General features: G+C 37.3%; 111 protein-coding genes and 1 tRNA gene (2 of these 112 only partly in view). 69 read left to right on the top strand and 43 right to left on the bottom strand.

Features of this window, described 5'->3' with window-relative positions; all coding sequences use genetic code 11:
• The 11 genes from J580_RS06610 to J580_RS06560 all read right to left on the bottom strand — a co-directional run.
• Window positions 1-582: the 5' portion of a DNA polymerase III subunit delta' gene (locus tag J580_RS06610; RefSeq protein ID WP_014206594.1), read on the bottom strand. It extends 399 nt beyond the left edge of the window; 582 of the gene's 981 nt are visible here — the first part of the coding sequence; it begins with the start codon at window positions 580-582; the stop codon falls past the left edge of the window.
• A gap of 13 nt (window positions 583-595) precedes the next feature.
• Complete coding sequence (gene kdsB, locus J580_RS06605; protein WP_014206593.1) at window positions 596-1,357, bottom strand: 3-deoxy-manno-octulosonate cytidylyltransferase; 762 nt, start codon at window positions 1,355-1,357, stop codon at window positions 596-598.
• A 9-nt stretch (window positions 1,358-1,366) separates the two neighbouring features.
• Window positions 1,367-2,377: a tetraacyldisaccharide 4'-kinase gene (gene lpxK, locus J580_RS06600; RefSeq protein ID WP_032003521.1), complete on the bottom strand. Its 1,011-nt coding sequence runs from the start codon at window positions 2,375-2,377 to the stop codon at window positions 1,367-1,369.
• A gap of 2 nt (window positions 2,378-2,379) precedes the next feature.
• Entirely contained in the window at window positions 2,380-4,107 is a 1,728-nt protein-coding gene (gene msbA, locus J580_RS06595) for a lipid A export permease/ATP-binding protein MsbA (RefSeq protein ID WP_032003520.1), read from the bottom strand.
• Window positions 4,104-4,532, bottom strand: a complete 429-nt coding sequence (locus tag J580_RS06590; RefSeq protein WP_005069548.1) for an ExbD/TolR family protein — start codon at window positions 4,530-4,532, stop codon at window positions 4,104-4,106. The genes msbA and J580_RS06590 overlap by 4 nt, the downstream gene beginning before the upstream one ends.
• A gap of 15 nt (window positions 4,533-4,547) precedes the next feature.
• On the bottom strand, window positions 4,548-5,183 hold the full coding sequence (locus J580_RS06585; RefSeq protein WP_005069550.1) for a MotA/TolQ/ExbB proton channel family protein: 636 nt from the start codon (window positions 5,181-5,183) through the stop codon (window positions 4,548-4,550).
• 50 nt (window positions 5,184-5,233) lie between these two features.
• Window positions 5,234-6,121, bottom strand: a complete 888-nt coding sequence (locus J580_RS06580; protein ID WP_017399496.1) for a ParB/RepB/Spo0J family partition protein — start codon at window positions 6,119-6,121, stop codon at window positions 5,234-5,236.
• The gene (locus tag J580_RS06575) at window positions 6,118-6,900 is read right to left on the bottom strand and encodes a ParA family protein (protein WP_002121458.1); all 783 of its coding nucleotides are present in this window, start codon (window positions 6,898-6,900) and stop codon (window positions 6,118-6,120) included. The genes J580_RS06580 and J580_RS06575 overlap by 4 nt, the downstream gene beginning before the upstream one ends.
• Window positions 6,901-6,921: 21 nt before the next feature.
• A complete protein-coding gene (gene rsmG, locus J580_RS06570) occupies window positions 6,922-7,554 on the bottom strand; it encodes a 16S rRNA (guanine(527)-N(7))-methyltransferase RsmG (protein WP_002121443.1) in 633 nt (210 codons plus the stop codon).
• 87 nt (window positions 7,555-7,641) lie between these two features.
• Window positions 7,642-8,331 carry an N-acetylmuramate alpha-1-phosphate uridylyltransferase MurU gene (murU, locus tag J580_RS06565; protein ID WP_002121402.1) on the bottom strand — a complete coding sequence of 230 codons (690 nt, stop codon included), beginning with the start codon at window positions 8,329-8,331 and terminating at the stop codon, window positions 7,642-7,644.
• Window positions 8,331-9,344 (bottom strand): aminoglycoside phosphotransferase family protein, encoded by a 1,014-nt coding sequence (locus J580_RS06560; protein WP_032003519.1) that lies wholly within the window; start codon window positions 9,342-9,344, stop codon window positions 8,331-8,333. Before J580_RS06560 ends, murU begins: the two co-directional genes overlap by 1 nt.
• A gap of 120 nt (window positions 9,345-9,464) precedes the next feature.
• On the opposite strand from J580_RS06560, the gene J580_RS06555 reads away from it, so the two are divergent.
• On the top strand, window positions 9,465-11,906 hold the full coding sequence (locus tag J580_RS06555) for an LPS-assembly protein LptD (RefSeq protein ID WP_017386818.1): 2,442 nt from the start codon (window positions 9,465-9,467) through the stop codon (window positions 11,904-11,906).
• Complete coding sequence (locus J580_RS06550) at window positions 11,906-13,216, top strand: peptidylprolyl isomerase (protein WP_032003517.1); 1,311 nt, start codon at window positions 11,906-11,908, stop codon at window positions 13,214-13,216. The genes J580_RS06555 and J580_RS06550 overlap by 1 nt, the downstream gene beginning before the upstream one ends.
• A 118-nt stretch (window positions 13,217-13,334) precedes the next feature.
• Here the strand turns inward: J580_RS06550 and fba are convergent, their stop codons facing one another.
• From fba to J580_RS06535, 3 genes are all read right to left on the bottom strand, one after another.
• The gene (gene fba, locus J580_RS06545) at window positions 13,335-14,372 is read right to left on the bottom strand and encodes a class II fructose-bisphosphate aldolase (RefSeq protein WP_002121428.1); all 1,038 of its coding nucleotides are present in this window, start codon (window positions 14,370-14,372) and stop codon (window positions 13,335-13,337) included.
• Between the two features lie 121 nt (window positions 14,373-14,493).
• Window positions 14,494-14,739 (bottom strand): hypothetical protein, encoded by a 246-nt coding sequence (locus tag J580_RS06540; protein ID WP_032003516.1) that lies wholly within the window; start codon window positions 14,737-14,739, stop codon window positions 14,494-14,496.
• Between the two features lie 123 nt (window positions 14,740-14,862).
• Window positions 14,863-16,050 (bottom strand): phosphoglycerate kinase, encoded by a 1,188-nt coding sequence (locus J580_RS06535; protein ID WP_032003515.1) that lies wholly within the window; start codon window positions 16,048-16,050, stop codon window positions 14,863-14,865.
• A gap of 138 nt (window positions 16,051-16,188) precedes the next feature.
• Between J580_RS06535 and J580_RS06530 the strand changes: the two genes are divergently transcribed.
• From J580_RS06530 to putP, 14 genes are all read left to right on the top strand, one after another.
• Window positions 16,189-16,572, top strand: a complete 384-nt coding sequence (locus tag J580_RS06530) for a DUF2237 family protein (RefSeq protein WP_002121396.1) — start codon at window positions 16,189-16,191, stop codon at window positions 16,570-16,572.
• Complete coding sequence (locus tag J580_RS06525) at window positions 16,572-17,165, top strand: Maf family protein (RefSeq protein ID WP_032003513.1); 594 nt, start codon at window positions 16,572-16,574, stop codon at window positions 17,163-17,165. Before J580_RS06530 ends, J580_RS06525 begins: the two co-directional genes overlap by 1 nt.
• Window positions 17,166-17,195: 30 nt before the next feature.
• On the top strand, window positions 17,196-18,359 hold the full coding sequence (locus J580_RS06520; RefSeq protein ID WP_032003511.1) for a cupin domain-containing protein: 1,164 nt from the start codon (window positions 17,196-17,198) through the stop codon (window positions 18,357-18,359).
• A 354-nt stretch (window positions 18,360-18,713) separates the two neighbouring features.
• Entirely contained in the window at window positions 18,714-19,277 is a 564-nt protein-coding gene (locus tag J580_RS06515) for a TetR/AcrR family transcriptional regulator (RefSeq protein WP_002121343.1), read from the top strand.
• Window positions 19,278-19,745: 468 nt separating this feature from the next.
• Window positions 19,746-20,057 carry an ArsR/SmtB family transcription factor gene (locus J580_RS06510; protein ID WP_002121379.1) on the top strand — a complete coding sequence of 104 codons (312 nt, stop codon included), beginning with the start codon at window positions 19,746-19,748 and terminating at the stop codon, window positions 20,055-20,057.
• 408 nt (window positions 20,058-20,465) lie between these two features.
• Window positions 20,466-21,668: a serine/threonine transporter SstT gene (gene sstT, locus J580_RS06505; RefSeq protein WP_017399485.1), complete on the top strand. Its 1,203-nt coding sequence runs from the start codon at window positions 20,466-20,468 to the stop codon at window positions 21,666-21,668.
• 5 nt (window positions 21,669-21,673) lie between these two features.
• Window positions 21,674-22,354 carry a YoaK family protein gene (locus J580_RS06500; protein WP_032003510.1) on the top strand — a complete coding sequence of 227 codons (681 nt, stop codon included), beginning with the start codon at window positions 21,674-21,676 and terminating at the stop codon, window positions 22,352-22,354.
• Between the two features lie 3 nt (window positions 22,355-22,357).
• The gene (locus J580_RS06495) at window positions 22,358-22,894 is read left to right on the top strand and encodes a DUF2058 domain-containing protein (protein WP_017386814.1); all 537 of its coding nucleotides are present in this window, start codon (window positions 22,358-22,360) and stop codon (window positions 22,892-22,894) included.
• A gap of 362 nt (window positions 22,895-23,256) precedes the next feature.
• A complete protein-coding gene (locus tag J580_RS06490; protein WP_032003508.1) occupies window positions 23,257-25,104 on the top strand; it encodes an ABC transporter ATP-binding protein in 1,848 nt (615 codons plus the stop codon).
• Complete coding sequence (locus J580_RS06485; RefSeq protein WP_002121358.1) at window positions 25,104-25,544, top strand: MaoC family dehydratase; 441 nt, start codon at window positions 25,104-25,106, stop codon at window positions 25,542-25,544. The genes J580_RS06490 and J580_RS06485 overlap by 1 nt, the downstream gene beginning before the upstream one ends.
• A gap of 108 nt (window positions 25,545-25,652) precedes the next feature.
• Entirely contained in the window at window positions 25,653-26,678 is a 1,026-nt protein-coding gene (locus J580_RS06480) for an AraC family transcriptional regulator (RefSeq protein ID WP_002121430.1), read from the top strand.
• Window positions 26,679-26,715: 37 nt separating this feature from the next.
• Window positions 26,716-27,090: a glycine cleavage system protein GcvH gene (gene gcvH / locus J580_RS06475; RefSeq protein ID WP_005069578.1), complete on the top strand. Its 375-nt coding sequence runs from the start codon at window positions 26,716-26,718 to the stop codon at window positions 27,088-27,090.
• 102 nt (window positions 27,091-27,192) lie between these two features.
• The gene (locus tag J580_RS06470) at window positions 27,193-27,900 is read left to right on the top strand and encodes an SIR2 family NAD-dependent protein deacylase (protein WP_081403548.1); all 708 of its coding nucleotides are present in this window, start codon (window positions 27,193-27,195) and stop codon (window positions 27,898-27,900) included.
• A 412-nt stretch (window positions 27,901-28,312) separates the two neighbouring features.
• Window positions 28,313-29,803, top strand: coding sequence for a sodium/proline symporter PutP (gene putP / locus J580_RS06465; protein ID WP_032003506.1), 1,491 nt, complete (start codon window positions 28,313-28,315; stop codon window positions 29,801-29,803).
• A gap of 34 nt (window positions 29,804-29,837) precedes the next feature.
• Here putP and J580_RS06460 read toward each other — a convergent pair whose 3' ends face one another.
• Entirely contained in the window at window positions 29,838-30,326 is a 489-nt protein-coding gene (locus J580_RS06460) for an AsnC family transcriptional regulator (protein ID WP_032003505.1), read from the bottom strand.
• Window positions 30,327-30,450: 124 nt separating this feature from the next.
• Here J580_RS06460 and putA point away from each other — a divergent pair, with 124 nt between their 5' ends.
• The 4 genes from putA (at window position 30,451) to J580_RS06440 (ending at window position 36,453) form a co-directional block, all read left to right on the top strand.
• Window positions 30,451-34,203, top strand: a complete 3,753-nt coding sequence (gene putA, locus J580_RS06455; protein WP_032003504.1) for a trifunctional transcriptional regulator/proline dehydrogenase/L-glutamate gamma-semialdehyde dehydrogenase — start codon at window positions 30,451-30,453, stop codon at window positions 34,201-34,203.
• A 104-nt stretch (window positions 34,204-34,307) separates the two neighbouring features.
• Entirely contained in the window at window positions 34,308-34,775 is a 468-nt protein-coding gene (locus J580_RS06450) for a GrpB family protein (protein WP_032003502.1), read from the top strand.
• Window positions 34,776-34,888: 113 nt separating this feature from the next.
• Window positions 34,889-35,974: a tRNA (uridine(54)-C5)-methyltransferase TrmA gene (trmA, locus tag J580_RS06445; protein WP_017482290.1), complete on the top strand. Its 1,086-nt coding sequence runs from the start codon at window positions 34,889-34,891 to the stop codon at window positions 35,972-35,974.
• A 248-nt stretch (window positions 35,975-36,222) separates the two neighbouring features.
• A complete protein-coding gene (locus J580_RS06440; protein ID WP_000011679.1) occupies window positions 36,223-36,453 on the top strand; it encodes a hypothetical protein in 231 nt (76 codons plus the stop codon).
• Between the two features lie 34 nt (window positions 36,454-36,487).
• Here the strand turns inward: J580_RS06440 and J580_RS06435 are convergent, their stop codons facing one another.
• Entirely contained in the window at window positions 36,488-37,234 is a 747-nt protein-coding gene (locus J580_RS06435; protein WP_032003501.1) for a phosphodiester glycosidase family protein, read from the bottom strand.
• A 193-nt stretch (window positions 37,235-37,427) separates the two neighbouring features.
• Here J580_RS06435 and J580_RS06430 point away from each other — a divergent pair, with 193 nt between their 5' ends.
• Window positions 37,428-38,018 carry a lecithin retinol acyltransferase family protein gene (locus tag J580_RS06430; protein ID WP_014206573.1) on the top strand — a complete coding sequence of 197 codons (591 nt, stop codon included), beginning with the start codon at window positions 37,428-37,430 and terminating at the stop codon, window positions 38,016-38,018.
• Window positions 38,019-38,064: 46 nt separating this feature from the next.
• Here the strand turns inward: J580_RS06430 and J580_RS06425 are convergent, their stop codons facing one another.
• The gene (locus tag J580_RS06425) at window positions 38,065-38,655 is read right to left on the bottom strand and encodes a YceI family protein (RefSeq protein ID WP_032003500.1); all 591 of its coding nucleotides are present in this window, start codon (window positions 38,653-38,655) and stop codon (window positions 38,065-38,067) included.
• Window positions 38,656-38,868: 213 nt separating this feature from the next.
• Here J580_RS06425 and J580_RS06420 point away from each other — a divergent pair, with 213 nt between their 5' ends.
• A complete protein-coding gene (locus J580_RS06420; RefSeq protein ID WP_032003499.1) occupies window positions 38,869-39,276 on the top strand; it encodes an OsmC family protein in 408 nt (135 codons plus the stop codon).
• Between the two features lie 55 nt (window positions 39,277-39,331).
• Here J580_RS06420 and tkt read toward each other — a convergent pair whose 3' ends face one another.
• Complete coding sequence (gene tkt, locus J580_RS06415; RefSeq protein WP_005076314.1) at window positions 39,332-41,320, bottom strand: transketolase; 1,989 nt, start codon at window positions 41,318-41,320, stop codon at window positions 39,332-39,334.
• Window positions 41,321-41,856: 536 nt separating this feature from the next.
• Here tkt and metK point away from each other — a divergent pair.
• Window positions 41,857-43,023 carry a methionine adenosyltransferase gene (gene metK, locus J580_RS06410; protein ID WP_005069601.1) on the top strand — a complete coding sequence of 389 codons (1,167 nt, stop codon included), beginning with the start codon at window positions 41,857-41,859 and terminating at the stop codon, window positions 43,021-43,023.
• A 128-nt stretch (window positions 43,024-43,151) separates the two neighbouring features.
• Here metK and J580_RS23675 read toward each other — a convergent pair whose 3' ends face one another.
• On the bottom strand, window positions 43,152-43,400 hold the full coding sequence (locus tag J580_RS23675; protein WP_002121448.1) for a hypothetical protein: 249 nt from the start codon (window positions 43,398-43,400) through the stop codon (window positions 43,152-43,154).
• A 259-nt stretch (window positions 43,401-43,659) separates the two neighbouring features.
• Between J580_RS23675 and J580_RS06405 the strand changes: the two genes are divergently transcribed.
• Entirely contained in the window at window positions 43,660-43,851 is a 192-nt protein-coding gene (locus J580_RS06405) for a hypothetical protein (RefSeq protein WP_002121357.1), read from the top strand.
• Between the two features lie 66 nt (window positions 43,852-43,917).
• Here the strand turns inward: J580_RS06405 and J580_RS06400 are convergent, their stop codons facing one another.
• A complete protein-coding gene (locus J580_RS06400) occupies window positions 43,918-44,484 on the bottom strand; it encodes an FxsA family protein (RefSeq protein WP_002121432.1) in 567 nt (188 codons plus the stop codon).
• Window positions 44,485-44,900: 416 nt separating this feature from the next.
• On the opposite strand from J580_RS06400, the gene J580_RS06395 reads away from it, so the two are divergent.
• Complete coding sequence (locus J580_RS06395) at window positions 44,901-45,722, top strand: OXA-213 family carbapenem-hydrolyzing class D beta-lactamase OXA-502 (protein WP_032003497.1); 822 nt, start codon at window positions 44,901-44,903, stop codon at window positions 45,720-45,722.
• An 80-nt stretch (window positions 45,723-45,802) separates the two neighbouring features.
• Here J580_RS06395 and J580_RS06390 read toward each other — a convergent pair whose 3' ends face one another.
• Together J580_RS06390 and J580_RS06385 are read right to left on the bottom strand one after the other, a co-directional pair.
• A complete protein-coding gene (locus J580_RS06390) occupies window positions 45,803-46,348 on the bottom strand; it encodes a GNAT family N-acetyltransferase (RefSeq protein WP_032003496.1) in 546 nt (181 codons plus the stop codon).
• Window positions 46,345-46,938, bottom strand: coding sequence for a helix-turn-helix domain-containing protein (locus J580_RS06385; RefSeq protein ID WP_017482298.1), 594 nt, complete (start codon window positions 46,936-46,938; stop codon window positions 46,345-46,347). The genes J580_RS06390 and J580_RS06385 overlap by 4 nt, the downstream gene beginning before the upstream one ends.
• Window positions 46,939-47,136: 198 nt before the next feature.
• Between J580_RS06385 and ruvC the strand changes: the two genes are divergently transcribed.
• The gene (ruvC, locus tag J580_RS06380) at window positions 47,137-47,682 is read left to right on the top strand and encodes a crossover junction endodeoxyribonuclease RuvC (protein ID WP_002121356.1); all 546 of its coding nucleotides are present in this window, start codon (window positions 47,137-47,139) and stop codon (window positions 47,680-47,682) included.
• A 4-nt stretch (window positions 47,683-47,686) separates the two neighbouring features.
• Here ruvC and J580_RS06375 read toward each other — a convergent pair whose 3' ends face one another.
• Entirely contained in the window at window positions 47,687-49,147 is a 1,461-nt protein-coding gene (locus J580_RS06375) for a bifunctional ADP-dependent NAD(P)H-hydrate dehydratase/NAD(P)H-hydrate epimerase (protein WP_032003495.1), read from the bottom strand.
• A 26-nt stretch (window positions 49,148-49,173) separates the two neighbouring features.
• Here J580_RS06375 and queG point away from each other — a divergent pair, with 26 nt between their 5' ends.
• Both queG and bioB read left to right on the top strand, forming a co-directional pair.
• The gene (queG, locus tag J580_RS06370; RefSeq protein WP_032003493.1) at window positions 49,174-50,274 is read left to right on the top strand and encodes a tRNA epoxyqueuosine(34) reductase QueG; all 1,101 of its coding nucleotides are present in this window, start codon (window positions 49,174-49,176) and stop codon (window positions 50,272-50,274) included.
• A gap of 87 nt (window positions 50,275-50,361) precedes the next feature.
• The gene (gene bioB / locus J580_RS06365) at window positions 50,362-51,351 is read left to right on the top strand and encodes a biotin synthase BioB (protein WP_005069622.1); all 990 of its coding nucleotides are present in this window, start codon (window positions 50,362-50,364) and stop codon (window positions 51,349-51,351) included.
• A gap of 48 nt (window positions 51,352-51,399) precedes the next feature.
• Here the strand turns inward: bioB and J580_RS06360 are convergent, their stop codons facing one another.
• Both J580_RS06360 and J580_RS06355 read right to left on the bottom strand, forming a co-directional pair.
• A complete protein-coding gene (locus J580_RS06360) occupies window positions 51,400-51,612 on the bottom strand; it encodes a hypothetical protein (RefSeq protein ID WP_014206557.1) in 213 nt (70 codons plus the stop codon).
• A gap of 63 nt (window positions 51,613-51,675) precedes the next feature.
• Window positions 51,676-52,026, bottom strand: a complete 351-nt coding sequence (locus J580_RS06355; RefSeq protein WP_017386793.1) for a hypothetical protein — start codon at window positions 52,024-52,026, stop codon at window positions 51,676-51,678.
• Between the two features lie 409 nt (window positions 52,027-52,435).
• Here J580_RS06355 and J580_RS06350 point away from each other — a divergent pair, with 409 nt between their 5' ends.
• The 7 genes from J580_RS06350 (at window position 52,436) to J580_RS06325 (ending at window position 59,986) form a co-directional block, all read left to right on the top strand.
• On the top strand, window positions 52,436-53,008 hold the full coding sequence (locus tag J580_RS06350; RefSeq protein ID WP_014206555.1) for a fimbrial protein: 573 nt from the start codon (window positions 52,436-52,438) through the stop codon (window positions 53,006-53,008).
• A gap of 73 nt (window positions 53,009-53,081) precedes the next feature.
• Window positions 53,082-53,825: a molecular chaperone gene (locus J580_RS06345; RefSeq protein ID WP_032003491.1), complete on the top strand. Its 744-nt coding sequence runs from the start codon at window positions 53,082-53,084 to the stop codon at window positions 53,823-53,825.
• A 140-nt stretch (window positions 53,826-53,965) separates the two neighbouring features.
• Window positions 53,966-56,422 carry a fimbria/pilus outer membrane usher protein gene (locus tag J580_RS06340; RefSeq protein WP_081403575.1) on the top strand — a complete coding sequence of 819 codons (2,457 nt, stop codon included), beginning with the start codon at window positions 53,966-53,968 and terminating at the stop codon, window positions 56,420-56,422.
• Entirely contained in the window at window positions 56,419-57,438 is a 1,020-nt protein-coding gene (locus J580_RS06335) for a fimbrial protein (RefSeq protein WP_032003489.1), read from the top strand. Before J580_RS06340 ends, J580_RS06335 begins: the two co-directional genes overlap by 4 nt.
• 558 nt (window positions 57,439-57,996) lie before the next feature.
• Window positions 57,997-58,176 carry a hypothetical protein gene (locus tag J580_RS23670; protein WP_002115975.1) on the top strand — a complete coding sequence of 60 codons (180 nt, stop codon included), beginning with the start codon at window positions 57,997-57,999 and terminating at the stop codon, window positions 58,174-58,176.
• An 81-nt stretch (window positions 58,177-58,257) separates the two neighbouring features.
• Window positions 58,258-59,256, top strand: coding sequence for an AraC family transcriptional regulator (locus tag J580_RS06330; protein WP_005069634.1), 999 nt, complete (start codon window positions 58,258-58,260; stop codon window positions 59,254-59,256).
• A gap of 103 nt (window positions 59,257-59,359) precedes the next feature.
• The gene (locus J580_RS06325) at window positions 59,360-59,986 is read left to right on the top strand and encodes a hypothetical protein (protein ID WP_032003488.1); all 627 of its coding nucleotides are present in this window, start codon (window positions 59,360-59,362) and stop codon (window positions 59,984-59,986) included.
• A gap of 65 nt (window positions 59,987-60,051) precedes the next feature.
• Here J580_RS06325 and J580_RS06320 read toward each other — a convergent pair whose 3' ends face one another.
• On the bottom strand, window positions 60,052-60,903 hold the full coding sequence (locus J580_RS06320) for a LysR family transcriptional regulator (protein ID WP_032003487.1): 852 nt from the start codon (window positions 60,901-60,903) through the stop codon (window positions 60,052-60,054).
• Between the two features lie 94 nt (window positions 60,904-60,997).
• Here J580_RS06320 and J580_RS06315 point away from each other — a divergent pair, with 94 nt between their 5' ends.
• The 3 genes from J580_RS06315 (at window position 60,998) to J580_RS06305 (ending at window position 64,285) form a co-directional block, all read left to right on the top strand.
• Window positions 60,998-61,927: a DMT family transporter gene (locus tag J580_RS06315; RefSeq protein WP_032003486.1), complete on the top strand. Its 930-nt coding sequence runs from the start codon at window positions 60,998-61,000 to the stop codon at window positions 61,925-61,927.
• 236 nt (window positions 61,928-62,163) lie between these two features.
• Window positions 62,164-62,628 (top strand): hypothetical protein, encoded by a 465-nt coding sequence (locus tag J580_RS06310; RefSeq protein WP_017482308.1) that lies wholly within the window; start codon window positions 62,164-62,166, stop codon window positions 62,626-62,628.
• A 241-nt stretch (window positions 62,629-62,869) separates the two neighbouring features.
• Window positions 62,870-64,285: a purine-cytosine permease family protein gene (locus J580_RS06305; protein WP_032003484.1), complete on the top strand. Its 1,416-nt coding sequence runs from the start codon at window positions 62,870-62,872 to the stop codon at window positions 64,283-64,285.
• A 49-nt stretch (window positions 64,286-64,334) separates the two neighbouring features.
• On the opposite strand, the gene J580_RS06300 is transcribed toward J580_RS06305, so the two are convergent.
• Window positions 64,335-64,772 carry a PACE efflux transporter gene (locus J580_RS06300; RefSeq protein WP_032003483.1) on the bottom strand — a complete coding sequence of 146 codons (438 nt, stop codon included), beginning with the start codon at window positions 64,770-64,772 and terminating at the stop codon, window positions 64,335-64,337.
• Between the two features lie 89 nt (window positions 64,773-64,861).
• Here J580_RS06300 and J580_RS06295 point away from each other — a divergent pair, with 89 nt between their 5' ends.
• Entirely contained in the window at window positions 64,862-65,746 is an 885-nt protein-coding gene (locus J580_RS06295; RefSeq protein WP_032003482.1) for a LysR family transcriptional regulator, read from the top strand.
• 1,455 nt (window positions 65,747-67,201) lie between these two features.
• Window positions 67,202-67,278: transfer RNA gene (locus J580_RS06290), tRNA-Ile, on the top strand.
• A gap of 169 nt (window positions 67,279-67,447) precedes the next feature.
• Here J580_RS06290 and J580_RS06285 read toward each other — a convergent pair.
• A complete protein-coding gene (locus tag J580_RS06285; RefSeq protein WP_032003481.1) occupies window positions 67,448-68,311 on the bottom strand; it encodes an iron-containing redox enzyme family protein in 864 nt (287 codons plus the stop codon).
• Window positions 68,312-68,589: 278 nt separating this feature from the next.
• Here J580_RS06285 and J580_RS06280 point away from each other — a divergent pair, with 278 nt between their 5' ends.
• The 3 genes from J580_RS06280 to J580_RS06270 all read left to right on the top strand — a co-directional run bounded on the left by J580_RS06280 (window position 68,590) and on the right by J580_RS06270 (window position 70,805).
• A complete protein-coding gene (locus J580_RS06280) occupies window positions 68,590-69,162 on the top strand; it encodes a TetR/AcrR family transcriptional regulator (protein WP_005076373.1) in 573 nt (190 codons plus the stop codon).
• A gap of 186 nt (window positions 69,163-69,348) precedes the next feature.
• Window positions 69,349-69,894, top strand: coding sequence for a 1-acyl-sn-glycerol-3-phosphate acyltransferase (locus tag J580_RS06275; protein ID WP_017386783.1), 546 nt, complete (start codon window positions 69,349-69,351; stop codon window positions 69,892-69,894).
• Window positions 69,895-70,055: 161 nt separating this feature from the next.
• Window positions 70,056-70,805 (top strand): YebC/PmpR family DNA-binding transcriptional regulator, encoded by a 750-nt coding sequence (locus J580_RS06270; RefSeq protein WP_002114471.1) that lies wholly within the window; start codon window positions 70,056-70,058, stop codon window positions 70,803-70,805.
• Between the two features lie 45 nt (window positions 70,806-70,850).
• On the opposite strand, the gene J580_RS06265 is transcribed toward J580_RS06270, so the two are convergent.
• Window positions 70,851-71,321 (bottom strand): Lrp/AsnC family transcriptional regulator, encoded by a 471-nt coding sequence (locus J580_RS06265; RefSeq protein WP_002050132.1) that lies wholly within the window; start codon window positions 71,319-71,321, stop codon window positions 70,851-70,853.
• A 346-nt stretch (window positions 71,322-71,667) separates the two neighbouring features.
• Here J580_RS06265 and J580_RS06260 point away from each other — a divergent pair, with 346 nt between their 5' ends.
• Entirely contained in the window at window positions 71,668-72,981 is a 1,314-nt protein-coding gene (locus J580_RS06260; protein WP_032003480.1) for a DcaP family trimeric outer membrane transporter, read from the top strand.
• Window positions 72,982-73,032: 51 nt separating this feature from the next.
• Here J580_RS06260 and J580_RS06255 read toward each other — a convergent pair whose 3' ends face one another.
• The 5 genes from J580_RS06255 to J580_RS06235 all read right to left on the bottom strand — a co-directional run bounded on the left by J580_RS06255 (window position 73,033) and on the right by J580_RS06235 (window position 77,597).
• Window positions 73,033-73,776: an amino acid ABC transporter ATP-binding protein gene (locus J580_RS06255; RefSeq protein ID WP_002114298.1), complete on the bottom strand. Its 744-nt coding sequence runs from the start codon at window positions 73,774-73,776 to the stop codon at window positions 73,033-73,035.
• 13 nt (window positions 73,777-73,789) lie between these two features.
• A complete protein-coding gene (locus J580_RS06250) occupies window positions 73,790-74,467 on the bottom strand; it encodes an amino acid ABC transporter permease (protein WP_016145033.1) in 678 nt (225 codons plus the stop codon).
• Between the two features lie 2 nt (window positions 74,468-74,469).
• Entirely contained in the window at window positions 74,470-75,312 is an 843-nt protein-coding gene (locus J580_RS06245; protein WP_002114400.1) for an amino acid ABC transporter permease, read from the bottom strand.
• 94 nt (window positions 75,313-75,406) lie between these two features.
• Complete coding sequence (locus J580_RS06240; RefSeq protein WP_014206541.1) at window positions 75,407-76,300, bottom strand: amino acid ABC transporter substrate-binding protein; 894 nt, start codon at window positions 76,298-76,300, stop codon at window positions 75,407-75,409.
• A 532-nt stretch (window positions 76,301-76,832) separates the two neighbouring features.
• Window positions 76,833-77,597, bottom strand: coding sequence for a glutathione S-transferase family protein (locus J580_RS06235; RefSeq protein ID WP_005076380.1), 765 nt, complete (start codon window positions 77,595-77,597; stop codon window positions 76,833-76,835).
• Between the two features lie 345 nt (window positions 77,598-77,942).
• Here J580_RS06235 and J580_RS06230 point away from each other — a divergent pair, with 345 nt between their 5' ends.
• The 8 genes from J580_RS06230 to ychF all read left to right on the top strand — a co-directional run bounded on the left by J580_RS06230 (window position 77,943) and on the right by ychF (window position 86,425).
• Window positions 77,943-79,178, top strand: a complete 1,236-nt coding sequence (locus J580_RS06230; protein WP_081403546.1) for an SfnB family sulfur acquisition oxidoreductase — start codon at window positions 77,943-77,945, stop codon at window positions 79,176-79,178.
• A gap of 12 nt (window positions 79,179-79,190) precedes the next feature.
• Complete coding sequence (locus tag J580_RS06225) at window positions 79,191-80,414, top strand: SfnB family sulfur acquisition oxidoreductase (RefSeq protein ID WP_032003478.1); 1,224 nt, start codon at window positions 79,191-79,193, stop codon at window positions 80,412-80,414.
• On the top strand, window positions 80,414-81,826 hold the full coding sequence (locus tag J580_RS06220; protein ID WP_032003477.1) for an LLM class flavin-dependent oxidoreductase: 1,413 nt from the start codon (window positions 80,414-80,416) through the stop codon (window positions 81,824-81,826). Before J580_RS06225 ends, J580_RS06220 begins: the two co-directional genes overlap by 1 nt.
• Before the next feature lie 14 nt (window positions 81,827-81,840).
• Window positions 81,841-82,671 (top strand): MetQ/NlpA family ABC transporter substrate-binding protein, encoded by an 831-nt coding sequence (locus J580_RS06215; RefSeq protein WP_032003476.1) that lies wholly within the window; start codon window positions 81,841-81,843, stop codon window positions 82,669-82,671.
• A 13-nt stretch (window positions 82,672-82,684) separates the two neighbouring features.
• Window positions 82,685-83,518: a MetQ/NlpA family ABC transporter substrate-binding protein gene (locus J580_RS06210; RefSeq protein WP_032003474.1), complete on the top strand. Its 834-nt coding sequence runs from the start codon at window positions 82,685-82,687 to the stop codon at window positions 83,516-83,518.
• A gap of 5 nt (window positions 83,519-83,523) precedes the next feature.
• Window positions 83,524-84,600, top strand: a complete 1,077-nt coding sequence (locus J580_RS06205; RefSeq protein ID WP_081273995.1) for a methionine ABC transporter ATP-binding protein — start codon at window positions 83,524-83,526, stop codon at window positions 84,598-84,600.
• Window positions 84,581-85,240, top strand: a complete 660-nt coding sequence (locus J580_RS06200; RefSeq protein WP_017386774.1) for a methionine ABC transporter permease — start codon at window positions 84,581-84,583, stop codon at window positions 85,238-85,240. Before J580_RS06205 ends, J580_RS06200 begins: the two co-directional genes overlap by 20 nt.
• A gap of 93 nt (window positions 85,241-85,333) precedes the next feature.
• Entirely contained in the window at window positions 85,334-86,425 is a 1,092-nt protein-coding gene (ychF, locus tag J580_RS06195; protein ID WP_002050104.1) for a redox-regulated ATPase YchF, read from the top strand.
• Between the two features lie 43 nt (window positions 86,426-86,468).
• Here ychF and J580_RS06190 read toward each other — a convergent pair whose 3' ends face one another.
• Window positions 86,469-86,990, bottom strand: a complete 522-nt coding sequence (locus J580_RS06190) for a DUF962 domain-containing protein (protein WP_032003472.1) — start codon at window positions 86,988-86,990, stop codon at window positions 86,469-86,471.
• Window positions 86,991-87,082: 92 nt separating this feature from the next.
• On the opposite strand from J580_RS06190, the gene J580_RS06185 reads away from it, so the two are divergent.
• Window positions 87,083-87,790: a Crp/Fnr family transcriptional regulator gene (locus J580_RS06185; RefSeq protein WP_032003471.1), complete on the top strand. Its 708-nt coding sequence runs from the start codon at window positions 87,083-87,085 to the stop codon at window positions 87,788-87,790.
• Window positions 87,791-87,961: 171 nt separating this feature from the next.
• Window positions 87,962-88,297 carry a hypothetical protein gene (locus tag J580_RS06180; protein ID WP_032003470.1) on the top strand — a complete coding sequence of 112 codons (336 nt, stop codon included), beginning with the start codon at window positions 87,962-87,964 and terminating at the stop codon, window positions 88,295-88,297.
• A gap of 74 nt (window positions 88,298-88,371) precedes the next feature.
• On the opposite strand, the gene J580_RS06175 is transcribed toward J580_RS06180, so the two are convergent.
• A complete protein-coding gene (locus J580_RS06175) occupies window positions 88,372-88,842 on the bottom strand; it encodes a hypothetical protein (RefSeq protein ID WP_206223086.1) in 471 nt (156 codons plus the stop codon).
• 121 nt (window positions 88,843-88,963) lie between these two features.
• On the opposite strand from J580_RS06175, the gene J580_RS06170 reads away from it, so the two are divergent.
• From J580_RS06170 to dapC, 6 genes are all read left to right on the top strand, one after another.
• Complete coding sequence (locus J580_RS06170) at window positions 88,964-89,686, top strand: AzlC family ABC transporter permease (RefSeq protein WP_068791270.1); 723 nt, start codon at window positions 88,964-88,966, stop codon at window positions 89,684-89,686.
• A gap of 1 nt (window position 89,687) precedes the next feature.
• On the top strand, window positions 89,688-90,029 hold the full coding sequence (ygaH, locus tag J580_RS06165) for an L-valine transporter subunit YgaH (RefSeq protein ID WP_001047275.1): 342 nt from the start codon (window positions 89,688-89,690) through the stop codon (window positions 90,027-90,029).
• 131 nt (window positions 90,030-90,160) lie between these two features.
• Window positions 90,161-90,550, top strand: a complete 390-nt coding sequence (locus J580_RS06160; protein ID WP_032003466.1) for a tautomerase family protein — start codon at window positions 90,161-90,163, stop codon at window positions 90,548-90,550.
• A gap of 102 nt (window positions 90,551-90,652) precedes the next feature.
• On the top strand, window positions 90,653-91,870 hold the full coding sequence (gene purT, locus J580_RS06155) for a formate-dependent phosphoribosylglycinamide formyltransferase (RefSeq protein WP_079381102.1): 1,218 nt from the start codon (window positions 90,653-90,655) through the stop codon (window positions 91,868-91,870).
• Between the two features lie 27 nt (window positions 91,871-91,897).
• A complete protein-coding gene (glnD, locus tag J580_RS06150) occupies window positions 91,898-94,561 on the top strand; it encodes a [protein-PII] uridylyltransferase (protein ID WP_000608324.1) in 2,664 nt (887 codons plus the stop codon).
• 25 nt (window positions 94,562-94,586) lie between these two features.
• Window positions 94,587-95,756, top strand: coding sequence for a succinyldiaminopimelate transaminase (gene dapC, locus J580_RS06145; protein ID WP_025469676.1), 1,170 nt, complete (start codon window positions 94,587-94,589; stop codon window positions 95,754-95,756).
• A 54-nt stretch (window positions 95,757-95,810) separates the two neighbouring features.
• Here dapC and J580_RS06140 read toward each other — a convergent pair whose 3' ends face one another.
• The 4 genes from J580_RS06140 to msrB all read right to left on the bottom strand — a co-directional run bounded on the left by J580_RS06140 (window position 95,811) and on the right by msrB (window position 98,254).
• On the bottom strand, window positions 95,811-96,443 hold the full coding sequence (locus J580_RS06140; protein WP_032003465.1) for a LysE family translocator: 633 nt from the start codon (window positions 96,441-96,443) through the stop codon (window positions 95,811-95,813).
• A 64-nt stretch (window positions 96,444-96,507) separates the two neighbouring features.
• Window positions 96,508-97,299, bottom strand: a complete 792-nt coding sequence (locus J580_RS0103910; protein ID WP_050675737.1) for an AraC family transcriptional regulator — start codon at window positions 97,297-97,299, stop codon at window positions 96,508-96,510.
• 53 nt (window positions 97,300-97,352) lie between these two features.
• The gene (locus J580_RS06135) at window positions 97,353-97,838 is read right to left on the bottom strand and encodes a glutathione peroxidase (RefSeq protein ID WP_002114194.1); all 486 of its coding nucleotides are present in this window, start codon (window positions 97,836-97,838) and stop codon (window positions 97,353-97,355) included.
• On the bottom strand, window positions 97,835-98,254 hold the full coding sequence (gene msrB, locus J580_RS06130; RefSeq protein ID WP_002114184.1) for a peptide-methionine (R)-S-oxide reductase MsrB: 420 nt from the start codon (window positions 98,252-98,254) through the stop codon (window positions 97,835-97,837). Before msrB ends, J580_RS06135 begins: the two co-directional genes overlap by 4 nt.
• 239 nt (window positions 98,255-98,493) lie before the next feature.
• On the opposite strand from msrB, the gene J580_RS06125 reads away from it, so the two are divergent.
• The 8 genes from J580_RS06125 to J580_RS06090 all read left to right on the top strand — a co-directional run bounded on the left by J580_RS06125 (window position 98,494) and on the right by J580_RS06090 (window position 112,032).
• A complete protein-coding gene (locus J580_RS06125) occupies window positions 98,494-99,924 on the top strand; it encodes a pyridoxal phosphate-dependent aminotransferase (RefSeq protein WP_014206525.1) in 1,431 nt (476 codons plus the stop codon).
• A gap of 474 nt (window positions 99,925-100,398) precedes the next feature.
• Window positions 100,399-101,706, top strand: coding sequence for a dicarboxylate/amino acid:cation symporter (locus tag J580_RS06120; RefSeq protein ID WP_002114420.1), 1,308 nt, complete (start codon window positions 100,399-100,401; stop codon window positions 101,704-101,706).
• 670 nt (window positions 101,707-102,376) lie between these two features.
• Window positions 102,377-103,444 carry a type II asparaginase gene (locus J580_RS06115; protein WP_032003462.1) on the top strand — a complete coding sequence of 356 codons (1,068 nt, stop codon included), beginning with the start codon at window positions 102,377-102,379 and terminating at the stop codon, window positions 103,442-103,444.
• A 198-nt stretch (window positions 103,445-103,642) separates the two neighbouring features.
• Window positions 103,643-107,206, top strand: a complete 3,564-nt coding sequence (dnaE, locus tag J580_RS06110) for a DNA polymerase III subunit alpha (protein ID WP_032003461.1) — start codon at window positions 103,643-103,645, stop codon at window positions 107,204-107,206.
• Window positions 107,207-107,220: 14 nt separating this feature from the next.
• Entirely contained in the window at window positions 107,221-108,060 is an 840-nt protein-coding gene (locus J580_RS06105) for an RNA methyltransferase (RefSeq protein ID WP_032003460.1), read from the top strand.
• Window positions 108,053-108,865 (top strand): serine O-acetyltransferase, encoded by an 813-nt coding sequence (gene cysE / locus J580_RS06100; protein WP_017403186.1) that lies wholly within the window; start codon window positions 108,053-108,055, stop codon window positions 108,863-108,865. The genes J580_RS06105 and cysE overlap by 8 nt, the downstream gene beginning before the upstream one ends.
• 105 nt (window positions 108,866-108,970) lie before the next feature.
• On the top strand, window positions 108,971-109,909 hold the full coding sequence (locus J580_RS06095; RefSeq protein ID WP_017399898.1) for an ABUW_2363 family tetratricopeptide repeat lipoprotein: 939 nt from the start codon (window positions 108,971-108,973) through the stop codon (window positions 109,907-109,909).
• Between the two features lie 116 nt (window positions 109,910-110,025).
• A complete protein-coding gene (locus J580_RS06090) occupies window positions 110,026-112,032 on the top strand; it encodes an esterase/lipase family protein (protein WP_032003459.1) in 2,007 nt (668 codons plus the stop codon).
• 53 nt (window positions 112,033-112,085) lie between these two features.
• Here the strand turns inward: J580_RS06090 and ahpF are convergent, their stop codons facing one another.
• The 3 genes from ahpF to J580_RS06075 all read right to left on the bottom strand — a co-directional run bounded on the left by ahpF (window position 112,086) and on the right by J580_RS06075 (window position 114,913).
• A complete protein-coding gene (gene ahpF / locus J580_RS06085) occupies window positions 112,086-113,651 on the bottom strand; it encodes an alkyl hydroperoxide reductase subunit F (RefSeq protein ID WP_032003458.1) in 1,566 nt (521 codons plus the stop codon).
• Between the two features lie 180 nt (window positions 113,652-113,831).
• Window positions 113,832-114,353 carry a chromate transporter gene (locus tag J580_RS06080; protein WP_032003457.1) on the bottom strand — a complete coding sequence of 174 codons (522 nt, stop codon included), beginning with the start codon at window positions 114,351-114,353 and terminating at the stop codon, window positions 113,832-113,834.
• Window positions 114,353-114,913, bottom strand: coding sequence for a chromate transporter (locus J580_RS06075; protein WP_001017026.1), 561 nt, complete (start codon window positions 114,911-114,913; stop codon window positions 114,353-114,355). Before J580_RS06075 ends, J580_RS06080 begins: the two co-directional genes overlap by 1 nt.
• A 101-nt stretch (window positions 114,914-115,014) precedes the next feature.
• On the opposite strand from J580_RS06075, the gene J580_RS06070 reads away from it, so the two are divergent.
• Window positions 115,015-115,343: the 5' end (the start) of a LysR family transcriptional regulator gene (locus J580_RS06070; protein ID WP_032003456.1), read on the top strand. Its footprint extends 574 nt past the window's final position; the window shows 329 of its 903 coding nt (coding positions 1-329); the start codon lies at window positions 115,015-115,017; the stop codon falls past the right edge of the window.

Below are 115,343 nucleotides of genomic sequence, written 5' to 3'. Positions count from 1 at the left end.
AGGCTGCACTTCCGCAAGTTCAGATAAATGCTCATTCAAATAAGAAGTAGCTTGTTCATATGAAATACGATCTAAAGCGAAATGTTGCAATCGGCTACGAATAGTGGCCGGTAGTTTAAGATAGTGATCAGCTAATAAAAGTAAAACAACACGCTCGCCTGGTTCTTCTAAAGTCTTTAGCAAAGCATTTGAAGATGCCAAATTAAGTGCTTCTGCAGGCTCAATCACAATAACGCGCCAACCTTCTCCCGTTTGTTGTACGAAAGGTAGTAAGTCACGGATCTTTTCTATTTTAATTTTTGCATTCTGTTTTTTATTTTCTTCATCCGTTGTGATATGAACATAATTGGGATGAGTGTCTGATTTTAACCATTGGCAACTACTACATTCACCACAAGGGCCCTGCGGCTGCTTATTTAAACAAAGTACCCATGCCAAAAACTGCTTAGCAAAAGCATGTTTTCCACAACCTTGCTTACCGTAAAATAAGAGACCATGTCCAATATTGGGAAACCTTGTTGTCAAGGTGTCCCATGTTGTTTGCTGCCAAGGATAAACCTTTGAAGTTACATTCGGATTCATTAAAAATTAACGCTTATTCAAAAGATTCAACAGGCATACTATTTAAGCGATCAAGATCAGCTTGAGTGTCCACACCTGGTGGCAAATTGGCTTCGGCTACAGCAATTGCAATTCGATGACCATTTTCCAAAACACGTAATTGTTCAAGGCTCTCCAACTTTTCAAGCTTCCCCATATCCCATGTTACGTATTCTTGTAATAAGTTCACTCGATAAGCATATAAACCTAAATGACGAAATGCTTGTGAATGTAAAGTCGGTTCATCATGCTTAGCCCCATCTCGATCATAAGGAATGGTAGCCCTACTAAAATATAAGGCTTCATTTTGTTTAGACATGACTACTTTTACAATACTGTCACGCTGGAACTCATCTAAAGTATGAATCGGCTCACACAACGTCGACATTGAACAATTTGGTTTATCAACCAAAAGTTTTGCAACTTGCTGAACAAGTTGAGCTGGCAATAAAGGTTCATCACCTTGAACATTTACAATAATATCGTCTGCATCCCAACCCTTAATGCGAGCCACCTCACTTAAACGGTCTGTACCCGAAGGATGATCAGCACTGGTAAGAACTACATCAATTCCATCTGCACGGCAGATCTCAGCAATACGTTCGTCATCTGTTGCCACGCACAAATCATCAAAACCTTCGACTTTTTTTGCCTGATCCACTACACGTAAAATCATAGGACGGTTATGAATAAGCAACAATGGTTTACCTGGCAAACGCGAACTTGAGAAGCGTGCTGGAATGACGATGTGTTTCATTTTTTCTTCCTAAGATAATTGAATATCAAGTTCTTGCAATTGCATTTTTAAAACCTGATAACACTGTGTAGACAGGACAGCTTTAACAGGAACTACCCAAATAGATTGTTTAAATTCAGGATGTTTTTCAAGTAATGGTAATAGTTTAACTGCATCTTTTTCAGTTGTAATAAGTGGCAGCTCGTCATTAAAAATTAAATCATTGATTGTGTAATCATGATGATCGCGAAATGCATGCTCTTGGAATTGCTTCAACCCTAGATCTTTAAGTGTTTGATAAAACCGTTGAGGAAAACCAATACCAACTACAGCATGATAATTATTCTCAAGACTAAAGCTTGTTTTAGAATTAGATAAAGGGTTAAGTAAATATGGCTGTCCTGTCTCGAGATGCATGTTTAATTCTGTATCAGGTTTATGAGTATGCTCAATCACTGTTCCTGTTTCTAAACGCTCAACAGGCTCCCGCAGATAGCCTTCAGGTAATAGTTTTTTATTCCCTAAACCACGATTTTGATCCAGTACAATCCACTCGATCTGTCGATCTAATGCCCAATGCTGCAACCCATCATCACTAATAATCAAATCTATTTCTGATGACTCAAGCAATAACTCTATTGCGGCCTGCCTATTAGGACCTACTGCCATTGGTACACTTGTAGCCTGAACAATTAATGCTGGTTCATCCCCCACTTGAGCTACTTGGCCGCCCGAGGTAACCAGCATTGGAAAAGGACCATTACCCCCATATCCCCGACTAATTACCCCTACTTTTACATTATGCTGCTGTAGATAATTCACCAGTTGTATGAGCAAGGGAGTTTTTCCACTTCCACCTACTGTGATATTACCTATAACCATCACTGGTACGGGTGCTTTATAAACTTGCTTAAAACCTGAATTATAAAGATTACGATTTAGTAAAAACCCAGCCCGATACAAACAAGACAATGGACGTAAAGCAATCAACCAAATCGATTGTTTATTCCATGCATTCTGGATCAGCTGGGATAATGACATGCTTAGTTATCCTCGAAATTACGCTGATGTAATTGATAATAAGCACCATGTTTTGCGAGAAGTTCTTGATGAGTACCTTGTTCAACAATTTGTCCTTGATCCATCACTACAATACGGTCAGCATTCTCAATTGTTGATAAACGGTGAGCAATGACAATTGTAGTGCGGTCTTGCATCGCTTCATCAAATGCTTGCTGAATAAAATGTTCAGATTCATTATCAAGAGCACTTGTAGCCTCATCCAAAATTAATATTGGAGCATTCTTTAAAATTGCTCGAGCAATAGCAATTCGCTGACGCTGACCACCGGATAAGTTTAGGCCCTGTGCCCCTAAAACAGTATCATAACCATTTGGTAAATTCGTAATGAAGTCATGTGCATATGCAGCTTTTGCAGCAGCATGAATTTCCTCATCTGAGGCACCTTGCAACTGACCATACGCAATGTTTTCACGAACAGTACGGTTAAATAATACAACTTGCTGATTTACCATTGCGATTTGTGTACGCAGACAAGAAAGCTCAATGTCATTAATTGGCAAACCATCTAAGTAAATTTGCCCACTTGATACTTCTTGGAAACGTACCAACATATTAACTAATGAGCTTTTACCAGCGCCTGAACGTCCAACTAATGCTACAGTTTGACCAGGAAGAATATCTAAAGAGAAATCTTTAATAGCCTGTACGCCATCAGCATAATTTAATGCCACATGATCAAAACGAATCGCACCATTTAGTTTAGGTTTCAACTGACCATTATTTTGCTCTTCAGGCAAATCCAATAGTTCAAAAACAGAATGAGCTGCTGCTAAACCACGTTGTAACTTTTCATTAACGTCAGTTAAGTTTTTTACTGGTTTTGCTAATAAACCAGCAGCTGTAAGGTAAGCCACGAACTCACCAGCACTAGTATTACCTAAAATCTGTGGTCGTAAAGCTAACCATACAATAAGGGCCATCGCACAAGCCATTACTACCTGAACCACAGGGCTATTCAGGTTTTGTACAATTACCATTTTTAAACCACGTTTTAAGTTTTCTTCCGATGACTTATAGAACCGTTCTTGTTCAGACTCTTCACCAGCAAAAGTTTTTACTACAGCATTACCATTGATACTCTCTTGAACAACGTGGTTCACGTCACCCATCGTATCTTGAACCTGTAATGAGAGTTTTCGCATACGTTTTGAAGCTTTACGTACCAATACACCAATTACAGGTAAAAATACAAAAATACATAGCGTAAGACGCCAATTGGTATAAAACAGGTAGCCTAACAGTCCCAGAGTAATCATCCCATCCCTAACAATGGTTCTTAATGACTCGGAAGAAGCTGCCGTTAGCTGCTCAACGTTATACATAATCTTGGCAGTAATATGGCCAGATGAATTATCGAGGTAATATTGTGCCGGTAGTCTTAAAAGTTTGGCATAAACTTCTTGGCGAATACTAAAAACTAAACTACGTGAAATCACCGCAGTATAGTAACCTCCCATAAAAAGGCCTAAACCACGGAAAAAAACCAATAAAATGATTAATAATGGGAACCAATCCAAATCACCTCTACTGCCATTTTGGATTGCATCAATAATAAATTTAATCAATTTAGCAACGGAGACTTCTGTTGCTGAGTTAATACCGAACCCGATAAGAACTAATAAGGCCACGCCCCAATAAGGTTTTAAATAGGCTATGAGACGCAAATAAACCTTAAAATCTTGATTCACTCAGAAAAACCTCTAGAAGGAACTTTGGTACTAATATTGATGTTAACAAAACCGAGTTGTCCTGCTACATCCATAACGCGAATTACATCCTGATGAGACGCTTTGGCATCCGCAGCAATGATGAACATAAAATCACGGCGCTCTTGAGCAACTTGCTTAATCGCAGTACTCAGATCAGCAACCTCTTTAGACGAAAGTGCCTGACCATTTACAGCATAATGACCAGAAGAGTCTACCACGACTTCAATTTTGTGATCGTACTGTTTTGGTGGAACACCTTGTGCATCTGGTAACGTTAAATTGAGGCGACTTGGCTGATTAAAAGTAGTCGATAGTAATAAAAAAACCAAAATGAACAACAAACAGTCAATCATAGGCGTTAAATTGATATGAATGTCTTCAACCTGAGAACGTTTAAATTTCATCTGGCTATTCACCCATCACCCAACACGACGATGTTCTGCTATAGACGAGGAACGTTTATAGAACAATGAGGCATGAAATAAAGTCGATTGCTGTTCTAGTTCAGCAATATAATCTTGTACTAATCTTTGGAAATAGCGATAAGCAACTAAAGCAGGAATCGCAATTAACATTCCCACAGCTGTAGTAATAAGCGCCTTAGAAATACCCGGAATCATTAAACTGGGACTACCTGCCGATCCAAAATCAATCACAAGGAATGACTCAATAATCCCGACTACTGTACCAAGCAGCCCTAATAAAGGCGCCACAGCACTCAAAGTCCCCAAGAAATTAATATTTTTCTCTAAATAAGAAATTTCTTGAGAAGCGGCTACTTCCATTTGTGCACGTGCAAATTGCTCACCATGCTCACGATGATCAAAACCTGCTTTTAAAATGTGAGCCAATGCGCTGTTTTGCACTTCTACATTTTGTTCCAAATTTTCCACAATATCTTCAGTTCTTAACGAACTATCATCAATTAATGCTTTGGGTAGAACTTGTGAACGTCTTAACCGAACAAAACGTTCAATGCTGATCGCAACAGTTAAAATTGAGCATAGAATTAAAGGCAGCATCAACCAGCCACCCGCTCTCACAAGTTCCCACATATCTTCTTCCCCAAGAATATAAAATTAGAAATATATGACCCGAATGTAAATTAATCAGGCAAACAAATATTTAAAATGCCATCTAACTCATCTAAGGTATGGTAATGAATAACAAGCTTACCCTTACCTTTTTGATTATGATCAATTTTCACATTAGCGCCAAAACGCTCTGATAATTTTTGTGTCAATTGTTCAATATCAGGTGCTACAGGTGCTTTTTCCTTCTCCTGCTTCGGCTCACTTCTATCACGCACCAATTGCTCTGTTTGACGAACAGATAGTCCTTTTTCAATTACGATTTTAGCAACGTCTAATTGATCTTTACCCTTTAACGTCAAGATAGCTCGAGCATGCCCCATATCAAGCTGGCCTTGCTGCATGAAATCTTTAATTTCATCCGCCAAACTCAACAAACGAAGTAAATTACTTACTGTAGTACGTGCTTTCCCTACTGTGTCAGCAATTTCCTGATGGCTCAAACCGAATTCATCATGAAAACGCTGCAAGGCTATAGCCTGATCAATCGGATTTAAATCTTGACGCTGAATATTCTCAATAAGCGCCAGTGCAATAGCAACCTGATCATTTAAATCACGAACAATTGCAGGAATTTCAGTTAAACCCGCAAGTTGCGCTGCACGCCAGCGTCGTTCACCAGCAATAATTTCGTATGGATGTGCTTCATCATCAACTGGACGAATTACAATAGGTTGCATCACTCCATGTTTTTCAATAGAAGATGCTAGTTCTTGCAAATCATGCTCATGAATAAAGCGACGTGGTTGATATTCACCACGTTTCAATAAATTTACATCAATTTGTTTCAACTGTCCGTGGTCAAGTGCCTGTGCTTCTAGCTGTAATTTTTCTTTTTGAATTGAACCAAGTAATGCATCTAAACCACGTCCTTTAGCCAATCCGCGTTTTTTGATGCTCATACTTTACTTCCTTTCTTCACTTTACTTTTCTTCAACATCTCAGCTGCAAGATTTAAGTATGCAACTGCACCTTTAGAACTTTTCTCAAAATAGATAACAGGCAAACCATGCGCCGGCGCTTCTGCTAAGCGAACATTACGTGGAACGACAGTATCATAAAGTTTTTTTCCGAAATACTGTTCTAACTCAGCAGATACATCACGTGTTAAAGCATTTCGTGCATCGTACATTGTACGTAATACGCCAATAATCTCTAAATCAGGATTTAATGCCTTTTGAATACGATCTATAGTCTGGGTTAAATCAGCTAAACCTTCTAGCGCATAATATTCGCATTGCATTGGAATGATTACACTATCTACAGCTGCTAAAGCATTGACAGTAATCAAACTCAAGCTTGGCGCACAATCCACAATGATAAAATCAAATGAGTTTCGGATTTCATTCAAAGCATTTTTTAGAATGAATTCACGGCCCTCTTGTTCTGCAATAGCAAGCTCAACACCGGAAAGTTCACGATTAGACCCTAAAACTTTATATCCGACTTCTGCTTTTTGAATGGCCGTTTCAATTGGTACTTCACCAAGTAGAACATCCGTAATGGAATACAAAAGATCGTTCTTTTGAATACCAGACCCCATCGTAGCATTACCTTGTGAATCCATATCTACAAGTAATACACGTTTCTTTAATACAGCTAGAGACGCTGCAAGATTTACTGCAGTCGTTGTTTTACCAACACCACCCTTTTGGTTTGCAATCGCAATAATTTGAGCCATGGTAACCCTAATACTTTTTATTTAAATACGTTGAAGTAAAAGTAAATGACGTTGTTCATCAAGTCTTGGTACGCGCAGCTCAATCACTTTACATGAAAAGTCCTGCTTAAGTTGCTCAATTTCCTCAACTGGCACAACTCCTTTCATTGCTGCAATTATACTGCTTTGATGCAAGTATGGCTGAGCTGCATCCACAAAATCCGTTAAAGAAGCAAAAGCGCGACTTGTAATCACATCAAACTGACCAAGCTCATCAATTGTATCTTGATTTTCAACACGTGTTTGCACGGCTACTACGTTTTTTAACTTAAGGTCAGCAATAAACTGTTTCAAAAAACGAATTTTCTTACCATTTGAATCAAGTAATACACATGAGCGTTCCGGCTGACATAAAGCAATGATCATGCCCGGCATACCACCACCTGTACCTACATCAAGCAAACGGCCTGTTGGCAAATCTTTCAAAATACTTAGGCTATCTAACAAATGCTTCACTAACATTTCTTTCGGATCACGAATCGCTGTTAGATTATAAGCTTTGTTCCAAAGTACCAAAGCATCTTGATACTTCAACAATAATGTCAAAGCTTCATCGCTAAGCGATAAACCTAATTTTTGACTACCCTGTTGTAACTCTTGAAAAAACGGATGCATAAACAGATAACATCTAAGTAAAATTTAAAACAAAGTATACCCATTTATGCATCGTGGAACACTAGTTAACGATTAGGGATTACACACTTAATCGTAGAAGCCTTCACGAATTTGCAAATCTAGCTCCATTAAACGCTCAGGCGTTCCCACATCTACCCATGCACCTTTAAGCTTTTCACCAGATATTTTCTGATTATGCATCGCTTGCTTCAATAGTGGAGCTAAAGGACGCTTACCCGCTTCCAATCCGTCAAAAAGTTTAGGATGAATAACAGATAGACCACTAAAAGTGAGGTTTTCGCCCGTCACATCTTGATCGAATGTAAAAGCGCGCCCATCCAATAATGTAAAGTCGCCTTCAGGATGCTGTTTAGGATTATCAACCAACACAAGATGTGCCAAATCATCATTTAGCTTAATATGGCGCAGACCTTCAAAATCCATTGTGGTCCATACATCCCCATTCACCAGAATAAAAGGATCTGTTCCAAGCAGTGGCAAAGCATTAATAATTCCACCAGCTGTTTCTAGCCCTTCATCCTCTCGTGTCCAACGGATATCCACACCAAATTGAGAGCCATCACCTAAACTACTGATGAGCTTGTCGGCCAACCATGCAGAATTGATGACTATTTCAGTCACACCAATTTTCTTAAGTTTTTCAATATGCCACACAATCAGGGGCTTACCGCCCACCTCGAGCAAAGGCTTTGGTGTATATAGCGTAAGTGGACGCATACGATTGCCCAAGCCAGCAGCAAGAATCATTGCTTTCATTATGCTGCTACCTCATAGCTACCATATTTCTCGATAAATTTAGGCATCACGATATTATTTATAAATGCCATAAACTCTTCAAGTTCAGCGTAACCACGACTTTCTTCGAGCAAATACCACATGACACGTGGTAAATCCTTCAAATAACCCGACTTCCCATCACGTTCAAACAAGCGAACAAAAATACCTAGAATTTTAATATGGCGTTGAATCGCCATTAAATCTGCATCACGTTTAAATTGATCAAAGCTACGGTTCCGTTTAGTCGACGCTGGTAACAGGTCATAAAACACTTTAAACCATTGATAAACACGATCAGCGTTCCATTGAACATATGCATCACGAGTAATCGAAATTAGATCATATGTATCAGCGCCAATAACAGCATCTTGGAAGTCGATTACCCCTAATTCTTGCTCATCGGTAATTTTCATCAAATTTCGACTATGAAAATCTCGATGTACAATAACTTGCGGTTGGGCTAATGCAGCGTGAGCCAAGAAGTCAAATGCATTATCAATCGTTTTTTTCTGTTCAGCAGTCGGCTGAATAGAAAGCGACGGCAACATCCAGTCTGTGAGTAGCTGCATTTCCGACATTAATTTTTCGTAAGAATAAGCTGGGAACTGATTAGTCCCGTCAATAGATTGCAATTGAATAAGTTGTTTAAAACTTTGTTCGTAGTATTTATCAACAGTTTCATTAGTTAATAATGTCGACAAAAGCACATCACCAAAGTCTTCTAACAATAGAAAACCTTGAGCCAGATCTTTCGCGACGATCTGAGGCACACGTACGCCATGGCTCGCAAAAAACTCGTCAATGGTCACAAACGGAACACAGTCTTCTTTTTCTGGAGGGGCATCCATGAGCATATACGTTTTATTTTGTAACTCGATACGCGCATAACGGCGGAAGCTTGCATCACCTGCTAAAAAAGCGATCTTAAATTGATCATTTTCAAGAACAGATGTAAGCCATGTATATATCAATTGTTCACGTTGTGTATTCATTTGCAATAAAATCTAAAACAAGCTGAGATTTTTGAAGGGTTAAGTGTAGCCACTTATAAACTTTTTCTCTATGATGCGACAATAATTAATTGTGAATTAGCATACTTGGTTAATGAGACAATGAAGCATCAGTTTAAATTTAATCCTTTAGCGACAGCTATTTTTACGCTCTTATGTGGCTCCATACAATCAAGTTATGCTGAGTCAACTGATGTTGTCTCCAATATAGACAATAATCAACTTAAAGCGAGCATCAAGGAAGCTTACCCAGGTCAAGAATTCTTTCAGCAATATTATGTTGATAAATCTGCACCTGAAGCCCAGCTTCGTGACAATAAATATTTAAGCTCGGCATTTTGCCAAGGCACATGGGTTACACCGATTAACCCTGAGACCAAAGCTTTAGACGCCGACAAAGCGACTTCTGTCGTTACGGCTAACTACGGACATTACAATCCAGCGGGTGATTCTGTTTTAGAAGGTGATGTCGTTATTGATCAAGAAGGACGCACAGTTCGTGCTGACAAAGTAACGATTGATAAGACCCAAACCTTTGCGCATGCACAAGGTCGAGTACAGTTAGCTCAAGGCGGGTTACTTTCACAGAGTGATGAAATTAATTACAACCTAAAAACCCAAACCGGGAATTTAGACAATAGTTTTTATATTTCTGAACAGCAACATGCCCATGGTCATGCAGGAAAAATCGAAAGAACCTCACCAAACGTTATGGTTCTTAATGATGCAACCTATACGACTTGCCCACCAGGCCAAAAACCTGGTTGGAAAATCCAAGCCAATAAAATTGAGTTAAATCAGGAAACTGGACGCGGCGTAACTCGTGGAACAAAATTATATGTTAAGGACGTTCCTGTTCTAGCTGTTCCCTATTTTAACTTCCCGATTGACGACCGCCGTACTACAGGTATTCTCAACCCACAATTTGGTTTCTCAAATGATGGTGGTGTTGAGCTTTCTGTTCCGGTTTATTTAAATCTTGCACCTAACTACGATCTGACACTTACTCCGCGATATTTAGCAGACCGTGGTGCAATGCTAAAAGGTGAATTTAGATATTTAACTGATGGCTTTGGTGCTGGGGAAATGTGGGGTGGCATCTTGCCATCTGACAAAGGTTATGATGACAAAGATCGTAAAGATTTCCATTTTTTACATAATTGGGATATCAACGATCAGTGGTCTACTAACCTCGAATATAACTATGCATCAGATAAAGATTACTTCTCTGACTTAGATAGCAGTCCTAACTCTAAAACAGATCTTAACTTACGTAGGGCTTGGGAACTTAATTATCAACATGGTATTCCGGGTTTAAAAGCACAGCTTAAGGTCGAAGATTTCCAGACACTTGATCCTGAAGTTGCAGATGCAGATAAACCATACGCGCGTTTACCACAATTCTTATTAAATTACGTCACTGGTAATCCACTAGGACTACAATACGAATTTAATAACGACACTGCTTACTTTAAGAAATCAATTAATGATGATTCTGCTCAAGAAAGTAGTGGTACACGTATTTATAACCAGTTCGCAACGCGTTATAACTACCGTACACCGGCAGCTTTTGTGATTCCTGAAGTCTCTGTACGTTCTATTCAAACGTTTTATGATAAGGACAGTATCGCATCTCAAAATCTAGATGGTGGTTCCGAAAACAAATCAGTCGTTGTACCTCAATTCACGTTAGACACTGGACTGAACTTTGAACGTGATGGTAAGTACTTACAAACACTTACACCACGTGCTTTCTATGCATATGCGCCATACAAAAATCAAGATGGTTATCCTAACTTTGACTCAACTACTGCGTCAGTAAGTTATGATCAATTATTTAACCCTTACCGTTTTTATGGTCATGACCGCCTAGAAGACAATAACTTTTTATCCTTGGGTGTAAGTTATAGCCTCTTTGACACAGTAGGCTTAGAACGTTTACGGGCAAGTGTAGGTCAAAGTTACTATTTCGAAGACCGTCGTGTCACCTTACAACGACAACAAGATGAAATTGATACTGAACGCAACACAGGTCCTGTTGTGAGCCTATCAAGCCAGCTTAACCAAAACTTTACCATTGCTGCCAACTCAGCTTGGATGTCGAATGGTGACAATGCTCAACGTGACTTCCAACTTTACTACACAGGTGATAAAGGAAATCTATATAACCTAGGCTATTTCTATCGTAAAGATATTCCTGGTCGTCAAGATACTTATGACCAAGTTGTTGCATCGTTTATACAACCAATTAAAGACAATTGGCGTATTATGGGCCACGTACAATATGACATGGACAATGATGTTGCCCGTGAACTCTTGTTAGGAGTTAACTATGAGTCATGTTGCTGGGGTATTTCTGTCTATGGCCGTTCATACTATAACGATCTAGACGATCCAAAATCTCCAGATGTTAGTGAAAAGCGCGCGATCATGGCCGAAATTACACTAAAAGGTTTAGGTGGTTTAAACAATAAACTCGCGTCTTTACTTGAAAATCGCGTTTTAGGTTTTAACAAAATTAATCAATCTTGGACACAACGTTAATGAAGACAAAGCATCTTAAACAGTTTTTTAAAGCAACTACACTTGCTGCCCTAATCTCTTCATCAATGCATAGTTTTGCCCAACCCGCTGATGAAGTTGTGGCAATTGTGGACAATAGCGTAATTTTAAAAAGCGATCTTCAACAAGGTATGGCTGAAGCAGCTCATGAACTTCAAGCTCAAAAAAAAGAAGTGCCACCTCAGCAATACTTGCAGTTTCAAGTATTAGATCAACTCATCTTGCGTGAGGCACAACTTGAACAAGTTAAAAAATATGGCATCAAACCTGATGAAAAAAGCTTAAATGAAGCAGTCTTAAAAGTAGCAAGTCAATCTGGAAGTAAAAGTTTAGAAGCTTTCCAGCAAAAATTGGATGCTATGGCACCAGGAACTTATGAAAGTTTACGTGGCCGAATCGCTGAGGATTTAGCGATTAGTCGTTTGCGCCAACAACAAGTGATGTCTCGTATTAAAATTAGTGATCAAGATGTAGAAAACTTCTTAAAATCACCTCAGGGACAAGCTGCGTTAGGTAATCAAGCACATGTAATTCATATGCGCATTTCTGGTGACAATGCACAAGAAGTTCAATCTGTAGCTCAAGAAGTGCGTTCAAAGCTTGCTCAAAGTAATGATATAAATGCTTTGAAAAAACTTTCAACTGCAAATGTAAAAGTTGAAGGTGCTGATATGGGTTTCCGCCCACTGTCTGATATTCCTGCTGAACTTGCGGCTCGTATTACACCATTACAAGATGGGCAAACGACTGACTTAGTTTCAGTACGTGATGGTGTACATGTTTTAAAGCTTCTTGAACGCAAACAAAATGAGCAAAAAGCTTTAGTCCCTCAATTTCAACCCCGCCACATTCTCATTCAACCATCTGAAGTAGTCACTCTTGAGAATGCTAAGCAAATTATTGATAACATCTATAAACGCTTAAAAGCTGGTCAAGATTTTGCAACACTTGCAGCAACCTATTCAAATGACACAGGCTCAGCACGTGATGGTGGAAGTTTGGGTTGGGTAACACCTGGAATGATGGTTCCTGAATTTGATAAAAAAATGCAGGAAATTCCTGTAGGTGAAATTAGCGAACCTTTCCAAACTCAATTCGGCTGGCATATCTTACAAGTAACAGATAAACGTGAAAAAGATATGACGCATGAATATCAAGAGCGTATGGCACGTCAAATTTTAGGTGAACGTCAATTCAACACTGAGATTGATAGCTGGTTACGTGAAGTACGTGCAAATGCATATGTAGAAATCAAAGATCCAAGTCTAGACAAAAAGAACTTACAAAAGTAAGTCTTTTTCTCTTCATCAAAACCTGTGTTTATCACAGGTTTTTTTATGTATGAAATGTATGTAATAAAAAACCGGTTATATAAATAACCGGTTTCTATAAATTAAACCCTAACGGGAATTATTTATAGCGATCAACCATTTTCTCTAAAGAAATCGGGCGAATCTTGTCAGCATTTCCAGCTGTACCAAACGCTTCATAACGATCAATACAAATTTGCTTCATTGAATCTACAGTTTTAGCAAAGTATTTACGTGGATCGAATTCAGCTGGATTTTCAGCCATAAACTGACGAATTGCACCAGTAGATGCTAAACGTAAGTCTGTATCGATATTGATCTTACGCACACCATGTTTAATTGCTTCTACAAGCTGCTCAACAGGTACACCATAAGTCTCTTTAATATCACCGCCAAACTCATTGATTACTTTCAACCACTCTTGCGGCACAGAACTTGAACCATGCATAACAAGATGAGTATTTGGTAATGCCGCATGAATTTCTTTAATGCGGTCAATTGCCAAGATATCACCTGTAGGTGGACGAGTGAACTTGTAAGCACCATGTGAAGTACCTACAGCAATCGCCAATGCATCTACATTAGTATCGGCAACAAACTGAGTCGCTTCTTCAACAGAAGTAAGAAGTTGTGAGTGGTCAAGTACCCCTTCAGCGCCAACCCCGTCTTCTTCGCCAGCCATACCAGTTTCAAGGCTACCTAAACAGCCAATCTCACCTTCGACAGAAACACCACATGCATGTGCTAAAGCAACAACATTACGAGTTACATCAACGTTGTATTCGTAAGAAGTAGGTGTTTTACCATCTGTACCTAATGAACCGTCCATCATCACTGAGCTAAAGCCAAGCTGAATTGAACGCTGACAGATATCAGGGCTTGTTCCATGGTCTTGATGCATTACCACTGGAATATGTGGCCATTCTTCAATTGCAGCCAAAATAAGATGGCGTAAGAATGGAGCGCCTGCATATTTGCGAGCTCCAGCTGATGCTTGAACAATTACAGGTGAATTGGTTGCATCCGCGGCAAGCATAATTGCACGCATTTGTTCTAAGTTATTTACGTTAAATGCTGGTACGCCGTAGTTATGTTCAGCAGCGTGATCCAAGAGCTGGCGCATTGAAATGAGTGCCATAATATCCTCCCAGGTAGTGCGGCTTATTCTACCCTGTCATTTATTTCAATTCAGCAACAAATCACAGTATTTCAAAAAAAATCCCTGCATTTGCAGGGATTTTTTAACAAAAAACAACAAATTAATGTGTTTCTGAAGCAGCAGCCTCACTTGGCGCACTACCTTCAACCACATCTTTATTCTTTTCATCTAGAACTGGCTTATCAATCGCATCAATTGCTGCTTGTTGCTCAGGCGTTACTTTTTCAGAAACAGCAGTAGATGCAGCTGATTCTTGCCCCGCTTGAGATGCTTCATCTTTCTTAGCACAAGCAGTCAACATCATCGGTACAATTAACATAGCAGCAAATGTAAGCTTTAAATTCATCACTATTTTCCACAGTTGGTGATTTAATACTCGACATTTTATTGCAAATATATGACAGTTTAATGACTTATCAATGAAAAAGGGATTGGTTACCCAATCCCTTCTTATTTCTATATAACAGTATTAAGCACGTTCAAGCAAAACAGCAACTGCTGGCAATGTTTTTCCTTCAACAAACTCAAGGAATGCACCACCACCTGTAGAAATATAACCAATTTGGTCAGCTACGTTATATTTATCAATCGCAGCTAATGTATCTCCACCACCAGCAATCGAGAATCCTTCAGATTGAGCAACAGCAAGAGAAAGCGCTTTGGTACCTTCACCAAATTGATCTACTTCAAATACGCCTACTGGACCATTCCAAAGGATCGTTTTTGATGTTGTTAAAATATCAGCAAATGCTTTAGCTGCTTCTGGACCAACGTCTAAAATCATATCATTTGCAGTCACATCTTCTACTTTCTTCACAACAGCTTGAGCTGCTGCTAAAGAACCTAAGAAATCTTCAAAATTAATTTGCGATGCATCAGCAACTACAACATCTGTAGGAAGTGGAACACTTACTTTAGCAGCAATTTGTTTAGCAGTTTCAACCAAGTCAGCTTCATATAATGATTTACCAACGTTAAAGCCAGCAGCTGCTAAGAATGTATTTGCAATACCGCCACCAACGATCAGTTGATCACAGATACTAGAAAGTGAGTTTAAAACATCGAGTTTAGTTGAAACTTTAGAACCAGCAACAATTGCAACCATTGGTTTTTCAGGAGTTTGCATTGCACGGCCTAGTGCATCTAACTCAGCAGCCAACAAAGGACCAGCAGCAGCAACTGGAGCAAAACGAGCTACACCTTCAGTAGATGCTTCTGCACGATGAGCAGTACCAAATGCATCCATAACAAATACATCACATAATGCAGCATATTTTTGAGCGAGCTCTGGATTATTTTTCTTTTCGCCATGGTTAAAGCGTACATTTTCAAGCAATACAACTTGACCAGCTTCAACCTCAACGCCTTCTAAATAATCAGTTAATAATTTAACTTCTTGACCTAATACTTCTGTTAAATAAGCAGCGACTGGTGCAAGTGATTGTTCTGGCTTTGGTTCACCTTCAACAGGACGACCTAGATGTGAACATACCATCACTGCTGCGCCTTTATCTAAAGCAGCTTTAATAGTTGGTAATGCTGCACGTAAGCGAGCATCGCTAGTAATCACACCATTTTTGACAGGAACGTTTAAATCTTCACGAATAAGGACACGTTTGCCTGTTAAGTTAAGGTCAGTCATACGCTGAAAATTCATGTAAAGCTCTCTTTATGATTTTAAAAACGCGCCAATTTTAAATGATTACATCAAAAAAGGTTAGTTTTTTTGCATAAAAGCTGTAGAAAGCCACAGTTTTGATTATGATAGAGGTAGTTATTTGATATTTCACCCATTATGTCTATTCATCCAGATCCACAAATCAATCGCTTAAATGTTTTAGGGGAACCTTTAGCAAGTTGTTGCTTTGACCCTATTACAGGCTATTTTAGAAATGGTTTCTGCCACACTGCAGTAACAGACCTTGGTCAACACACCGTATGTGCACAAATGACCTCTGATTTCTTAAATTTTTCTCAGAAAATTGGTAATGATCTTATTACTCCTTTACCAGAAGTAGGCTTCCCTGGCTTAAAACCGGGTGATTTCTGGTGTATCTGCGTAACTCGCTGGGTAGAGGCTTATCAAGCTGGTGAAGCGCCTCCTATTAAAATACATGCATGTCATCAAGCTGTATTAAGCTATGTACCTTTAGATGTATTAATGGAATTTGCAGTGTAATGGTTCAGCCACAAATTATTTTGGCATCTAGTAGTCAAACTCGCAAAGACTTAATGGACCGTCTTGGAATTAATTATATTTGTATTAGTCCCGATATTGATGAAAGTCCTCGCGATGAAACCCATGCCGATGAACTTGCAAAAAGGCTCGCTTTCACAAAAGCTCAGGTGATTGCTGAACAGAACCCATCAGCCATCGTTATTGGTTCAGATCAAGTTGCTTGGCGAGAACATGCTCCGCATGACTTTATTGGCAAACCGATGACTAGTGAAAATGCTAAAGCACAACTAGCCGAAAATTCTGGTCGAACTGTTTTTTTTAGTACAGCGCTTAGCGTGCAATGGCTCGATAGAAACTTTGAACAAACGCTCGTTGAACATTATCAAGTTAAATTTCGAAACCTGAATCAAGCTGAAATTGAACGATACGTTTTATTAGATCAGCCACTACATTGCGCTGGCAGCTTTAAGTGTGAAAGTTTAGGAATTAGCTTGTTTGAAAAAATGATAGGCCAAGACCAGACCACACTTATGGGTCTTCCTATGATTCAACTTTGCCATATTTTAAGGCAACTTGATTTACAAATTCCTTAATTCTAGATATTTTATAAATAGGTTATTTCCATGACAGAACCTTTAACAGTTTTAGGCGGTATTACTGCCGAGCAATTTTTAGCAGAGTATTGGCAGAAAAAACCTTTACTGGTGCGTAACGGATTGCCAGAAATTATAGGCCTTTTACAACCTCAGGATGTGCAAGAACTTGCCTTGGAAGAACATGCAAGTGCCAGACTGATTCGCCAAAAAGATAAAAATCCAAATGAATGGCACGTAAAGTCTTCACCTTTAACCAAAGGTGATTTTCAAAAGCTACCAAAATTATGGTCAATTTTAGTACAGGCAGTAGATCACTACTCTTTTGATCTTTCTGAACTTTGGAAAAAATTTCCTTTTATTCCTCAATGGCGCCGCGACGATATTATGGTGTCTTATGCACCTAAGGGTGGTTCAGTTGGGAAACATTTCGATTTTTATGATGTGTTTTTAGTTCAGGGTCATGGTCATCGTCGCTGGCAGCTAGGTCAAATGTGCGATGCAAATACTGCATTTGTACCCAATCAACCATTAAAACTTTTGCCAGAAATAGATGTGCAATTTGATGAGGTTTTAGCACCAGGCGATTTACTCTATGTTCCACCTGGAATGGCACATTATGGGGTTGCCGAAGATGACTGCCTAACTTTCTCATTTGGCTTTCGCATGCCAAACGTTGCAGGAATGATGGAACGTATTAGCGATCAATTTTCAGCTAATACTTTACTTCAAAATCCTGTTGTAGATATCGCACGCAAACAAATGAGTCAAATGGGTGAAATTAGCTCAACTGAACTAAGTTATCTAAAAGAATTAGTTTTAGCTCAGTTGCAAGACTCTACAGCCCTTGATGCAGCAATCATGTCATATATGAGCGAACCTAAATATCCAGATAATATTCCAGAACCTGATGAGATCGAAGCCGATGATCTTCAAGAGATCTTACATGAAGGTTATGAAGTTCTATTAGAACCTGCCTCTCGCCTACTTTATACAGAAAGTGGTGGAATTCTAAACTTCTGGGGAAATGGCGAAGCGCTATGTATAGCTGAAACTTTCGCACCAAAATTAAAAGCTATTGCTGATGGAGAAAGCTTAGCTTTCGATAGCGAATTTAATGAGCTTGAAATCCTTGAAAATGTTGCTTACTTACTCAATGAATCTATTTTGATGCTTTTACCACCTTCAGAGTAAGAAACTTAATAAAAGTGGACTTTTCAAAGCAACGGGAAGTCCACTTTTAAATTAGCCGACAAATTCAAAAATAGATTTGTTTTTTTGTTTATTAATTTTCCTTTTTAAATTTTAAAATCGACTTATCGCAAAAATATTGGAGTTAAAAGATTTTGAAAAAGGAAGTATGATTATTTAAATATATAGCCTAAAACTCTTTGCCATTCCCCTAAAAGTAAAACTTCAGCGTTTAAAAAAATAATATCTTTTTTCTATCAATAACAAACAATACCTTGTAAAATTAAATTATCTAGATTCTCATTGATAAAGATCACCGTTCAAGCTAATAGCAATTCATTTGTGAGAGGCTAAAATATGTCGAAAAAAGATGACATTATTAACACCGCATTAAGACTTTTTAACTCGTATAGCTATAATTCTATAGGTGTAGATCGCATCATTAATGAATCTGGCGTTGCAAAAATGACTTTCTATAAGCATTTTCCATCAAAAGAAAAATTAATTGAAGAGTGTCTACTTCTTCGAAATACGCTTCTACAAAACTCTCTTACTTCTGCCTTATCAAAACATGATGAGTTAGATCCTCTTGCGAGAATTAAAGCAGTATTTTTATGGTATTCCGACTGGTTTAATAGTGAAGATTTTAATGGCTGCATGTTTCAAAAAGCCTTGGAAGAGGTTTTAAAACAATATCCTTCAACACATCAACCTGCCACTTTGTATAAAGCTTGGTTGACCCAACTCATGCAAAATCTTCTTAACCAGTATGATGTAAAAGAGCCAGTTCCCCTATCTTTACTACTCGTTAATATTTTGGAAGGTATGACCATACAGGCTCAAGTCGAACATGGTTCAATAAAAATTAATGATTACTGGACTCGAGTAGAAAAATTAATCGATTTCGAAAGAGCAGCATAAAAATAAAGCGTGATATTCTTCTTCTTATATTTAATGATTCTTCTTATGTATCACGCTGCGTCTGAAAGTCATTTTGGTTCACAATTAGACGTTTTTTTCGACCTTACTGAACCAAAATATACAGACCTGTCTGTACAAAACAGATTATATATTTAAAAAATAAAAACTCAATCCTTTTTTATGATTTGTCTCAAGATAAATTAGATTTAACTATTTATTAGAAGCAAATTGGAATTGTTTTAGATTGACTTCGTTTCACTTATACTTAACAATTACACTTATAACACAAAGCAACATTTTAGACACAAAAGAAATACAAATAGTTGTTTTTAATTAGAAAGACTACTTATTTATCAATTCCTCTTATATTGCTTTTCAACAAAAACAATTGGATTGATTAGTTTTGCTACATTCATTTTCATAAGATCAATCTATACTATGCCCGCTATATTGATATAGGTATAAAGTATGAAAGATGGACTCCAAATCGAAGAAATGAAAAATGCGGCTGATTCAGTCGTTGGAATTCTTAAATCTTTGGCTAATACAGATCGTTTATTAATTTTATGTCACTTAGCTTATGAGGAGTTAAATGTTTCTCAAATTGAAGAGAAGACCCAAATTACCCAGCCCACTCTTTCACAACAACTTATGATGCTACGCAAAAGTGATGTTGTATCAACCCGTCGTGATGGCAAGCAAATTTTTTATTCAATTAAGGATGACAATATGCATTCAATTTTAAATACGCTTCATCAGCTGTACTGTGCAAGTAAATAATATTTTTTAAATTATAAATTTATAATAATAGTAGTAACTTCCTGAAATATGCGATTTTTCAGCTTGAAAGCTTAGAGTCCAATCCAAGCACAAAGTTTTGAAAATTCGCGTAGCTTTTCTAAAAAGCTCAACCATATTTAACTTTTTGCCCCTATATTGTCTTTAGCCTATTCCATGCTTTCACAGCTTTTTGATATACCTAGTTTTTTAATGAGCAATTAACAAGCAAAACCACCAACTATAAAATTTAAAATATTAAATTAAGACCAATAAAAACAAATATTTAATATTACCATCAAGTATAAATACTTATAGGTGCTATAAAAAAGCTTAAGATTCACATCACTTAAGTATAAAATACTCCGCTTGTTCAACCTTTAGCCATGATTAGGTTAATAAGGCCTTTATATGCTTGCATTCTTTTCTCGATTAAGCTTAGTCACTAAGATTATTATCGCCATTATTCTAGGGATAGGCGTTGCATTACTATTTCCGAACGTTACGCCTTACTTAAGTTTATTTGGTGAGCTTTTCATTAAAGCCTTAAAGTCGGTTGCCCCTATTTTAGTTTTTGTATTGGTGCTTTCTTCTATTGCCAACTTCCAAGTGGGTCATAGCGCCAATTTACGCCCTATTATGATTCTATATGTGGCAGGTATGTTGCTTGCAGCTTTCACAGCTGTGATTGTCAGTCTTTCTTTTCCAAGCACATTATTCCTCAATACAGTTTCACATAATGACTTACAAGCGCCTGGTAGTCTCGCAGATATATTAAAAAACTTGCTCTTAAGCTTTATTGCAAACCCTGTTCAAGCAATTAGTGAAGCCAACTTTATTGGTATTTTAGCTTGGGCAATTGGCCTAGGTTTAGCTATGCGTCATAGTTCAGACACCACAAAACAAGTGATGCAGGATGTTTCACATGCTGTAAGTGCTATTATTCATAAAGTAATTGCTTTTGCACCAGTCGGTATTTTCGGATTAGTTGCAGTGACTTTTGCCGATGCCGGCCTTGCAACACTTGAAAGCTATGCACAATTATTAGTGGTATTGTTAGGTACCATGTTCTTTGTTGCTTTGGTTATCAACCCTATTCTTGTTGCCCTTACTATACGTGGAAATCCATACCCTCTCGTATTTAAGTGTCTAAAAGAAAGTGGTATTACAGCTTTCTTTACTCGAAGCTCAGCAGCCAACATCCCAGTTAACTTAGATTTGGCAGAGCGTTTAGGTGTTAACCCATCTACAGCTAGTGTATCTATTCCTTTAGGCGCAACAGTAAATATGGCAGGGGCGGCAGTAACCATTACTGTGCTTACATTAGCAACTGTCCATACGCTTGGAATTCATGTTGACTTTGCGACAATGGTTATTTTATCAGTTGTTGCTACTGTTTCAGCTTGTGGTGCTTCTGGTGTTGCAGGTGGTTCTTTACTACTCATTCCAGTCGCTTGTAGTCTATTTGGTATTTCAACAGAAATTGCTATGCAAGTTGTAGCGGTTGGTATGATTATCAGTGTATTGCAAGACTCTACAGAAACAGCCCTTAACTCATCTACAGATGTATTATTTACCGCAGCTGTAGATATTCGCTCTAAGCAAGCGTCTTAAACAAAATGCCATTTCAACGTCTACCAAACTGGTTCCAACTTGGAGCCTTTTTGCTGGCATTTAATGCCGGAATGATTAATGTCTTAGGGTTAATTACTCTTTTGCATCAATCTATTTCACATATGACTGGCAACGTTAGTATGCTGGCTATGAGTTTGGTAGAGTGGCAACCAGAACATATCATTTTTTTACTTCTGGTGATTATTTGTTATGTTTGCGGTTCATTTTATAGTGGTTTTATTTTAGGTAGTAGTCATTTTCGACTAGGTCGTCGTTATGGCTTACCTTTGAGCCTTGTTGCCTTATTCATTTTCCTTTGCTGGCTATTGCTTCCTTATTTTCCACGCTATGGATTATTATGGGCTTGTACGGCAATGGGGTTACAAAATGCGATGGTAAGCCACTACAAAGGAACAATTATTCGCACTACCCATCTATCTGGTGTGCTGACTGATATTGGTTTAGCACTTGGGTATAAAGCCAGAGGCTTAATTGTAGAAAATCGCCGTATTGTTTTACATTTACTTATTCTTGCTGGCTTCCTGCTGGGTGGAATTCTTGCCGCCTCAGTACATCCATATTTGAAACTACAATCATTTTTATTGCCAGCAATTTTAAGCTTAGCCTTAAGTATTTCTTACTGGATAGTTTATCTCTATAGTGCTTCAACTTCACAAAAGGACTAAGACATGGTTAAAAATGCCTTACAAGCACAGCTATTAAAAGCTGGTTTAGTTGATAATAAAAAAGCAAAAAAATTAACAAAGCAAGCTCATCACGAACAACGTCTTGGACTAAGTAATGAGGCTGAAATCAGAGCAAATATTGAAAAAGCTCAACAAGAAAAGTTAGCTAAAGATCAGGCCTTAAATTTAGAAAAACAGAAACAGCTTGAAGAAAAAGCACTTAAAGCATCAATCATCCAGATGATTAAGCAGCACAAGATTACTGATTTTGCTGGAGATGTGGCTTATCAATTTATTGATGAAAATAAAATCAAAAAAGTGTATCTATCTCAGCAAGTTTATAATGCACTTGTTGCAGGTAGCCTAGTTATTGCTAAAGATCAAGATCAATACGCCTATCTTCCAAAAGCTTTAGGTGAAAAAATTGATCAAAAAATGCAAGGCTTCATTTTGATTAATAATGCTGAGAAAAACGAACAAGCTACTGATGAGGAAGATCCATATGCAGCATATGTTATTCCAGATGACTTAATGTGGTAATACAATACTTAGGCCTTTATGATATAGATCTAAAGGCCTTTTCTAATACGTGTAGCTGTAATAATTTAACAGATGTTCAAAATACTAATAAAAAATACTTAAAGAATAAATTCCTTCACCCTTTATCTATTAATCTCGATATAATGAATAATATTTTTTAGTCCTCGCGACGTTCTTGAAGATTTCTTCGAGTCTCCATTTTTACGTCATGTATTAATTTAAGACGTACAACATTATCAGTTCATGTGTATTTGCATATATTCACAAGATCGAAACCCTAAGTGATATTGATCTAACTGACTTTTTGCAAATTAAATTGCAAAGATTTAATTAAGTGGCTTCTGTCTCAAAGGTAGTAATTCATGCTGAAGTGGTTTGAAAAACTTGTAGATCCCTACCCAACTAAAGGTTTAGATGAACCTTTACCGACTCGTTTTTTTCCATTTGTATGGCAAGCTACGGAAGGCCTACGCCCTTACTTATTCTTACTTATTCTTTTTACAGCAGGTGCTGCAAGCTTTGAAGCCTTACTTTTTTCAAAGATTGGACAACTCGTAGACTGGTTAAGTAAAAGTCATCCTGAAAGCTTTTTAAGTCAGCATGCTACTGATTTACTCATTTTGATTGCGGTCTTATTTACCAATATCTTTTTTGTAAATATTCAATCTATTATCAAACATCAAATTTTATATAGTACCTTCCCAATGCGTTTGCGCTGGCGTTTCCATAATCTTTTATTGAAACAAAGCTTGGACTTTTTCCATAATGACTTTGCAGGACGACTTTCTGCCAAAGTTATGCAAACAGCACTAGCAATCCGCGAGTTCTGGATTATTTTGGGTGACATGTTGGCCTACGTCAGCATTTACTTCATTACAGTCAGCATTGTTCTTGGCGCAATTTCACCAATTTTACTTATCCCACTTTTAGTTTGGTTAAGTCTTTTCTTATTAAGCGCATGGTTCTTCATCCCCCGCTTAAGTAAAGTTTCCCAGCAACAAGCCGATGCTAGAGCGATCATGACGGGCCGCGTAACAGATGCATACACCAATATCCAAACAGTAAAACTATTTGCCCATGCTGGGCGCGAAAGCCAATACGCAAAAGCATCTATGAAAGAGTTTATGACCACAGTCTATGCCCAAATGCGTTTAGGCACTCTCTTTGAAGTCAGCATTAATATGTTGTCTGCTGTTTTGTTTGTAGGCGTAATTGGTACTTCTGTTTGGCTATGGACTCAAGGTTTAGCAGCATTAGGTGTAATTGCAGCAACTACTGCAATGATTTTAAAACTTAATAGTATGGCTGAATTTATGATGTGGCATATGTCAGCCTTATTTGAAAATGTTGGAACCATTCAAGATGGTATGCAAACATTAGGTAAAAAAATCAATCTTCAAGACAAACCAGATGCGAAACCACTTGCAGTGACCAAAGGTGAGATTGTATTTAAAGATGTAAGCTTTGCTTATAACAATAAAAATGTGATTGATCACTTCAACTTGCATATTAGAGCAGGCGAAAAAATAGGAATTGTGGGCCGTTCTGGCGCAGGAAAGTCGACACTGATTCAGTTGCTTTTACATTTTTACCATCTTAAGCAAGGTGCTATTTTAATTGATGGCCAAAACATCGAAGATGTAACTCAAGATAGTTTAAGAGCTAATATTGCTTTAGTTACTCAAGATACGTCTTTATTGCATCGCTCAGTTGCAGAAAATATTAAATATGGTCGCCCTGATGCATCTGATGCAGACATGGAGAATGCTGTAAATAAAGCCAAAGCTGCTGAATTTATTCCGCAATTAGTTGATTTAAAAGGACGTAGTGGTTATAACGCTCAAGTAGGTGAACGTGGTGTTAAACTTTCTGGTGGTCAAAGACAGCGTATTGCCATTGCACGTGTATTCTTAAAAGATGCTCCTATTCTTATTTTAGATGAAGCAACTAGTGCATTAGACTCGGAAGTTGAAGCAGCAATTCAGTCAAGTTTAAATGACCTAATGGTTGATAAAACCGTTATTGCAATTGCACACCGTTTATCTACTATTGCACAAATGGACCGTTTAATCGTTCTTGATGAAGGTCGAATTGCTGAGCAAGGAACTCATGAAGAGTTAATTGCGCAAAATGGTATATACGCACAGTTATGGAAACGTCAAACAGGCGGTTTCCTAATTGAACAAAAAGTATTACAGGGTCAAGATTAATGCTTTATTTAGAAGATTTGAAAATTGGTGATCGTTTCATTAGCCGTGAATATGAAATTACCTTAGATGAAATCAAAAAATTCGCAAGCTCCTATGACCCTCAACCCTTCCATATAGATGAAGAACAAGCTAAGCACGATCCAATTTTTCAAGGAATTGCTGCTAGCGGTTGGCATACTTCTGCAATTACTATGCGGTTATGGACGGAGTGTATGCCGATTCATGGCGGCCTAATTGGTTCAGAGTCTAGCTTACGGTGGCCACGCCCTACTCGACCAGGTGATAAAATTCATGTGGAAGCAGAAATTTCAGCAATCACACCATCCAAAACAAAATTAGATCGTGGTATTGTAAGTTACGTTACGCAAGCCTTAAATCAAAATGGCGACGTATTACTTATTTCAACAACAAAAATTGTTGTCTTTAAAAAGAATGTTTAAAACATGGTTAATATGATTGTCTAACAGTTTTTATAAACTCAGATTATATTTCATGACAAGATGTGTAAGAAATGCATGTGACAAATTGATGAGAGCAATGGAACGCATATGAAAATTACCTCAGCTCGTCAAGATCAAGGTATTCCGGGTGTCTATGGCTTATTGCTATTAGATGTTGTTTCACGTTGGGGATATAACGATGAAACATTATTTGCTCCATTTCATCTTACTAGTGAGCAACTGGCCGATCCTGATTATCGTATTTCTACACCTGTAGCAAACGAACTGGTTAAACACGCGCTTAATTTAACTGGTGAAACTACGTTGGGTTACCACCTTGGTACTCAAATGCGTATTTCGATTCATGGCTTCATTGGCTATGCAATTATGACAGCCAAAGATATTACAGAAGCAATTGCTCTTGCAGCACGCTTTATTCAACTACGTCTACCTTTTTTACAACTCTATTTTTCAACGTTTGGGCCAAAAGCTACCCTACAATTACAGTGCGACATCGAACTTGAACCTCTACGGACAGAAATCGTTTTAGGTTTGACCATTGGTATCATGAGTATGGCTAAAGCGATTACGGGTATCGAAGATTTAGCTGGTGATGTAGATTTGGACTTTCCTGAACCAGAAGGCTTTGAAAAGTATAGAAATAAACTAAGCAGCACAATTCGCTTCAACCAGCCACATCTGATTTCAAGTTTTGATAAAAAATACTTAGGAATTAAATTAGTTAATGCTGATCCTATCGCAAGTCAGGTTGCTATTAATCAGTGCGAAGCCGAACTTTCCGCTTTAGGTGAGCGCCGTCGCTTAGCAATGCGAGTTCGTGATATTTTAAGTAATTCTGAACAACATTATTTAAGCATTGAAAATGTAGCTGAATGTCTACACATGTCAGACCGCACGCTAAAGCGCCAATTAGCCGCTGAAGGAACTTCATTTTCTACATTGGTTGATGAAGTACGCTATCGACATGCAACATCTCTACTTTCACGTACAGATTACAGTCTTGAACAAATTGCAGATGAACTTGGCTATTCAGACGTTGCAAATTTTAGCCGTGCTTTTAAACGCTGGAGTGGCCGTAGCCCAAGCAACTGGCGTAAAGACCCATACTTATAATGTTTAAAACTATTGGACACAAGCTTAAGGAGTTACCATGAATCATCCTTCTGAACTGAAGTATGCACGTACACATGAGTGGGTAAAGATTGAGGGTGATCTTGTTATTACAGGGATTACCGATCATGCACAAGATGAACTTGGCGATTTGGTTTACGTTGAAACTCCGGAAGTTGGGAGTAAAGTTACTGCTGGCGAACAAGCTGGTGTGGTTGAATCAGTAAAAACTGCTTCTGACATCCATGCTCCTGTTTCAGGCACTGTAGTAGAAGTAAATACTGACCTTGAAGATGATCCTGATTTTGTAAATGACGATCCATATGGAAAAGGCTGGATTTATAAAATCAAACCAGACAACATTGCAGATGTTGAAAAACTTTTAACAAATGCAGAATATGAAGCTGGCTTATAAAAGATAGCTATAGCTTTTCATATTTAATAAAAACCAGTTTAGTCTTAAACTGGTTTTTTCTTTATCTATTCAAAATCTATTCAAATTCAGTTTTACGAATCGGTGACTTCTATGACAAAGCTTGTTGTATTCTCTGGCGCTGGCATGAGTGCTGAAAGTGGAATTAGCACTTTTCGTGACAGTAATGGTCTATGGGAAAATTACGACATCCAACAAGTTGCCACACCTGAAGCATGGCAAAAGAACCCTGCTCTAGTTCAACGCTTTTATAATGAGCGACGTAAAAATATTTTAGAGGCTGAACCCAACGAAGCTCATCACTATATTGCCAAACTACAAGACTACTTTAACGTACAAGTGATTACTCAAAATATTGATGATTTACATGAACGGGCTGGAAGTTCTAACGTTTTACATTTGCATGGAAATATTCGTTTAGCGAAAAGCTCTGGCCCGAATGCACAATTTACAACACAGTTTTACCATATTAATGGCTGCAAGCTAGCTTTAGAACAAGACTTTTGCCCAGATGGCTATCCCCTGCGTCCACATGTAGTCTGGTTCGGTGAAGCTGTACCTGCCTATGAAGAAGCAATTCAATTAGTACAGAGTGCAGATATTTTTATTGTGATCGGCTCGACATTAAGCGTATATCCAGTTGCAGCTTTAGTTCATGAAATTTCAAATCAATGTAAAGCCTACTATATAGATCCAAATGCGGATCATCTGCGTGTTCCTCACCAATATGAGTTATTAAAGATGTCAGCAACTCAAGGAATGCATAAACTTTTTGAAAATTTAATAGGCTAATTGCTATTTTTAGACACTAAATAAGCCTAACTTGAATAAAAAAAATTATTAATTGAACAAAAAATTGTCGATTTTTTTAACTTTATTCTAAATTTCTATAAATTTTTTTTGACCAATAGTCTATTTATAACTCAATATCGATTTATTTTTTTAGAAAATGACATTTTTTTGCTGAAAAAATTTAAAAAAATAAATATTAAAAAATTATAAGTTAATGATTAATATTATAATTTTATATCCTTAAAATCAATTTATTTTAAGTTACACAAAGATACAAAAGTACAATATAAAATTAACAGTGCAAAAAAAATCTTTTGTGGTTGAATCTCAACCTCTTGGATGCCGTACAAGAAAACAGCGACCTGGATTAGGTTACAATCACGGATTATGGATATAAGGACACACATCCATTATGAGTTATTTTGATCCCACCCTCATCATGTTCATGGTGTACATCGTAGCAATGGTACTTATTGGCTTATTTGCCTACCGTGCTACAAGCGACTTCTCAGATTATATTCTCGGTGGTCGTAGTTTAGGCAGTTTCGTAACTGCATTATCCGCAGGCGCATCAGACATGAGCGGTTGGCTGCTCATGGGTTTACCAGGTGCAATTTATCTTTCTGGTTTATCTGAAGCGTGGATTGCAATTGGTCTCATTATCGGTGCTTGGCTTAACTGGCTACTGGTTGCTGGTCGATTACGCGTTCATACTGAAGTCCAAAATAATGCACTCACGTTGCCAGATTATTTTACAAGTCGTTTTGACGATCAGAAAAAAGTACTTCGTATTTTCTCTGCTGTTATCATCTTGGTTTTCTTTGCAATTTACTGTGCTTCAGGCATGGTAGCAGGCGCCCGCCTATTTGAAAATTTATTCGGGATGTCTTACAACACAGCTATTTGGCTCAGTGCTATCGCGACCATCAGTTATGTTTGTATTGGTGGATTCTTAGCAATTAGCTGGACCGATACGTTCCAAGCTGGCTTAATGATTTTTGCTCTGTTGTTAACACCAATTGTGACTTACCTTGCAATTGGCGATACGACTCATTTCGTTACGCTCATTGAAACTGCTCGCCCGCATGCGTTTAACATCATCTCAGATTTAAGTGTTGTGGCGGTTCTATCCTCCATGGCATGGGGCTTAGGTTACTTTGGCCAGCCACATATTCTTGTGCGTTTCATGGCTGCTGACTCTGTAAAATCAATTCCTGCTGCTCGTCGTATCGGCATGACTTGGATGATCTTGTGTTTAGTTGGTGCTGTCGGCGCTGGTTTCTTCGGTATTGCATACTTCCAGCAACATCCTGAATTAGCAGCAGTTGTAAGCAAAAACCCTGAAACTGTATTTATGGAATTGACTAAAATCTTATTCAATCCATGGATTGTAGGTATCATTCTGGCTGCGATTTTAGCTGCTGTGATGAGTACATTAAGCTGCCAGCTTTTGGTATGTTCGAGTGCATTAACAGAAGATTTATACAAAGGTTTCATTCGTAAGAATGCATCTCAGAAAGAGCTTGTATGGGTTGGGCGTGTTATGGTTCTTGCCATTGCTCTTCTCGCAATTTTTCTTGCAGGCAACCCTGATAGTAAGGTTCTTGGCCTTGTTGCTTATGCATGGGCTGGTTTCGGTGCTGCATTTGGTCCGCTTATCATCTTGTCACTATTCTGGAAACGTATGAATTTACAAGGTGCTTTAGCAGGTATGATCGTTGGTGCAGTTGTAGTGATTGGCTGGAAAAATCTTTTCGCAGACACTGGTGTTTACGAAATTATCCCAGGCTTTATTCTTGCATTTATCAGCATCATTGTAGTGAGTCTCTTAACTAAAGCGCCAAATACGACAGTAACTGGCCGCTTTGAAAAAGCAGATGAACTCTACAAAGAAAGCGTATAAGTTATTGAAATAAATCAAAGGGGCTTCGGCCCCTTTATTTATTTTTAGTTTTGATTTTAATTTTTGAAGTATCTTTTACAACTTGCATGACTGGATAACTACGAGTCTCTTTTACCCCTGGTAATTGCCACAGTACCTGCCCCGCAATTCGCCTAAACTCTTCCATGCTGCCACTTCGTAATTTAATAAAAAAATCAACCCCGCCACTCACCATATGGCATTCAACAATTTCAGGATAGTGAACAACAGCATCAATAAACTCATCTAAAACATTGGGTGTTGTCTTGTCTAATAGTACCTCTACGAATACTAAAAAATTTGCATTTAACTTAACCGGATTTAATTTAGCTTCATATCCTAAGATGAATTCATCTTTCGTTAATTTTTGAACTCGGGCCATCACTGCTGTTGGTGACAAGTTAACAAGTTCCGCCAATTTACTATTAGAAATTCTCCCATCTGTTTGAAGAATATCCAAAATTTTTAAATCAGTGCGGTCAAGGCTTAAAATTGGGCCATTCATCTGAATTTTCCTCTAAAAAATGGGCTAAATATAGTGAGTTATTCGGTGTTTCTTCTGTAATGATAAATTATCTAAACCTCTCTACTCAAGATGAGTTTATGAGAGCTGGTTGGCGGAAACAGATATGAACACAATGGATACTTTTCATCAAATGGATAAATCTCACCAAGGCTATATCACCGAATTCAACGATAAAAGTGAGTTTGAACAACGCATCAATACAGCTTGGCGACGTGCTGAACCAGAAGCTGTAGAAGAGCTATTACAAGCTGCCGCGGTATCTGATGATTTAGATCATAAAATTTATGATCTTGCTTTTAATCTTGCCAATAATTTACGTGAACGTAAGACCTCTTCGGGCAAAGCAGGTATTGTTCAAGGGTTATTACAAGAATTCTCTCTTTCTTCACAAGAAGGCGTGGCGCTCATGTGTCTTGCCGAAGCTTTGCTTCGTATTCCAGACTCAGCAACACGTGATTTGCTTATTCGAGATAAAATCAATCAAGGTAACTGGAAAGAACATGTTGGCCAAAGCAGCTTAATGTTTGTAAATGCTGCTGCATGGGGCCTCATGTTAACTGGTAAGCTCATGGAAACTCCTAAGCAAACCAGTCTTTCAAGTGTACTTACTGGCCTTTTAGCACGCAGTGGACGTGGCATCATTCGTAAAGCTGTTGACGTTGCAATGCGTATGATGGGTGAACAGTTTGTGACTGGTGAAACCATTGAAGAAGCTGTAGACCATGCGAAAGTACTCGAAGACAAAGGTTTCCGCTATTCTTACGATATGTTAGGTGAAGCAGCCTTAACCGAACATGATGCTGAACGCTACTTTAACGATTATACACAAGCCATTCATGCAATTGGCAAAGCGTCTAATGGTAAAGGCGTTTATGATGGCCCGGGTATTTCAATTAAGCTTTCTGCTTTACACCCTCGTTATCAACGCGCGCAAATTGAACGTGTTCATCAAGAACTTTACGGCAAAGTATTTGAACTCGCTCGTTTGGCTAAAAAGTACAATATTGGCTTAAATATCGATGCTGAAGAATCAGAACGTTTAGAAATTTCTCTTGAGTTACTAGAACGTCTTTGCTTCGAGCCAGAACTTGCAAACTGGAAAGGTATTGGCTTCGTTATTCAAGCTTACCAAAAACGCTGTTTCTTCGTGGTTGATTATATTATTGACCTTGCTAAACGCAGCCAAAAGCGTCTCATGATTCGTCTTGTGAAAGGTGCATATTGGGATAGCGAAATTAAGAAAGCGCAAATCGAAGGTATGGATGACTACCCTGTCTTTACCCGTAAAGTACATACCGATTTATCTTATATCGCGTGTGCTAAAAAATTACTTGCAGCGCCAGAGTTCATCTATCCGCAATTTGCCACTCATAATGCTCAAACATTGGCAACGATCTATCATTTAGCGGATCCAAGCAAATATTATGCTGGACAATATGAATTCCAATGCTTACATGGCATGGGTGAACCTCTTTATGAACAAGTTGTTGGTCCACGCGAGCAAAATAAATTAGGCGTACCATGCCGTATTTATGCTCCTGTTGGTAACCACGAAACTTTGTTAGCTTATTTAGTTCGTCGTTTACTCGAAAATGGCGCGAATACTTCATTCGTTAACCGTATTGCCGATAAAACACTTAAAGTTGAAGATCTTATCCAGTCTCCAATTTATGATATTCGTCATGCAGCTAAGCTTGAAGGTTCAGTTGGTTTAAAACATCCATCAATTCCTCTACCTTTAGATATGTACGGAACACTTCGTAAAAACTCTAAAGGTTATGACTTAGCAAATGACACCCCACTTGCAGCTTTAGATAGCACAGCTCAAGAATTACGTAATCGTATTTGGCAAAGTCATCCATTATTGGCAAATAACGAGTCGTTAGAGCAAGGTCATTCTGTTGCAATTACAAACCCAGCACAAAATGATGAAATTGTTGGTTATGTGCAAGAAGCTGATCTTAAGCATGTTGAAATTGCGCTTAATGCAGCTGAACAAGCTCAATCAGAATGGTCAAATACGCCTAAAGAACACCGTGCTCAATACTTAAAACGTGCAGCTGACCTAATGGAAGGTCGCATTCAAGAATTGATGGTTTTGCTTTGCCGTGAAAGCGGAAAAACTTATGCCAATGCGATTGCAGAAGTTCGTGAAGCTGTAGATTTCCTACGTTATTACGCAACTCAAGTTGAGAATCTTCCTGCAAATACAGCTATTCAACCTTTAGGTACTGTACTTTGTATTAGCCCGTGGAACTTCCCTCTTGCAATTTTCTCTGGTCAAATTGCTGCAGCATTAGTCAGTGGTAACTGCGTTATTGCTAAACCTGCTGAACAAACCCCATTAATCGCAGCTCAAGCAGTTCAGATTTTATGGGAAGCTGGTATTCCACATGGTGCTGTACAGTTACTTCCTGGTCGCGGTGAAACAGTAGGTGCTCAGCTTAGCCAAGATAGCCGTATTGATGGCATCATGTTTACTGGTTCGACTGAAGTTGCAAAAATTTTACAGAAAACCGTTGCGAAACGTTTATCTGAAAATAGTCAATCTATTCCTCTCATTGCAGAGACTGGCGGTCAAAATGCAATGATTGTGGATTCATCAGCATTAACTGAACAAGTCGTACTCGATGTTGTAAGTTCCGCTTTTGATAGCGCGGGTCAACGTTGCTCTGCTTTACGTATTTTATGTGTGCAAGAAGACAGCGCTGCAACCGTAATTAAAATGCTTAAAGGTGCAATGCAGCAGTTGATCGTAGGTAACCCTGCGATTTTAAAAACTGACATTGGTCCTGTGATTGATGACGAAGCAAAACAGACGATTGATCAACATATCCAAAAAATGAAGTCGAAAGGCTATCCAGTACATCAGTTGATGTTTGGAGCAACAAGCCAGAATGAACTAGATAAAGGAACCTTTGTTGTACCAACAGCAATTGAACTCCCTAACCTTGATGATTTGCAGCGCGAAGTTTTTGGCCCAGTTCTACACATCATTACCTATAAGTATGGTGAGCTTGAGCAATTGATCTCACGTATTAATGCCAAAGGTTATGGTTTAACAATGGGTCTGCATACCCGTATTGATGAAACCATCCAAACAGTCATTCAACATGCAGAAGTGGGTAACCTTTATATCAACCGCAATATTGTTGGTGCTGTCGTTGGTGTACAACCATTCGGTGGTGAAGGTTTATCTGGTACAGGCCCGAAAGCTGGTGGTCCGCTTTACATGTATCGCTTGATGCAGCAGTGTTCAAACAAAGTATTGGCAACACCATTTGCTATGAAGAATGAGCAAACTGCTTTTGAAGGCTTTAACCGTGAGGTTTATCTGAGCTTACAAAATTGGGCGAAACAGCATTTACCGCAAGCAAATCGTGATATCGAACCATTTGGTGTTGGTAAATTCTATGAGTTACAAGGCCCTACTGGGGAAAGTAACCAATATATTATTTTGCCACGTCATCGTGTTCTTTCTATCGCTGACACAGAACAGAATCAGTTGCATCAATTGCTCGCAATTTTTGCAGTAGGTAGCCAAGCAGCAGTAATGCCAAATAGCCCATTATTGGCAAAATACAAACAAACTTTGCCAAAAGATGTACTTGCAGCAATTACTACGGTTAAAAATATCGCATCAGATGATTTTGATGCAGTTTTACACCATGGTAACCGTGAAGAAATCTTCTCATTACAACAAGAAGTTGCTACGCGTTCTGGCGCAATTGTTGGTATTACTCACGTTGAGCCGAATGAGAATATTCCACTTGAGCGTTTAGTGATTGAACGTGCAATTAGTGTGAATACAGCTGCAGCTGGTGGTAACGCAAGCTTAATGACAATGACTGATTAATATATAACTTTCTAAAAAGCCCAAATCTCAGTATTTGGGCTTTTTTATTTAATAAAGTAATCTATTCTTAAATATATAGATTTTATAAACTCGAGATTTTAATAATGATCTTTTTAGAACCAGAACAATATCAACAAAGATGCGCTCAGCTTTTTAATTCATATCAAAAAGACATTTCCACACTTCTACCATTTGCCCAAATTGAGCATATTGATTCATCCGCTATACCGAATGCAATTTCAAAAGGTGATTTAGATATTTATATTGAAGTTATGTCTGAGCAATTTGAATTCGCAATAGAACAATTAAAAACACTTAACTTTATCGAAAAACAAAATACGCTAAGGACACATGAGCTTTGCATGCTCGAATCACTCAACAATGATGATGTTGCATTTCAAATTGTAGTATCTGGTTCAATATTCACTTTTTTCTTAGCCTTTAAAAATAAGCTTATAAACTCACCCACGCTGGTTAATGAATATAATCAATTAAAATTACAGTGTAGCCATTTAGACCCCGATCAATATAGAACAATAAAATCAGATTTTATTAATCGTGTTTTAAATTAGCTCTAGTTTAGGTACTTGCTTTCTCTTATGAATATCTGGTTAAAATTGGCTCCTGTAAGTTCAATTTTTTTGATACCATTCACTATTTGATTCTGTCTAAATTTTCTTTGTCTATGACCTCTTCTTATCGTCAACAACTTCAAGCTAAAATTGAACGCATTACTACTCAATTTTCTGAATTTACACCACCTACATTAGAAGTGTTTGAATCACCTGAACAACATTTCCGTATGCGTGCTGAATTTCGTATCTGGCATACAGAAAATGATATGTTCTATGCCATGTTTGAGCGTAACGATGACGACAAGCAAAAAACCGTTGTACGCATTGATGAGTTTCCAATTGCAGATCAAAGCATCAATGATTTAATGCCAAAACTTTTGGAAGAACTTAAGGCTGAGTCTAAGCTTTCTAATCGTTTATTTGAAGCTGATTTCCTCGCAACACTTAGCGGAGAAATGTTGGTTACCCTCATTTATCATCGTAAACTGGATCAAGAATGGGAACAAGCTGCTAAAGCACTTGCCGATAAATTAGATATTAAAATTATGGGCCGTAGTCGTGGCCAGAAAATTGTTATTGGTGATGATTTCGTTGTTGAAGAATTCGAACTATTAAATCGTTCATTTAAATATAAACAAATTGAAAGTAGCTTTACCCAGCCTAATGCGCAAGTTTGCAAAAAAATGCTGCAATGGGCATGTGATGCAGCTGAGGGTTCGAAAAAACACTTATTAGAACTTTATTGCGGTAATGGTAATTTTACGCTTCCGCTCTCTTTAAAGTTCGAACGAGTATTGGCTACCGAGCTTGCAAAATCCTCTGTTTATGCAGCTCAATGGAACATTGAACAAAACCAAATTGATAATATTCAGGTAGCACGTCTATCTGCTGAAGAGTTTACTCAGGCTTATCAAGGTGAACGAGAATTCCGTCGTCTACAAGAAGCAAATATTGATATTCAGAGCTATGACTTTGACACCGTATTTGTAGATCCTCCACGCGCAGGAATTGATGATGAGACTTTAAAACTTTTACAAGGTTTTGAACGTATTATCTACATTTCATGTAACCCTGACACGCTATATGAAAATTTAAAAACTCTCAGTCAAACTCATCGATTGACTAAATTCGCCTTATTTGATCAGTTCCCTTATACGCATCATGTCGAGTCTGGTGTTTTACTTGAGAAGATTTAAACAAAATCTTTCATTGTAAAGTTTTAAATAAGGAGGCTACATACCTCCTTATTTTTTAACGTTTTATTAGTTAAGTATTTAAATTTTCAAAAAATATCAAGTCATCTATTCGTCATAATTTCGTTTAACTCAAGCATTCCCATCGAAAATTCTCGAGTTCAATTGGTGGATTTATCACTTATGGAGTCTTGTATTTTATTTTAAATTGGCTATATTTCGAGCTATGTTAGGTTGTATATGAAGGCTCTATGAGTTTTTGGCAAAAGCTGTTCTTGGCAGATCAACAGCATAACGAGCATAAAAACCAAACTGCTTGTGTTGAAAATGACTGCTCATGTAAAACTAATGAACAACTTCTAAGTGCACTTGCACAAGCAACAGATGAAGATGTCATTAAGGGAATTAAAAAAGTTCTTATTTCCCGTGGTTATAGCCGAAAAGAGTTAAATGAACTCACTCAAAAACCATCTATTCATTAATTAAAAAGCCAGTCTTGTACTGGCTTTTTATATTTTACTGTAATTCACAACTCGACTGATCTACCCAACCGACCATTGGTCCCATTTGAAATTGCTGATCATTCCGGTTGTTCTTTTGCATATATAAACTAGAAATAGAACCATCTAGATATAAAGCTTGCTCTACTTTAAGGTTTCTTTGAAAAAACTCGGCAAAATTATAGAAATTCACCCTATTTTTCGATATTACAAAGTAAAGTTTATTATCTCGAATACCAACTCCATTACGAATTTTCTTTGATTGAGAGTCTGGTAAAAAAAGGGAATTTATCTTTCCTTCAATAACTAACATTGGCCCAGATTGAGTTGCATAATCAACTTTCAAATTTTGTAGGCTATATTGTTGCATAGTTAAAACAAAGGCCTGTTTTTTATTCCAAGCTACTACCCCATTCGGCTGTAAAAAGAAATTTCCCAATCCTTTATGCTCATTTAAGGGCTGAACTACCTTAGCTCGTTCAATATACAACCCTACTGGAGAAAATCCTAAATGAAACATCCCCGCATTCATTGCAAAGCTAAGCTGCTCACACTGCTTTAATTGTTCATTAATATTGTTAAAGCTTTTATAGTATTGCTGATTATTAGGATTCTTTAAAAACAAGCGTAATGCTTTAAAATCGCTGATCGAGACCACATCGTATTGGTCACCTTCCACCGTTTTAACCTGCTGATGTGCTATAGCATATGCAGTCTGAAACAAAAGCCCATATAAAGCTAAGCACCCGATGCCCCATTTCATTTAACATCACCTGACATGACATTTTCCCTTCATATTAAGTTCTTAAATTATATACAAGAAATATGAATAGATTGGATATGCATCAAATTCCTTCATTCGACGTAATCAATACACTGCAAATTGCTGATATTGGTTATAATGTTTAGCAGCTTTTCAATAAAAGCCATTTACACTTTATTGGATCAGCGTAAGCATGCAACAACCGAATAAACGCTACCCTTTAGGGGCTCACCTCATCGTAAAGCATCTCGGCTACAGCCATCATGGTATATATGCAGGGAGAGGTCGAGTTATCCATTATTCCGGCTTAGCTCATTTCATCAAAAAACGCCCGATTGAAATCACGTCAATAGATGCTTTCTCGCATGGCAAAAAAATACACGTCCGTTCTTATGACAAACCTCGTTATAAAGGAAAGATTGTGGTTCGCCGAATGCGTTCACGTATGCATGAAAACCACTATCATTTGATTATTAATAACTGTGAACATCTATGTAGTTGGGCAATTACGGGCATTGAAAGTAGCACTCAAGTTGAACGTATGATGCATCGTTTAACAACTATTGGCTATGTAAGCTCAATCATGAGCTATATGAATGGTATGATGCTGACCGTTGCAACTACATGTTTTGCTCTGGTTCTTTATATTAAAAAGAAACTGCGCGATCAGGCAAAAAGAAAAGTTCCTACTTACCAGTTTTTAAGAGAAAAATCGCAGAAAAGAAATATCGATCCTTCAGCGCCTTTAGTGTTTATAGATCCAGATAAAAAAGAGCCAGTTTAAATAAAAAAGCCCTCATATTTGAGGGCTTTTTTAGAAAACTTATAACTTATTTTTTAGCTGCACTAGCAGCAGTTGCTTCAGTAGTAATATTTACAGTGATCTTATCGCCAACATTAGGCACATAACTTCCTAAACCAAAGTCAGAACGCTTGAATGAAGTTGTCGCATTAAAACCAATTGCTGGAACTTTAGCCATTGGATGCTCGCCTTGCTTGTTTAAAACAGCGTCAAGTACAACTGGCTTAGTTACGCCTTTAACAGTTAAGTCACCAGTAATTTTAAAGTGCTTTTTGTCTTTGGTTTCAACTTTAGTACTTTTAAACGTAATATTTGGATATTTAGCAGCATTAAACCAAGCTTCTTCTTGGAACTCTTTATCTAAAGCAGGTACGTTTGTATTTACACTGCTTAAAGGAATAGTCACATTTACAGATGAGTTTGCTGGTTTAGCATTATCAACTTTAATTACACCTTGGATATCCGAGAAGTTAGCGCTTGGAGTAGAGAAACCAAAGTGATTCCATGAGAAAACAGTAGCTGTATGTGTTGGGTCAATTTTGTAGTCTACTGGTGCAGCTAAAGTAACTGAACTAGCTAATGCTACTGCCAAACCGAAGCTTAATGTTTTAAGATGCATTTTTCGTATCCTTTATTGATATAGTCGTTAGTGTATACATCAAGTAATTTAATTCACCATTCTTTATAAAACGATATGTTTCATCCATGCAACAATAAAAGCGTTACAGTTGTTATTCAAAAACCATATTATAAAGTATAGATATTCTTCTATTTGAAGCTTCAGATTTATTAATTTTTACTTCAAATTTATTGATTCACAATAAGGTAAAACATGGCTAATACTGCTCAAGCACAAAGTACTTCCACTCCATATCGAGTAACTCTCACCGATCCTTCAGGTCATCAATGGTTTGCAGATGAACCAACTGATAAAGGTGGCCTAGATACTGCTCCGAACCCGGTTCAGCTTTTATTATCCGCTTTAGGAGCTTGTACCACCATTACTTTAGAAATGTATGCGAATCTTAAAGGTATTAAGCTTGAGCATGTTCAAGTGGATTTAGCATTAAACCCTAATGGCGAACCTGAAAAAGGCCAAAATAATATTGAACGGAAAATCACACTCAAAGGCGAGTTTACTGAAGACCAGCATAAGCGATTACTAAAAGTTGCCGAGAACTGCCCTATTCATAAGTTATTAACCTCTCAGATTAATATCCAAACAGAACTCACTATTTAACTTCTCAAATAAAAAAGCGCTCTAGATAGATCGCTTTTTTACACTACTTTAATATTTAAGCAGTTAATTCTTTTACGGCTGCAACAACAGCTTCAGTCGTAATACCAAAGAATTGGAACAAATCTTTTGCTGGTGCAGACTCACCATAAGTTGTCATACCAATTACTTTGCCATCAAGACCAACAAACTTCCACCAATAGTCAACATGAGCCGCTTCAACAGCAACACGCGCACGGATATGAGCTGGTAATACTGCTTCACGGTATGCAGCATCTTGCTTCATAAACTCTTCTGCACATGGCATAGAAACTACACGCACACCTTCAAGTTGTGCATAAGCTTCCATTGCTAAAGAAATTTCAGAACCAGTTGCAATAATAATTGCTTTTAATTCGCCTTTTTCTTGAGCAAGTACATAACCACCTTTTGCAGCGTTTTGAATTTGTTCTTCAGAACGTGTTTGGAACGGCAAGTTTTGACGAGAGAAAATAAGTGCTGTAGGGCCATCTTTGCGTTCTAAAGCAGACTTCCAAGCAATTGCAGTTTCTACAGTATCCGCAGGACGCCATGTATTTAAGTTAGGTGTACCACGTAATGAAGCAATTTGTTCAATTGGTTGGTGAGTTGGACCATCTTCACCCAGGCCGATTGAGTCATGTGTATAAACATGGATTACACGTTGTTTCATCAACGCAGACATACGTACCGCATTACGTGCATATTCCATAAACATTAAGAATGTTGCAACGTAAGGAACAAAACCGCCATGTAATGCAACGCCATTAGCGATCGCAGTCATACCAAATTCACGTACGCCATAATATACGTAGTTACCAGCTGGGTTTTCTTGAACACCTTGGCAACCTTTCCAAAGTGTTAAGTTAGAACCTGCTAAATCAGCAGAACCACCTAATAATTCAGGTAATAAAGGACCAAATGCTTGTAATGTATTTTGGCTTGCTTTACGAGTTGCAATTGTCTCGCCTTTCGCATTTGTTTCACGAATGAAAGCATCTGCTTGTGCTGCAAATTCTGCCGGTAAGTCACCACTAATACGACGAAGTAACTCAGCTGCTTCAGTTGGATATTTTGCTTGATATTGTGCAAATACCGCATTCCAAGCCGCTTCAGATTCACTACCTTTTGCTTTTGCATCCCATGCAGCATATACATCAGCAGGAATAACAAATGCTTCTTCGTTCCAGCCTAATGCTTCACGAGTTAAAGTAATCTCATCTTTACCTAATGGCGCACCATGACAGTCTTCTTTACCCTGCTTATTTGGTGAACCTAAACCAATAATCGTTTTACACATAATGATTGTTGGTTTTTGAGTTTCAGCTTTTGCTTCGATTGTCGCTTGACGAATCGCATCAGCGTCATGACCATCTACACGAAGAACTTGCCAACCATAGGCTTTGAAACGCTCTTCTGTATCGTCGCTGAACCAGCCTTCAACTTCACCATCAATTGAAATACCATTATCATCATAATAAGCAATCAATTTACCAAGTTGTAAGGTGCCAGCTAAAGAACATACTTCGTGAGAAATACCTTCCATTAAACAGCCATCACCTAAGAAACAGTAAGTGAAATGGTCAACAACTTTTAAATCATCTTTATTAAATTGAGCAGCCAATGTTTTTTCTGCTAAAGCAAAACCAACAGCATTAGCAATACCTTGACCTAAAGGACCAGTTGTCGTCTCTACACCCGGTGCATAGCCATATTCAGGATGACCAGGAGTTCTAGAATGCAATTGACGGAACTGTTTTAAATCTTCAATTGAAAGATCATAACCTGTTAAATGAAGCAAAGCGTATTGCAACATTGAGCCATGGCCATTTGATAAAACGAAACGGTCACGGTTTGCCCATTGTGGATTTGTTGGGTTGTGATTTAAAAACTCACGCCAGACGACGTCAGCAATATCTGCCATCCCCATTGGAGCACCTGGATGCCCTGAGTTTGCTTGTTGCACAGCATCCATTGCCAATACACGAATTGCATTTGCAATACGACGTTCGTTTAAAGGGGTCGTCATAGATCAGAATCCAATTTTAATAGATTGATGAAAAGAAGAAGATGAATAACCATTCAATGCCGCTATATTGTCTTAAAAAAAAGGCCTAGGGTAAACCCCAACACGGTATATTTCTTTATTTTTAACCGTTTCTTGGTTACACAAAAAACATTTGAATCTTTAAGTTATACAAAACAGTGTTCATTTTTCTGCACAACGACTAAATGTAAGAACATTAATCTTGTTAGCTTTTGATATATAGATAAAATATTTAGCCAATCTTGTATGCGTTGATCATGTTTCTTTACTTTAAAATTCAAATTTTGATATTTAAGATTTTTATTAAGTTATATGTTTAAAAAACACACTAGCAACAAGTTGTTAAAATATAAATACTTTAAATTAAAGCTTTCTATATCAATTTTGCTAATACACTTATCAATTAAAACACACTATAAATGAAATAAATTCATGCTTTTTAGTCAGTATGAACTGGTCCTCAAGCTCAAGTCGATGTAACATATTATGTCTTTTGAAATAACCAAGATAGGACTTTCATGCGCGAGTACGCTGTTTTTACCTCGGAATCTGTAAGCGAAGGTCATCCCGATAAAATGGCCGACCAAATTAGCGACGCTATTTTGGATGCAATCTTAAAAGAAGACCCATACGCACGTGTTGCTTGTGAAACACTGGTAAAAACAGGCGCTGTTGTACTTGCTGGTGAAGTAACAACGACTGCTAATATTGATGTTGAAGCTGTTGTTCGTAATACTGTTAACGGTATTGGTTATCACCACTCTGATCTTGGCTTTGATGGATCAACGTGTGCTGTAATCAATATGATTGGTAAACAATCTCCTGAAATTGCTCAAGGTGTAGACCGTCAAAAACCAGAAGATCAAGGTGCTGGTGACCAAGGCCTAATGTTCGGTTATGCAAGCCGTGAAACAGACGTGCTTATGCCTGCGCCGATTTCTTATGCTCACCGCTTAATGGAGCGTCAAGCTGAACTTCGTCGTTCAGGTGCCCTTCCATGGTTACGCCCAGATGCAAAAAGCCAAGTTACTTTTGCCTATGAAAATGGCAAGCCTGTACGTCTAGATGCTGTTGTTTTATCTACTCAGCACGATCCTGAAATTTCTCAAAGCCAGCTTAAAGAAGCAGTTATTGAAGAAATTATCAAACCGATCATCCCTGCTGAAATGTTCCATGCAGCTACTAAGTTCCACATTAACCCAACAGGTATGTTCGTTATTGGCGGCCCTGTAGGTGACTGTGGTTTAACGGGTCGTAAAATTATTGTTGATACATACGGCGGTATGGCTCGTCACGGCGGTGGTGCTTTCTCTGGTAAAGATCCATCTAAAGTTGACCGTTCTGCTGCTTATGCTGGTCGTTATGTTGCAAAAAATATTGTAGCCGCTGGTCTTGCTGACAAATGTGAAATTCAAGTGAGTTACGCAATTGGTGTAGCAGAACCTACTTCGATTTCAATTAATACCTTTGGTACAGCAAAAGTTTCTGATGAGTTGATTATTCAACTTGTACGTGATCATTTCGATTTAAGACCGTTTGGTATTACTCGTATGTTGGATCTTCTTCAACCAATGTACAAACAAACTGCGGCTTATGGTCATTTTGGTCGCGAAGGTTCCGACTCTGCATTTACTTGGGAAAAAACTGATAAAGTTGATGCCCTTAAAGATGCTGCTGGCCTTTAAAATAAAATCGTAAAAAAGCCCGCCATTGAGCGGGCTTTTTTATTTATAGTTCAAATTTTATGGTATGCAGGGTTTAATCTTCTAGCAATCATCCTTGACGCCATATTATTTGTAGCTGTAATCAAAATCTATTGTCTTGTCGTTTTATCATCCTGATTTAATACATCCAGTAAAGTTGACTGCGTTGGAGTATCTTGATGGTTCTGGATATAAATATGGACAACTTTAAATACAACGACAACAGCTAGACAAGCCATCACACAAAACATCCATAAGCCATACGGGCTTCGAATATGTTGTGAACCACAATATGGACATGATTTATCAGTCGATGCCACAACTTTGTCGCAACACGCACAATGGTATTGATATAGCATAGATAACCCTCCTTCCCTCATTTCAACCGTTGTTGTTTTAATAGGTTTGCTACATTTTTTAATTTATACATCCTTTATATTTATCCTATGTGAAATGAATAGATAATTCAATCTGGATGAACAATTGAGTCAATTAAAAAATATTAATTAAAAACATATATATAAGTTAAATATTATTTTTATAGGACTATTTTTCTTATTTTGATATTTTGCCAAATTTGTTAAAATAAGCAAATAATCTCACATTTTAGGCAAATGCATGTCACATACAAAGCTCATTAATAAAGGTGGCTTTCGCGAACGAGCCAACCGAAGCCGAGGTTATCAACAATCTGAGAATAAGCAAACAGCCTTAGCTTCAAACAAATACCAACCTCAAACAAAACCACAAGAAAGCCCAACTGAATTGGCTCAAACAGATTCTGCTGTGACTGAATCTCTAACTAAATAATTTATATCTTCTTAAAATAAAAAAGGCCTAAACTTTAGAGGTTTAGGCCTTTAGATAAGGTATTTATTAATCCTTATTTTTATGTTCAATTTTCTTGTGATCTGGAGTGACTTCTCGCGCTTCTCCGTCAATAATGCTTGAATCACGGTATTGACCTTGGCTACCACCACCTTGTTGATTCTGCATATCTTGCATTTGGCGCATTAGATCAGCAAATGGATTTTGCCCACCCATATTACCGCCCATACCACCCATCATTTTATCCATCATAGCTTGTTGGCGTTTTGCAAGAGTTCTCATGGCTATATTACGGAAAGCAGTTTGAACACCAGGGATCAAAATTAAAACCGCTAACACATCAGAAACAAGGCCTGGCAACATTAATAAGAAACCTGCAAAAGCATAAGCAAGTTTTTTAGTTACTGTTGGGTCATTACCGAGTTGGCCAGTCATCTGCATTTGCTGTAATTGAGGCATAATACCAGCAGTACTTCTGCGAATAAGCCCCAAACCAATAAAGAAAGCAAGAATGAACCAAAAGAACACATACCATCCACTGATGAACTGTGCTACGCCAATCCATACGGCAATTTCAACAATCGCGCCCAGAACTACAATAAGAAGTAAATTCATGTAAAACTTTATCTATCTCAAAAAGAAAATTCATTGCAGTTTATTTGCCCCAACCCTATCGAAACAGCCAGAGTCTGCAATACTAGAGTACATTTGATTTTAACTCGATAAAAACAAACATGCTTTATTATTAATGAGTGCTGTATCAAGTTTATCAAGTGCGACTTCAATTAGATTTTAATTTTTTTACTCTAGTTAAACGAAAAGTCCTTCAAGAAAGCAGTTTTTTAGTCTAGTTGAAAACTTAGGTTCTTAGAAAAATTGGATATATTCCTTTATTTATATAGTTGTTTTATAAAATTTAAAAAAGTAGTGCATAGATATAGAATTTCCTAAATAACTTACATTTTCTCTATCTAAAAGTACCTCTATTCAAGTTAAATTAAAGAATAATTCTTTTAAACCCACATAAACTCATGACTAAAAAAGCTCTTTTCTTTGCCATTGGTACGATGTTTTTGTCGGCATGTTCTTTTAATACCGTACAACAACATCAAATACAGTCAATTTCTACCAATAAAAACTCAGAGAAAATTAAATCATTGTTTGATCAAGCACAAACTGAAGGTGTTTTAGTTATAAAACGTGGGCAAACAGAGGAAATCTATGGCAATGATCTTAAAAGATCATCAACCGAATATGTTCCCGCCTCTACCTTTAAAATGTTAAATGCTTTGATTGGACTTGAGCATCATAAAGCAACACCAACTGAAGTGTTTAAATGGGATGGGCAAAAGCGTTTGTTTCCTGATTGGGAAAAGGACATGACTCTAGGCGATGCGATGAAAGCTTCTGCTATTCCAGTTTATCAGGAACTAGCTCGACGAATTGGCCTTGATCTTATGTCTAAAGAGGTAAAACGCATTGGTTTCGGTAATGCTGATATTGGTTCAAAAGTAGATGATTTTTGGCTTGTTGGTCCACTTAAAATTACACCTCAACAAGAAGCCCAGTTTGCTTATGAACTAGCCCATAAAACTCTTCCTTTTAGCAAGAATGTGCAAGAACAAGTTCAATCTATGCTGTTCATAGAAGAAAAAAATGGACGGAAAATTTATGCCAAAAGTGGTTGGGGATGGGATGTGGAGCCTCAAGTGGGCTGGTTAACAGGCTGGGTCGTTCAACCTCAAGGAGAAATTGTAGCGTTCTCACTCAATTTAGAAATGAAAAAAGGCATACCTAGTTCTATTCGAAAAGAAATTGCTTATAAAGGATTAGAGCAACTAGGTATTTTATAGTTTAGACTCTTTAGCCAGGTTCATATTTCACATTATAAACCAGGCTATTGCTTAAACTTGAAATTTGAAAGCTTTATTGTTTATCCATCAACTGGGGTATGCGGTGTATTTAAATTTAACTGATAGAAAGCAGCATCTAACCATTGGCCAAACTTAAAACCGACTTGCTTAAAAGTACCTGCATGAATAAAGCCCATTTTTTCATGCAAACCAATACTTGCTTGGTTGGTTGCATCAATACAGCCTATCAATACATGTAAGTCTGCCTCTTGAGCACGCTTAATCAATTCTTGCATTAAAATTTTGCTTAATCCGCCGCCACGATGTTCATGATGAATATAAATACTATGTTCGACCGTATATTTGTAGGCAGGAAAAGCTCTAAAAGTTCCCCAACTTGCAAAACCTAATAACTTGTTTTTCTCATCTACAATACCAATGACAGGAAAACCATTTTCTCTTTTAACCGCGAACCAGTTTTTCATTGACTCTTCAGAGCGCGGCAAATAGTCATACAAAGCGGTAGAATTGATAATTGCTTCATTCAAAATATCTAATATAGCCTTTGCATGTGTAGCTTCATGACAATCGATTAAACGTAAATTTGGATTAAGATTTTTAATCATGAAGATTCCTTAAGAATAGAGACGAGCTCATTACATACAACTAAAATATATCGAGCAGCTTTAGAAGAAGGATTGCTATATATGATCGGTTGATCTAATTGCATCGCCAAACAATCCCCCTCTTGTAAAGCATAAAAGTTTTCACCCAGTTGAATATCAATTTGCCCCTCTATTACCCAAATTTGCTGTAATACAACTTTAGAATTCGTACTTGTTTCATAAGTAACTCGAGATTGAGCTGGAAATTCAATTTCAACGATCTGAAATGGAGATTTCCAATTTGGAGGCGAAACTTGACGGCGAATATATCCCGTTTCTGGATCTTTCCATTCTGCTTGTTGAGTACGCCGTACCATAGGTTGAGGCGATTGAGTATTCTGGGGCGAATCAAATAGCTGAGTCAAAGGCACCCCTAAACCATTTGCTAGCTTTTCAAGAACAACAGCTGTAGGGCTCGCTTCTCCTCTTTCAATGAGTGAAATTGCAGAACGGCTTACCTGACATCGACTAGCAAGAATATCTAGGGTATATCCACGCGCTAGACGTATTTCACGCACTTGCTGCGCAATGCGGATATTAATATCTTCCATCTACCGATAAACTTTAATTCCAAAATTATAGATAAGTATTCCACTAAAATAGAATTACATCAAATGATTTTAAAGATATAAATTGGTTCGATAAAAAACCGAAAAATAACCATTCATCGCAGCATTCTTTAAATTACGCATGCAGAACCTTTTTGGCTATGTAACAATACTCTCTAAACTATTTATATAAGTCTTCACATGGCATTGATTATTGGTATTGATCCGGGTTCACGCTTAACAGGTTATGGAATCATTGAAAAAGATGGTAGTAAACTACGTTTTGTTGATGCCGGTACAATCCGAACAGAAACTCAAGAAATGCCAGAACGCTTAAAACGTATTTTTGCTGGCGTTGAGAGAATTGTGAAATTCCATGGCCCAACTGAAGCTGCGGTTGAGCAAGTCTTTATGGCTCAAAACCCAGACTCTGCCTTAAAACTAGGACAAGCCCGTGGTGCTGCCATAGCCGCATTAGTGAATTTAGATTTACAAGTTGCAGAATATACTGCCCGTCAAATTAAACAGTCTGTGGTTGGTTATGGCGCTGCCGATAAAGAACAAGTTCAAATGATGGTCATGCGATTACTTAATTTGACGATTAAGCCTCAATCCGATGCAGCCGATGCTCTTGCTGCTGCCATTTGCCATGCTCATGCATCGGGAAGTATGAGCAAACTGTCTGTTTTAAATGCTTTAGGTGGTATGGCACGTGGACGCAGTCGTTCTAGCAGTCGTAGACGTTAAAAATTTATTGATTTACAACCTGAGTAATTGCTTCATTCATTTGGTAGGCCTGTAAACCACGCATACCATGTTTTGCAAGTTGATCACCAGCCTGAGCATGAAGGGTAACAATCTCATGTAATGCAATACCTTTGTGGAACTGAGCTTTTAAGCTTGTAATCATTCCTGCTAATACATCCCCCATTCCACCAGTTCCCATACCAGCATTACCTTGCGTACAGATATACAAATTATCTTCTAAAATTAAGCTACCCGCTCCTTTAAGTACCCACTGGCCTGCATATTTTTGTTGTAAGGCATAAATTGCAGCAATTCGGTCATTTTCAATTTGCGCTGTAGAGCAACCAACTAAAGTAGCAGCTTCTCCAGGATGAGGTGTGGCATAAATATGTGTATTTAACTTTTCAGGCTGTTTAGCCAGAAACCATAAAGCATCTGCATCTAAAACAACTTCTAGGCGTGTACTCTGATTTAACAAATTAAACCATTGTTGGTAAATCTGCTTTGCCCAATCGTCACGGCCTAATCCCATTCCAAAGCATATTGCATCGACCAGAGATAGAATCTCTTTAATATTGTTTTCATCTAAAGCATTAATATCACGAAGCATAATATTAGGTGCCCGCGACAAAATAGCTTGATGATGATTACGATGACAAACCACCGTCACTTTGCCTGCACCTGCATGAAAGGCAGCTTCAGCAGCCATAATAACTGCACCGCCCATTTGCTCATGTCCACCCACCACTAAAACATGCCCGTAACTTCCCTTATGCCCAAATGCCATACGCTGAGGAAGTTTAATGGTTGTGGGTGACAAATAAGCTAAGGGTTTCAACTCGTGGTCTGTAGGAATTAAATTAATTAAATGAATTTCCCCCGCATATTCTTTTCCTTGTCCTGTAAACAATCCTGCTTTAAGGCCTAAAACAGTAAAGGTATGATCAGCTCTCACTGCGCAAGGTAAGACTTGTCCTGTATTTGCTTGTAAGCCACTTGGTATATCAATTGAAATTTTTAGGCCCACTTGTTCATTAAACTTTCGAATTACTTGTTGCCAATTAGTATTTAATTCACGATTTAAGCCTATGCCAAATAAAGCATCAATATGACAATCAAATGTTCTTTTAATATCAAAATTTGGATGAATTTGGGCTTTCATTTCTCTAGCAAATTGCGCTGCACAATGTAAATCGGTTGACTCACCCAATTGAGCTGCAAAGATTTCAACATTAAATCCAGCTTGCTTCAGATAACTTGCTATAAAGTAACCATCACCTGCGTTATTGCCTTGCCCGCACCAAACAGCAATATTCTTGATAGGCCGATCTTTAAAAAGCTCAATAAGTTGCTGGGCAATTGACCAAGCCGCTTGTTGCATTAAACCTAATGAGGAGTTTTGCGCAGCAAACCAGCGCCGCTCCCATGCTCGAATATCATCGCTATGGTAAACTACCGCCTGCATATTATTATCCTCTTGCATTTTGGTTTATGACATCTTCCGACACATCACGCATTGCAGTGCAACAAATTGATCCACATGAATTAAAAGCATGGATCAAAGCTCAAGCATTAGACTTGGGTTTTGCTGATTGTGTCATCGCAAAACCAGATGCTCAAGAGCAAATGCCACGTTTTTTAGAGTATCTTGAACGTGGTTATCATGCAGATATGACTTATTTAGAAGAAAATCTAGAAAAACGAGCTGATCCAACACTATTAGTGCCTGGCACAAAAAGTATTATTTGTGTCCGCATGAATTATCTTGTGGAATCGCCAAAACCACGATATGTACCTTTAGAGCCTAATTCTGCCATTATCGCCCGCTATGCACGTGGCCGTGATTACCATAAAGTCATGCGTGGTAGATTGAAAACCCTAGCAACACGAATTCGTGAAAAAGTTGGTGACTTTGAATCTCGTCCTTTTGCAGATTCGGCACCTATTTTTGAAAAATCATTAGCTGAAAGTGCTGGAATGGGTTGGACGGGTAAACATACTTTGCTCATTCATAAAAAGTCAGGTTCTTTTTTCGTATTAGGTGAGCTATTTACGTCACTCGATTTACCTTTCGACGAGCCTGCAACAGCACATTGTGGTTCTTGTAGCGCTTGTATTGATATTTGCCCGACGCAAGCAATTGTCGAGCCTTATATGTTAGATGCAAGACGTTGTATTGCCTATTTAACAATCGAATATAAAGGAGTTATTGCTGAAGAATTACGTGCAGGTATTGGAAACCGAATATTTGGTTGTGATGACTGCCAGTTAATTTGTCCTTGGAATAGCTTTGCCAAAACAGCATCTATTTCTGATTTTAATCCTAGACATGGGTTAGATAATATTAGTCTGCTTGATATCTGGCAGTGGGATGAAGCCACTTTTTTAGCCAATACGGAAGGTAGCCCTATCCGCCGGACAGGTTATCAATCATTTAAACGTAATATTGCAATCGGATTAGGAAATGCTCCTTATTCAAAAGAAATTGTAGATCAACTACAAAATGGCAAAAATTTACATGACGAAATCGTCAATGTGCATATTGATTGGGCAATTGAACAGCAATTTAATCAACTTCAGCTATCAAATTAAAAAAATGATGTTTTTTGCCCTATAGCTTTAATACGAATTCTGTATGATTATGTATAGTGAATTAATGCCATCATCATGGATATGACAATGACTCTACGTAATGATTGGAATCGTGAAGAAATCCAAGCTTTATATGAACAACCTTTTTTGGATTTAGTTTTCAAGGCTCAGCAAGTACATCGTGAGCACTTCACTGCCAATTCAATTCAGGTCAGTACCCTTTTATCTATTAAAACGGGTAAATGTCCTGAAGATTGTAAATACTGCTCACAATCGGCACATTACGAATCAAAACTAGAAGCAGAAAAACGTATTGCTGTTGAAAAAGTGATTAGTGAAGCGAAAGCTGCAAAAGATTCAGGTTCTTCACGTTTTTGCATGGGTGCTGCTTGGCGTAACCCACATGAGCGCGATATGCCTTATGTTTTAGAAATGGTACGTGAAGTTAAAGCATTAGGTATGGAAACCTGTATGACTTTAGGGATGCTTAACCAATCTCAAGCAGAACGCCTAAAAGTTGCTGGTTTAGATTACTACAACCACAATTTAGATACATCTCGTGAGTATTATTCTCACATCATTAGTACTCGTACTTTTGATGACCGTTTAAATACCCTTGATTATGTTCGTCAAGCTGGTATGAAAGTTTGTAGTGGCGGTATTGTGGGTTTAGGCGAAAGTCGTGAAGACCGAATTGGTTTATTACATGAACTAGCTACCCTACCAATTCATCCTGAATCTGTGCCAATCAATATGCTTGTTCCTATTGAAGGAACACCTTTAGCTGATGTTGAAAAGCTTGATGTTATTGAGTGGATTCGTACTATTGCTGTGGCGCGTATTATCATGCCGCATAGTTATATCCGTCTCTCTGCTGGCCGAGAATCATTAAGTGATTCAGACCAAGCATTAGCATTTATGGCGGGGGCAAACTCATTATTCTCTGGTGATAAACTACTAACCACACCAAATGCCGGTGAAGGTAAAGACCAAGCTTTATTTAATAAACTAGGTTTAACAGCTGAAAAACCAAAGCCAACAGTTGCTGATTTATCAGTAGATGCAATGAGTGCTTAACTCAAATTAGAAAATTTAAAAGCCCTGATTATTCAGGGCTTTTTTCATTTATATAGAAGTTACTAATATTCCGTAAGTAGCATTCAGAAAGGTTCCGACTCGAATAATATCTTTTCCTGCTGCATGTGTTACTGTGAATTCTTGGTTCAACACATCAAAATTAAAAGAATCAAAAACATCTTGATGGTGTAAAAGCCAAGTCACTGTATCTGCTACATTTTCATCCGCAATATAAGTTAAGGCCTTGAAGTCTTTACTCATAAATAACTCTTAAAAATAAATTTTATGAATTTTATATGAGTTCACTCTACCTTAAAAGAAAATCTAAGCTGCTTTAGGATTTACTAACGAATGACCTGATAACAGACTTGCCAAGGCTTGAGGTGTAAATTCTAAAGAAAGTACATGATTTTTGAGATTGACTGAATGCTTGCTAATTAATGGAAGTAAGCCATCTTCTGTTTCAAAGACATATTCATCTGCAATATTTAAGATACCTTCAAGGTTTGTCGTACTTGAAGCAAGATCATGGCTAAAGATGTCATAAATCGTTTGCAAGTTAAACGTTGTTTGCTGCTCCGTCGGATGCTTGATGAGATAATCCTTTAAAAATAAAACTAATTTATGAGCAAAGAAAAAGTAATTAGGTTTATAGCTATACTTCATAGTATTCATGGAACTGAACTCCAGATTATCTTTTATTGAATTACAACTAAAACAGTAGGAATTGAACCTTAAAAAATTCTTAAAAAATTAAATATATTTATAAGATACACACAAAACAATTTTATCATTTAAAAACAATGGCTTAATCAAAAATATTAAATATATATTATCTTAAATATTTTAAAATTTCATTAATTCAATAGAATACAATTACTTAGATATTACTAATTTTTAAATTCTATTTTAAATAAAAACTAACCAATTATTTTACCAACTGATAAAAAATATTTTTTTTAATTTTTATTAATAAAAATAATTGATCAAAATATATATAAATATAATGTTTTTCTTGTTTTTTGATTGAAAAGTGTTATATTTCCTTCGCCTTACTTAATCAGAATAAACTTACTGAAAAGTAATGGATTTTATTTTAAAAAGCTATTCTGGGGATTTTATGAAAAAATTTATTTTTGTGGCGGCAGTTTCTCTCTTAAATATAGCAAATGCACAAGCAGCAGATGGCACAATTACTATTAATGGTCTTGTCACGGATAATACTTGTACTATTGATACTGGAGATAAAAATTTAACAATCAATTTGCCTACTGTTTCATCTCAAACTTTAAAAAATGCTGGTGATGTAGCTGGTCGTACACCTTTTCAAATTAATTTAACGAACTGTACCGCTGCAGGTAAAGTCGCAACTTATTTTGAACCAGGCGCAACCGTTGACTTTAATACGGGTCGTTTATTAAACCAAGCAACCTCTGGTGCAGCAACAAATGTAAATATTCAGTTACTTGGCAGTAATAACGCTGTAATTCCTGTACTTGCTACAAGCACAAATGAAACTCAAACGAATTCACAATGGGTAAATGTTTCAGCAGGCGGTAGTGCTGATCTTAACTATTATGCCGAATATTATGCTACAGGTGCTTCTACTGCTGGTACGGTAACATCACAAGTAAAATATACGATCATTTATCAATAAACTTAAAATTGAAGCTTCTATTCATGAATAGAAGCTATCTCCTTCCTATTATTTGTTATTGAGAATATGACTGATGCTTTTTCGTGGTCGTAAATTTTTTTGGGGATTAGTTTGTCTGCAAGTAGCGCTCACTACTACAGGTCATGCTGAGATTGTTTTACATGGTACTCGTGTCATTTATCCTTCAAATGCCCGTGAGATCACATTACAACTGAGTAATAACGGCACGGCCCCGTCTCTTGTTCAAGCATGGATCGATGATGGAAATGCAAAGTCAACACCAGATGAAACAAATGTACCTTTCATTATTACTCCACCAATTTCAAGAGTAGAAGCAACTAAGGGGCAAACCTTAAGGATTACAGCGTTGCCTACTACATCTCAACTAAGCCAACAACAAGAATCTATTTTTTGGCTTAATGTTTTAGATATCCCTCCTAAACCTGAAGGGAGAACTCAACAAGGTCAAACCACAACAACCTCTAACAATTTTTTGCAACTCGCTGTTCGTTCGCGAATTAAATTTTTTTACCGCCCTATAGATCTAAAAGAAAATATTGATCAACTAAGTGACAAAGTCGAGTGGAAAATAAATGATCAATATCTAATGATAAAAAATCCGACACCTTTTTTTCTTACCATTACCTCCATTTTTCAAGGAAGTGAAGGCCATAAAACAGACTTATTGCAACAAGGCTTAATGATTGCCCCTTATTCAGAGGATAAAATTAAACTAAAAAATAAAAACTTAGCAGTTATGAGCTTTTTGTATATCAATGATTACGGTGGACGAGTTGAGCACCCAATAAAATTCTAACCTCATTGTATTACTTAAAAAAAATTTAAAACCTATCATGAATAGGCTCTAGAACTATGTCTAAATGGTTTATACCTTATATATGTTTAAAAAGCCCCTTTACTTGGTATGTCGTCTCAAGTATTACGCTATTCATGCCTATGGCTATATATGCTGAAAATACTAGTGATGTTCCACATTTTACAAAGGCTGAATTTGATAGCAATTTCTTAGTAGGTAATGCACAAAAAATTGATATAGCTCGTTTCAAATACGGCAACCCGATCTTGCCTGGTGAATATAGCTTAGATGTTTATATTAATGGTCAATGGCTGGGTAAACGGCGTATGCGATTTACTGCCTCAGCTCCTAACACAAATGCTGAAACATGTTTTACAGAAGCCACGTTGCTTGAATATGGCGTAAAAGCTGATGTTCTAAGTCAACATGACTCTAATTCATCTCTTTCATGTAAAGTTCTCGCTTCATGGATAGATAGTGCTTTTTATGTATTTGATAGTTCCCGTTTAAGAATTGATATTTCGATCCCGCAAGTCGTCTTAGAAAAAAATCCGCAAGGCTATATCGATCCACATTTGTGGGATCGCGGTATTAATGCAGCTTTTTTAAGCTATAACGCCACAGCATATCGAATAGTCAATGAACAACATGAAAATAGTTATGCTTTTATGGGAACCAATCTTGGAGCAAATTTAGCAAGTTGGCAGTTTCGCCATAATGGACAATGGAAATGGCAAAGCCAATCTAATTCTCAATCTAATAATTCTTCTTATACCTCGACAAATACATATGTACAAAAGGCATTTTCCGATATCCATGGTGTTGTTACTTTAGGAGATTATTTTACTAATAGCGATTTTATTGACTCTTTGCCCTATCGTGGAATGAATATTTCAAGTGATGACCGAATGCTTCCAAATAGCATGCTCGGTTATGCTCCAAGAGTTCGAGGTTATGCCAAAACCAATGCAAAAGTCGAAGTTAGACAACAAGGTAATTTAATTTACCAGACCACCGTTCCACCTGGGAACTTTGAAATTAATGATCTCTATCCCACAGGATTTGGAGGTGAGTTACAAGTTTCGGTACTTGAATCTAATGGAGTAGTTCAAAAATATTCTATTCCATATGCTTCTGTAATTGAAATGCTACGTCCTCAAATGAGCCGATATTCATTCACCTTAGGACAATTTCGAGACCCAAACATTAAGTTAACTCCATGGCTAATACAGGGTAAATATCAACGCGGAATCAACAATTACCTTACAACTTATAGCGCAATTCAAGGAACGCAGCAGTATTTCTCTGTATTGTTAGGTACAGCTTTTTCAACGCCTATTGGCGCTATTTCTTTTGATGCAACACATTCAAATACCAATTTTTCCCATCAACCTAAAATGACAGGGCAAAGTTATCGTCTAAGTTACAATAAATTATTTTCTCCAACACATACTAACCTAACACTAGCAACTTATCGTTATTCAACACAAAACTATCTCAAGCTACGTGATGCAATTTTAATTCGGGACTTACAAGAGCAAAATATTGATAGTTTTTCGGTAGGTAAGCAAAAAAGTGAATTCCAGATTAATTTAAATCAAGTTCTTCCAAATCAATGGGGAAATTTCTATTTAATAGGTTCGTGGACAAACTATTGGAACCAGCCTACTACTAATAAGCAATTCCAATTAGGCTATAGCAACCAATTTAAAGATTTAACTTATAGTTTCTCTGCAATTAATAGTGAAACTATTGAAGCTGGTGGGCGAGCTAACCAAGATACTCAATACCTCATTTCTCTATCCTTCCCCTTAGATTTTAAGAAAAGCTCTTTAAATTTTAATAGTCTTATAAGTGAAGATAGCCAAATTCTGAGTTTTAGCGGTTTTACAGGAAACCGGTTGAATTACGGCGCATCAATTTCCAGTCAAAACCATGGTCAAACGAATCTCAATATCAATGGCAACTATAAGACAAACTACACAACATTAGGTGCTTCATTTAGTTACGCTGACTCATATCAACAAGAAATGCTTAACTTGAGTGGCAATATCGTTGCTCACCCCCAAGGAATTCTGTTTGGTCCAGATCAAGCTCAAACAATGGTTTTAGTTTATGCACCAGATGCAACAGGAGCACAAGTCGGTAATACACCAGGCCTCAGCATAAACAAAAATGGATATGCGGTTATCCCCTATGTTACGCCTTACCATATGAATGACATTAGCCTTGATCCGCAAAACATGTCCACACAGGTTGAGCTAGCTGAAAGTAGCTTACGTATTGCTCCCTATGCAGGCTCAATCACTAAAGTTCAATTCACAACAAAAAAAGGTTACGCACTTTTTATCAGCCCAACCACTTTAGATGGCTCACATTTACCTTTTGCCGCACAGGTATATAACCAAAATAACGAAGTGATAGGTATTGTTGCGCAAGGCAGCCGTATTTATTTACGAACCCCCTTAACCCATGACCTTTTATATGTGAAATGGGGAGAAAGGAGTACTGAAAAATGCGAACTTGAATACGATATCACGGATCAAATAAAGCATAACAATCAATCAATTATTATGACAAAGGCAGTCTGTAAATGAATAAGATTTTAAAAAAAATTGGATTTTTGGCAGTGAGTCTATTTGCTTATAGCCATACAAATGCAAATTGTAATTTAAGTAAGGGATTTACCACCGTCGATATCCCGATGAACATTGGTAAAATCGTCGTAAAGCCGACTGACCCTATAGGGACTATCTTACAAAGGAATACTTTTACAATTTCTCCCAATAATTCCACTGCAACATGTAGTCGTGCTAGTGATCAAATTATTGCGGCTCTCCCCTTAAATTATCCAGTTAGCCCAATAGGTAATAATGTATATGCAACCAATATTCCCGGTATTGGTATTCGTCTTTATCGTGAAGCAGCAGATGCTTCAGATTTTTCTGGGTATTATCCATATAGACGTACTTTAACCCCAAATACTGCATATACCCTTTCACCAGGATATTTTGTTATGGAAGTTATTAAAACATCCATGACCACAGGTTCAGGAGCATTAGTAGCAGGACGTTACAGCACCTATTATGTATCAGGTCAACAAAACCGACCATTTTTAACTACTACAGTATTAAGTAATGCTCCTATTCTGATCGCGTCTTCATCGTGTGAAATTCAAAATGGTGTAGATATACCTATTCAACTCCCGACTGTTACAAAGTCAGGTTTTAAAGCGATTGGTTCAACACAAGGTGAGCAGAGTTTTAATCTATCGATTTTATGTAATGGCGGTGAAAACAACTCGGGTATAGCAACAAGTAACACCATCAGCTTAAGTTTTGACTATAATTCTGATCCCACAAATAATCAGGTCATTAATAATAGTGCATCAAACTCAACCAAAGCCAATGGTGTCGGTGTAGAACTATTATGGAATATGAATGGTGCCACTACCCCAATTCAAAAAACAATAAAACAAAATATAGGCACAGTCAGCTCTAATCAGACTATAGAGTACGATATTCCCTTAACTGCTCGTTACTATCAAACAGCGGCTAATGTAAGCGCGGGTGAGGTTACGGCAACAGCAACTGTAACTATTCAATATGATTAATTTGTCTCTAAAAATTTATTAAAAATAATTAAGCTTAGCTCAGCTAAATAATCTTAAAATTTAACGATTCAAAAATTTTGTAGTTATATTAAAAAGTCACATAAAAAAATGCTCATAAGCAAAAATAGCAAATGAGCATTAGTGATAACCACTTAACCTGAAATACAAATTGTGGGAAATAGATCACAATTTGCATAACTATAATTCCAAAATTTAGCTTAAAAATCAAGTCTTTTTTTTAACAAAAATTTAAATAATCACAGTAAGCTATTGTTTTATATTAATTAAAAAATTAAATTTATTTTTTACATTCCTATTTTATAGTGTTTCTAAAGAATTATCATTCTATTAATTAATAAAAACTTAATTTTAAGAAAAAAGAAAGAAATCGATATACATGACCTAAAAATAATTTATTTTATTTTTCAAAAGCTTAATAAAAAACGAATTTTATAGAATTATAAAGAATTACATAATCTATAATAAAAAAAACATAAATAAATTTAGAAATCCCCTTCAATTACAAACAATATTCTTAGGCTTTTATCAGAACGTAACATGCTCATTTTTTGGAAAATATTATGTATTGTTTTACTAAGTCTAGGAGCTACAAGTATAGGTTACGCGATCAGTAAAATTGATCTTTTTCTTTTCCTCATAGGGCTACTTTTACTAATATCTTTTATTTTAGCTTTAAAACAGGCACGTGAAGATGCAGGCTTTTTTTCTGATCAATGAAATTTATAGGTAAGAATATCGTATTAACAATAAATTCATGATTGAATGCATTGTACAACTTTCTGGATATTTATAAAAAACATGTCAAAAAATTCTTCCGATGCTGGAATTTTTTTATGGATGACTTATCAAACTATGCAGCAAATGGGATTAGATGCAGCATCTATTTTTGCAAGTGTAAATTTACCCAATCAACCGCCCGATAAAAATATTCGTAGAGACAATTCTACTCAACAGCGATTTTGGACAGCGGCAGAAGAAATAAGTGAAGATCCTGATATTGGTTTGCATGTAGGTAGTCAAATGCCTGCTTTCAGAGGTTTAGTTATTGAATATTTATTTTTAAGTAGTTCTACTTTCGGTGAAGGTTTACAACGTGCTTTAAGATATCAGGACCTGTTAACCGATGTATTTAATCTTTCTTTAATTGTTGAAAAAGATATCGCGTTATTAGTAGGTTTTGAACACCCTGTAAGACATTATCTTGAATGTGGTATCGGTATTTTTCTTAATTTTTTTAAATATATTACAAATAACGAGTTTAGGCCTAGCCAAATTACATTACCTTATCAACAAGGTGCTTCAGCTAATAATTATCAAGAAGCTTGGAAATGCCCGGTAATTTTAAACCAAAAACAAGGCGCTATAATTTTTCCTAGTACATTATTGAATAAAGCATCACCAGCGGCTGAACCTGAATTATTAAAAATTCATGAAACAATTGCTGAACAGCAACTATCAAACTTAGAAAAGCATCAACTTGTTTATGCGATTGAGCGCTTGCTCAGCAATGGTTTACTTGAATCTGGTCAATTCGATCAAAAATTTATTGCTGAACAATTAAATCGTAACCCACGTACCCTTCGAGCTGATTTACAAGCAATTAATACTAATTACGAGAAAATTTTAAACCAGCATCGAGAGAAGCTTGCAAGACGTTTACTTGCAAACACCAAAGAAACTCTTGATCAAATTGTTTATTTAACTGGTTTTTCTGAACCCTCCGCATTTACACGAGCTTTTAAACGTTGGACTGGTGAGACTCCAAGCGCATATCGCCAACGCAAACAAAAGCAATAAAATTGATTTTATAGGCAGTTCTTGGACTGCCTATAAAGTCAAAGCGATAAAACTTTCTTATTTTACAATGCATTTAAATTATGATTCATGAGAAGTAATTAGTATGCTCGGGTTTCCTGTCGGTATTTTTGTTGCAAATGGCCTTGAATGGTACTTCCATAAAGTTTGGTTACACGAATATCCAACCAAGTATCGTAACAGCCCTTTTTTTACTCATATTGCTCATCATAAACGTGCTCGCTTAAATAATTTTCATGATGAAGGTTATGCAGAATCAATGTTCAAAAATGCAGAAATTTATAATGAAAAAACAGCATTAATTAGTTTAGCTGGTGCTGCAACAGTCTTCTTACCAGTAGCTCCCTTTTTTACAGCTGGGCTTTATTATGGCTTATGGAATTATTGGCATGTACATTCAAAAGCCCATTTAGACCCTGAATATGCTAAGAAACGCATCCCTTGGCACTATGATCATCATATGACAAGCAATCAAAATGCTAATTGGTGCGTTACCAAACCATGGTTTGACTATATTATGGGAACTAGGATCAAAACCGAAGTATCTCAAACCGAAAGCAACCCCTTAGGTATCAAATTACCAAAGTTGTTAGAAAAGCCAATTAATTTTGCTGCACGACGCATACTTGCCAAATCATATACCAAAATTGATTTAAACTCCGAACAGGACCAATCTAATTTACGTAGAGGAATAGAGGTCAGTCTGGCTTAAAATTTATCTCAATATAAAAGCTACGGACTCCCGTAGCTTTTATATAAATGGATAGCATTAACACATTAGACCTTAAAAGCTTCAAAACAAGATATAAGAAAATCCATTACTACACGTATTGCAGGGCTATGCCTTAAATCTTCGTGTGTGACTAACCATATTTCAGCACTCATCGGATAATCATCTTGTAATCTGATCAAATTACTAAGAGCTCCTAAAAAATCAGGTAAGACCGCTAAACCAATTTCTCCACATGCAGCTCTCCACTGTAACTCGGGATTATTGGTAACCATTATCGGTTCTTTATGATTTAACCTTTCTTTTAACTTTTGCTGTTTTTGACCATGCACTCCCCCCACTTCTACACTAATCCATTCATAATTTTCAGGATCTGTTGAAGCTAAATAATTTGGACCTGCATATATTCCAAAAGGTATTTCACCTACTTTTCGAGCAACTAAATTTTCATCTTTGGGACGTCCAAATCGTACCGCAATATCAGCCTCACTATGCTGTAAAGAAACATAATGAACATCACCGAGCACCCGTAATTTTAATTGCGGATAATGGCGATAAAATTTACCCAAATGAGGCATGATGAGATGTGCAGCAGTTAAAGGAGGCATACTAATAGAGACACTTCCCATTACTTCTTGCTGACCTGCTTGAGTTAAACGCTCGATAGAAAAAGTTTCTTCCATCATACGAGCAACTACTTGTGCAAGACGTTCTCCGTCAGGAGTCAGAATGTATGTCCGTGGCCTACGATCAACTAATTTAAGTTTTAAATTTTGTTCTAGCTGGGCAATTCTTCTGGATACAGTTGCATGGTCTACACCCAATTTTCTAGCAGCAGCGGAAAGTGACTTTTCTTCGGTAAAAACTGAAAAGTAATGCAAATTTTCCCAATCAATCATTGTGCAAATTTTCACATTGGAAGTGTATTAATATGGAATTGTACACCTTTATAGATTTGCCGAGAATAAAACCTTTCATAATGGGAGCCTGTCCATGAACAGAACGGTGGCTTATGCCTATGCTGGTGTTGTCTTAACGATGTTTTTTTGGGGATCAGCATTTAATGCAATGTCTTATATTATTCAACATATGCCCCCGTTATCTGCTGCGTCTGAACGTTTTTTTATTGCAAGTCTAGGCTTACTCTTAATCTTTTCAATAACAGGCCAGCTTAGATGGACAGCTTTAAGACAGAATCTAGTAATCTATTTGATTATTGGTATTATCGGAATTGCAGGATTCAACATTGGCTGTTTTTATGGACTTCAAACCACATCAGCTGTTAACGGTGCTTTAATTATGGCAACCACGCCATTAATGACTCTATTAATGACAATCCTTTTAGATGGTGAAAAACTTACTACTAATAAATTCTTAGGCGTTTTATTTGGCTTAAGTGGTGTGTTACTGGTGATTAGTCAGGGACATATAACGACTTTGCTGCACCTCAAAATAGACATTGGAGATCTATTTATATTATTGGGCGCATTTGGATTTTGCCTAGCAAATGTACTGTCTCGCCGTTATGTAAAAAATGCTACTCCCTTAGAAACAACAACTTTCTCTATGATGTTCGGGGCAATAACACTTGGTTTGTTGAGTGTGATATTTGAAGATCCTCTTACAGCAATTGCATCTGCCCCTATTAATGCGCACTTAGCCATGGGATATGTTGTTATCTGCTCTACCATGATTGCTTATCTATTCTGGTTTAATGGTATACAAAAGTTAGGTGCTGGTCGTGCTTCTGTCTTTTTTAACTTTGTGCCAGTGTTCAGTATGATAATTGCTCTACTTACTGGACAAGCCCTCAATATCTGGCAGTTAGTAGGAACAGTTTTAGTGATGCTTGGTGTAATGAGTAGCGGAGGATTTTTTAAAATTAAAAGCACTGCACTTATAGCAAAACCTTGTACAAAATAAGAAATGTGCTGCTACATTAAAAATTTATCCTTAATATGTAGCAGCATTTTCAAATATAAAAATTATTCCTCAATAATTTCTTTAAATTCTTATATTTTCAATTTTTTTTTACATTTGTGATAGTTTATACAAAAGCTCATCTTAATTATTCCGTTGTAACAAATACTGTATGTTTCTTTAAAACTTAATAAAAGATTGCCATATATAGTTTTAAAACAACCAAAGGAGATATTAAAATGAAGCTGGATTTTACAACAATTGAAAAGCAAGCCAAATTGCTACAAGAAGAGCAAGAAAAGATCGAGCAACGAGATCATGAATTTCAAGTTGCCTTAGATAAACATAGAGAATCCCTTAAGAATTTATTTAAAGATCTTTTCTCTGACAGAGAAATTAAGACTGAAAATGGAGGCCACTTCTGTGTAACCTTCGGTGATTTCAAAATTTCCTTATTGATTGAAACTGCTAAATTTGAAAATGGCGTTCCTGTAAAATTAAACTCCGTAAACCCTGTTATTATTAAATGCAAGAAAGATAAGCCGATTGCAAAAGCACAGTTTACAGATGCAACCCAATATCTAGATAACCATTTAGACACTCCAAATTATCAGTATTATTTTAAGCAAGAAGATAAGACCCAACTGGTACAATTTTCTGAACTTCCCACTTATTTCCAACTTGTTTTAGACGCAAACGTATAAAATCGAGCCCTCTTCAGAGGGCTTTTTTATATATTATTTTTTTATCATTTAACTTTTAAAAAATAAAATCAGTCAAATACTTTTTCTACTTATCTATGAATTATTTAACTCAATTTTAACGTCCAATACTTCAAAAACATTTGATTCTTCTTAAAATTACTTGTATATACATGTTTATATTTGATTATACAAATATAAATAAATAAGAATAGGATGGCTCTTAAAGGATAAGGAGAGTGAAATGGACTCATCGGCTGGGAAACCTAATAGTAGTTTTATAGAAAACCGAAGTATTGATTTTATTCCGGAAAATGAAAGACACGGCGGAGTATTTGCTCAATTTACCCTATGGTTCGGCGCCAACTTACAAATCACAGCCATTGTGACAGGCGCGCTAGCCGTTGTGTTAGGCGGAGATGTTTTTTGGTCTATTATCGGCTTATTAGTAGGACAATGTTTTGGTGCTGCCGTCATGGCACTGCATGCTGCCCAAGGTCCTAAACTTGGTCTCCCTCAAATGATTTCAAGCCGTGTGCAATTTGGGGTTTATGGTGCTTGTATTCCAATTATACTCGTTTGCCTTATGTATATTGGCTTTACCGCAACTGGAGAGGTATTAGCTGGTAAAGCAATTGCACATTTGGCACATGTCAGCAATACAACTGGTATATTAATTTATGCAAGTTTAATCATTTTATTCGCAACGATTGGATATCGTTTAATCCATTTGGTAGGCAAAGTAGCCAGTATTATTGGTTTGATTGCTTTTGTGATTATTTTGACTCAGATCTTCGCACTTTCTGATTTTTCTGAACTCTTAGCAGTACGTCATTTCAGCTGGTCTTCATTCTTGTTAGCAGTTTCCCTTTCTGCTTCTTGGCAAATCTCTTTTGGTCCCTATGTTGCAGATTATTCTCGATATCTTCCAACTAAAACATCTTCATCTCGTGTTTTTTGGGCTGTCGGCTTAGGTTCTTTAATTGGCTCACAAATTTCTATGAGCTTAGGCGTTTTAATCGCTCAGGTTGCAAACGGCAATTTTGTCGGAAATGAAGTTCAATATGTTGTGGGTATGAACCCAATTGCCCTTGTCGTAACCTTTCTATATTTTAGTATCGCTTTTGGGAAAGTTACTCTAACGACCTTAAATGCCTATGGCAGTTTTATGTGTATTGCTACGATTTGGAATAGTTTCAAATCGACAAATCAAATCTCAAAAATAACAAGATTATTGATTGTCCTTGCTATGGTTGTAGTCTCAACCTTTATTGCAATTATAGGTGAACATACTTTTTTAAGCGCCTTTAAAGCATTTATTTTGTTTTTACTCACCTTTTTTATTCCGTGGAGTGCCATTAATCTTGTTGATTACTACTTTATCTCTAAAGAAGAATGTGATGTAGATGCACTCTATGATCCAAATGGTAAGTATGGCCGTTGGAATCGGATTGGAATTACCTGCTACTTTCTAGGTATTTTGATTCAACTGCCATTTATTGATAGTAGATTTTATACGGGACAAATTGCGGCAATGCTAGGAGGAATCGATTTATCGTGGCTCGTAGGTCTTATTTCTACTGCTTTGATTTATTACATTTTCGCCAAGAAAGCTCAATTAAAGTTTTCAAAACAGTTAGTCATTGATCAAATCAAATAATGAAACTAGATAAGCTATCAAAGTCGATTACCTTGATAGCTTTTTACGGTTATTCTGATAGCGCTTTAGCCTGTGCCGAAATAGGCAATCCAAATAACTTATCAAAACTCCAATTAAATATAAAAGTATAGATAGGAATAATGATAATAAAGGCCACATCTAACCAAAAAGCAGCAATCAAGGAAATATCCATCCACCATGAAATAAGAGGAATTAAAAACAGAACCAAAGTAAGCTGAAAACCGATGGCATGTCCAACTCTACGCTTAACTGTACGGATATGACTGCTTTGTTTAGCTTCCCATTTCTCATATAAAATATTGTAGATAAAATTCCAAGTTACAGCGATGGTCGTAATCATGACAGATAGTGGTCCAGTATGTTCAACACTATCACCTGCCAAAATCGCTAATCCTACTGATGAAATAACCATTCCGATTATTTCATAGGAAGAAACATATACAATTCGACGCTTTATACCTTGCATAATCACTAAACTCTGCTTAATTCCTTATATTTTAATTTCAGTCAAAATCATATATAAAGTTAATAGCTTTCAGTTCAACTGATATCAAAATGAATTTTAACAGTGAAAATATTGAACTTTTCATAACCGTACTCGATACAGGTTCTTTCTCTGCGGCTGCTCGTAAACTAAATCGAGTCCCCTCAGCAGTAAGTATGGCCATTGCAAATTTAGAAGCAGAATTGGGTTACACATTATTTGAACGAACTCCCCGAAAGGTCATTCCAACCGCCACAGCATTAGCCTTGGAACCTCAAGCACGGATCATTTCTGAACAACTTAGGCTATTTAGCACTCATGCACATGAACTTTCTTTAGGCCTTGAAAGTAAATTACGTATTGGTGTTGTTTCTGATGTAAATACAAAATTATTATTCCATTCAATAAAAAAATTAGCCGATAAATTCCCTTTACTGAACATAGAAGTTATTACTGCTCCCCAAGACGACATTGTTAATTTACTTTATACGGAGCAAATCAGTCTTTGCTTAGCGGGTTCAGACCTCAATATAAAAATGCGCGAGAATCTACAATTGGTAATGACTGAAACAGTGGCGGCTACAATTTCTTCTAACCACGCTCTTCTACAAGATAGAACAAAACAGTTTTCTATTGAGGAATTAATTAATATTAGACAAATTGTTGTGGCGAGTAGTGAGCATGAAATGACAGATTCCCGTTCAATTATTGGTGCAATGTACTGGAAAACCAATAGTCTACAAACAGCAATTAATATGGTTGAAGCTGGACTTGGTTGGGGAAATTTTCCGTTATCACTAGTACAAGATAAAATTGATCAAGGTCACTTAGTCCTTTTAGATTTTAAAAATACAAAAAATCATTTACCTCTATCTATTTATTTAATTTGGCTCCAAGACCGCCCTTTACCTAAAGCAGCTAGAGAGTTAATTCAAATTATTCAAGAAAATTTATAAAACTTTATAGGTTAGTTCTGAAAGTCTAAAGATTTTTTATAATTTTTATTCTTGTTAAATCTAGTTTATTTAAAGCTTAAGCTTATTACTCTGTACTATCTCTCTAAATACTACTAAAAACAAAAAGCCTACTTAGAAAGTAGGCCTCTTGTTGTATTTCAGGATTAAGCAATAATATTTTGTTTTGTAAAAAATACACTTATACTTTATTAAAACCAAGTGTTTTAGTCAAGAATAAAGTTTATAAGATACAAGTATTTGTATTCTTGTGAAGACAATCACAATTTAGGTTTTATATAGAAAATACTTTAGAGAAGGAAAGATATTTTAATGATAAAAATTTCTATTACCGCTCTTAACAGTTTTTTTTGAAAAACACAACAAACACCTTAAGAAAAAGTATTATATTTTAATTAAATTTATTTTCATCAAAAAATATTGAATCCCTTTATTCATTATTTTTATATTTCATAATTAAAGTTGCTAACTTTATATGTTAATTTTTACTTTTTATTAAGTTGAATTTAAGTTTCACACCTACTCTAAAAATTAATAATATTATTTTTCTTAAGTCATTTAACAATAATAGTCTATGTTTTTTACTATATATAGGATAGAACTTATTAAGAGAATTATTGTAACTATTATTTTTCTTAAGTCATTTAACAATAATAGTCTATGTTTTTTACTATATATAGGATAGAACTTATTAAGAGAATTATTGTAACTATTATTTTTCTTAAGTCATTTAACAATAATAGTCTATGTTTTTTACTATATATAGGATAGAACTTATTAAGAGAATTATTGTAACTATTATTTTTCTTAAGTCATTTAACAATAATAGTCTATGTTTTTTACTATATATAGGATAGAACTTATTAAGAGAATTATTGTAACTATTATTTTTCTTAAGTCATTTAACAATAATAGTCTATGTTTTTTACTATATATAGGATAGAACTTATTAAGAGAATTATTGTAACTATTATTTTTCAATAAATATAATTAAAAAGGCAATCTACCATATATCTAAAGCTTAATTACAATATGAAAATATATAATATTTTTAATCTCCATTTATATTTATCTTAAATAAGTTTTTCTAATTCTATATTTTCACAATACTTAAACAGCACACCCACACTCCCTGATTATATTTTAAACAAAATTTATTTTATATAAATTAATGTCTCAAACTACAAATACAATTAAGTCATCGTCACAATAGATTGTTGGAATAAATTCTAATTGATCGATAAATAACTTTTCCCACTTTACTCTTGAACTACACATAAGCTAGAATCACTATCGCTTGAAATATTAACCAATATGACACAATATTTTTGGGTTTAGTTTGCGTCTACTTCAGAAAATGACTTGTGTTTAATAAAAAAATTGATTAGTATTGCACGCACTGAAAAGCATTGAGATTAAAAGCTTTTCTGACTTATAGGGCCTATAGCTCAGTTGGTTAGAGCAGCGGACTCATAATCCGTTGGTCCACAGTTCAAGTCTGTGTGGGCCCACCAAATACCGAACCTCATAAACAAAAAGTTTATGGGGTTTTTTAATATATATCCAAATAGAATATACTTTACTCTTATAAAAAATACTCAAAATTTAAATTTATTTTATCCCTAAATTTTAGATGTTTTAAAATACACTTACGTTTCGTACTAAATATCCATCTTTCATCTATTAAGCTAAGATTTGCTTTCGCATGGGCTCAGAATTCTCTAATTGTGTATCCCAAAACTTTTCCCATAAATCACAATACTCTAAGCATAATTTTTCAATATAATTATAGTCTTCTTCTGTACAAGCTTGCATCAAGACATACCATAAATCTTCTTCATGATCGTCATCTGCTGCTTCAGCACTTTCATCCTCAGAAATACCATGTACATGATAATAACCACCACCCTCCACATCTAGACCAACTGCTTTAGTTGCTCTACGTAAAGGTGGACTATACAGAATGACTTCTTCTTCTGCGACTGCTAATAAAGCTGAAACAGCTTTATAGTCATCATAAGCATTTTCTAAAAATACCCTAACCTGATCTGCAATTTCAGTCGGATGATAAGTTAGACGATCTTGTTCTGTAATACCGAAATCATTCAATATATCTTCAAATAAGGGATAATGAGCATATTCAGGATTTCCCTGATAGTAGCCGTCTTTATCCAACCCTGGCCGAAATCCAAACTCATCAAAAATATTTAAACTCAAAAGAAAACGCGGGAACATTTTTGCACCAGCATGCAATCTCGGCTCTAATTGTTTAGTTTGAAATTGAGCCATGAGCAATGCATCAGTAAAAGTTTGCACAATTGCATGGCGATACTCTAAATGAATTTTTTTTAAATCTTCTTTATTAATTTCGCCATTATTTAAAGTATCGATTGCAGGATGATGAGATACAGGATGTTTCGCAATCTTTGCTCTTAATCGGGTTAAAAAGTTTGAATTTTTTTCCCATAGTTCAGCTGAAATGCTTTGTTTCATCCCTGTAAGCGCTTTCTTTCTAGGATTATTAAAATTCTCAAATTTCTTAGGCATATCCGCTCTCATTAAACTTATTGAAGCATGATCGATTTTTACATATTTTATTATAAAAACAATGACTTAAATTAATATTTAAATATGTTCCTTCATTGATTAATATTAGAATTAAAATCGTACGAAATCAAATAAAAAATTTAAAAAAACTCCAATTAATGATAATCATTATCACAATCTCAACTTGAATCAAAATCAGTTTTTTATTATCATAATTTGTATTAAAAATTTAATATTTTAGATTAAGTTATAATTAGTTTTAACTATATGGAATAGTAATGTCAAAAAAAGAAGATATTATAAATACTGCTTTAAATTTATTTAATCAGATTGGGTACAATGCTACTGGTGTTGACCGTATTATTGCTGAATCAAATGTTGCAAAAATGACTTTTTATAAATATTTTCCGTCAAAGGAAAATTTAATTATGGAATGCTTGCAACATCGAAATATAAATATCCAAAACTCAATCAATGAACAATTAAGTTTACATCAAGATGCTAGTCCTCTTGAGCAAATTCATATTATTTTTAATTGGTATATTGAATGGATCAATAGCGAAACATTTAATGGCTGTTTATTTAAAAAGGCATTTATTGAAGTATCTAAACAATATACTTCAATTCGTGAACCATTTTATGAATATACAAAATGGTTGACTAATCTGTTACATGAAAAACTTACTCAGTTAGGTATAGAAAACCCAACTCCCCTTGTTCATATCATTATTTCTATTATTGATGGGATGATTATTGATGGAACGACCGATAAAAACCTTATTAACCCTGAAAAAATTTGGAAATATATTGAATATTTAATTAATGAAGAGATACCACAGCCAGTATCTTAATTTTAAAATTATCTAGGTTTATTACTTTCAGACGAAGTTTGAGAAAAATAAAAAAAGAACTTTTAAAATATTTTAGAACTTAGATAATCCTTAACTTTTGTGGTCTACTTTAGCTTTCATAATTTTTCTAGGCTTTTTTACAAACTCATATTAGAATCCTGAAAATTTATCAATTTGCACTGATGTATGAAAAAATTTCTAGGTAACTCTATCTTTAAAGCCGTTGGTTGGACCTACAATGTAGACCCACAAATTCTTGAGAAAAAACAAGTTATTATTGGCTTTGAACATACTTCAAATCTAGATGCAGTGCTCTCGATTGCCCTCTTCCAAATGTTAGACATCAAAATTCATACTTTAATAAAGAAAGAACTTTTCAAAGGCCCACTTAAGCCAATTTTAGAAAAATTGGGTGGCATTCCTGTTGATCGTAAAGCAAGTAAAGATATCGTTTCGCAAATGGTTGAGCAATTTCAAACCCATGAAACTTTTAACTTAGTGATTGCTCCAGAAGCTACACGTGCTAAAGATGGCTCTGAACGTAAGCCTATCCGTACAGGTTTTTGGCATATTGCAAAAGCAGCCAATGTTCCTATTGTTTTAATGTATGCCAATGCTCGAAGTAAACAAGGTGGGATTTTAGGTAAAATTTACCCGACTGATTTACAAAAAGACTTGGAAACCATTAAAGAGCTGTACGCTCAATTTGACATAGATGTAAAAATTAACTAAATCAAATTGGACTTGATTTGACCTAATCTCAATCATTAGGTCTTAAGCTTATTGTTCTTATTCAATTGGCTAACAAAACGCAGGGCAACAGTTTTCAACAAAACCAAGCCTATGCTAATATTCCAGCACTTTTGCATTTTCTTTTTTTGGAGTTCACGTCCATGGCGGGTCATTCTAAATGGGCCAATATTAAGCATCGTAAAGCTAAACAAGATGCAAGTCGCGGTAAGGTTTTTACTAAATATATTCGTGAAATTGTGACTGCTGCCAAACTTGGTGGTGGAGATCCTGCTAGCAACCCTCGTCTGCGTGCAGTAGTTGAAAAAGCTCTCTCAGTTAATATGACACGTGACACCATTAACCGTGCTATCCAACGTGGTGCTGGTGGTGAAGATAATGATGATCTAAAAGAAGTAACTTATGAAGGTTATGGTGTTGGCGGGGTTGCTGTTCTTGTTGAAACAATGACAGATAACTTAAACCGTACAGTACCAGACGTACGTCACTGTTTTAGTAAAACAAATGGTAACTTAGGAACTGCGGGTTCTGTATCTTATCTATTTACTAAACGTGGTGAGATTACTTTTGAAGATGTTTCTTTAGAAGATAAAATCATGGAAGTTGCTTTAGAAGCTGGCGCTGAAGATATTGAAGTTTCAGAAGACGAAATTTTGGTAATCACTTCACCAGAAACTTTTGGTGAAGTACAAGATGCCCTTACTGCTGCTGGTTTAAAATCTGATAACGCAGAAGTTGTGATGAGTCCATCTACAAAAGCTGAAATTACAGATGTTGACCAAGCAAAACAAATTCTTAAAATGATTGATATGTTTGAAGATCTTGACGATGTACAAAACGTTTATACTAACGTTGAATTCTCGGATGAGGTTTTGGCTCAACTTGATGCTTAAATCAAACATTTGAATCAAAGAAAACGCACCAAATGGTGCGTTTTTTTATAGTTTGTTGAGCAAGTTATAGCAATTAAACACATTATATTCTTTAATGACAAAGCTAGAATGCAAAGCAACTACATTGTCGATTTTTCCAATACGTCTTAATAAAATTTCACTGTAGTCATCCATGTTGCGTGCTACAAGCTCTAAAATAAAATCAGCACTCTGACCCGTTACCAAGAATGCATTAGTTACTTCTGGAATTGCTTCTATTTCAGACAGAAACTTATCAAATGTTTCACTATCATGTTTACTCAGTGAAACTTGCAATAAAATATGTAAAGTAAAACCAAGCTTACTAAAATTAATTTCCCTTTTGAGCTGTCCCATAATGTTGGCTTCAATCAGGTGCTTAATACGGCGATGCACAGAACTGACTGACAGATTGATCCGTTCTGAAAGTTCATTCAAATTTAAGTCTTCATGAGACAAAATTTCTAGAATTTGTTTATCAAAACGATCTAACTCCACTCTTAATCTCCAGCCAGAATTTCACAGTAAAGACAGTATAACCCTATACCATCACCTCTGCATTGAAAATACAAAGGTTTATGGACAGCAAAACTCTATTTCTTTTATAGAGTTTATTTCGATTATGCCTTTTAAACGTGCAAGTAGTGTCAGAGGCGGTTCATTTTAGAGAGTCAGTTTTATGCTTAAATCTGGTTTATCTATTCAGAATCCTTATTCTCACTACCATTTGAGGCTAAAAAGGAATTAATCATCAAAATTTGACTATTTTTTAATCTTCGCAAAGTTGGCATCATTTTTGTTATGTATTTGCAGGAAAATTTTTATCCATGTCGGGGGAGTTCCTGTGAATAAAATCAAAACACTAGTGTTAGCAATGAGTTCTTTAGGTGCAATGAGCGTGACGATGTCTGTGCATGCCGCTACAGATGCTGAAGTTAACGCCTTACGTGATGAGGTAAAGGAGTTAAAACTACTCGTTCAGAAACTATCTGATCAACAAAAAACAGCTTTAACTGTCACTGCTCCAGCAACAATTCCCGCAGTACCTGCCACCCCTACACCCCCTGCATCAAAACCAGGTTGGATGGCTATGGCCGATGGGCAAACTCAAGTCAAGCTTTATGGTAGTGTTCGCGCAGATGCAACCTATGACTTTAAAGGTTCAAATGGCAGTATTTCAAATGGTGCCAATTATCCACTGAATAAAGATGATCCAAAACAAGACTCACTCAATGTATCTGCAGCAACTTCACGAATTGGCTTAGATATTACTCGTCCAACTCAATATGGAGATTTAACAGGTAAAATTGAAGCCGATTTCATGGGTGGCAATGGAGATAATGGCAATGGTACTTTCCGTGTTCGTCATGCCTATATGTCTTTAGGAAAATGGTTAGCTGGTCAAACAACCTCACCCTTTGTAAACACAGATACATCACCAGAAACAGTAGATTTTAATGGCGCTATTGGTACAGGTACTACACGTACAGTACAGGTTCGTTACACCCAGCCAATTAATGCACAACAAAAAATATTAGTTGCCTTAGAGGGTGGCGATGTTGAAAAAGCTGGTAATGCTGCCGGTGGAAGCCGTTTTCCTGCTTTAACAGCACGATATGATTTCAAAACTACGGATAACAAAGGCCTATTACAGTTACATGGTCTTGCCCATGAAAACCGTGTAGCTCCAAAAGATAGTACTTCTGAAGAGAAATTTGGCTGGGGTGTAGGCGTTGGTGGTAAATATGATTTAACGCCTCAAGATAGCGTAGTTGCTAACTACTATCATGTTAAAGGCGATGGCCGTTATTTACTTTATAGCAATTCGGCTTATAACTATGACACAACAACACAAGATATTAATTTAGGAGAATTCGATAGCGCAGTAATTGGATATCAACGTAAATGGAGCCCTATTCTGCGTTCTACTTTTGCTGTAGGTGGTATTCAATACAAAGATGATAATGTCTATGCAAATAGCAATTTAACCAATACCAGCTATAACAAAGAAATTTATAACGCTTTAGTCAATTTAATCTGGAACCCAGTTAAAAATATTGATTTAGGAGCAGAATATACTTACGGTCAACGTGAAACTTTTGCAGGTGACAAGGGTGATTATTCACGTATCAACCTGCTAGCAAAATATAGTTTCTAAAAATTAGATATAAAAAAAGAGCCTTTAATGGCTCTTTTTTTATTAGGGTTATTAGTGCATCGCCTGAATTTTTTCTAAGAAAAGTTTAGCACGCTCATGACGAGCTTCTAAATTATCAAAGAACTCATGGGTTGGGCAATCTTCTAAAATTTTACCTTCATCCATAAAAATTAAACGGTTAGATACTCTTTTAGCAAAGCCCATTTCATGAGTAACACACATCATGGTCATGCCTTCATGTGCGAGCTGCACCATAACTTCAAGAACCTCACCGACCATTTCAGGATCAAGTGCAGAAGTCGGTTCATCAAACAACATACAGATTGGGTCCATAGACAAACCACGTGCAATCGCTACACGTTGCTGCTGACCACCCGACAACTGCCCCGGAAATTTATCTTTATGAGCAAGTAAGCCTACACGCTCTAAATATTTCAAACCTTTTGCACGAGCATCTGCAACTGAACGCTTTAACACTTTAACTTGAGCAATCGTCAAATTTTCCAAAACAGTCATGTGCGGAAAAAGCTCAAAGTGCTGAAAGACCATTCCCACTCGTGAACGGAATTTAGCAAGATCTGTTTTTGGATCTTTAAGTGAAATTCCATCAACAATAATATCACCTTGTTGAAATGGCTCTAAAGCATTTACTGTTTTGATGAGTGTTGATTTTCCCGAACCAGATGGTCCGCAAACAACAACGACATCACCTTTTTCAATACTCGTCGTGCAATCTGTTAAAACCTGAAAATCACCATACCATTTAGAGATATGTTGGATGTCTATCATTGGCATTTAAAATCTCCAATTAGCGAATGATGGCAATTTTTTGCTGTAAGCGTTTGACTAAATGCGACAGCACAAACGAGCTACAGAAATACACTACAGCGACGATTAAATAGAATGTTGCTTTTGTTTCAGGTCCATAAGTATTAGCCAATGTATCTGCACGACCTAAAAAGTCTGGTGCACTAATCACATAAACTAATGAGATGTCCTGAAATAGAATGATGGTTTGAGTTAACAATACTGGGAGCATATTACGGAAGGCTTGAGGTAAAACCACGTAGCGCATTGATTGACCGTAGGTAAAACCTAGCGCATAGCCTGCATGTACCTGACCTTTTGAAATAGACTGAATTCCAGAACGTACAATTTCCGAGAAAAAAGCTGCTTCAAAAATAGCAAAGGTCACGACACTCGAAAATAATGGTCCCCAATAGGTATCAGATTGAAACTCAAATATTTTCGGCAACAAAAAGTAGAAGATAAAGATCACCTGAATCAGTGGAATACCACGAAACAGATCAACATAAAATTTTGCAAAATTACTTGCGATGGCATTGCTAGATAAACGCATCATTGCCAATGGGGTTCCAATTAAGATACCGCCCATCATTGCTAATACCGTTACGGTAAGCGTAAAAATGAAACCTTCTTTGAGTGCCGCGATCACATCAGGGTTTTGTAATAAAGAAAAATCCATGATTACTTCCCTCCTGAACCTAAGCCAGGTACAGCCATTCGTTTCTCAATCCATGCCATCACAAACTTAATGCTATAAGTGATAATCAAATAAACAGGTGTAGAGAGAATAAGAATGATAATGTCCTGAGAAGTTTCTTCACGCATGGTTTTCGTGTAAGCAAAGAAATTCAATACACTCAACGCATATAAAACAGCTGAGTTTTTAAAAACGTTCATTGCTTCAGATGTAATCGTTGGCCATACTGTACGATATGCAACCGGTAAAATGACATAACGATAGCTTTGTGCAGTAGTAAAACCCATAGCGGAAGCTGCGAACTTCTGTCCACGAGACACGGTATTAATTCCGGCACGTATGTGCTCAGATACACGGGCAGCCGTGTAGAGACCTAATGCAAAAACACCAATAACCGCAGGTTGCTGATTTAAAATATTTTTCCACCAACCACCAGCAACTACATCCCCACTACCTGCACTTAAGCTGTCCGGTAAAAACTCGGGAAAAACAAAAGCCCAGAAGAATAGTTGCACAATAAGTGGAATATTACGGAAAATTTCAACGTAACAATTGCCGATAAATGCGAGAGGTTTGTTGGGTAATGTACGAATTACCCCTAGGAGAGAACCTAATAAAAATGCGATAAGAAAGGCTATAATAGCTGTCCAAACCATAGTGAACACGCCTGAACCTAACATTTGTAACCATGTGGGTGCCTCAGCATAAGCATTGTAGCTTGAGCTACCAATAGCTTTACAAACTGATTCTGCCCATGCGGCTTTATCGACACCATATTCATTAGACTCCGCACAGAATATAGTCCAGTTTAGCGAGCCGACTGACATGTTTGCCCCTTAAATTAATATCTTTAGAAAATAGACCACTTGTGCAAATGAATCTTTACACTTACACAAGTAAATTTAGGACAAAAAGATCCAGTTAGATTCCTGCATCTGTTGGGTTAGCTTTTAATTTCTTATAAGATGAACTTTGTTGCATGTTCAAATTCGTGTTTTTTGGTGGAATTGGAGATAAGAACCACTTCTTATATAAAGCGTCCATTTTACCAGTTTTCCATAAGTTATTTACAGTACGGTCTGCAATCGCTTTAAATTTTGGATCATCTTTAGCAAGCATAATTCCGTAAGGTTCAGATGAAAGTACCGGACCTACAATTGCGAAAGCTTTAGGTGTAGAAGACTTCGCAATCAAGCCTGCTAAAATATTATCATCCATTACAAATGCAGCAGCACGGCCAGATGCCATCATGGCAAAAGAGTCAGCATGATCTTTACCATAAATATTTTGAACATTAACTGCCTGACCTTTTTCATTCATCTTGATGTATTTGTCAGATGTAGTGCCTTGAGTAGTAACAACTGCTTTACCATTTAAGTCCGCCAAACTCTTAATGCCAGAGTTTGCTTTAACAGCCATGCGCACTTCTGTTGCATAGTAGTTAGTTGAGAACCCAACTTGTTGCTGGCGTTGTTTAGAGTTTGTAGTGGTACCACATTCCATATCGATATTGCCTGCCAAAAGCTCAGGAATACGTGTTGATGAAGTTACTGCCTTGTACTCAACTTTTAAGCCAGGCATTTTCAATTCTTTCTTAATGTCATTTGCAAACTGGTTACAGATATCGACTGCATAACCTACTGGTTTACCTGCAACAACATATGAAATTGGATCTGAGGATTCTCGATGACCAATTACGATTTTTCCGGTACTTTTAATTTTAGCTAATGTATCTGCTGCTTGAATTTGAGAAGTAGCGCCAACCGTACAAAGCATAACTGTTGAAATAATGAGAGAGGTTGCAGAACGTTTCATAAGAACTCCTTGATGATCATTCTCTCTATTTATCTATAGAATCATTCATATAGAGCAATAGAGTGATTTTTATTAAATTGCAATTATCGAGCCAACTTTTCCAAGTCGGACCCATCCATTTGCTTCACTTATTCTATTCAATCTGTTTTGCAGAATTAATACCTTTAAAACTGCTCACATGTTTCTACTTTAATCTATGTTTTAATCTTCTGTCTATTATTAAGCTCATCTATTTACACTTAAATGTGGCAATTATTGATTACATTGTAAACACATGCACAATAAAGTGGCTTAACTTTGGCTAAAAATAGTATTTAGAAAAATTGTATTTTCCAAAAAATCATAAAAATTAAAGTTATTAGTCATTTAGATAAAATGGAATTTATATTGTGAAAAGTAATTTTGGCATCAAAATAATATAAACAAATGGCTTAATAAAAATCATTTAGAAAATTGATAGTAATATCTACATTAATAAAATAACTAGCAAAGATAAAAATAAGCCCCGATTTTCTCAGGGCATTTTATAATTTTAAATTCCGCGCCAATCTACTCGCGCATTACGCTCAGTTTGATATATTCTTAAAACATACTGACCTAGAGGTAAATCGAGTAAATTTTGCTGATAGTTATTCCATTCTTCCGAAACACCTTCAGCTTCTTCCCGCTCCCATGGCGTGCCCTTTATTTCTAATAAAGGAGCAAGCATAGAACATACAGAAATATCAGCAAGACTTAAGCGATCACCTACCATATAACGTGCCTGATTTTCGATTAAGCAGTTATTTAGTTCATTTATGAGTTCATCCATACGTTCTTTTGACTGGTTGACTAGCTCTTCTTCAAGTTTATAGTTCTTCTTTACCAGTGTTTTGAGGAATGGCTTCGATATTTTTTCAAACTGACGTAAATAGCCTTGTTCACCCATCATAATTTCTAAAGCATGGTCTCCATGCGCCAAAGTGTGAGCTAGAGCCCAACGACGGACATGAATACCCAGCTCATCAGCCAAGCTATCTATTTTTAATGTTTGCTGTCTTAATTGTTCATCACGACGTAACAGTGAATGCTCCGGATATGTATCATCCAGATAAAGTGCAATTTTAGTCGATTCAGCGATCCATTGATGATCATCTTTCAAAATAGGCAGTAAATTTTGGCCTGTTTTGAGTTGTGCAAAAGCACGATGAAACCCTGGAATTAAGTTATGAGCCACATAATCAAGTTCTTTATGGTCTAACAACCAGCGAGCTTTTTCACAATAATGGGACAAAGGAAACTGATACAAAACCCGCATAAAATCTCCACGTTTATTTTTATTTGACTATTTGTACAAAAATGGTCGTCGGTAAGTAGATACTTTAGAAGCTATTTTTAGTTAAAACAATGGATATTGTGCTCATTTTTCACTGACACTTAAGTCTATTTTTTTTATATCTTTTTTTACCGTACTTATTGCTCTTTTTCATATTAAAACCAATTCTATTATTATTTTTCCGCATAACAAACTTAAACTATTGTTTTTTATAATCTTTCAATATCTCTATTTTTTCATTAAAAAGCAAAAAAAATGCTTTGCACTTTATTTCATAAGCTGAGCATAAGTCCTCGTTTAGTGGAAAAATATTTCTTTTGTAAGGTAATGACAGCAATACAAGGTGTCATTATGTCTAATTCTCTATCAAAAACGACTGCATACGTCCAAATCATTCAAAATGATCAACAAGCGATTAATGCTGCTTATCAAGTGGCGGATTATGCTTTAGAGGGTCGTAATACACGTGATCAACAACGCTTATTACCGCATGAGCAAATCGAAAACTTTAGCCAAAAAGGCCTAGGTGGTATTCGCATTGCAAAAAAATACGGCGGTGCTTTTGTTTCCAATAAAACTTTGGCTCAAGTTTTCCGTATTTTAAGTAAAGGTGATGCGAATGTTGGTCAGATTCCACAAAATCAGATTAGCTTGTTAAACCTGATTGAAATCATGGGTACAGAACAACAAAAACAATTTATCTTTTCAGAAATATTAGCCGGTAAGCGTCTTGCCAATGGTGGACCAGAACGTAATACCCATGATTCAAAAACCTTAAAAACCACTCTTACTGTTGAAAACGGCAAATATATTTTAAACGGCGAAAAGTTTTATTCGACGGGAACAAGTTTTGCGCATTGGCTTGCAATTAAAGCGATTCATCCCGAAGGCCATGTGGTTTTAGTGATTGTTAACCGAGAGGCTCAAGGTATTGAAGTCATTAATGACTGGAATGGATTTGGGCAACGTACGACAGCGAGCGGTACAGTTAAATTAAATCATGTTGAAGTTAATCCAGAACTCATTTTTGATGAGCGATTATTAACTAAAACCCCTAGTTATCGGGGTGCCTATTCGCAGTTATTACAAGTAGCAATTGATGTAGGTATTGCTGAAGCTGCTTTTGAAGATACTTTATCGACTATTCATAAAGCACGCCCAATTATTGATGCAAAGGTTGAAAAAGCTAGCTTTGAACATTACACCCTACAAGAAGTAGGTAAGTTAAATATTTTGCTCGATGCTGCAATTTTACTGCTTGATGAAGCTGCTGAATATTTGGATGAACTTGACCACCTTCAAACGGTGGCTGATGAACAAGTAGCTAAAGCTTCAATTTTGGTCGCAGAAGCGAAAGTCTATGCCAATGATGCTGCTCTACAAATCTCTGAAAAACTACTAGAGCTAGGCGGTAGTCGTTCAAGTTTAAGCCAACACAATTTAGATCAACATTGGCGAAATGCCCGTGTACATACCTTACACGACCCTGTTCGCTGGAAATTACATGCCATTGGCAATTATTACCTTAATGGTCATTTCCCTGCCCGCCATGCTTGGATTTAAGGAGAAATTGTCATGACTTCATATCAATCGGTTCAAACTAAACAAACATCGGCATCTGGCCAAGCGCACATTATTCAAAATGATGTTGAAGCATTAGAAGTTGCCAAACAATTTGCTGAGCAATTTAAAAAAACCGCCGTTGAGCGAGACGCTAAACGAATTTTACCGTATACCGAAATCGATGCTTTGAGCCAATCTGGTCTTTGGGCAATTACAGTACCTAAGCAATATGGCGGTGCCGAAGTTTCAAGCCATACTGTTACTAAAGTAATTGCTCTTTTAAGCGGTGCCGATGGTTCAATCGGACAAATTCCACAAAACCATTTCTATGCATTGGAAGTATTACGAAATACAGGCACAGAAGCTCAAAAACAACGTTTATATGGCGAAGTTTTAAATGGCACTCGCTTTGGTAATGCACTTGCTGAGTTTAAAACCAAAACTTCAACTCATAAACAAACCAATATTCGTCCGCATGAAAATGGGTATTTGATTCAAGGTGAAAAGTTTTACTGCACAGGAAGTTTATTTGCTCACCGTATTCCAACCTTAGTTTTAGACGATGCAGGACGTGAGTATCTGGCATTTGTAAAAAGTGGTTCACAAGGATTAAAACTTGTTGATGACTGGTCTGGCTTTGGGCAGAAAACGACAGGCAGCGGCACGGTCAAGTTTGATCAGGTTTTTGTCGATGCAGATGATGTTATTCCTTTTGATACTGCATTTTTACAGCCAACCTTAGTGGGTCCTTTTGCGCAAATCATGCATGCGTCAATTGAGGTAGGCATTGCACGTTCGGCCTTTGAAGAAAGCTTACAAAGAGTGCATCAAGCCCGCCCATGGATTGATTCAAATGTAGAAACGGCTAACCAAGATCCTTTAACGATTTATGAATTAGGAAGTATTGCTGTAGATGTACGAGCTAGTGAAGTTTTATTAAAACAAGCTGCTCAATCAATTGATGCCGCAAAAATTGAGACCACACCTGAAAGTATTGCTAAAGCATCCATCGATGTTGCCAAAGTACGTGCTCATAGTAGCGATATCGCACTCAAAGCATCGTCTAAGCTGATTGAACTTGCTGGTAGCCGTGGTAGTCAGTCTCAAGATGGCCTAGATCGTTTCTGGCGTAATGCGCGAGTACATACCTTACATGATGCCGCACGATGGAAATATTACTTTATTGGGAACTACGTTCTTAACGGTGTTCTACCACCTCGTCGGGGGACATTGTAATGGCAGATTTTAAAGCGAAAGAGATTTTATTAAACGCCTTTGATATGAACTGTGTTGGACATATCAATCATGGCTTATGGACACATCCACGTGATGAATCACACCGCTTTAATGAACTGAGCTATTGGACAGAACAAGCTAAGACCTTAGAAAGTGGTTTATTTGACGGCTTGTTTATAGCCGATATTACAGGTGTGTATGACGTCTATCAAAATGGTATAGATCTCACTTTAAAAGAGTCCATTCAACTTCCAAGCCATGATCCATCTACACTCGTTTCAGCAATGGCGGCAGTCACTGAAAACCTGAGTTTTGGGGTCACTGTGAACTTAAGCTATGAACATCCGTATCAATTTGCACGCCGCTTTGCGAGTCTCGACCATTTAACTCAAGGTCGTATTGGCTGGAATATCGTGACGGGTTATTTAGATAGTGCCGAACGCTTGATTGGTCAAAAAGGTTTAAAAGACCACGATGCCCGCTATGAACAAGCCGAAGAGTTTTTAGAACTCTGCTACAAATATTGGGAAGGTTCATGGGAAAACGACGCAGTAAAAAAAGATAAAGTACAGCGTGTTTTTACAGATCCATCTAAAGTTCACACCATTCACCACCACGGAAAATATTACCAAAGCGAAGGTGTATTTCAGGTGTCTCCTTCTGTGCAACGCACTCCAACACTGTTTCAAGCAGGTGCTTCTCCCAAAGGTATGCAGTTTGCGACTCGTCATGCTGAGTGTGTATTTATTGGCGGCGACAAACCCGAAAAAATACGAGAACAAGTGAAAAAGATTCGTGCTCTTGCAGAACAGCAAGGCCGTTCAGCGGATGACATTAAAGTCTTCGTTGGCATCACCGTTGTTGTTGCCGAAACACATGATCTCGCTGTACAGAAACTTAATGAATATCGTCAATATGCAAGTCCTGAAGCTGGCTTAGCGCATTATGCGAGTTCAACTGGCATCGACTTAAGTAAATTTGCCGATGATGAAGCAATTCCTTACCAAAAAAGTAACAGTATTGTTTCGATTACCGAAAAATTTAAAGAGCAACAAATCACGAAAAATGACTTAAAAGCTCAGCATGTTTTGGGTGGTCGTTATCCCCTCATCGTAGGTAGTGGCGAAGAAGTTGCTGAATACCTAATTCATCTTTTAGATGAGACAGATATTGATGGCTTTAATTTGACACGTACTGTTGCACCTGAGTCTCACCACGACTTTATTCGCTTGGTTATTCCTGAGCTACAACAACGTGGTCGCTATAAAACTGCATATAAAACGGGTTCACTGCGGAACAAAATCTTTAATCGGGGTGACCAATTACCAAAACAACACCCTGTTCAAGCGTTCCGATGTAGTCCCTATAACAACAGCAAAAACTTAACAACAATTGAAGAAATAACCGCTTAAATTTGGAGATAGACATGGCTCAAACAGCCTCAAAAAAATGGCTAGGCATAGGCTTAGTCGTTGTAGTCCTTGTTGTTGCTTTATTCTTTTGGAATAAACATCGTCAAAGTGGCTCAAATGAACTTGTGATTGGTATTAGCCCACCATTTGCAAAAACTTTACAAGCTGCTGCCGATGAAGCAAAGAAACAGGGTTTAAATGTAAAACTGGTCGAATTTTCTGACTGGAATACACCAAACATTACTTTAAATCACGGGGATATTGATGCGAACTTTTTCCAGCACCAACCTTTCTTAGACAATGCAATTAAAGAAACTGGCTTTAAATTAAAAGCATTTGCAGTGGGTGCAGCATCACATGTGGGACTTTATTCAAAGAAATATAAAAGCCTTGATGAATTGCCACAAAACGCACGTGTAGTCATTCCAAACGATCCAGTGAATCAAGGTCGTGCCCTACTACTTTTACAACAAGCTAAATTAATTACGCTTAAAGATTCAAACAACCATTTATCTGCACTCAAAGATGTTGTTTCAAATCCTAAAAACTTGCAATTCATTGAGGTTGAAGGACCACAAACTGCTCGTGCAATTGATGATGTTGACTTGGCTTTTGGCTATCCGCATTACCTACGCTTAGCAAAAACAGCTGACCCAGAAAGTGCACTTTTACTTGATGACAATACCAATAAACGTTATGCAATTTTGTTTGTAGTGCGTGATGACTACCAAGATAAGGGAGACAAATTAAAGAAATTTGTTGAGATCTATCAAAATTCGCCAAAAGTTAAAGCTGTGTTAGATGCTGAGATTGGGCCAACACTTTGGTTCCCCGGCTGGAAGTAATAACGGAAAGATTATGGCGATTCAGTTCAAACAGTATAAGCCTTGGTTACTCGGAATTACGATTTTGATCGTAATTCTGGGCCTCGTCGGTTATCGTTATATTAAAAAAAAACAAGCCGATGATGTTTTAACGATTGGCATTAGCCCGCCTTATGCTGAGCTATTACAAAGCGTTGCCAATGAAGTAGAAAAGCAAGGCGTTCATGTCAAACTCGTTGAATTTTCTGATTGGAGAGCACCCAATGTTGCCGTACAAAACGGCGATATTGATGCGAACTTTTTCCAGCAAAGCGTATTTCTACGTAATGCTGTTAAAGAAACGGGCTATGACCTACATGCATTTGGTGTGGGTTCAGGAAGTCATGTCGGTTTATATTCAAAAAAATATAAATCACTTGAAGAATTACCTTCAAAAGCACGTATAGCTATTCCAAACGATCCGGTCAATTTAGCCCGTGCTTTAATTTTATTGCACCGTGCAGGTTTAATTCAGGTTAAAGATATAAATAATGAACTTTCAACAACCCAAGACATTATAGCTAATCCTAAACAGTTGAGCTTCGTTGAAGTTGAAGGCCCACAGACAGCACATGCCTATAACGATGTCGATTTAATTTTCGGCTTCCCCCACTACTTAAAAATGGCAAAGGTAACCGATCCACATAGCGCATTATTTTTAGATCCAATCGATAAAAAATATGCAATTTTGTTTGTGACCCGTCGCGATTACCAAGACAAAAACCAAAAACTTGCAACCTTTGTTAAAGCATTCCAGAACTCAAAACAAGCACAAGATATTCTGGATAAAGACTTTGGCCAAGGTATGTGGTTTCAAGGCTGGAAATAAGGAGAATGACGATGGTGAGTTTTGGATCACAAGTTGATTTTTCTCTACCCCATATCAAAATTCGTGGTTTAAATAAGTTTTACCAATCGCAGGGTCAAAAACTGCATGCCTTAAAAGAAATTAACCTTGATATTCCTCAAGGTAAGATTTTAGGGATTATTGGTAAAAGTGGTGCGGGAAAATCATCCTTACTCCGCACTTTAAATGGCTTAGAACAAGTTAATACAGGCAGTATTCATATTCATCAACAAAACATTGCTGAATTGAGTCATGCCGAGCTTATTCAAACTCGCCAACGAATTGGAATGATTTTTCAACATTTCAATTTAATGTCTGCAAAAACAGTCTGGGAAAATGTGGCATTGCCTTTAAAAGTTTCCAATTACAACAAAGCAGATATCGACCAACGTGTAAATGAAGTTTTGGCACTCGTAGGTCTTGCAGATAAGTCTGGCTACTACCCATCGCAACTTTCAGGCGGACAAAAGCAACGTGTCGGTATTGCACGTGCACTTGTTCACCACCCAGAAATTTTACTGTGTGATGAAGCCACCTCGGCACTTGACCCTGAAAGTACCGCCACTATTTTGGCTTTACTTAAAAAGATTAATCAGGAACTGGGTCTAACGATTGTACTCATCACTCATGAAATGCAGGTCATTCGAGAAATTTGTGATCAAGTGGTGGTGATTGATCAAGGTGAGATAGTAGAAGCTGGACAAGTTTGGTCTGTATTTTCACGACCAGAACAACAAATTACTCAAGAATTGTTAAACCTTGAGCAAATTACCCTACCTTTTAAAATCAGTCCTCTACCCGATGAAGATTCGACTCATATTATTGTAAAACTGAAATATGAGGCTGAAGCACATCAGGTTCCAGATATTCAAGAATTACTTGCCAAATTTAAAGCGCCCGTCAATTTATATCAAAGTCAGGTCGATACCATTCAAGGGCATATTATTGGTTCACTTTTAGTCGGTATTCCTAACGTAGAAATTGATATTTCATCTATACGACAAGATGCATTAACTGCAATTGCACAATTTGAGGTACTTGGCTATGCACGACCAGCTCATTGACTTATTAATTACTGGAACTGTAGACACCTTACTCATGGTAGGTGCATCTGCGTTTATTGCTTTTTTAATTGGCTTACCCATTGCTGTTGTTTTAGTCAGCACTTCTGAGCACGGCATTCATCCGTCACAAAAGATTAATCAGGCTTTAGGTTGGGTCATCAACATTACTCGCTCTGTACCCTTTCTTATTTTAATGGTTGCGCTTATTCCGCTTACTCGCTGGATTGTGGGTACAAGTTATGGGGTTTGGGCAGCCGTTGTTCCATTGACGATTGCGGCAATTCCTTTCTTTGCGCGTATTGCAGAAGTCAGCTTACGCGAAGTCGATCAAGGCTTAATTGAAGCTGCACAAGCCATGGGTTGCAACCGTAAACAAATTATTTGGCATGTGCTTTTACCAGAGGCTTTACCGGGTATTGTGGCAGGCTTTACCGTGACTATTGTGACTATGATTAACTCCTCTGCGATTGCTGGTGCTATTGGTGCAGGTGGTCTAGGAGACATTGCTTATCGTTATGGCTATCAACGTTTTGATATGCAAATTATGGTGGCTGTTATTTTAGTGTTGATTGTTTTAGTCATGTTAGTACAAGCGACTGGTGATGCATTAGCCCAGCAACTTGATAAACGTAAAGTTTAAACGCAATACAACCCTGCTCTAGCCATGACTTTGTCATGGCTTTCATGTAAAATCAGCGACAATTTTTAATTTACACATTTGTGAGTGGTTTTCATGGGTTTTAATTGCGGTATTGTTGGTCTGCCAAACGTAGGGAAATCTACCCTTTTCAATGCATTAACGAAAGCAGCGATTGCAGCGGAAAACTTCCCTTTCTGTACCATTGAACCAAACACAGGTATTGTTCCTGTACCAGATCCACGTTTAGACAAACTTGCTGCGATTGTTAAACCACAGCGTATTTTGCCTACCACAATGGAATTTGTGGACATTGCAGGTCTTGTTGCTGGTGCATCAAAAGGTGAAGGTTTAGGCAACCAATTCCTTGCTAACATCCGTGAAACGGATGCAATCGCTCATGTTGTACGTTGTTTCGAAGACGAAAACGTAATTCACGTAAATGGTAAAATTGATCCATTAGACGACATCGCAACTATTAATACTGAACTTGCGCTTGCCGATCTTGAAACTGTTGCTAAAGCAATTTTACGTTTAACTAAAGTTGCTAAAGGTGGTGACAAAGAAGCTGTAGCAACTAAAGCAGTTTTAGAAAAAATCCAACCGTTACTTGACGAAGGTAAACCAGCGCGTGCAGCTGATTTGTCTGATGACGAACGCAAATTAGTTCGTGGTTTTGGTTTAATGACTTTAAAACCAACCATGTATATTGCAAACGTTGCAGAAGACGGTTTTGAAAACAACCCACACTTAGAAGCTGTTAAAAAACTTGCTGCTGAGGAAAATGCGATTGTTGTTCCTCTTTGCAACCAAATCGAAGCTGAAATTTCATTATTAGAAGATGAAGACCGTGCTGAGTTCCTAGAAGCAATGGGCATGGAAGAACCAGGTTTAAATGTGGTTATTCGTGCAGGTTATGCGCTTTTAGGTTTACAGACTTATTTCACTGCTGGTGTACAAGAAGTTCGTGCATGGACAGTAAAAGTTGGTGCAACCGCTCCTCAAGCAGCTGGTGTGATTCATACTGACTTCGAAAAAGGCTTTATCCGTGCTGAAGTTGTTGCATATGATGACTTTGTACAATACAACGGTGAAAACGGCGCTAAAGAAGCTGGTAAATGGCGTTTAGAAGGTAAAACTTACGTTGTTCAAGACGGCGATGTAATGCACTTCCGTTTTAACGTATAAGTTAAAGCTAAAAAAGCCCCAATATGTTGGGGCTTTTTTAGCTTTAATGACTTAAATCCATCGCCTCTCGTTTACTGCGCGCCTCTTGTAAAATACGCTCATGCAGTGACTTTCTAAAACCTAGCATAAAAACAAATTCTGCCAATACAAATAATGGCCCAATCGCAAGTCCTATCACATCATCAACAAAAGCAGGTTTTTTCTTTTCAAAATAATGTCCCACAAACTGAAAGACCCAACCCACCACAAAGAAACCAATACTTGCTACTAACCATTCTCCAAAAGATAACTGTGCAATTTGGCTCGCCAGTGGATACACAGCAGCTAAAAGAACGAGCATGAGTAAGCCAAATACTTTATCTAAAATAAAATAATAGATCGTACTAGCTGCAATCAGGACTATGGCTAAAATCAGTTTAAAACTACCAATATCGACTCCAGCTCTTGCGGTTAAACACAAAATTGAAAACACGATGAGCGGAATACCGATAAAGTGCGTCAAAATATTTTTATGATTTAAGTGGTAAGCCGCATATTTGCTAAGCTCTTGCTCCAGATTTGACATGAGTTATTCCCTATTCACTTACATATAGTCATACTGTACATATAAGGAAAACTTAAAGTTGTCAGCTATTTGACAAAATAATGAATTTTTTCATGGATGACCGAATATTGGACCTAATTTATATTAATCGACTAAAAGAAAACACATGGTTTAGTGTGCTTCCAGAAGCATTCCAAAACTTTATTTTAGAACATGGCAAACAAATCACCTTTGAGAAAAATAGCTATGTTTTCCATGCTCAAGATCTATTTGATGGCATTTATACTGTACTTGAAGGCTCGATTAGCTTGGGTTATGTCGATGTAAATGGTAATGAAGCTCTTTCTGCTATTGTTGAGCCAATCATGTGGTTTGGTGAAATATCATTGATTGATCATGAACCGCGCTCACACGATGCGATTGCATTAAAAAAAAGCACAGTTCTACATATTCCTGCAAAACCATTAAATGATCTACTCAAGGACAATCCATATTATTGGTACTATTTTGCACGTTTAACGAGCCAAAAACTCAGGTATGTTTTCTTAGAACAGATTGCAATACAAACACGGAGTATTTCTCAAAGGCTGGCACAGCGTCTTCTATTCATTTTAGAAGGATATGGGAATCATATTCTTATTCAAGATCATCACATCCATATTTCTCAAGAACAATTGGCAAATATGCTGACCACATCTAGACAGACCATCAATCATGAGCTGAGTCTGCTCGAAAAACAGAAAATCATCAAAATTGCTTTTAGAAAAATTGAGATTCTAGATATTGAGAAATTGAAAATAGTTGCTCAAGCACAATGCTAATTTTTTAAAAGCGGCTAAATAATAAAAACTTAAAATTAAATTAAAAAATTAGATAACACTGCAAATCAAAACATTGTTCAAACTCTATTTCCACAAAATAAATGTGTTAAAGCAGATATTTTCACCCTACACTCAAGCTGAGCAACAATACTCGACAAGGCGCTGATTAACATGAAAAAATTATCAACAATTCTTACAGCAGGCGTATTGGCTATGTTAAGTGTTTCGGCATTTGCATGTCCAAAAGGAACTCAACTACAAGGCGGTACAGGACCGAATCACAAAGGTGGAAAATGTGTAGCGGTACATGGAAAAACTACCGCTCAAAAAGCCAAGAAAGAGGTAACTAAAACTAAACAGGATGTTAAAAAAGACTTAAGCACTCAAAAACATGATGCAATGACCAGCGCGACACATGCTCAACATGAATCACAGCAAATGACTCATCAAATGAAACAAGATGCTGTGAAAACTGCTAACCCCGCTAAAGCCGCCACAAAACCGTAATTCACATTCACTCATTATCGTTTAAAAGCAAAAAAAGCGAGATTGATCATCTCGCTTTTTTAGATTCATTAGTTTTATTTTGGCGAAGTATTTCCAAGATTTGGCGTATCGATCGCATCCTTACATTGAGCCTTATCTCGCTCATAGTCCGCTTGCTTTTGGGCAACTGAACTATTGTTTTCTAGCGTTTCGCGTGCCCATATATCTAAACTTGTCAGGGCTTTACGACAGAGTGCATATTTCCCTTCTGTCACTGAATCCGTCATTTTTACATTAATGCGCCAGTCTGTACTTAATTGGCGTAAAGGTTTACGAACTTTGTCATCAATTTGGCTGAGTTGTTTTTCATAAACTAAATGCTCGACCGTGTTAATTAATGTCCATGCTTTTTGAGCATAAACAGTTGCATCATTGGTTAGTTTCGGTGCTGGCTTAATTTCTACTTTTTTTTCTGCACCTTGATTAGCATTATCACAGCCCTGCAATGTAAAAATACCTGCACTCATCATGGCGATATAAACTAAACGAATCTTTGCATTGAACATATCAAACTGCCGATTAAACATTTCGGCACTATGCTATTAAATTCGGCTACAATACTCAATCTTTCAAGTATTTTTATCATTTGGTTTATTGCCAAGGTGTATTGTGTCCGAACAACAATTGATGCCTGCCCAAACAGCAACTTTTTGGCAAGGCGCCAAAGATAGCCAAGCTATCGTACTCACCTATTTACCCGTTTCTTTTGCCTTTGGCGTTTCTGCATCCCAGTTTGGTTTTACACCATGGGAAGCTTTTTTTCTATCTTGTTCAATGTATGCTGGCGCTAGCCAATTTTTGGTTGTGGCTCTTTTGGCTAGCGGTTCATCCATCTGGCTAACAGCATTAACAGTTATTGCACTAGATATTCGCCATGTCCTTTATGGACCTACTCTATACAACCTGATTCCAAACAAATTAAATCTTAAGAAAACTGCAGTATGGGCTTGGGGCTTAACGGATGAAGTTTTTGCCAGTGGAATGATCCAACTTTCACAACGCAGACAACAATGGTCCGAGTCTTGGATGCTTGGCCTAAGTCTATTTAGTTGGATGGCTTGGGCAAGTGGCTCTTTGTTAGGTGGATTATTTGCCGATCAAGTTGCTCATTTACCAAAGTTTTTACAAGCAGCTTTAGACTTCTTATTACCTGCTTTATTTTTAAGTTTTTTATTAGCCGCATTTGAACGAAAGCATAGCCTTGTTGTTGCTGTATCATTAGTGGTTTCAGCTTTGGCATGTTATTGGATTAACTTATCAGCGGCTATCTTTATAGGTATTTTTTCAGGCATTTTAGCTGGTCTATTTAAACATTATGTGCTGAAACAGCATGATGAGGTTGAGGCTTAATATGAACCTAGAAATTATTCTGGTCGGCATTATTGTGGGTATAGCCAATTTTGCTTCACGCTTTGGACCTTTTTTCGTAATACAAAAACTACAGGGCAACCAACAAAGACGCGGCTCAATCTGGATCAAAATTGCTTTGGGAAGTATTGGAATATCTGCAATTAGTGCCATGCTTGTAGTTGCTACCCTTCCACCTCTCCTTGAAACTCCCAATAAGAGTTTCGCAATGCTTATCGGTTTTTTAGTTTTAGCAGGTCTTTATTTTAAATTTAAGAAAATCGTACCAGCAACTTTAACTGCCGCAATTGTTTATGGTCTGATCTATACTTATTTACCTTTATAAATAGATAAACTTATCTTCCTTATATAAAATAAAATCTGGCCAGAGGCGTTTAAGATTGAAACTTCTGGCTTGGAAAATTTAATTTTTGAATTGATTAAAAAGATAACCTTAGCTACTTAATAGAGATAAAAATGTCACAAGTTAAAATTTATGCAAATGAACAAACCATTATGCAGTACCGAGAATTACTTTCTCATGCAATCCATCAGGCGCTTATTGAAGAATTGAAATATCCTGTTGAGAAAAGATTTCAACGTTTTATTAGCCTTAAACCAGGAAATTTCATTTACCCTTCTGACAGAAGCCAGCATTACATTATTATTGAACTTTCAATGTTTGCAGGCCGCAATGCAGCCACTAAAAAGCAGCTTATTCAAACCTTATTTCGTAATATTCAAGAACAATGTAGAATTTCTCCACAAGACATTGAAATTACTATTTTTGAAACACCTAAAGAAAACTGGGGCATCCGTGGTAAAAATGCGGATGAATTGCTTTTAAACTATCAGGTTAATATCTAAAAACCACTTTTTTAATTGTCCGACAAAATTACTTTTTTTATGCATGATAAGGCTTAACTCCACCATAAGTTCTGCTATGCTTAAAAAAATAATTTTGTCAGGATGATTCGCATGAGCGTGACACTCGGTACCCCACTTCAATCTTCTGCATTTAAAGTTTTATTGTTAGGTTCAGGAGAGCTTGGCAAAGAAGTTGTAATTTCCTTACAACGCCTTGGTGTAGAAGTACATGCAGCCGACCGTTATGATCACGCACCAGCAATGCAAGTTGCACATTTTTCTTATGTATTAAACATGGCAGATCCTGCCCAATTAAAACAACTCATCGAGAAAATTAAACCAAATTTAATTGTTCCAGAAATTGAAGCAATTGCGACAGAGGTTTTACTTGAAATTGAAGCGAGCAAAACAGCAACTGTCATCCCTTCTGCTAAAGCTGTAAACCTCACAATGAACCGTGAAGGCATCCGCCGCCTTGCGGCTGAAGAACTTGGCCTACCTACTTCTGCGTATCGCTTTGCTGATACGCTCGAAAGCTTCCGCGCCGCTTGCGATGACATTGGTTATCCAAACTTTGTAAAACCGGTCATGTCTTCTTCAGGTAAAGGCCAGTCTCGTGTAAAAAGTTTCGATGAAGTTGATGCTGCTTGGGAATATGCAATGCAAGGTGGCCGTGTTAATCAAGGTACGGTCATTATTGAATCTCAAATTGATTTTGATTTTGAAATTACATTACTTACCGTTCGCGCTAAAAACCCTGAAACTGGTGAAATTGAAACTCATTACTGTGACCCAATTGGTCACCGCCAAGATGCCGGTGATTATGTAGAAAGCTGGCAACCTCAACCAATGACGGCGGCGGCACTCGAAGAAGCAAAACGTATTGCAAATAAAGTGACAACTGCACTTGGTGGCTGTGGTATTTTTGGTGTAGAACTGTTTATTAAAGGCGACAAGGTTTGGTTTAGTGAAGTCTCACCTCGCCCACACGATACAGGACTCGTAACTTTAGCATCTCAGTTTCAAAGTGAATTTGAACTGCATGCACGTGCAATTTTAGGTTTACCTGTAAACACAGCACGCCACAGTGTTGCAGCAAGTGCAGTAATTTATGCTGGAGTTGATGCCAGCAATTTAAGTTATAGCAATCTCAATGTAGCTTTAACACACCCAGACACCGATTTACGCCTGTTTGGCAAACCAGAAGGTTTCAAACGTCGTCGTATGGGGGTAGCAACCGCTCGTGCTGAAAATACTGATCTTGCTCGTACTTTAGCGAAAGAAACCGCTGATCAAGTAAGCGTTCAAACAAACTCTTAATTTTTACTTATTGGTAGACCCATTTTCATGATCAATATATCGCCATTGTTGAACTATGTCTCAAGTCATCATGATATTAAAGCCATTAATCAGTGGCGAACGGATGTAGAAAAGCAGTTGCAAGATTCATATGAAAATGGGCAATCTATTCGTGAAATCATTAAAGCCCGTTCAGATTTAGTAGATGAAGCACTGATCTTTTTATGGAAACATGCTGAACTCGATCAGACAGAACTAGGCCTTTTTGCTGTAGGCGGTTATGGGCGCCGTGAAATGTTGCCCTATTCCGATGTCGATATCATGATCCTATCGGAGCATGAAATTAACGAAGAAAACGAAAAACGTATCTCTACATTTATTTCTTCTTTATGGGACGTTGGAAACTTTAAACCCGGCATTAGTGTTCGCACGATTCAAAGCTGTGTTGAACAGGCCGCTACCGATTTAACCGTTGCAACAACTTTAATTGAGGCGCGGTTAATTACTGGCAATAGTCAGCTTGCGAAATGGCCTCGCCGTATTGTTTCGCAGACATGGACTGACAAAACATTCTATGACGCAAAAATGGCCGAACAAGCCAAGCGTTACCACCAACACAACAATACTGAAAGTAATTTAGAACCTGACATTAAAAATGCACCGGGCGGTATTCGTGACATTAATCAAATTGGTTGGATTGCCAAACGCCACTTTCGCGTAAACCGTATTTATGACTTAGTGCATTTAGGTTTCATTTCAGAGTTTGAATTGGCAGTTTTAGAAGAAGCAGAAAGTTTTCTTTGGGAAATTCGTCACCATTTGCACCGTTTAGCCAAACGTGATGAAAACCGTTTACTCTTTGACCATCAAAGGGAAATTGCCGCTAAATTTGGTTATGTTCGTCAAGAAGGCCAACCTGTAAATTATGGTGTTGAGCAATTCATGAAACGCTACTACCGTACGGCGCAACAGGTTTCAACACTCAATGAAATGTTGCTGGCGTATTTTAGCGAGTCGGTGATTACTCCTCGACTCCCCAACTATGAACGCAAAATTGAAGTTGTTAATGATCACTTTAAAATTGTTGATAATAAACTTGCCGTACAACATCATAAAATATTCGCCGAGCATCCAAGCGCGATTTTAGAGTTGTTCTATATTTTAGCCAATCGACCAGATATTGAAGGTATTCGCGCCCGGACTTTACGCTTACTTATTCTTGCCGCAAAACGAATCAACCAAAGTTATCGCGATAATCCAGAGCATCAAGCGCTGTTTATGTCGATTATTCGCTCACCATATCGTTTATACGATACCTTGGTTGCGATGAAACGTTATGGTGTTTTAGGAAACTATATTCCTGCTTTTGGCCAAATTATGGGCCTTATGCAATATGACTTGTTCCATATCTATACGGTCGATGCTCACACATTATTATTGCTGCGTAATTTAAATCGTTTTAGAGAACCAGAATTTGCCAAAGAATTCCCTGTAGTAAGTTCAGTTTTCCAACGTCTTGCCCGTCAAGATATTGTCTTTATTGCTGCTTTATTCCATGACATCGCAAAAGGTCGCGGTGGTGATCACAGCGAACTCGGCGCAGAAGATGCAATTGAGTTTGGCCGTGCACATGGCTTTACAGAACGTGAATGCAAATTAATTGCATGGCTCATTCAAAATCATTTGCTCATGTCACTCACAGCTCAGAAAAAAGATATTTCTGATCCAGACGTCGTGAAAGATTTTGCCGAAAAACTGGGCGATATGGAGCATCTTGATTATCTATATACCTTAACGGTTGCCGATATTAACGCGACAAATCCAAAACTATGGAATACATGGCGTGCATCACTTATGCGTCAACTTTATACGCACGCTCGTGATGTAATCCGTACAGGTTTAGGCCGTCCTGTTGACTACCAAATGTTAATTGAAGACACCAAGTTTGCAGCAAGTGAATTACTAGTAAATAACTTCGCATTGGCAGATGTCGAAAAAGTTTGGCAAGAACTTGGTGATGAATACTTCATTAAAGAATCGGCAGATGAAATTGCGTGGCATACACAAGCAATTTTAAAACACGGTGATAATCCAGAGCCATTAGTGCTCTTGCGTGCTCACCGTAAAGCAGCTCAAGATGCAGTGCAAATCTTTATTTATACACGCGATCAACCTAACCTATTTGCCACCACTGTTGCCGTTTTAGACCGAATGAACTTAGACGTTCAGGACGCAAAAATTATCACGGCAAGTACAGCATTTAGCTTAGACACTTATGTAGTACTGGATCGTTTCGGGACATTGCTTACCGACCCAGAACGTGAAGAAACCGTTAAAAATGCATTAGTGAAAGCCCTTAGCCAACCAGACCAATATCCGGGACTCATGCAACGTCGTATTCCACGTCAATTACGTCATTTCGATATTGAAAATACAGTCGACGTAACATTAAATGAAGCCTTACAGCAAAATATGGTCGAAATTTCAACACTCGATCACCCCGGCCTACTTGCACGTGTGGGTGGTTTATTTATGATGCAAGGTTTAGACATCCATTCAGCCCGAATCGCAACTTTAGGCGAACGTGCCGAAGATATTTTCTTTGTCACCAAAAAAGATGGAAAACCGCTGAATAACGAAGAGGTCAAACTCTTCTCGGAAAAACTGAAAGCTGCATTAGATGAAGCATCTAATCAAATTTGTCAGCACTGAAACTCAACTACTTGGTAACTGTTTAATGAACTCTAGCTTGTCGTTATTACACCCGTATCCATTCGAAAAGTTAAACCAACTTTTTAAGGATACTACTCCTGCTAACCTTCCCTTGATTCCTCTATCAATTGGCGAACCTAAGCATCCAGCACCAGAGTTTGTTAAACAGGCTATTATTGATAACTTTAACCATTTATCAACTTATCCAAACAGTAAAGGCTTACCTGAGCTTCGCCAAAGCATTGCAGATTGGTTAACTAAGCGCTTTAAACTGAATAGTATTAGTGCTGAAAACCACATTTTGCCTGTGTCTGGTACACGTGAAGGCATTTTCTCTTTTGTACAGGCATTAATTAATCGTGAAGATGCACCTTATGTGGTGATGCCGAACCCGTTTTATCAAATTTATGAAGGTGCGGCTTTACTTGCAGGTGCAAAGCCATACTTCATTAATTGCACGGAAGAAAATGGCTATTTAGGTGATTTTGATGCAGTACCAGCAGAAGTTTGGGAAAAGACAGCCCTACTTTTTGTATGTACACCGGGTAACCCAACAGGTACTGTGCTTTCCAAAGAACAATTTAAAAAGCTAATTGCCTTATCTGATCAATATAATTTCGTTATTGCTTCTGATGAATGCTATTCAGAGCTTTGGTTTGACCAAGCACCTACTGGTCTATTAGAAGTTTGTGCTGAGCTTGGTCGTGATGACTACAAAAACTGTATCGTATTTCATTCACTTTCAAAGCGTTCAAACTTACCGGGTTTGCGCTCAGGTTTTGTAGCGGGTGATGCCGATCTGTTAAAGCCATATTTGCAATACCGCACCTATCACGGCGCTGCAATGCCAGTACAACACCAGCTTGCTTCAATCGCAGCGTGGAACGATGAAAACCATGTTGAAGAAAACCGTAAGCAATATCGCGCAAAGTTTGATTTATTCCAATCTGAGCTAGGCCATCTGCTCCCACTACAAAAACCTGATGCTGGATTTTATTACTGGTTAAAAGTAGATAATGATGAAACTTTTGCCAAGATGCTGATGGAAAAAGCACACATTAAAGTTTTACCGGGTCGTTATCTATCTCGTGATACCGAACAAGGTAACCCTGGTGCCAATCATGTGCGTATGGCTTTAGTAGCAGATTTGGCACAATGTGAAGAAGTTGTTAAACGTTTAAAAGCAATTCTTTAAACCCAGCAAAATTGCATAGCCTTCAATTTTATTTAGAAGGCTATGCGATCTGCTTTAACTATAGGCAACCAATAACACTGCGAAAAAAATGGAAGCCAGACTGGAGCAATAATATATTCCTCTAGCAGAGCGTTTAATCTGTGCTAATACACGCTCTTGACGCAATAAACGAACTAATAATAAATTCCACCCGAAAACCACTCCTGTCATCCATATACTCATTAGTAATTTTTGAAATAAGCTAAATTCCTGTTGAATAAGTAGCATTAAACTACTATAAAACATAATATTTTTAGGATTAAGAAGACTGGATTGCAAACCCAGAGCTAAGCTTTTAACTTTACTCTTATAACTAGACTCTTGTTCAACCAAACTATTTTCAGCAACAGTAATATTTAAGTTTGTTCCTTGAGTGGTTCTAAAACAAAGAAAACTCAAATAAACTAAATACCCAGCCCCCAGCCATTTAAGTACTAAAAGAATCGTTGTGCTTAAATTGCCAAGCACCATAAATCCAAATATACACACCATTAAGATAACAGCATTACCCAAAGTAATTCCCAGAATAACGCCATAGGTATAACGCGCTCCTTTTTGCAAAAGACTGGTCAAAATAAGAAAAAAATCTGGACCTGGAGATAGTAGTGCTAAAAAGTGAGTAACGGCGATAACCAAAAAAACTTCCATAACGATTTCATCTTTAAAACTGTATGGAGTAGCTTAAAAATAGAGAAAAATAATTTCTTGTAAATTATTGCGCGGCTGCAAGTTGAAACTGTCGAGGAGTAATTCCCGTATGTGCTTTAAAAGCTTTATGAAAATGGCTTTGATCACTAAAGCCTAAATTGACAGCTAGCTCTGCGAGTGAAATCCCTTGCTTTAATTGAGCTCTGGCTTGATTAATCTTTAAATTAATTTGAAATGCATGTGGAGTTAAACTAACATTGGCCTTGAATAAACGAATGATTGCATATCGACTAAGACCAACCTGCTCTGCAAGCTCTTCAAGAGAAATAAATCGTTCTGACGATTTAATAATATGAATTAAGTCCAAAAAATCTTCATACAAATATTCAGTTTTTTGTATTTCTTCTAATACGAAATGAGGGAGTAACAGCTGGGTAAGGCAATAGATCAGCGACTGTTCTTTTTCAATAATTAATTTTTCAGGATCAAATAAAGTTTCATTCATATCAGAAAAAGCCTGATATAAAGTTTCTTCTTTTATTATGAGCGGCTTATGCTGAGGCAGATGTAAATCCAGACCATGTTCTCGAAATTCTGAATACAGCTGATTTAACCACCTTATGTCCAAATGTAGCATCTGGTAGCCCCAAGCCTGATCTGGCAAAGGGTTACATGAATGCTCAATATGTGCGGGTACGATCACCAAAGTATCAGCATCAATCTTTTGCAGTGTACCAAATGAACTTTGAAAAACGCTATTCCCCTCGTCTATAGCCCCGATAGAAAACGTTGGATGACTATGAGACTTATAACACGTTCGGCTAAAACAGGACCTTCTGGTTTCAACATACGGCATTCGCCCATCTTGCCAAAACTCAAAAGCTTGAGGAATAGCATTTATTTAAACGATTAACTCGCTAATGCTTTTTCAATATCAGCTTCTAAAGCTTCTGGCTTAGTCGTAGGTGCATAGCGATTTAAAACAGCACCATCTTTACCTACCAAGAATTTGGTAAAGTTCCATTTAATGCTACTACTACCTAAAATACCTTTAGCTTCACGTGTTAAATATCTAAAAATTACATGGGCTTCCGGGCCTTTTACATCAACTTTAGCAAACATGGGAAATTTCACCCCATAGTTACGCTGACAGAAGCTACCAATTTCTTTATTGCTTCCTGGATCTTGCCCACCAAACTGGTTGCAGGGAAAACCTAAAACTTCTAATCCTTGATCTTTATATTTTTCATAAAGTTTTTCGAGGCCAGCAAATTGTGGTGTAAAACCACATTTACTGGCAGTGTTTACAATTAGTAAAACTTTACCTTTGTAATCAGCCAATTGCTTAACTTCACCCTCTAACAGCTCAGCTTCAAACTGATAAATATTACTCATGGATAGGTTTCCTCATCATTTTTTTCTTCTGTTTTCAGTTGTAATGATGCCGAGTTTACACAGTAGCGCAAACCTGTCGGCTGTGGTCCATCTTCAAATACATGCCCTAAATGAGCTTCGCAATCATGACAAACTATTTCAGTTCTGACCATACCATGCGTTAAATCTTCATGTTCATCAATGACAGCACCATTGATCGGACGGAAGAAACTTGGCCAACCGCAACCGCTATCATATTTGGTATCTGATGAGAACAACTCTGCGCCGCAGCAACGGCAAACATAGGTACCATGTTGCTTAGTATTCCAATATTGCCCCGTAAATGCAGGTTCGGTGCCTTTTTGTCGTGTAATCCGATACTCTTCTGGTGATAACTCTCTTTGCCATTCCCGGTCTGTTTTATTGACTTTTCCCATGACATACACCTTTTATTCTGAAGTAAACATTTCTGATGATCGAGTTTTATATTTACGCCATTCATCACAAAAACACTAGTCTCTGAACGTAAAATTTGTTGGAATTTAAACATATAAAGAACAAAAAGCAAAAAGTAAGCAAAATACAAAATCAAAAGTAAGCAAATTTATTACCAATCTACTTTAAAGCAAGCAAACATAGTGCTATTCTAAGTGCGCACGGTTGTATAGGACAGAACATGTCTCAGAAAAAAAGTGTGGTTTTCCAACAACTACTACCAATTATCAAACAATATCAACAATCGGGTTTTACCCATGAAAAAATTGTTGAACTATTGAAAGATCAACATGATCTAAATTTGGTAACAGTTAAAACATTTAAAAGTTATTTATACCGATATGCAAAAGTGAATCCCGTTATGTCTAAAAATACTGCTACCATCCATTCCATGCCATCTACTCGAGAAATCAAAAAATCATCGAAGCTTGAGCATGTTTGTTATGACATCCGTGGGCCAGTTTTACGAGCCGCCAATGAAATGGAAGAGCAAGGACATAAGATTATCAAGCTGAATATCGGCAACCCTGCTCCATTTGGTTTTGAAGCACCCCAAGAAATTATTAATGATGTTGCTTTAAACTTACCAAATGCAATTGGTTATGTTGACTCAAAAGGTATCTTCCCTGCTCGCAAAGCAATTTGTCAGTATTACCAGCAAAAAGGAATTCTCAATATGCATGTCAATGACGTGTATATTGGTAATGGCGTATCTGAACTCATCGTAATGGCTATGCAAGGCCTATTAGATGATGGAGACGAAATGCTGATTCCAATGCCGGATTATCCGCTTTGGACAGCAGCAGTTAATCTTTCAGGCGGCACAGCAATTCATTATAAATGTGATGAAGAAAATAGCTGGTACCCAGATATTGCTGATATTGAAAGTAAGATTACTCCGAATACTCGCGGTATTGTCATCATTAACCCGAACAACCCTACGGGTTCGGTATATCCACGCCACATTCTTGAACAGATTGTAGCGATTGCAAAAAAATATGATCTAATTTTATTTGCTGATGAAATTTACGACAAAATTATTTATGACGGTATTGAACATGTTTCAGTAGCATCATTAGCGGGCGACCAGCTTTGCGTATCTTTTAATGGTTTATCAAAAGCTTATCGTATTGCAGGCTTCCGTTCAGGTTGGATGGCAATTACGGGTGATAAAAGCCGTGCTGCCGACTATATCGAAGGATTAGACATGTTAGCGTCAATGCGCCTATGTGCTAACGTTCAAGCTCAATATGCGATTCAAACTGCCCTAGGCGGTTATCAATCAATTAATGACTTGATCCGTCCTGGTGGCCGTTTATATGAACAGCGTAATATTGCGTGGGAAATGCTTAATGAAATTCCAGGCGTAAGTTGTGTAAAACCAGATGGAGCAATGTACTGTTTCCCGCGCCTTGACCCGAACATCTACCCAATTGAAGATGATGAAAAGTTAATGCTTGATTTGCTACGTGCAGAAAAAGTTTTATTGGTGCAAGGTACAGGCTTTAACTGGCCAACACCTGATCATTTCCGCGTGGTTTTCTTACCTGCTGAAAATGAATTACGTGAAGCAATTACCCGTCTAGGTCGTTTCTTAGCCAATCGCCGTTAAAAAAATGCATAACAAAAAAGGCATCTCTAAATAGGTGCCTTTTTTATAATTCTATTTTTTTCATTTTTATAAAAGAAGAATCTTCTAACCACATAACAATTTTATCAACACAAAATAAATTATTGTATTTAAATTATTTTTATAAATTTTATAATTCTTTTAACTTTAAAAATTAGTTAATTTTTTGATTTATATATTTTTTACCATACGTTTAAAATCACTTGATTTTCTTCAATCTACTTAACCTTTATTATGCAAAAAATGCATGGATCAATATTTTTTTGCATTTCACACCGCTTCAAAATCGAGCAACAATCCATCTCCATAACAACATCGCCATATTCGATTCGGTTAAAACAGATACAGATCTAGGAAGATAACATCGTTAGAACAACCGAACTGAACTAACAAGGAAAGCTTTCAATCATTCAAATCCCATCAAAGGATGATTGAATCAAATGGATAGAGGTTCATATGAAGCAAAAGAAATTGCTAAAGTATATTGTTGTTGCTATTTTACTTGGCATACTGACAGGTTGGATTTGTCACCACTTCTTTAATGAGGGTGAACAATTGAAGCAAATCGCTTCTTATCTCAACATACCTACAGATATCTTTTTACGCCTTATCAAAATGATTATTGCTCCATTGGTATTTGCCACTATTGTTTCAGGCATTGTATCAATGGGGAAATCGACATCAATCGGCAGTATCACCCTTAAATCAATGACTTGGTTTATTACTGCTTCGTTCGTATCGCTTGCTATCGGTATGGGTCTGGCAAACTTTTTCCAACCAGGTGCAGCTTTAGATTTAGTATTACCAACTGCGCAACAATTGAGTAGCTCTTCTGCTCCAGCGACTACAGGCTTCACTCTACAATCATTTTTAAGCCATGTTTTCCCACGCAGTATTGCCGAAGCAATGGCAAATAACGATATTTTGCAAGTCCTTGTTTTTTCTATTTTCTTTGGCTCAGCCCTTGCTTTTGTAAATCAAGGCAAAGAAAAAGATTCAGTTATCATTCGTTTGACTGATGAACTCAGCAAAATCATGTTCCGTATTACTGATTACGTCATGATGTTTGCACCTGTTGCAGTATTTGCAGCAATCGCTTCAGCAATTACAGTACAAGGTTTAGGCTTGATTGTTGATTATGGCATTTTAATCGCGGAGTTCTACTTTGGTCTTTTATTACTGTGGATCATCTTATTCTCTGTAGGTGCAATCGTACTTAAAAAAGATATTTTCCGCTTAGGTAAATTAATTCGTGAACCTGTGACGCTTGCTTTTGCCACAGCTTCAAGTGAATCAGCCTATCCTAAAGTTATGGATGCACTAAATAAATTTGGCGTGCCTAAAAAAGTAACGAGCTTTGTATTACCTTTAGGTTATTCATTCAACCTTGATGGTTCAATGATGTACACCACGTTTGCAGTGCTCTTTATTGCTCAGGCCTACAATATTGATCTTAGTTTCACTCAACAAATCTTAATTTTGTTAACTCTAATGGTAACAAGTAAAGGTATTGCTGGTGTTTCACGAGCTTCTATTGTAGTTATTTCAGCGACGCTCACTATGTTCCACTTACCTGAAGCTGGCATCCTTTTATTACTCGGTATCGATCAGTTCCTTGATATGGGCCGTACTGCAACAAACGTAGTAGGTAACAGTATTGCTACCGCAGTTGTTGCCAAGCTTGAAGGCGATAAAGTGGCTGATACTGAAGAACTACCAGAGCCAGTATTAATTAAATCAACTCAAGAACAAACGACCGCATAAGTTTCTCTTTTCTCCCACTCTCCCAACTTAAGAGCAATTTTATATGACCTTATAAAATTGCTCTTTTTTTATTTTAAAATTGGTGGCGGAAATTCACATATATTTTTATATTAAATAATGACTTTAAACTGCTATTAAATTTTCTTAAATCAAACCTTAAAAATAGAATGAAAATTATTCAAACAAATTTTATATTTTTAAAAATAAATACCAAGTGATTAAATTTTAATTCAATTTACAACAATTAAATTATATTAAATTAATGGAATTATTTTTCAATTCATACTGAAAAATTTAAAATCATCTTAATATTAAATTATAACAATAAAAATCAACAATATAAAAATATCAAATGGCAAAAAATTACTTAAACACATCTATTATTTTTTAATTTTATACAGATAAAAAAATCATTTGTTTTATTTATATTAAAAAGTAAACAAATCAAGATAAATTAGAAAAACTTAATAGATTTTTTATTTTATTCATGTTATTTATTAGCGCTAAATAAAAGCAATGATTAAGCGGTTGTTGGTGAAACAAAATGCTATTCAAGGATGCTTCTTATTCAAACAAGTTATGAATATGTTTTACATGGTATGTATTTTGCTTAGGAAAAGCAGTCATATTCAACAAACTTTTACTTCGTCACTTCATAAGGATATTTTCGATGTTGACTAAAACTGTTAAATCTTTAGGTTTAGCGATGGGCTTATTAGCCTGCTCTCTCCCACTTTATGCAAAAAATAATGTTGTTGTAGTTGCGACTGGCGGTACTATCGCTGGTGCTGGCGCAAGCTCGGCAAATAGTGCAACTTATACTGCTGCAAAAGTTCCTGTTGATACGCTAATTAACGCAGTTCCACAAATCAAAGATTTGGCAAATGTAACTGGTATTCAAGCATTACAAATCGCTTCTGAGAGTATTACTGACAAGGAATTATTAGAAATTGCTCGTCAAGTGAATGAGCTTGTTAAAAAGCCATCTGTTAATGGTGTCGTAATTACACACGGTACAGATACTTTAGAAGAAACAGCATTTTTCTTAAATTTGGTTGTTCATACTGATAAACCGATTGTACTTGTTGGCTCAATGCGTCCTTCAACAGCTCTTTCAGCTGATGGCCCACTTAACCTTTATAGTGCAGTTGCTTTAGCAGCTTCTGATGATGCGAAAAATAAAGGCGTTATGGTTCTTATGAACGACTCTATTTTTGCTGCACGTGATGTAACTAAAGGCATTAACATTCATACAAATGCTTTTGTTAGTCAATGGGGCGCTTTAGGTACATTGGTTGAAGGCAAACCATACTGGTTCAGACAGTCTGTAAAACGTCATACAAATGCTTCAGAGTTTAATATTGAAAATATTAAAGGCGATGCACTTCCAACTGTACAGATCGTTTATGGTTCGGACTCTATGCTTCCAGATGCATATGAAGCGTATGCAAAAGCTGGTGCTAAAGCGATCATTAATGCAGGTACTGGTAACGGTTCTGTACCAAAATATATCGTACCAACCTTACAAAATCTTCATGACAAAAACGGTATTCAAATTATCCGTTCATCACGTGTCGCACAAGGCTTCGTATTACGTGATGCAGAACAACCTGACTCTAAATATGGTTGGGTAGCAGCACATGATTTAAACCCTCAAAAAGCGCGTCTTCTTACAGCTTTAGCTCTTACTAAGACTAATGACACGAAAGAAATTCAGCGCATGTTCTGGCAGTACTAAGTTTTTCAACCAGCCCAAACATAAAGTTTGGGTTGGTCCTATTTCTTAAAAATAAGCTCTTTTATATTCAATCTGTACAATAGATATTCAAATCATTCTTCTTAAATAATAAAATCCTTAACAGTTTGCCAAAATATTAAGCATTTCGTTTTAACTTTGCGTGCTAAACTATGCTGCAGTCGTATTAAGGATTGGTTTATGCAGTTTGTTCATCTCGGTATTTATACAGAATTTTCGATTACAGAGTCGATAGTTCGCATACCTGACTTGGTCAACGCTGCGGTTAAAGACCAAATGCCTGCGCTGGCATTAACCGATCTATCAAACCTTCATGCAGCAGTAAAATTTTATAATTCTTGTTTAAAAAAAGGGATTAAGCCGCTTTTAGGTAGCACAATTCGCCTTGACGATGCTCAACATCGTGCAACTTTACTTGCAATGAGTAATGTAGGCTGGAAAAGTCTCACCGAAATCGTTTCACGCGGTTTTATTGAAGGGCAACAACTTAGTATTCCATGTGTACAAAAAGAATGGGTACTTGAACAGCATCAAGATATTATTGTTTTACTTGGTCAACATAGTGATGTGGGTCAGATGCTTTGCTCATCTAACCCTCAAAAAGCAGCTCCGCTTTTAGAAGCATGGATCGAAAAATTTGGTAACCGTGTTTATCTGGCTTTAACACGTACCGATCGTCCTGGTGAAGAAGACTTTATTCAAGAAGCCGCTAAACTTGCTGCCCAATATAATGTCGGTGTAGTTGCGCATAATGATGTGCACTTTGTAGAAAAAGAAGATTTTGAAGCCCACGAAGCCCGTGTTTGTATTGCTGATGGCTATGTATTAGCAGATGACCGTCGTCCACGCTTATATAGTCCTGAGCAACACTTTAAAACCTCGGACGAAATGATCGAGTTGTTTTCAGATATCCCAAGTGCTATCGAAAATACTTATAACATTGCAAAACGCTGTAATGTTAGCCTACAACTCGGCACTTACTTTTTACCTGACTATCCAATTCCAGATGGCTTTACCATCGACACTTACTTTGAGCATTTGTCAAAAGTAGGTCTAGAAGAACGTTTAGATTATCTCTACCCTGTCGAAAAACGTGGCGAAGACTGGCCAGAAATTCGTAAGCCTTACGATGAACGAATTGATTACGAAGTCGGCATTATCCTCAAAATGGGATTCCCGGGTTACTTCCTTATCGTCATGGACTTCATCCAGTGGGCAAAAAATAATGGCGTTCCTGTAGGACCTGGACGTGGTTCAGGTGCGGGCTCACTCGTTGCCTATAGCTTAAAAATTACTGACCTTGATCCTCTTCGTTACGATCTACTTTTCGAACGTTTCTTAAACCCAGAACGTGTTTCGATGCCTGACTTTGATGTCGACTTCTGTATTGCCGGACGTGACCGCGTCATTGATTATGTTTCACGTACCTATGGACGTGAAGCCGTATCACAAATTGCAACTTTCGGTACGATGGCAGCAAAAGGTGCAATTCGTGACGTTGCGCGTGTTTTAGGTAAATCTTACGGTTTAGCTGACCGTATCTCAAAAATGGTGCCTACGAAACCACTCGGTGTGGACTTAGCCACTGCTATCGAGATGGAACCCCAGCTTAAAGATATCGTTACCAATCCATCTAACCCAGATAATGATGATGCGAGTGAAATCTGGGAAATGGCTTTAAAATTGGAAGGTATCACCCGAAATACCGGTAAACATGCCGGTGGTGTTGTTATTGCACCCGGTAAGATTACCGATTTCTCGGCTGTGCTTTGTGATGAAGATGGAACAAGCCGTGTTGCTCAATATGATAAAGACGATGTAGAAGCAGCAGGTCTCGTCAAATTCGACTTCTTGGGTTTACGTAACTTAACCGTTATTGAAGACGCAATTCAAAATATTAATAAAAATCGCGATAGTAATGATCCGCTCATTATTTCGCATGTTCCACTTGATGATGCTAAAGCATATTCAGTCTTTGCCGATGCAAATACAACTGCGGTATTCCAGTTTGAATCCGTCGGCATGAAACGAATGCTTAAAGAAGCACGTCCAAGTAAATTTGAAGAGATTATTGCGTTCGTATCATTGTACCGTCCTGGTCCAATGGATCTTATTCCTGACTTTATTCACCGTATGCATGGTGGAGATTTTGAATATCTTCACCCACTTCTTGAAGGTGTATTAGAGCCAACTTACGGGATTATGGTTTACCAAGAACAGGTGATGCAGACTGCGCAGATCTGTGCAGGTTACACATTAGGTGGCGCGGACTTACTACGCCGTGCAATGGGTAAAAAGAAACCTGAGGAGATGGTTAAGCAGCGTCAAATTTTCTTGGCAGGTGCTGCAGAAAAAGGGATTGATGAAAGTACAGCCAACCATATCTTTGACTATATGGAAAAGTTCGCTGGCTATGGTTTCAACAAATCTCACGCTGCCGCTTATGCCCTCGTTGCTTACCACACTGCCTGGTTAAAAGCACATTATCCTGCTGAGTTTATGGCCGCGGTAATGTCATCGGAAATGCAGAACACCGACAGTGTTGTATTTTTAATTGATGACTGCCGAAATAATGGCCTAGAAGTTTTACCACCATCAGTCAATATGTCGACTTATCATTTCCATGCGAGCGATGATAAAACTATTGTGTATGGTTTAGGTGCAATTAAAGGTGTCGGCGAACAAGCGATGCAGTCAGTTATTGACTCTCGTCGACAATTTGGTCCTTATACAGATCTATTCGATTTTTGCCATCGTATTGATTTGAAGAAAATCAATAAGCGTACTCTTGAAGCGTTGATTCGTGCAGGTGCACTCGATTGCTTGGGAATTGAACGTGCAAGCCTAATGGCACAATTGCCTGAGGCGGTTCAAGCTGCCGAACAAGCGCGCAGCAATCGTGAAAGCGGTATTATGGATTTATTTGGTGAGGTTGAAGAAGTTCAGCGTAAGCCTGCTAAACCCGTTAAACCGTGGAGTGATGAAGTTCGTCTAAAAGGCGAAAAAGACACGCTTGGGTTATATTTAACGGGCCATCCAATTGATGTTTACCGACAAGAACTTAAAGCTTTTATTCCTGTAAAACTTAATGAAATTACGGCTACACGTCGTGGTGTTACAACGGTGTATGCAGGCTTAGTCATTGACGTCGCAAACTTCCCAAATCGCGTAGTTATTGTATTAGATGATGGTACAGCTCGTATTGAAGTAAGTTGCAACCATGAACGTTTCCAACGTTTTAAAGATATTATCCAAGTTGAGCGTGTTGTCGTCTTTGAAGGCGAAATTTATGAAAGAGAAGGCTTTGAACGTCCGATGGGCCGTTTAACTAAGGCTTTTACTTTAAATGAAATACGACAAAAACGTGCTAATAGCATTCAGATCAAATTAACAGAAGAGTTTATGCAAGCCACATTGGCAAAAGATTTACAAAACATAATCTTGCCATTTTGCAATGTAGATATGCATCAACATATCACTCTACAGCTACAGATTGATCAACCTTATGCTCAAGCTGAGCTTCAACTTGGTCCGCAATGGAAAGTTGCTCCTCTCGATGAATTACTTGCTAAACTCAGAGATTATTTTGGTAAAGATAATATTTATATTGAATATCAAGTAAAGTCGAAAGCAGCTAAAGCAGCAGAACCTGCTCGTCCGCAAACCGTTGCTTCCCCTCCTGCGGACATGACTATGGACGATGCATTGGATTTATACCAAAGCGAAGTTTCTCAATATTCGTAATTTCTGGAAATCTTATGAGTTCGTTTGATCACAACACTGTGTCAAAACAATTAGCACAAGTGCGTATTGTCATGGTAAACACTACCTTGCCTGCCAATATTGGCAGTGCTTTACGTGCCTTGAAAACAATGGGGCTAATTAAATTAGTTCTTGTTGCACCTAAAACATATCCTCACCCAGACATACAAGCGCTTGCTGCTGGTGCCCAGGATTTATTTGAACATCTTGAGATTGTCGATACCTTAGAAGATGCTATTAAAGATTGCCATTTAGTATTTGGAACAAGTGCACGTAGCCGTACTATTCCTTGGCCTTTACTTGACGTAAGACCTGCTGCCAAAGAAGCCATTAAAGCCACCTCTCAAGGACAACAAATTGCGATTGTTTTTGGCCGTGAAGATCGTGGTTTAACCAACGAAGAATTAGCACTGGCAAATTATCATTTAACAATTCCTGTAAATCCGGACTATGGCGTATTAAATGTTGCGCAAGCAATTCAAGTCGTATGTTACGAACTTCGCATGTCTGCTCTAGAACAACAAAACGTGGATCAAGATACAGATGAAATGCCATTAGTCCAAGGTCAAAGCATGCAATGGGATGAACCATTGGTGACTCAACAACAAATGGAAGAGTTTTATCCTCATCTAGAGAAAATGCTAACCGAAATTGAATTTTTAGATCCAGATAATCCACGTTTGTTACCTTTACGCTTGCGTCGTTTATTTGGTCGTATACAATTAGATCGTATGGAATATCATTTACTTCGCGGTATTTTTAGTCGAGTACAAGCTCTAACCAGTGGTAAATGGAAAAAAGCATTATCTGACAAGGAGGATCAACCCAATGCTTAAACAGCTGAAAGAAGATATAAAGGCTGTATTTGCGCGAGATCCTGCTGCCCGCAATACACTCGAAGTTCTCACGACCTACCCTGGCATTCATGCGATTATGATGCATCGTGTCGCACATGAGTTATGGCAAAAAGATTGTAAAGGTGCTGCTCGCCTTCTTTCTTCATTTAGTCGTTTTGCAACAGGCATTGAAATTCATCCTGGCGCTAAAATCGGTAAACGTTTTTTTATTGATCACGGTATGGGTGTTGTGATTGGTGAAACTGCTGAAATTGGTGATGATGTTACGCTTTATCATGGTGTGACCCTAGGTGGAACAACATGGAATAAAGGTAAACGCCACCCAACTTTAGAAGATGGCGTTGTTGTTGGTGCGGGTGCAAAAATTTTAGGTCCATTTACAATAGGTAAAGGCGCTAAAGTCGGTTCAAATGCTGTGGTGACTAAAGCTGTTCCTGCTGGCGTGACCGCTGTAGGGAACCCTGCTCGCTATATTTATAAAGATGCACCTGACAAGAATAAAGATGAAGAACGTCGCCGTGATTATGCGCAAAGTATCGGTTTCGCTCCATATGCGACAACTGCTGATCAGTCTGACCCTATATTAGAGGGTATGCGCGTTTTACTTGATCGTATTCAGCATAATGAAACGCGTATGAATAATTTATGCCAACGTTTATCAGAGCTAGACCCGAGCTTCAAAAAAGAAAGTCAGGATGAACAGCCTTTTAGTGATGAAGAACTGAAAATTATTGAAGAAGTTCGTCGTGAATGCGGTGCGCAAGATAAGACATCAAAAACGTAATATTCTTGATTCATAATGTAACACGCTTACCCTTGCATGTCTGTTTAGCTTTTCCTAGACTTACCTGTACCAAATCTGACTTTACTAAAATGAACGGAAGATCCTATGAATTTTAAGCCTTTGGCATATATAATCCTTGCGACCTCAAGTTTAACCGCTTGTACAATGGCACCCGTAAAAGAACAAAAAATTGAGCCTTTTGTTTTCAAGGAACCAGAGCTTACTCCTCCTTTTTATGCGCTAAACCCTTTTAACTATGATCAGCCACCGGCATTTGAAGTTGCATTAAAAGACGCTGCTGCACAGCCTGTAACCAAAATGGTCGTTAATCGTCAAGATGATCCAACCAAACAGCTTACTCTCGACGTCAATAAACTGATCGTTCCGACTGTCAATAATTCACAACGTTCAATGAAATACGCAGTTTTAGCCGGTGAAAATGAAATTGACGTGACTACTATTGATGACTTCTTACAGTTAGTGGAAGGTAAAGCACGTCACTACCCACCTCGCTTTACTGACCGTCAAGAACGTAAAGGCTTTGAAAGTAAACTTAAAGAAGTAACACAACAACTTGATACACTTGCTGCAAATCCAAATGCATCATTTGATATTTTAATTCGTGCTTTTAAAGCAAGTGTTCTTGCACGTAACCTTGATTTAGGTACTGTTCATACCACTAAATCTTTAGAATATGCTCAAAGACTTTTAAAAATTAATCCAGATGATGCGGAAACAAATTTCTGGTTCGGTTTTGGTTTATCTGAAGGTGGCGGTCAACGTGAAGCGATTCCATACTTAGACAAAGCCATTAAAGGTAATGTTCAAGAAGCATATTTAGCTGCTGCAAATAACTATATTGCAATGGAGCAAAAGAAAAACGCGATCCAGACGCTAAAGAACTATAAAGTTAAATATCCAGATGAAGCGGAAATTGCTGACCGTTTAATTCAAGAAATTGAAAAACAAGGTCGTTGGAACGTATGGCAAGTTTTAACTAACCCAGCAATGTCAGCAACTACTCCTGCTGCACCTAAAAAATAAGCTTAATTCTATAAAAAAGGGCTGTTTTGACAGCCCTTTTTTATATTTGATCATTTGAAAAATATTTTAAAATTTGTATGATCTACCTACCATTGAGCCACTATATTTTGACCATAATGTTTTCAATAAAAAGAAGCAAAACACTGTTGACGGTCATACTACTCGGTTCAATTCTGAGTGGTTGTCAGGTCGTAAATGTTAAACAGCAAGCTTTGAATGTAACGATTGCAAATGAACGTAATAGTATTCTTACCCAAGATAAACTTAGCGAAGCGAGTCTGAATGTTTTATCAATGTCTGGTCAGGAAGCTAAAGTTTGTACAGATACACCTGAAACCTGTGTAAATCAACTCAAAAACCTTCCTCAAATTTTAGATGAACAGTTCTTATCAGCAGCAAGCGAAATGTATCTCGCAAAAGCAATGGCTTTATCAGATACATCTGACTGTAAAGTAAGTAGATTTACTAAACATAAATCTGAAGAAGAACAAAAGAATATTCTGAATAGATATGATGATTGCTTAGACCAGCAATTGAGTCTATTAGATAAAAGTATTCGCTATAGCTATGCATATCTATTTTCAACAAAACGTAAGCCTAACGACCGTATTTTTGATAATAGACAAGTTCAAATTCGCGATTTCTATAATCAAGCAATCGCCAAAATGGTCGGTGTTTATGACTTAAGACATCCCAAGAAAAATGTTGTTGAACCACAAATTCATATTGGTAAAAGTGTTTATTCAATTGATTTTGAATTTCATAAACAACTATCAGGCCAAAAGTTAGAGAAATTAATTTCAAGTTATAACCTGAATTTTTCTGGCTTAAGAACCATTAACCGCCGCGATGGTTTTGGCTCCGAATTTGTGGCTGTTTTTCCGAGTTCAGGAAATGAAGATATTAATGAATATATCCTAGACCCACTTAAATATAATTATAAAAATGGTGTTAATCCAAATATTCATAATGCACGCTACTTGGCTGCGACTATTGTAGCTGAACCCAAACACGCGACCACTGTCGAAGAAATTATTAATAATCCAGAATTCGTGATTCGAGTTTATGACCCATATCGAACAGATAATATTAATGTAGCAGGCAAACAATATCCTCTAGCAGCTAACTTTTCAGCACCTTATGGCCTATGGTTAGCCGAAAACAATTTAGGGGTTGCAGCTTATTTAACTCTGATTGACCGCGATCAGCATTTAACTATGCCGCATCTCTATATGCTTGAACCATACAACCCAAATAAGAAAATTATTGTATTAGTACATGGCTTGGCAAGTAGCCCCGAGGCATGGATTGCACTGACCAATGATGTTATGGGCGATACGGTTTTAAGAGACAATTACCAAGTTTGGCAGGTTTTCTATTCGACCAACATGCCAATTTTGGAAAGTCGTTTTCAGATTTATGCACTCTTGAAACAAGCTTTTGGTTCATTAAACCCAAGTGACCCTGCCGTGCATGATGCGGTCCTTGTTGGACATAGTATGGGAGGTATTATCAGCCGTTTACTGGTCAGTGATGGAGATATTACTAAACCTGCCTTAGAGTTAATGACGATCCGTCAGCAAAACCGCTTTAAAAAACATCCAATGGTTACTGAACGATTGCAAATGCATTCAATCAATAATTTTGATCGTGCAATTTTCTTGGCTTCTCCTCATCGAGGTACAGATTATGCAGATCGTTGGTTTACCTTGGCAGCACGTAAAATTATTCGTTTACCGGGTGCATTCTTGTCAGCTGTAGCGACTTCACTGACAACCGAAAATTTAGATGTTAAAGATTTCTTGAGTAATATTGATAATGGTTTGATTCAAAATGGACCAAGCGATTTAAGTCATCAATCTAAATTTATGGAGCTGACTAAAAATATTAATCCACACCAAGGATTAGTTTTCCATTCAATTATGGGAAATATTACTAAGAGTGATGATCCAAATGTGATTACCGATGGCATCGTTCCGTACAAAAGTGCTCACTTAGACGGAGCAAAGTCTGAGAAAGTTCTTCCAGGTGGCCATTCAATTCAACTGACACCACAAGCTGTATTAGAGTTACGCCGTATTTTACGAGAGCATTTAGTCGAACACGGTTTATATAAACCATAAAAAGAAAAAGAGCCAAAGGTTATCCTTTGGCTCTTTCGTTTTGGACTTAAATTTTACTGCCCAGAACGGATGATGTAATCAAACGCTGAGAGTGATGCTTTAGCACCTTCACCTGTAGCAATAATGATTTGCTTGTAAGGTACAGTCGTACAGTCACCCGCAGCAAATACACCTTGCACATTGGTTTCGTTGCGGTCATTCACAATGATCTCGCCACGGTTGGTTAACTCAACTTCACTGTCTTTTAAGAAGTCAGTGTTTGGCAGTAAACCAATCTGTACAAAGATCCCTGCAAGCTCGACCACATGCTCTTCATCAGTCGCACGGTCTTTATATTTAAGACCAGTCACTTGTGAACCGTCACCTAACACTTCTGTACTTAAGGCATTCATAATCACAGTGGTGTTTGGCAAGCTATGCAATTTGTTTTGCAACACTTGGTCTGCACGAAGTTTGGTATCGAATTCAACTAGAGTTACATGTTCAACAATCCCTGCAAGGTCAATTGCTGCTTCAACACCTGAGTTACCACCACCAATCACGGCAACACGTTTGCCTTTGAACAATGGACCATCACAGTGTGGGCAGTACGCGACACCACGGGTACGGTATTCTTGCTCACCCGGTACATTCATTTCTCTCCAACGTGCACCTGTTGAAAGGATCACCGTTTTCGATTCAAGTTTTGCACCGTTTTCAAGTTCAACTTCAACCAAGCCATTTGCAGTCTGGTTGGCACCCGTGATTTTGCTGACACGTTGCAGGTTCATGATATCTACATCGTATTCACGAACATGTGCTTCCATCTCGGCAGCAAACTTAGGACCTTGCGTCTTTTGCACAGAAGTGAAGTTTTCAATGTCCATGGTGTCCATCACTTGACCACCGAAGCGTTCAGCCACAATACCGGTGTTAATACCTTTACGTGCAGCATAGATTGCAGCTGTTGCGCCCGCAGGACCACCACCAATCACCAATACATCAAAAGCATCTTTGGCATTGAGTGCTGCTGCATCTTTTTCAGCTGAGTTGGTATCAAGTTTTGCCACAATCTCTTCAAGGGTCATACGACCTTGGCCAATGTGTTCGTTGTCTTGGAATACCATCGGTACAGCCATGATTTTGCGTTGTTCCACTTCGTCTTGGAAGAATGAACCGTCAATCATGGTTGCCGTGGTGTTCGGGTTATAAATTGCGATCAGGTTAAGCGCCTGTACCACATCCGGACAGTTATGACAGCTTAAGGATACAAACACATCGAAGTTTGCTTTGAGGTTTAAACCTTTAATCTGGTTAAGCACTTCATTTGACACTTTAGGTGCATAGCCAGACACTTGTAACAGTGCCAAGATCAAAGACGTAAACTCATGACCCATAGGTAAGCCTGCAAAGAACACACGAGGCTGTTCACCTGCTTTAGCCACACCAAAGCTTGGACGACGTGTATTGTTACCGTCAAAACGGGCTGTTACCTTGTCAGAAAGCTCAGCGATTTCACTCACCAACTCTTTAATTTGAGCAGCTTTATCTGATTCATCTAAAGCAGCAACTAATTCGATTGGACTTTCTAGACGTTCTAAGTAAGCTTTTAATTGAGTTTTAATGTTTTGATCTAACATCTGTTTTTACTCCAATGCATCCAAATTCTTTCAATAGATGCATAGTACGTGAAAACATAAAATAGGTAAAACAGTATGTTTTTATGTATTTAATCGGTTTTTTAGATTTAATTATTATTTACTTCAAATCAAAAAAAGCCAACCTGAACTCATCCAGCGCAGGTCGGCAAACTGGTTAAACTAGAGTAAGACCACACCAAATACAGCACCAGCAATCAAGACATGTAAAGGATGAATCTTTTTAATTAAAGATAATAAAGTTGCAATGACTACCATAATAATGAGTAACATATTTATTGCCGCTGCCTCAGAAATAATCCAAGCACTAGCAAGTACAGTTCCCACAGTGACGGGTTGTAAAGCAAGCTGTAAAACACGTCTCCATTTTTTATCTTTAAATTTTGACCAGCCTCTCATCACAAATACAGTAATAAGAGATGAAGGTAAAAATTTAGCGGTAGACGTTACAAGTAGACCTGACAACCCTGCTACATGCCATCCCACCAACGGTACAATCATCATGTTCGGACCGGGTGCAGCTTGGGCCATGGCGAACAATGCACTGAATTCTTGTGCCGTCATCCAGTGATGAATATCAACTACTTGGCGTTGCATCTCAGGCAAAATTGTATTCCCGCCACCAAATGCAATAAGAGACAATTGAGTAAAAATGATCGCTAAAGTAAGTAGAACTGCACCCATTACACACGTCTCCAAATGATAGCTGAATAAAATGCCAACAAAATCAGCATCGTCACTAGTAAAGAGATTTTTAGAAAAGCAATACTTATAATTGCAGCAACAACTACGCAAATCGCTAATGGATTACGTAATAATGGCTTAAGCATTTTCAAACCTGTTGCAACCAGAAGTCCTGCTGCTGCTGCTGCTAAACCTTCGAAAAGATGCTTAACCATTAAATTATCTTGAAACTGCTCATAGACATAATGTAAAAGTACAACAATTATCGTAGGTGCAAGGATCAGACCAATGAGTGAGCTCACTGCCCCACGAACACCGCGAAACTCCATGCCAATCGCAACCGATAAATTAATAATATTGCCGCCTGGTAAAAATTGACACAGACCAAGTAACTCAGTGAATTTTTCAGGGCTTAGCCACTGTCTCTGCTCTACAATAACTTTACGGGCTAAAGGCAGCACGCCACCGAACCCAATTAAACCTAATGTTAAAAAACCTAAAAATAACTCTGTGCAGGTCGGGACACTCTCCTTCTGCACAGCAATCTCAACATGGTTCATTTTCGTTACTTTTCACTTTATCTGACCAAGATAGAATGATACTTTTGTGATATATCTACAAATGCTTTTATTTTCATTAACCATACCATAAAGGTATTCCTATGCTCGATTTACATAAGCTCCATGCCTTTGTTGTGGTAATTGAAGAAAGGAATATTACGCATGCCGCAAACCGATTGTTTATTCAACAGCCGCCTCTAACGCGTTTACTTAAAAAACTCGAAGAAGAACTTGGTACACAATTAATTATTCGCCAGCCTCGAGGAATTGAACCAACTGAGGCTGGTTTAGCCTTATTTAAAGAAGCACAACTTTTATTAGAACATGCGCGCCATATTCCAAAATTAGTCCAAGATGTTAGCCAAGGTAAAACTGGACAACTCAATATTGGTTTTACAAGTTCCGCAGGTTTGCATCCGCTTATTTCACT

It is taken from the genome of Acinetobacter sp. 1542444, from assembly GCF_000581835.1.
Taxonomy (GTDB): Bacteria; Pseudomonadota; Gammaproteobacteria; order Pseudomonadales; family Moraxellaceae; genus Acinetobacter; species Acinetobacter pittii.
Note: the sequence above shows the minus strand (reverse complement) of the source record. Positions and strands in the feature narration are given on the sequence as shown.

Bases quoted from the DNA above. Each gene is read 5' to 3' on its own strand.
- kdsB (WP_014206593.1), bottom strand. From the start codon at position 1,357: ATGAAACACATCGTCATTCCAGCACGCTTCTCAAGTTCGCGTTTGCCA.
- lpxK (WP_032003521.1), bottom strand. From the start codon at position 2,377: ATGTCATTATCCCAGCTGATCCAGAATGCATGGAATAAACAATCGATT.
- J580_RS06590 (WP_005069548.1), bottom strand. From the start codon at position 4,532: ATGAAATTTAAACGTTCTCAGGTTGAAGACATTCATATCAATTTAACG.
- J580_RS06585 (WP_005069550.1), bottom strand. From the start codon at position 5,183: ATGTGGGAACTTGTGAGAGCGGGTGGCTGGTTGATGCTGCCTTTAATT.
- J580_RS06580 (WP_017399496.1), bottom strand. From the start codon at position 6,121: ATGAGCATCAAAAAACGCGGATTGGCTAAAGGACGTGGTTTAGATGCA.
- J580_RS06575 (WP_002121458.1), bottom strand. From the start codon at position 6,900: ATGGCTCAAATTATTGCGATTGCAAACCAAAAGGGTGGTGTTGGTAAA.
- rsmG (WP_002121443.1), bottom strand. From the start codon at position 7,554: ATGCATCCGTTTTTTCAAGAGTTACAACAGGGTAGTCAAAAATTAGGT.
- murU (WP_002121402.1), bottom strand. From the start codon at position 8,331: ATGAAAGCAATGATTCTTGCTGCTGGCTTGGGCAATCGTATGCGTCCA.
- J580_RS06560 (WP_032003519.1), bottom strand. From the start codon at position 9,344: ATGAATACACAACGTGAACAATTGATATATACATGGCTTACATCTGTT.
- J580_RS06555 (WP_017386818.1), top strand. From the start codon at position 9,465: ATGAAGCATCAGTTTAAATTTAATCCTTTAGCGACAGCTATTTTTACG.
- J580_RS06550 (WP_032003517.1), top strand. From the start codon at position 11,906: ATGAAGACAAAGCATCTTAAACAGTTTTTTAAAGCAACTACACTTGCT.
- fba (WP_002121428.1), bottom strand. From the start codon at position 14,372: ATGGCACTCATTTCAATGCGCCAGCTCTTGGATCACGCTGCTGAACAT.
- J580_RS06540 (WP_032003516.1), bottom strand. From the start codon at position 14,739: ATGAATTTAAAGCTTACATTTGCTGCTATGTTAATTGTACCGATGATG.
- J580_RS06535 (WP_032003515.1), bottom strand. From the start codon at position 16,050: ATGAATTTTCAGCGTATGACTGACCTTAACTTAACAGGCAAACGTGTC.
- J580_RS06530 (WP_002121396.1), top strand. From the start codon at position 16,189: ATGTCTATTCATCCAGATCCACAAATCAATCGCTTAAATGTTTTAGGG.
- J580_RS06525 (WP_032003513.1), top strand. From the start codon at position 16,572: ATGGTTCAGCCACAAATTATTTTGGCATCTAGTAGTCAAACTCGCAAA.
- J580_RS06520 (WP_032003511.1), top strand. From the start codon at position 17,196: ATGACAGAACCTTTAACAGTTTTAGGCGGTATTACTGCCGAGCAATTT.
- J580_RS06515 (WP_002121343.1), top strand. From the start codon at position 18,714: ATGTCGAAAAAAGATGACATTATTAACACCGCATTAAGACTTTTTAAC.
- J580_RS06510 (WP_002121379.1), top strand. From the start codon at position 19,746: ATGAAAGATGGACTCCAAATCGAAGAAATGAAAAATGCGGCTGATTCA.
- sstT (WP_017399485.1), top strand. From the start codon at position 20,466: ATGCTTGCATTCTTTTCTCGATTAAGCTTAGTCACTAAGATTATTATC.
- J580_RS06500 (WP_032003510.1), top strand. From the start codon at position 21,674: ATGCCATTTCAACGTCTACCAAACTGGTTCCAACTTGGAGCCTTTTTG.
- J580_RS06495 (WP_017386814.1), top strand. From the start codon at position 22,358: ATGGTTAAAAATGCCTTACAAGCACAGCTATTAAAAGCTGGTTTAGTT.
- J580_RS06490 (WP_032003508.1), top strand. From the start codon at position 23,257: ATGCTGAAGTGGTTTGAAAAACTTGTAGATCCCTACCCAACTAAAGGT.
- J580_RS06485 (WP_002121358.1), top strand. From the start codon at position 25,104: ATGCTTTATTTAGAAGATTTGAAAATTGGTGATCGTTTCATTAGCCGT.
- J580_RS06480 (WP_002121430.1), top strand. From the start codon at position 25,653: ATGAAAATTACCTCAGCTCGTCAAGATCAAGGTATTCCGGGTGTCTAT.
- gcvH (WP_005069578.1), top strand. From the start codon at position 26,716: ATGAATCATCCTTCTGAACTGAAGTATGCACGTACACATGAGTGGGTA.
- putP (WP_032003506.1), top strand. From the start codon at position 28,313: ATGAGTTATTTTGATCCCACCCTCATCATGTTCATGGTGTACATCGTA.
- J580_RS06460 (WP_032003505.1), bottom strand. From the start codon at position 30,326: ATGAATGGCCCAATTTTAAGCCTTGACCGCACTGATTTAAAAATTTTG.
- putA (WP_032003504.1), top strand. From the start codon at position 30,451: ATGAACACAATGGATACTTTTCATCAAATGGATAAATCTCACCAAGGC.
- J580_RS06450 (WP_032003502.1), top strand. From the start codon at position 34,308: ATGATCTTTTTAGAACCAGAACAATATCAACAAAGATGCGCTCAGCTT.
- trmA (WP_017482290.1), top strand. From the start codon at position 34,889: ATGACCTCTTCTTATCGTCAACAACTTCAAGCTAAAATTGAACGCATT.
- J580_RS06440 (WP_000011679.1), top strand. From the start codon at position 36,223: ATGAGTTTTTGGCAAAAGCTGTTCTTGGCAGATCAACAGCATAACGAG.
- J580_RS06435 (WP_032003501.1), bottom strand. From the start codon at position 37,234: ATGAAATGGGGCATCGGGTGCTTAGCTTTATATGGGCTTTTGTTTCAG.
- J580_RS06430 (WP_014206573.1), top strand. From the start codon at position 37,428: ATGCAACAACCGAATAAACGCTACCCTTTAGGGGCTCACCTCATCGTA.
- J580_RS06425 (WP_032003500.1), bottom strand. From the start codon at position 38,655: ATGCATCTTAAAACATTAAGCTTCGGTTTGGCAGTAGCATTAGCTAGT.
- J580_RS06420 (WP_032003499.1), top strand. From the start codon at position 38,869: ATGGCTAATACTGCTCAAGCACAAAGTACTTCCACTCCATATCGAGTA.
- tkt (WP_005076314.1), bottom strand. From the start codon at position 41,320: ATGACGACCCCTTTAAACGAACGTCGTATTGCAAATGCAATTCGTGTA.
- metK (WP_005069601.1), top strand. From the start codon at position 41,857: ATGCGCGAGTACGCTGTTTTTACCTCGGAATCTGTAAGCGAAGGTCAT.
- J580_RS23675 (WP_002121448.1), bottom strand. From the start codon at position 43,400: ATGCTATATCAATACCATTGTGCGTGTTGCGACAAAGTTGTGGCATCG.
- J580_RS06405 (WP_002121357.1), top strand. From the start codon at position 43,660: ATGTCACATACAAAGCTCATTAATAAAGGTGGCTTTCGCGAACGAGCC.
- J580_RS06400 (WP_002121432.1), bottom strand. From the start codon at position 44,484: ATGAATTTACTTCTTATTGTAGTTCTGGGCGCGATTGTTGAAATTGCC.
- J580_RS06395 (WP_032003497.1), top strand. From the start codon at position 44,901: ATGACTAAAAAAGCTCTTTTCTTTGCCATTGGTACGATGTTTTTGTCG.
- J580_RS06390 (WP_032003496.1), bottom strand. From the start codon at position 46,348: ATGATTAAAAATCTTAATCCAAATTTACGTTTAATCGATTGTCATGAA.
- J580_RS06385 (WP_017482298.1), bottom strand. From the start codon at position 46,938: ATGGAAGATATTAATATCCGCATTGCGCAGCAAGTGCGTGAAATACGT.
- ruvC (WP_002121356.1), top strand. From the start codon at position 47,137: ATGGCATTGATTATTGGTATTGATCCGGGTTCACGCTTAACAGGTTAT.
- J580_RS06375 (WP_032003495.1), bottom strand. From the start codon at position 49,147: ATGCAGGCGGTAGTTTACCATAGCGATGATATTCGAGCATGGGAGCGG.
- queG (WP_032003493.1), top strand. From the start codon at position 49,174: ATGACATCTTCCGACACATCACGCATTGCAGTGCAACAAATTGATCCA.
- bioB (WP_005069622.1), top strand. From the start codon at position 50,362: ATGACTCTACGTAATGATTGGAATCGTGAAGAAATCCAAGCTTTATAT.
- J580_RS06360 (WP_014206557.1), bottom strand. From the start codon at position 51,612: ATGAGTAAAGACTTCAAGGCCTTAACTTATATTGCGGATGAAAATGTA.
- J580_RS06355 (WP_017386793.1), bottom strand. From the start codon at position 52,026: ATGAATACTATGAAGTATAGCTATAAACCTAATTACTTTTTCTTTGCT.
- J580_RS06350 (WP_014206555.1), top strand. From the start codon at position 52,436: ATGGATTTTATTTTAAAAAGCTATTCTGGGGATTTTATGAAAAAATTT.
- J580_RS06345 (WP_032003491.1), top strand. From the start codon at position 53,082: ATGCTTTTTCGTGGTCGTAAATTTTTTTGGGGATTAGTTTGTCTGCAA.
- J580_RS06340 (WP_081403575.1), top strand. From the start codon at position 53,966: ATGGCTATATATGCTGAAAATACTAGTGATGTTCCACATTTTACAAAG.
- J580_RS06335 (WP_032003489.1), top strand. From the start codon at position 56,419: ATGAATAAGATTTTAAAAAAAATTGGATTTTTGGCAGTGAGTCTATTT.
- J580_RS23670 (WP_002115975.1), top strand. From the start codon at position 57,997: ATGCTCATTTTTTGGAAAATATTATGTATTGTTTTACTAAGTCTAGGA.
- J580_RS06330 (WP_005069634.1), top strand. From the start codon at position 58,258: ATGTCAAAAAATTCTTCCGATGCTGGAATTTTTTTATGGATGACTTAT.
- J580_RS06325 (WP_032003488.1), top strand. From the start codon at position 59,360: ATGCTCGGGTTTCCTGTCGGTATTTTTGTTGCAAATGGCCTTGAATGG.
- J580_RS06320 (WP_032003487.1), bottom strand. From the start codon at position 60,903: ATGATTGATTGGGAAAATTTGCATTACTTTTCAGTTTTTACCGAAGAA.
- J580_RS06315 (WP_032003486.1), top strand. From the start codon at position 60,998: ATGAACAGAACGGTGGCTTATGCCTATGCTGGTGTTGTCTTAACGATG.
- J580_RS06310 (WP_017482308.1), top strand. From the start codon at position 62,164: ATGAAGCTGGATTTTACAACAATTGAAAAGCAAGCCAAATTGCTACAA.
- J580_RS06305 (WP_032003484.1), top strand. From the start codon at position 62,870: ATGGACTCATCGGCTGGGAAACCTAATAGTAGTTTTATAGAAAACCGA.
- J580_RS06300 (WP_032003483.1), bottom strand. From the start codon at position 64,772: ATGCAAGGTATAAAGCGTCGAATTGTATATGTTTCTTCCTATGAAATA.
- J580_RS06295 (WP_032003482.1), top strand. From the start codon at position 64,862: ATGAATTTTAACAGTGAAAATATTGAACTTTTCATAACCGTACTCGAT.
- J580_RS06285 (WP_032003481.1), bottom strand. From the start codon at position 68,311: ATGCCTAAGAAATTTGAGAATTTTAATAATCCTAGAAAGAAAGCGCTT.
- J580_RS06280 (WP_005076373.1), top strand. From the start codon at position 68,590: ATGTCAAAAAAAGAAGATATTATAAATACTGCTTTAAATTTATTTAAT.
- J580_RS06275 (WP_017386783.1), top strand. From the start codon at position 69,349: ATGAAAAAATTTCTAGGTAACTCTATCTTTAAAGCCGTTGGTTGGACC.
- J580_RS06270 (WP_002114471.1), top strand. From the start codon at position 70,056: ATGGCGGGTCATTCTAAATGGGCCAATATTAAGCATCGTAAAGCTAAA.
- J580_RS06255 (WP_002114298.1), bottom strand. From the start codon at position 73,776: ATGCCAATGATAGACATCCAACATATCTCTAAATGGTATGGTGATTTT.
- J580_RS06250 (WP_016145033.1), bottom strand. From the start codon at position 74,467: ATGGATTTTTCTTTATTACAAAACCCTGATGTGATCGCGGCACTCAAA.
- J580_RS06245 (WP_002114400.1), bottom strand. From the start codon at position 75,312: ATGTCAGTCGGCTCGCTAAACTGGACTATATTCTGTGCGGAGTCTAAT.
- J580_RS06240 (WP_014206541.1), bottom strand. From the start codon at position 76,300: ATGAAACGTTCTGCAACCTCTCTCATTATTTCAACAGTTATGCTTTGT.
- J580_RS06235 (WP_005076380.1), bottom strand. From the start codon at position 77,597: ATGCGGGTTTTGTATCAGTTTCCTTTGTCCCATTATTGTGAAAAAGCT.
- J580_RS06230 (WP_081403546.1), top strand. From the start codon at position 77,943: ATGACAGCAATACAAGGTGTCATTATGTCTAATTCTCTATCAAAAACG.
- J580_RS06225 (WP_032003478.1), top strand. From the start codon at position 79,191: ATGACTTCATATCAATCGGTTCAAACTAAACAAACATCGGCATCTGGC.
- J580_RS06220 (WP_032003477.1), top strand. From the start codon at position 80,414: ATGGCAGATTTTAAAGCGAAAGAGATTTTATTAAACGCCTTTGATATG.
- J580_RS06215 (WP_032003476.1), top strand. From the start codon at position 81,841: ATGGCTCAAACAGCCTCAAAAAAATGGCTAGGCATAGGCTTAGTCGTT.
- J580_RS06210 (WP_032003474.1), top strand. From the start codon at position 82,685: ATGGCGATTCAGTTCAAACAGTATAAGCCTTGGTTACTCGGAATTACG.
- J580_RS06205 (WP_081273995.1), top strand. From the start codon at position 83,524: ATGACGATGGTGAGTTTTGGATCACAAGTTGATTTTTCTCTACCCCAT.
- J580_RS06200 (WP_017386774.1), top strand. From the start codon at position 84,581: ATGCACGACCAGCTCATTGACTTATTAATTACTGGAACTGTAGACACC.
- ychF (WP_002050104.1), top strand. From the start codon at position 85,334: ATGGGTTTTAATTGCGGTATTGTTGGTCTGCCAAACGTAGGGAAATCT.
- J580_RS06190 (WP_032003472.1), bottom strand. From the start codon at position 86,990: ATGTCAAATCTGGAGCAAGAGCTTAGCAAATATGCGGCTTACCACTTA.
- J580_RS06185 (WP_032003471.1), top strand. From the start codon at position 87,083: ATGGATGACCGAATATTGGACCTAATTTATATTAATCGACTAAAAGAA.
- J580_RS06180 (WP_032003470.1), top strand. From the start codon at position 87,962: ATGAAAAAATTATCAACAATTCTTACAGCAGGCGTATTGGCTATGTTA.
- J580_RS06175 (WP_206223086.1), bottom strand. From the start codon at position 88,842: ATGTTCAATGCAAAGATTCGTTTAGTTTATATCGCCATGATGAGTGCA.
- J580_RS06170 (WP_068791270.1), top strand. From the start codon at position 88,964: ATGCCTGCCCAAACAGCAACTTTTTGGCAAGGCGCCAAAGATAGCCAA.
- ygaH (WP_001047275.1), top strand. From the start codon at position 89,688: ATGAACCTAGAAATTATTCTGGTCGGCATTATTGTGGGTATAGCCAAT.
- J580_RS06160 (WP_032003466.1), top strand. From the start codon at position 90,161: ATGTCACAAGTTAAAATTTATGCAAATGAACAAACCATTATGCAGTAC.
- purT (WP_079381102.1), top strand. From the start codon at position 90,653: ATGATTCGCATGAGCGTGACACTCGGTACCCCACTTCAATCTTCTGCA.
- glnD (WP_000608324.1), top strand. From the start codon at position 91,898: ATGATCAATATATCGCCATTGTTGAACTATGTCTCAAGTCATCATGAT.
- dapC (WP_025469676.1), top strand. From the start codon at position 94,587: ATGAACTCTAGCTTGTCGTTATTACACCCGTATCCATTCGAAAAGTTA.
- J580_RS06140 (WP_032003465.1), bottom strand. From the start codon at position 96,443: ATGGAAGTTTTTTTGGTTATCGCCGTTACTCACTTTTTAGCACTACTA.
- J580_RS0103910 (WP_050675737.1), bottom strand. From the start codon at position 97,299: ATGCCGTATGTTGAAACCAGAAGGTCCTGTTTTAGCCGAACGTGTTAT.
- J580_RS06135 (WP_002114194.1), bottom strand. From the start codon at position 97,838: ATGAGTAATATTTATCAGTTTGAAGCTGAGCTGTTAGAGGGTGAAGTT.
- msrB (WP_002114184.1), bottom strand. From the start codon at position 98,254: ATGGGAAAAGTCAATAAAACAGACCGGGAATGGCAAAGAGAGTTATCA.
- J580_RS06125 (WP_014206525.1), top strand. From the start codon at position 98,494: ATGTCTCAGAAAAAAAGTGTGGTTTTCCAACAACTACTACCAATTATC.
- J580_RS06120 (WP_002114420.1), top strand. From the start codon at position 100,399: ATGAAGCAAAAGAAATTGCTAAAGTATATTGTTGTTGCTATTTTACTT.
- J580_RS06115 (WP_032003462.1), top strand. From the start codon at position 102,377: ATGTTGACTAAAACTGTTAAATCTTTAGGTTTAGCGATGGGCTTATTA.
- dnaE (WP_032003461.1), top strand. From the start codon at position 103,643: ATGCAGTTTGTTCATCTCGGTATTTATACAGAATTTTCGATTACAGAG.
- J580_RS06105 (WP_032003460.1), top strand. From the start codon at position 107,221: ATGAGTTCGTTTGATCACAACACTGTGTCAAAACAATTAGCACAAGTG.
- cysE (WP_017403186.1), top strand. From the start codon at position 108,053: ATGCTTAAACAGCTGAAAGAAGATATAAAGGCTGTATTTGCGCGAGAT.
- J580_RS06095 (WP_017399898.1), top strand. From the start codon at position 108,971: ATGAATTTTAAGCCTTTGGCATATATAATCCTTGCGACCTCAAGTTTA.
- J580_RS06090 (WP_032003459.1), top strand. From the start codon at position 110,026: ATGTTTTCAATAAAAAGAAGCAAAACACTGTTGACGGTCATACTACTC.
- ahpF (WP_032003458.1), bottom strand. From the start codon at position 113,651: ATGTTAGATCAAAACATTAAAACTCAATTAAAAGCTTACTTAGAACGT.
- J580_RS06080 (WP_032003457.1), bottom strand. From the start codon at position 114,353: ATGGGTGCAGTTCTACTTACTTTAGCGATCATTTTTACTCAATTGTCT.
- J580_RS06075 (WP_001017026.1), bottom strand. From the start codon at position 114,913: ATGAACCATGTTGAGATTGCTGTGCAGAAGGAGAGTGTCCCGACCTGC.